Origin of the sequence: Corynebacterium sp. KPL1814 (assembly GCF_000478175.1) — a bacterium.
Lineage (GTDB): Bacteria > Actinomycetota > Actinomycetes > Mycobacteriales > Mycobacteriaceae > Corynebacterium.
Map to the genome: position 1 here is coordinate 75797 of NZ_KI515775.1, position 112005 is coordinate 187801.

Here is a 112005-nt window from a genome sequence, read left to right on the forward strand (position 1 = left end):
AAACAAGCCATCAACCAAATGGCCGTAGCCTTTCCCGCCCGCTTCGACAAATACCTATAAACCTAGCCCCACACACAAACAACTTGACACGCTCTCGCCATCTGGTTTTCCCTTTGGATGTTGTGCCATTTTTCTTCATCTGCCCTGCACAAATAGGGCACGTGGTCGGTTAGTAGTCACCGGAAAATTCAACCAGCTCACCACATACCACATGCAGGTGCCATTCCGGTGGATTGAACAAAAAGCAGGGCCGAATAAGCCCCAGAAGCTTATTCAGCTCCTATTTAAACAAGCTAACCAGCGCTTACGCTGAAACCGAGACACACTTCCTGCTACTTAACCCGGTGTTGCCGCGGCGTGTGGCGTTTGCGGCGTAGCGAGACCCTAAAAACGACTTTCGCCGCCTCACCTCGAAAGGCGGGGCGGCGAAAGTTTATGGTTCTTTTACCGTGTCACACTTGCCAGCGGCAAAAGTGCGCTGTTGATACCCAGCTACTGTTTAGCGGGTGGTGAACGGCAGGAGAGCCATTTCGCGTGCGTTCTTGACTGCGGTAGCAACCTGACGCTGCTGCTGCGGGTTCAAGCCGGTGACGCGACGGGAACGGATCTTGTGGCGATCCGAGATGAATAGACGCAGAGTCTTGGTGTCCTTGTAGTCCACCTTCTCAATGCCCTCAGCCTTCAAAGGGTTCTTCTTCGGGCGACGGCTCTGCTCCATACGGAACTTCTTTTGGTTATTGCGCTTATTAGCCATTGTGCAATTACCCCTTTACCAGCTGGACTTGCGAACGCCCGGCAGCTCACCACGGTGAGCCATGCCGCGCATACGGACACGGGACAGGCCGAACTTGCGGAGGTAACCGCGTGGGCGGCCATCGGCTGCGTCGCGGTTACGAACGCGGGCTGGGGAAGCGTCACGAGGCTGGCGGTTCAGTTCGAACTGAGCCTCCAAACGCTCCTCATCCGGGGTGTTCGGGTTCTTGATGATCTTCTTGAGCTCAGCGCGACGCTCCGCGTAGCGGGCGACGATTTCCTTGCGCTGTTCGTTCTTAGCGATCTTGGACTTCTTAGCCATGAATTATCGCTCCTCGCGGAATTCGACGTGCTTGCGGGCGATCGGATCGAACTTCTTCAGGGAGATGCGATCCGGGTTATTGCGCTTGTTCTTACGGGTCACGTAGGTGTAACCGGTGCCCGCAGTGGACTTCAGCTTGATGATTGGGCGAATATCGTTACGTGCCATACTTAAATCTTCTCCCCACGTGCGCGGATCTTGGCAACAACGGACTCGATGCCGTCGCGGTCAATGATCTTCATACCCTTGGTGGAAACATTCAGAGTAATGGTACGGCCCTCAGAGGGCAGGTAGTAGCGACGACGCTGCACGTTGGGGTTCCAACGGCGCGAAGTGCGGCGGTGCGAGTGCGAGACCTGCTTGCCGAATTCCGGCTTGCGGCCCGTTACCTGGCAAATAGCCGACATGGGTCTTCTTTCTCCTAGCCGCCCACATCGTGGCTATAAACGACTACGTGCCGACTGCCGTGTGAGGGTGGCAGTGCTCAAAAAGTGAGGTGTGAGCAGGTGCGGCATCGTCGTCAAAAACCAGTAGACGGGGCGTAATACGTATATTTTGACAACAGCAAGAGCAAATCTTACAGCCTTACTCGCGATATACCTAATCGCTGCCGCGATAGTCTCGCGCATTAAGCCGTCGGCTTGGCGTCGATGATCAAGCAGCACTGCCTAACGTATTGGAGAGGTTCGAAAGCGCACTATAACGAATGGGGCGTAGATGTGCGCCTGTGGTGACTGTGATTGCCGCAGGTGAGCAATTTCGTATATAAGGCAGTGGAATGTAGGATAATTCAGGTTATCGGTCGGCGCATTGTGTGGCGTCGGGCGAGCTGTAACTGTACATCCCAACTCGGGCACGATCCGTACCGGCATAATTCAGTGTGCGGAACCGACCCGTAGTCCAACCCTGAGGGAATATCTATGAAGAAAGACATCCACCCAGATTACCACCCAGTGGTCTTCCGTGATGCTGGTACCGGTCACTCCTTTTTGACCAAGTCCACCGCTACCTCTTCTCGCACCGTTGAGTGGGAAGACGGCAACGAGTACCCGCTCATCGTCGTTGACGTTACTGCTGAGTCCCACCCGTTCTGGACTGGTGCACAGCGCGTTATGGATACCGCTGGCCGCGTCGAGCGCTTCAACCAGCGCTTCGGTGCCATGGCTCGCCGCAAGAAGAAGAACGCGTAAGGAGAAGAAGAGAAAATGGCAACTCCTAAGTTTAAGAAGTCCCGTGCGAACACCCACGCACGTCGTTCCCAGTGGAAGGCCGACAACGTCGCCCTCCAGGAAGTCACCATCGACGGTCAGACCGTGCGCATCCCGCGCCGTCTGGTCAAGGCCGCTAAGCTCGGCCTGGTTGACGTAGAGCAGTTCTAAGCCTGCTTTCAATCCCACCCCCTCCCGGTTGCTTATTAGCGACTGCGAGGGGGTTGTGATGTTTTAGGCCCGGGAAAGGGATGTTAAAAAGCGCCTTCCGGCCTGGGCGGCGCCAAGAGGTGGGGGAGACTTGGGCTGTGCCAGTGCTGCCTACTCCTCGGGTCTTAAAGGCTAAGGAAATCCACTTCAAGTTAAGGCCAGGCTAATCCTAAAATTAATATAACAGCGCACTAACCCGATGGTGGATCAGTTTTTCTCTGCGATTGTGCTCGTGGCGGCTCGCGCCCCAGCATGAAAGATGCGTAGTGCGGCGATTGTGAAGGCGTGTACGAGCGTGAAGGGGGCGATGTGTGCGGCGAGTTTGGGCAGCTTATTGCCTACAGTAACTTCACAGGAACTTCTAGTACGTTGGCAGAGTAGTTTAAGTTGTGACTAAGCGAAGCGAGGCATAGTGTTCCTATGAACATGAGGAATGATGACAACCGCGGCAATAATGGTCAGTCGCACGGTGTCCCGCAGGAACCCTACGGCATGAACAATGGGCAGGCGCCGTATAACCAGCCGCGCGGTGAGCAGCAGAATTCTGGATCCGCATATTCCAACGGAACCTATTCCCAGGGCTGGAACCAGCCGCGCATCAACGAGCAGGATGCACAAGCTTCCGCATACGGGCAGCACACCCCGCCCAGCAATCGCCTCTTTGGTGGCGCTCAGCCGAGTGCTACCCGGGGGCAGGATGAAACATCCAGCTTCTCTAGTCAGCAGGGCGATTATTCCCAGCAAGGGCCTGTAAACAACCAACCCGGCCAGCCGCCCGTGCCTGGGGTAACGCCTTTGCCGCCGCAGCCTAAGGAGAAAAAGAAGATCGGACTTGGCGCCGCGACCGCAATCGCAGCGGTAGCGGCAATTGCAGCAGGCTCCATTACCGGTGTGGTCGTGGGGAAGAACCAGTCCAGCAGCGGCACGTCCGTGGTCAATGAGGCTCTTCACAGCCAACCGGCCGCCAATAGCATGGGTAAGGAACCAGAGGAAGGTTCGGTGGAAGCGGTTTCCTCCAAGGTTTTGCCGGCCGTGGTATCCATTCAGACCGCTACTCGGACCTCGGCTGCGGAAGGCTCTGGCTCGATCATTTCTCCCGATGGTTACGTGTTGACCAACCACCACGTCATCGCCGGTGCGGAACAGGGCGGCATCATGCAGGTGACCTTGAACGATGGCAGCAAGCACGAAGCCGATCTCGTGGCTTCCGATGCCAATACGGATGTCGCCGTCATCAAGATCAAGGACGTGCAAGACCTGCCGCACCTCCAATTCGGCGACTCGGATGCGGTAGCGGTTGGCCAAGAGGTAGTCGCCGTAGGTTCGCCGCTTGGACTCAATGCCACGGTGACTTCTGGCATCGTATCCGCAAAGAACCGTCCGGTGCGTGCGTCCCAGGAGGGTGGCGAGTCTTCGCTTATCGATGCCATCCAGACTGACGCCGCCGTTAACCCCGGCAATTCCGGCGGTCCTTTGGTGGATATGGACGGCAATATCGTTGGTATGAACTCGATGATTGCCTCGTTGTCTGATAAAGCCACGGGCGAGGGCGGCTCTATCGGCCTCGGGTTTGCCATCCCTTCCAACTTTGCTAAGCGGATGGCGGATGAGCTCATCAATAAAGGACAGGTAACTCACCCCACCTTGGGGGTTAAGGTCTTGGCGCGCGATGACGGTAATGGCGCGCGCATTGCCGAGGTCGAGCCGGGCAGCCCAGCGGAACAAGCAGGATTGAAGCAGGGCGATATCGTCACCCGCGTCAATGACCGGCTGATTGAAAACGCCGATGCGCTTATCGCGGCCGCTCGTTCCCAGGACTTCGGTGCGACCGTCACCTTGGAAGTATCCGATGGAAATTCGGATGATACTCGTCAGGTAGAGGTAACCCTGACGGGCGAGTAGATTAAAAGCCAGCCCGCGCCGTGTCCGCATTGCGCCCCGACGTTTCTTTGAAGGAGAAAAATGGCAGACTCTCAGCAAGACTTGACCGACTCCACTAGGTTGGAGGATTCGGCTTCCACAGACGCTTTGCGGGATGTGGCGGAGCCGGATGATGCTTACCTCTTGGCCAGTGAGAAGGAGGACCGAGTGGCGGCGCCGCGCCGCGCGCTCGTTGTGATCGTCACGGATCACCCCGGCGAAAATTCAGATAGCACCTCCAAACTGGTTACTGAACTTTTAGCAGAGGCGGATTTCCGCATCGATGGTTCGGTGGTCGTGCGCTCGAAGAAATCCAAGATCCGGCAGGCTATTGAAACCGGCGTCGTCGGCGGTGTGGATCTCGTGCTCACCGTCGGCGGCACTGGCGTGGGCCCGCGTGATAAGACCCCGGAAGCTACCACTGGGGTCATCGATAAGATGGTGCCGGGCGTGGCCCAGGCATTGCGCTCTTCTGGTCAGGCCTGCGGCGCGGTCGATGCGTGTGCATCCCGCGGTATTTCGGGCGTTTCTGGTTCCACCGTCGTGGTCAACCTCGCACCGTCGCGCGCTGCCGTGCGCGATGGAATGGCTACATTGACCCCGCTGGTCCACCACCTCGTGGATCAATTGCAAGAATCCAGCGTGCAATAGCGCCAAGGAAAGGGGTGGAGATACTGCCATGACCTCTCAACCACGCCGCCAGCGCAGGCGCGTATTCAGGCAATCAGATACGTCGGAATATGACCGCAGCGCGGACCGCCCAGTAGAGCAGGAATTAGCTAGTGGAGAAGGTGCCGATGCACAGCGCATCGTCACTCTCGATGATGCCGCGGCGGAAGGCGACGGTGCTCAAGCAGCCGAGCGCGGCGAAGAGTTTTACCGCGAGAACCAGCCGCCGCACCACGGCTAATAGTCTGCGCATCCTTGTCCCGAGCCAGGAAATGCTGAAACAGTCATAACAAAAGCCCGTGGCCTCCTTCATTGCGAAGGTGGACACGGGCTTAACTGCTTCTTAGCAAGGATTAGTCGTCGTGGCGGCTGTGCTTGCCCTCAGAAGTTGTGGAGTTATCGGTGTCCTCGGCTGCAGTGGCATCCCCAAGTGCCTTATCTGCGGCGGTGACAGCCTCAGCGTTCTGGGCCTGCAGAAGATCGCGGATTTCTGCCAAGAGTTCTTCCGAGGTCGGTGCCGGCGCCTCTGGGTCCACACCCTGGCGGCGCTTAGCGGCTTCAGTGAGCTTGTTCAGCGGCATCACAATGAGGAAGTACACCACTGCGGCGATGATCAGGAAGTTAATCGCGGCGGTAATGACGGCGCCAAAGTCTACGAGGGTGGACTTATTATCGGTGATTTGGAAGCCTAAACCATCGACCTCGGCGGAGCCGAGGGAGTTAATGATCGGCTGAATGATGGAATCCGTCACGGAAGTGACGATTGCCGTGAACGCGGAACCGATGATGACTGCGGTGGCAAGCTCAACCACGTTGCCGCGCATAATGAAGTCTTTAAAGCCCTTAAGCATGGGAGAAGACGAACCTTTCTGGGGGTAGATAAGGATGGGCGTGAACCATGAGCAAGCAGGGAGTTTAGTTCAAGCTAAAAGTATTCACAACTTGGAGGGATGGAGGCTGCAATATTGTTGCTTAGTTAACTAATGTACACCGGTTGCGGTATAGGTATTTGGTGTTAGTGTGAAAGCGGAATATAAAAAAATATTGTTTGTCAAAATAACAGTATTCTAATGCGTGGGCAGAAGGGATCCCAGCATGAATATCGCACTTGCTCTATTTGCCTTGGCAGTCACCATTGGTGCAGGCTACCTCCTTGTTAAAGGTCATAAGCCGGTCATCATTTTATTGCTTGCCGGGTTTATTCTCATTGCAGTTTCTACCGCGGCCAAAGCTGGCTACGGAGTTTTAGATGAGGAAGACTCCACCGGATCTCGGTGGCTAGACATCATTGGCATATTCGAACAAGTTGCTGGTAGCCAATTAACAGGCGTCGGCCTAATCATTATGGCGGCCGGCGGCTTTTCGGCATATATGAACAAGATCGGCGCTTCACAGGCACTGGTCGAGGTGCTTGCCGCCCCAATCGCAAAGTTCAAACACCCCTACATCACGCTAATCCTCACGTATTTCCTCGGCGTGGTGCTTTTTATGTTTATCCCCAGCGCTGCTGGGCTCGCTATTTTGCTTCTAGTGCTATTGCTTCCAGTGCTGAAGGCGGTAGGGGTAAGCCCCGCAGCAGCAGGCGCGGTCATCGTGTCAGCCTCTGCATTGCCTATGGGGCCGGCATCGGGAACCTCGGTGCTGTCGGCGCGAACCATTGATTTATCCCCAGTCGTCTACTTTGTTCAGTACCAGCTGATCGTGGCCATTCCTACTGCTATTGCAATTGCTATCACTCACTATTTCGTGCAGCAGCATTACGATAAGCGGGATTTGGAAGAGTACAAGGAAACCGACACCATGGGCGATGGTTCTGGCGAAGCAGGCCCGAAGTGGTATGGCTTATTTCTCGCACTGCCCATTATCTTGTTGATAATCTTCAGTCCCTTGGTCAATGACAGCATCGAGCTGAGCACAGTGGGAGCATTCGTAATTGTCTGGCTATTGGCCATGCTGTGCGAAATCATCCGCCATCGTTCTTTTGCCACCGCAACTGAACAAGCCACATCCTTTTTTACGGGTATGGGAAAGATGTTTGGTGGCATCGTCGCATTGATTATCGCAGCGCAAATCTTCGCCACCGGGTTGACGGCTACGGGCGCCATTTCCATGCTCATCGATGGAGGCCAGCAACTCGGTGCCGGCGCTATCGTCATCACCCTCATGTTCACCTTGATCGTGGGCCTAGTGACGTTCCTGACCGGTTCCGGTGTCGGCGCATTTTCTTCCTTTGCCAGCCTGGTGCCTGATGTCAGCCGTGGGCTCGGTGCTTCGGCAGCGGCAGTGATTACCCCAATGGAATTTGCCAGTGGTTTATTCCGCGCGGTTTCTCCGGTCTCCGGGGTAATCATTTCCGTCGCCGGTGGCGTAGGGATTTCTACCACCGAGCTTATTCGCCGCACCCTCCTTCCAATGGGGGTTGGCTTTGTCGTGATGATCGTATCCAGCCTGATCTTGCTCTAAGCACGTTCTGGGGCCACAACCTACATCTGAAAAAGTAAGGAATTTATCATGGGAATCGGCGCACTGAACTCGTCTTTTCAGAAGAAAGGCTATGTCACAGCGGACATGGAAGCCCACTGGGAAGAAGCACAACTTATCCGGAAGATTTTCGCTGTTGAAGCGGCAATGGCGCGGACGCAGGGACACATGGGAATCATCCCGCAGGAGGCTGCCGAGGCGATCTCAGATAATGCAGTCGCCAGTGATGAGCTGATAGAAAAGGCCCAAAGCGGCGGGGTTGGCAATCCTTCGGTCGCTGTCCTAGATGCGCTGCGGGAGGCGGTTCCGGAAGACCAACGCGGTTGGGTCCATTTCGGGGCGACGACTCAAGATATTTTGGATACCGCGCGGGCCCTGCAGATCAAGGCAGCTACCGACCTAATACTGGAACGCCTGAACGCTGTGATTGCAGCTACCGCCAAACTTGCTCACGAGCATGCCACGACGTTAATGGTTGCGCGCACCAATGGGCAGTATGCATTGCCGACGACACTGGGTACGCGCTTCGCGCGGTGGAATGCGGAACTGCGCCGGAGCAGGGAACGCTTGGAAGCGATGCGCGAGCGCACGGAACAGATTCAATTTACCGGTGCTGTAGGCACGCTGGCGTCCTTTGGAGAACAAGGCCCTGAGTTAAGTCGGCGCCTTGCCAAAGAATTGGAACTGGTTTATCAACCGGTTTCTTGGCATGCGAGTTCGGATACAATGACAGAGCTTGTGACGACCGTGGCTACCTTGGGGCAAAGTTTGGCCAAGATTGCAGAGGATCTCTTTGCTATGCAGCAATCCGATTTGGTCGAGGCCCGCGAGGACATGGATGTGCATACCTCTGGATCGTCTACCATGCCGCAAAAACTTAATCCCTTTGCCACAATGAAAATTTCCGTGGGAGCCAGCATGGCTTGTGGCATGGCGGCAAACATGCTGACGCAAGCACCGGCCACCTTCGAGCGCGATCACCGCCAATCCGAGGTTCATCGCAATCTGATTCCACAAATCTTTGTTGCCGTCGATGGAGCGCTGGAAAAGTTGGGCCAGCTCTTTCCTCGCTTGCGTTTTGATGCACAAGCATTAGAAGACAATGTAAAAAGCGCGGGTGTCTCATTGATGACTGAAGGGATCATGATGGAGTTGGCTCCGCATATTGGTCATAGTGCCGCACACGACGCTCTTCAGGAATTCGCCCGAGAAAATAGAGAGAACGGTACCAGCCTGGAAGAGTTTTGCGCGGCCCACTCTAAGCTTGCAGGTGTTTCGGAAAAGCTGGACTTTGATGCCTTGACAAACCCAGCCAATTACATCGGCCAAGCTGTTGAAATCGCGAAATCGGCGAAGGAATAGATCAGGAATAAGTACTGCAAAGACCACCACTACGCAAAAGGTTCAGGCTGTCTTTAAGTAGCAGCATCTGCGTCATCGACGGCTTGGGGCTGGGCGCGATCGCCCACGATGACCACGGTCAGCGGTTGGTTTAAAGAGGCCGCGGCCACGTCATTGGCATGCTCATTAGGAAGTGCGAGCAAGACGGTGGCAGAAGAAACTTCGCCCTCCGCGGTGGTGGTGGAGACCACCCGGGCGCCGGAGGCGATGACGCGGGCGGTCGCGGGCTGGGAATCGGTGGCATTGCTTGCCGTGACGATGTCGACGGTATCGCCGTGCTGTAGGTGGGGAATGATGTCTGGATCGGCAAGCGCGCTGCTAGGTATGGAAGAAGAAGGCAGGCGCTCGAGGGAAACATCGGAGGCGGAAAGCTCCGCGCCGGCGGGCAGATCGTGGCTAAAGACCAGCACCTGCGGCAGTTCCTTCGCCCTGGAAATCGCGGAAACCAGCGCGGCAACGAGCAGGACCAGCGCGATGACGCGGCGCACGAGCACGCCGCGGCGGTGGCCAGGGGTGCGAAGAGTGCGAAAGAATTGAGAGATTCGCGGTGACGGAGAATGAGCCATGCACAATTAGACTGCGCTACCGCCTGCACGGTTCCCTGCGTTTAGGAAGAAAAGCGGTGGATTCCTGCGGCGGTAACCACGGCCTCGACGCGGCGATCGTGGGATGTGGCCGGGATAGAGTCAAGGAACTCGGTAGGGTAGATCATGGCGAGTACCGCGGGGTGGTTGCGCGGAACCCGGGAAAGCGCGCGGTCGTAGTAGCCGCCGCCCTTGCCCAGGCGGTTTCCGGCCGCATCGATGGCCATGGCGGGGGCCAAAATCAGATCGCAACCGCACAGCACGCGGCTATCAAAACGCGGGCCAGCCGGCTCAGAAATACCCAACTGACCAGGCTGCATGCTGTGCGGGCCCTTGTAATCTGCCCAGTTCAAAACGCCATTGCCGCAGGTGATGGGCAATAAAACGCGGTCGACGCGGCGGGAAAGCCACGGGATGAAATCCGCCCCGCCTGGTTCTGTGCCCAGCGGCCAATAGGCAGCGACGCTCGATACGCCGGAAAGCTCGGGCTCTAACTGCTCGCGCAGGGCAGTGGTCCATTCCGCGCGCTCATCTGCGGTGAGGCTGCGGCGCGCGCGAAGCAGGCGGGTGCGGAGTTGAGCTTTGATGTCGCTGGAAGAAGGCATAAATAAATAATAGCGTCCGTGGCGTAGCGCTACACAGGAAAATCGTGCGCCGTTGTACCCTAAGATCCATGGCTAATGAACGCGAAGATTCCGCCTCCGGAATCACCACGGTTGTAGTTCCAGCGGCTGGCATGGGCACCCGCTTTCTGCCCGCCACGAAAACCGTCCCCAAAGAATTGCTGCCCGTTGTGGATACTCCCGGCATTGAATTGATTGCTGAGGAGGCAGCTTCAGTGGGCGCGCGCCGGCTTGCGGTCATTACCGCACCTGAAAAGCAAGAAGTAATGCGCCATTTTGCGGAATTTCCGGATCTGGTAGAAACCTTAGATTCCCGCGGCAAGGATGAGCAGGTGGCCAAGGTCAACCGCGCTCACCAGCTCATTGAGCCCATCGCGGTAGAGCAAGAAAAGCCCTTGGGCTTGGGCCATGCCGTGGGGCTGGCGGAAGAAGTCTTGGCAGAAGATGAGGACTCTTTTGCCGTCATGCTGCCGGATGACATCGTATTGCCGGCCACCGTTATGGCAGATATGGCGCGCGTTCGTGCTGAGCTCGGCGGCAGCGTGCTGTGCGCGTTTGCGGTGCCGCAGGAGCAGACGTTTAATTACGGCGTTTTTGACGTAGAAGATACTGACGCGCCGGGCGTGAAAAAGGTCGTCGGCATGGTGGAAAAGCCGGACCCAGAGGACGCGCCGTCCAACCTGGTTGCTACTGGGCGCTACCTTTTGGACCGCAAGATTTTTGATGCGCTGCGCCGGATCGAACCGGGCAAGGGCGGCGAATTGCAGCTGACCGATGCCATCGAGCTGCTCATTGAAGAAGGCGAGCCCGTCCACGTGGTGGTCCACGAGGGGAAGCGCCACGATTTGGGCAACCCCGGCGGCTATATCCCGGCCAACGTGGACTTTGGCCTGCGCGATGAAAAATACGGCCCAGCGCTGTATAAAGCTATTAAACAAATCATGTCCGATTTCGAGGCGGAACAAGGCCTTAACTAATTACCTTGCCGCGCGCACGTGCGTCTAGGGCAGCAAGGTAAAAGGGCAATAAGAAAGGGCGGGCAGAGACCGTATGCGTTCAGTTGATGACCAGTTGGCGCTGGTTACTGATGCGGCGACGACCCCGGAGCCGGTGCGGATGAGCATTTCTAATGCACTGGGGTTAATGTGCGCCGAGCAGGTGCAGGCCAATCAGCCTTTACCGGGCTTTCCCCAGGCGGCCATCGATGGGTATGCGGTTCGCGCCGTTGATATCGGTGGCGAGCGCGGGTTGAAGGTTCGGCGCCCGAAGAATCAGGACCAAGAAGGCAGCGAGGGTGAGGATGCCCCCGAGCAGGCCGATGACGCCGCCGCGCAGCCCGCCCCACCAGAGGTTGAGCGTTCCTTGCCCGTGGTGGGCGAGGTGCCGGCCGGCTCGAAGCAGCCGTTGCGTTTACAGCCCAAGCAAGCCGTGCGGGTCTATACGGGCGCGCCCTTGCCCACGCTTGCCGATGCCGTCCTACCCCTCGAGTGGACCGACCGCGGCCGCAAGCGCATCACGGCGCACCGGACGGTGCGCTCGGGCGACTTCGTCCGCCGCGTGGGCGATGATATCCAGCCCGGCGATGTCGCTGTATCCTCCGGCACCGTCCTTGGCCCAGCGCAGATTGGCTTATTGGCCGCGGTGGGCCGGTCCAAGGTGCTGGTTTATCCGCGCCCGCGCGTGACCATCGTGTCCTTTGGCCGCGAGTTGGTCGATGTGGATAAGGAACCGGGCCTTGGCCAAGTCTTTGATGTGAACTCTTATTCCTTGGCCGCCGCCGCAAAAGAAGCGGGGGCGGACGTGGTCCGCGTAGGCATTGCCGAAGGCGAGCCGCGCCGCATCCGGGAAGTGCTAGAAACCCACATCACGCGCAGCGAAGCCCTTGTGATTACCGGTGCCGTTGGTGGCGCCGGTGCCGAACAGATCCGGGAGATTTTGGCGGAAATCGGCGATATCGATACCTCCCGCGTGGCCATGCACCCAGGATCCGTGCAAGGCTTTGGGCTAGTAGGAGATGAGCGCATCCCTACATTCCTTCTTCCTTCGAACCCGGTTTCGTCGCTGGTTATTTTCGAAATCTATATTCGTCCCTTGATTCGCCTGGCTTTGGGCAAGCGCAATGCCCACCGCCGAGTGGTGCGTGCCCGCGCACTGAACCACATTGATTCCCGCCCCGGACGCCGTGGCTTCATTCGTGCCCGCTTGATGCGCGATGCCGAGACCGCAGATTATTTGGTCGAGGGCCTTGGCGGAGCGACCGGTGCGCCGGCGCACCTTCTGGCGGGACTGTCCGAAGCCAATGCCATGATCCGCGTGCCTGAGGAAGTCACCGAGATTCGCCCGGGCGATGTCGTTGATGTCTTATTCCTTACCCAGCGCAGCTAATGCTTGACCCTTTCGGTACCGCTGCGGCGAAGCTGCGCCATCCAGTTACTGGGCCCACAGATGATCTGCACCCCGGTTGGCCAGAAGCGACGCCGACGGTGCAGCTTCCTGCCTCGGGGACACTGCCGTCTGGCGGACGATTGCGGCTGCGGCCTTTGCTGCGCTCGGATGGTCCCGAATGGCGGCGCCAGCGCATTGAGGACGAACCCTTGCTCCGGCCGGTAGAGCCGACCCAGGCGACCACTTGGGCAGCGGCCCATAGCTCGCAGGCCTGGTGGAATTACCTCATGTTTCTGCGCAACTCCGCGCGCGATGCGCAGGTAGTCCCCCTAGCCATTGAGCTCGAGGGAAAGTTCGCCGGCCAGGTAACACTAGGCAATATCCAGCACGGCAGCATCCAGGACTGTTGGATTGGCTATTGGGTTTATTCCGCCGTGCAGGGCGCGGGCGTTGCCACCGCGGCCACGGCCTTGGGCGTGGACCATGCCTTTGGGCGGGTAGGCCTGCACCGAGTGACCGCAACCTACTTGGAACAAAACCCCGCCTCCGGGCGCGTGCTGGAGGCCAACGGTTTTCGCTCCGAGGGATTTTTGCGCCGCAACCTGCATATCGATGGCGCCTGGCGGGATCACCATTTCGTGGCCCTAGTCAAGGAAGATTTTGCATCCACAGCGGTTGAGCGGCTGCGCCAAGCTGGGCGTTTGGTGTGAAAAGCATCCTTAATTCCGGGGAATGCTTTCTCAGTTTTCACATAAGTAACAACATTGTAATTTACGGCTTCTGTGGCCCCTAAAGTGCGGTTTTAGCGATTACAGTGGAGTAATCATATGCACCCCAAGGGAAGGTCCTTAAGTCGTGTCCACAGCTGTGCCAGTTATTGCAATCATCGTGGTGTGGCTCTTCGTGCTCGCGCCGTGGCTATTGGGCAGGAGCAATCGCCCGATGAGCCATACCGGAGAGGCCTTTGAGGATACCCGCGTGCTCTTTTCCGGCGATTCCGGCAATGTCGCCGGCCGCCGCCGCCCGCGCCTGCGCGCCGATGATATCCACCGCAGTGCGTCGGATGAGGATCAAGACTACGAGGTCGTATCCGCTTCCACGGAAAACTCGGACCGCGAGGCAGACGTCGATGACGTGCTGATCGAGGAAGAAGTAGAGGACCGCGCTTCCCGCGCACAGTCGCGGACCATCGCCGGTGCTGCCCGCCGCGCCCGGGCGCAACCCTTCGGCGTTGGTGGCCGCGCATTCCGCTCCGCCGCCGATGAGAACGAAGCGGACGCGCGCAATGGGCACGCCACCCCAACTGAGGAGACGGCAGAGACCATCGAGGGTGAAGTCATTGAGGAATCCGCGGTTCCAGCCGCTGCCGCTGATACCACCGATGCGACCAATGCCACCACTCCCGCCGATAGCGCGCGTACGTCTAGGGACTCCGACGATGCAGATGTGAACACGGACGATGTCGATGATGTCTTGCTCGATGATGACGAGCGCGCCGGCGAGGAAGCAGGCGGTGCAAAGCGCAAGGGCCGCCGCGGTGATGTGGTTGCCAATTCCACCGAGTCCTTCACCGCGCCGGTGGCAGCGGACATTGCAGAAGACGCGTATGACTATGACGAGACCTATACCTCCCCGGTTGACCTGATGTATCCGGGCGCGGTGGACCCCGCCCCAGTCATTGATGCAGAACAACCGGACTCCGCAGAAACCGACTCCGCAGAGTCTGAATCCGAAGGCGCAGCAGAGGAATCGGCAGAAGCAGATGAGTACAGTGCCCAGGGTGCTGAGGACGCGGCGTTGAATACGGACCTTTCTGAGGACGAGGTGGCATTTGCTCAGCGGCGCCTTGGCCGCGGTGGTTGGGACCCAGTAGCGGAAAAGGAGAAGTCCGCTACCCGCTACCAGCGCCGCCAGCGCACGCTCATCGGCCTAGCCATCGCAGTGGTCCTCACCGTGGCCCTGGGCATTGTGGCCGGTGGATGGACTTGGTGGCTGGCAGGCATCGTCGGCATCCTGACTGGGACCTACCTGGTGGCGCTGCGCGCGCAAGTCCGGCAAGAACAAGCGCTATTGCGGCGCCGAGTAAAGCACCTGCGCCGGGCGCGGTTGGGCGTTCACAATACCGATGATGAGGCGTTGAAGATCCCCCGCAACCTGCGCCGCCCGGGTGCGGTCGTCGTCGAAATCGATGATGAAAGCCCCGACTTTGAGCACCTTCCCTTAAGCTACAGCGATGATGAAGATGGCGACTTTGATGGCCCGCACGCCGGGCCCAGTGGGGTAGGGCGCCGCGATGACCTAGCCGCTCGCCGCGCAGGTTAATTAGCCGGCTGCATCCTCGCTTCCGTGGAGCTTTTCGGTTTCCTCCGGCCATACACCGGAGGTAGCCCGGCGGTGGGAGCCCAAGAGATGGGTATCGACCATCCCTATTGCCTCCATGAGCGCAAAGCAGGTCACCGGCCCCACGAACTTAAAACCGGCCTTTTTCAATTCCCGCGACATGGCCTGCGATTCTGGGCTCTTGTTCGGAATATCCTCCATGACCTCGGGGTAGATATTTTCTGTGGGCTGAAAGCTCCAAATGAAATCCGCTAAGCCACCCTCTTCGCGCAGTTTAATGGTGGCCTTCGCATTATTAATGGTGGCGCGGATCTTGGGCTCGTTGCGGATAATGGTGGCATCGGCAAGCAAGTGCTCCACCTCGGCCTCGCCGAATTCCGCGACCTTTTCCGGATCGAAGTGGCAAAAGGCCTTGCGGAAGGCGGGGCGCTTTTTTAATACCACGGCCCAAGACAACCCAGACTGGAAGGACTCCAGGCTCAGGCGCTCAAAAAGGCCGGCCTCGTCCCTAATGGGAAGTCCCCATTCGGTGTCGTAATAATCCGTCAATAGCGACGATGTCACGGCCCACGGCGTGCGGGCTACGCCGTTCTCGTCATACGCCAGCGGGGTGCGTTCTTCGGTGGTGGTGTCAGTGTCCATGGACGGTTCTCCTATTGGTGTGTTGTGCCTATTTTCCTTGTCTTTCCCCATTCAAGCAGCGATTGCGGGTGGGATGCAGCGTGTACCTCGCCAGATGGTGAAATTGCGAGCTCAGGGCGTGGGGCGGCGGTGTCTTCGCGTTGGGGTGGGCATTCGATGTAGTCTATTGACCATGAATAGACCTGCCGTTCGTGATGCCGCGTTGCTGCTTTTTCGGTTGGTCCTCGGGCTCATCTTTATTGCGCACGGCGTGGACAAGATGTTCATGGACGGAATGGATGAGACGGTTGGGCAGTTTTCTGCCCTCGGCATCCCGCAGCCACAGATAGCCGGTTATGCCGCCGCAATCGGGGAGATGGTGGGTGGCGCCTTCCTCGTCATTGGTTTGTTAACCACCTTTGCCGCTGCGGCGCTGGCCGTGGACATGGTGGGCGCGCTGTACTTCGTGCACTGGGGAAATGGCCTCTTTGCCGGCGACGGTGGCATCGAGTACCCCTTGGTGCTGTGCATGTCCCTCATAATGATCGTTATTTTTGGTTCTGGCCGGGCGAGCTTGGATAGGGCGTTAAGCAATGTTGACGCATAGCCAAGTGCAAGCGGCGATTTCCGCCCAGCTGGATGGCGAAGAAGCGGAGCTTTCCGCAGACGTCATCGACGCCCACCTAGAACACTGCGCGGAGTGCCGAGCGTTTCGCGATAAGGCAGCGGCGCTATCGCGTTCCTTAAGCTTCGTGGAACCGGCGGATTCCGGCATGTCGCCGCCGACGGATCTTTCTGAGGTGATCCTCGCCGGGGTAGAACCGGAGTGGAAGCGGGCATCGAGCGCCAGGCAGGCCAACCTCACGGTGGCACGCAGTGCCTTGGTAGTCATGGGACTCGTTTTTGCGGTGTGGGCCATCGTACAAGTGGTGCGCGCTTCCGGCCTCGTGCCGCTGGGCACAGAGGGTTCGGTGCTGGATCCTTCGGCCGATCCAGACCGCGCCAACCTGCTGATGGAAGGCGCGGCCGTGCGCTTTGGCATGGCGTGTGGCCTGCTGTGGAGCGCCTGGCGCCCAGCCTCTGTGACCGGGCTTTTCCCGGTATCCGCCACGATGTTTGCATTTCTTTTTGGCTTTGGCGTGCGCGATATTGCGCTCGGCACCGTCACCATGGAACAGGTCTATTTGCTCATCGCTACCGCGCTGTCGACCATTAGTCTGGCCTGGGCGTGGGCTGCCGAGAAGGGCTACCTGGTGCGCGCGTGGTGGAAATCCTTGAACGCGCAGCCGCACTAAGGCGAACGGGTTTCTGGCACCTATTTCCAGCTGGGCAGCCACATCATGGATTGATACCAAGACTCCGGGATGATGAAGCCGTATAAGATGGGCGCGAAGTAGAAGAACATTGCGACCACCAGCGCGAGGTAGCAGGCGGCTGCAAACGTTCCCCGCCGCATCGACCCGCCAGCGATGCGCCTAATCCACCGCCACCTGATGGGCTTACCGCGTCCGACCATTTGGCCTAGCGTGAGGGCGAGAAGCACGATGACAAACGGGATAAACGCGGTGGCATAAAAGAAGTACATCTGCCGGTCAAAGGCCGCCAGCCACGGGAGAAATCCGGCCGCAAAGCCCACGAGGGGAATGAGGAAGGCGCGGTTGCGGCGGATGATAAGCGACCACAGCCCCCAAAGTACTGCGGGGACTACCAGCCACCAGATCGCCGGGGTGCCAAAGAGGTAGAGCATCTTGCGGCATTCGTCACCGCCGCTGCATTCCAGGTCCGTACTTGAGTAATACAAAATGGGCCGAGCCCCGGCCAGCCATGCCCACGGCTTGGAATCCCACGGGTGGTGGTGGCCGCCAGAAGAGGTCAAGCTGGCGTGAAAATCCAATACGGAGGAGTGGTAATAAAACCAGCCGGCCACCGGCTCCGGTAAGTGCATGAGCCAAGAGTCTTCCCCGATGGTCCCATCCACCTTGGCGTGCCGGTAGACCGCGGTCTCTGAGGCAAACCACGCGCGCCAGCTCCACGCATAAATCATTACTGGCACGGCTACCAGGGAGGCGAGTGCTGCGGGCGTATCGCGAATGAGCGTGCCCACAATGTAGCGGCGAATGCCATACTTGCGGCGCAGCGCGAGGTCGCTAAGGACGCAGAGCAGGCCGAAAAACATGATGTAGTACAGCCCAGACCATTTCACGGCAAGTGATAGGCCTAAAAAGACTCCGGCGGTAAAGCGCCACCACCGGAAGCCAAAGCGTGGCCCGAATGGGGAGGTGCCCATCCCGCCGCTTAGCAGGGCGTGGTGGAGGCACTCGCGCATCTGTTGATGGTCGCGGGCTAGTGCCCACGCTGCGGCCACGATGAAAAAGACCTGGAAGATATCCAGCATGCCGAATTTCGCAGAAACCAAGAGGACGCCATCGCAGACGGCCAGAATGCCGGCAAAGGTGGCCACTTGCCAGGAAAAGGACAACCGGCGGGCCAGCGCCATGGTCATCAGCACGGTGCCGACGCCGAAGAGGGCCGTCATCAAGCGCCAGCCCAGCGGGGTATAACCAAAGACCCATTCCGAAATGGCAATGATCTGCTTGCCCAGCGGCGGGTGAACCACGAGCCCAAAGCCCGGGTTGGTCTCGATGCCGCCGATGAATAAGTTATCCCAGCTTTTGACCATGTCCCAGGCCTGGGGAACGTAGTGCTTTTCATCGAAGACGGGAGTGCCCTGTGATACCGGCGCGGTAAGGCCCACGAACCGCGTGATCAGTGCGAGAACGGCGATGATGCCGGTGCTTATCCAATCGGCCTTGCCCCACGTGTAGGTGCGCGGTGCCGGCGGCATCACGCGGTTATGCGGGGTGCGCGGTGAGCTAGAGGGGGCAGCGGTAGCAATAGTCACGAAAAAGAGTTTAGGCGACGAGCCTGCGCGCGGGTGCATAGGAGAATGTGGAATGCTAGAGGCATGTCAGCTTTAGGTCTGGAACCACTTCCGCGCGGCGTCATTCTTGCCGCCACGCCCTTGGGAAATGTCGGTGATACCTCGGCGCGCCTGATGCAGGCATTGGCGCATGCTGATGTCATCGCTGCCGAAGATACCCGCCGCGTGCGCAACCTGGCGCAGGCCCTGGGCATCGAGATTTCCGGTACCGTGGTGTCCAATTTCGACCACAATGAGCAGGCGCGTGCGCAGCAGCTTATCGATGCCGCCCAGCACGGCACCGTCCTCGTGGTCACCGACGCCGGCATGCCGATTATTTCCGATCCAGGCCTGTCTCTAGTGGCCGCGGCCGCCGAACGCGATATTCCCGTGACGTGTTTCCCAGGCCCCTCGGCGGTGCCTACGGCGCTCGCCCTCTCTGGCCTGGGCGTGGGCCACTTCCTCTTTGATGCATTTCCGCCGCGCAAGCCCGGCCCGCGAAAGGCGTGGCTGGAATCGCTGCGCAATGAAAAGCGCGCCATCGTATTTTTTGAATCGCCCCACCGCATCGCCGAGACGCTTGCCGATGCCACCCAGGTTCTCGGCGGCGATCGCCCCGCCGCGGTATGCCGCGAGCTGACCAAGACGTATGAGGAGGTGCGCCGCGGCCCGCTAGCTGAGCTGGCCGAGTGGGCGAGCGAGGGAGTCAAGGGCGAAATTACCGTGGTCATCGAAGGCGGAACCGGCGCTGCCGTGACCGCCGCTGACCTTGTCCCGCAGGCCTTGGAGTTGGCCGCGGCCGGCATGCGCTTGAAGGACGCGTGCAAGCAGGCCGCCAAGGGGACTGGGGTATCCAATCGGGAGTTATACGATGCCGCTTTGGATGCCCGCTGACTGCCCGCTAGTTGAGCACTTGTTGAATCGTACGCAGGTTATTTCTATGCGCTGTATAAACGGTCACAATTGGTCGTGCTAACAGTAGGTTTCACGCTTCTATATGTGTTATCGAATCGTTATCTTGCTCGGGCGTGTGGCGCCTAAAAGCCGTCTACGTGGGGATATGCGGCTTATAAGTGTGCAGGAAGCATTAAGGAAATGCTCAAAAATGTGCATAAGCTGGGGTTTTGGTAACAAAACGGTTTGAAAAATTGGGGGCATAACACCACTGTAGAGAGCATGACTAGTACTGAAAATAACGGCACTGGCGTGCCCGAAGAAGGGAAGGGGCCCAGCGAAGCGCCTGCTGGGACCACTTCTACTGCTTCGAGCGAGCAGCCGATTGAGGATTATCAAACGGTAGAAGAGGCACTGGATGAACAGACGGCGACGAGCCAGATCCAGGACATGATCAACTCTGAGGGGTTCCACCCCGAAGAGTATGACGACCCGGAAATCGAAGTTGCTGCGGACCGCGATAATATCCCGATTGACTGGACCATCATGGGTATTGCGGGTGTTCTCGTTGCCGCCATCGTTATCTGGGGCCTTGCCGCCCCGGATAACTTCGCCGACTTTTCTTCCGCGGCCCTGACGTGGGTCGTCGATAAGTTCGGTTGGGCTTACGTGCTCTTTGGCACCGTCTTCGTGGCCTTCGTGATCTTTATTGCTTCCTCCAAGTTTGGCTCCATCAAGTTGGGCCACATTAACGAGGAACCGGAGTTTTCCACGCCTTCGTGGATCGCCATGATGTTCGCTGCGGGTATGGGCATTGGCCTCATGTTCTACGGTGCTTCCGAGCCGCTGGCGAACTACCGCGACGGTACGCCCGGCCGAGGAACGGAAAACGTGGGCTCATCCATGGCCTACGCCATGTTCCACTGGACGCTGCACCCCTGGGCTGTTTACGCCATTGTTGGTTTGGCCATCGCGTACTCGACCTACCGCATCGGCCGCAAGCAGCTGCTAAGTCAGACCTTCGTGCCGCTCATCGGTGAGCGCCGCGCCAACGGCGGATTGGGCAAGTTCATTGACATCCTGTCCATCTTCGCCACCGTCTTCGGTACCGCTTGTTCCCTGGGCTTGGGCGCGCTGCAGATTCAGGCAGGCCTGGAAGCTTCCGGCATCATCGATAACCCAACCCAGTCCGTGGTTATCGGCATTGTCTTGGTCTTGACCCTGGCCTTCTTGCTGTCCGCACTTTCCGGTGTGGGCAAGGGTATTCAGTACGTGTCCAATGCCAACATGGTCTTGGCTGCGGTGCTGGCCATCTTCGTCTTCATCTTGGGCCCAACCGTGACCATCCTGAACCAGATTCCGGGATCCATCGGTAACTACTTCAACTACTTCACCGAGATGATCGGCCGTACCGCAGAGTCCGAGAACGGTACCGCCGGTGAGTGGCTGTCTGGCTACACCATCTTCTACTGGGCATGGTGGGTCTCCTGGTCCCCATTCGTGGGCATGTTCTTGGCGCGCATTTCCCGCGGCCGCTCCGTCCGCGAGTTCTGCTTGGGCGTCCTGCTCATCCCAGCCGGCGTTTCCACCCTGTGGTTCGCCATCTTCGGCGGCACCGCAATCCACATGGAGCAAAACGGCGAATCCATCACCGGCGAATCCGCCGAGGTAGAGCTGTTTAACCTCCTGCACAACCTGCCTGGTGGCTTCATTGCCGGCGTTGTCGCCGTCATCTTGCTGGCCACCTTCTTCATTACCTCCGCGGACTCCGCGTCCACCGTGATGGGTTCGATGACACAAAATGGTGCCGCAACCGCGAAGCCGTGGCTATCCGCCCTGTGGGGTGCTCTGACCGCAGCCGTTGGTTTGACCCTGCTCTTGGTTAATGAGGATGCACTGTCCAACCTGCAGAATGTCACCATCGTGGCGGCGCTGCCGTTCTTGTTCATCGTCATTGGCCTGATGTTCGCCATTTACAAGGACTTGAGCCAGGACATCATTTACCTCGAGTACCGCGAGGCGCAGCAGTTCCAGCGCAAGATGGCCCGCGAGCGCCGCTTGCACCGCGACTACCAGCGCACGCAGGTGCTCAAGAAGCGCCGCAACGAGCGTTTGAAGAACCCGATGAAGCGCAAGTAGATAGAGCATCTACCGCCTTCGGTAGCAGCGCCCGCCGCTTTCCCATACTTGGGAGGGAGGCGGGCGCTTTTCGGTGGTAGAGATAATGTGCCCTCAACGTGTGTTCGTGCAGGTGCTTCGATAAACTGGACTCCATGACTGAGTCTTTAGTAGTAAATGTTGCCTGGCCATACGCCAATGGCCCGCGCCATATCGGTCACGTGGCTGGTTTTGGCGTTCCCTCTGACGTATTCGCCCGGTTCCAGCGAATGCGTGGCCGCAACGTACTCATGGTCTCCGGCACGGATGAGCACGGCACCCCGTTGCTGGTCCAGGCCGATAAGGAAGGCGTATCCGTCCGCGAACTCGCGGACCGCTATAACCGCCAGATTGTCAACGATCTGGCCAACCTCGGCTTGTCGTACGACCTTTTTACCCGCACCACCACCCGCAACCACTACTCGGTGGTGCAGGAGCTGTTCAAGGGGCTCAATGAGAACGGCTACATGCTGAAAGAGACCACCAAGGGGGCAATTTCTCCATCCACCGGCCGCACGCTGCCGGACCGCTATATCGAGGGCACGTGCCCCATTTGCGGTGCGGATGGGGCCCGCGGTGACCAGTGCGATAACTGCGGTAACCAGCTGGACCCAGTAGACCTCATTGATCCGGTATCCAAGATCAACGGCGAAACGCCGCAGTTCGTGGAAACCGAGCACTTCCTATTAGATCTGCCATCGCTGAAGGACGAGCTGCAAAAGTGGCTTTCTACCCGCGAGGATTGGCGCCCGAACGTGCTAAAGTTCTCCCTCAACCTGCTGGAGGACATGCGCCCGCGCACCATGACCCGCGATATTGACTGGGGCATTCCCATTCCGGTGGAAGGCTGGCAGGACAATAACGCGAAGAAACTATACGTGTGGTTCGACGCCGTCGTGGGCTACCTGTCCGCCTCCATCGAGTGGGCGCACCGCACCGGCCAGCCGGAGGCGTGGAAGGAATTCTGGCAGGACCCAGAAACCCGTCATTACTACTTCCAGGGCAAGGACAATATCACCTTCCACTCGCAGATCTGGCCGGCGGAATTGCTGGGCTATGCCGGAAAGGGTGCCAAGGGCGGCGAGCTGCACCAGTACGGTGAGTTGGACCTGCCCACGGAAATCGTCTCCTCGGAATACTTAACGATGTCCGGCTCAAAGTTCTCCTCCTCCAAGGGCGTGGTGATCTACGTTAAAGACTTCCTAGCGGAGTTTGGCCCGGATCCGCTGCGCTACTTCATCGCCGTGGCTGGTCCCGAAAACAACGACGCGGACTTTACATGGGATGAATTCGTGCGCCGCGTCAATAATGAGTTGGCCAATGGCTGGGGCAACCTGGTCAACCGCACCGTGTCCATGGCGCACAAGAACTTTGGAGAGGTTCCGGTCCCGGCGGCCCTAGAGGAGCGCGACGAGGCCATTTTGCAGCTGGCGGAGGAGACCTTTACCACCGCCGGTAACCTGCTGGAGCAATCCAAGTTTAAGCAGGCCATCGTCTCCATCATGCACGTGGTGGGCGAGGCGAATGCGTATATCGCCTCCCAGGAGCCGTGGAAGTTGGCCAAGGATGAAACTCAACGCGAGCGCCTGGCCACCGTTTTGTGGACCGCTCTGCAGGTCGTGTCTGACTGCAACGTCATGCTCACCCCGTTCCTGCCGTTTACCGCGCAGAAGGTGCACGAGACCTTGGGCCGCACCGGCGAATGGGCCGCGCAGCCTGAGGTGCGCGAGGTCAAGGACGATATCCCGGTTGAGCTCGTGGGCGCGGGGCTTCCCCCAGAAAACCACGAATATCCTGTCATTATGGGTGACTACACCCAGCAGCAGGCCAAGTGGGAGCGCATCCAGGTGGCACCAGGTACTACCTTGGCAAAACCGAAGCCGCTGATTTCCAAGCTGGATCCAGAGCTCGGCGAAACCGGCCCGGAATGGGCGCCGGTGATGAACTAGCGCGGTAACGTCCCGCTAGATACACACAGCGCGGTGGCCAGTCCCAATGAAAAGGGAAGGCCACCGCGCTTTTGCTATGCCTTAAAGGTTCTGCCTAGTGCTGGAAATCGCGCTGCAGGTGAACCAGGCCTAGGCGCACGCCGTCCTTGGTGTGGATATTGGGCATGCGGCCAGTTTCTGTGAACCCAAATTTCTTGTGCAGCGCAATGGAACCGGCATTGGTATCCACGATGTAGGTAATCATGGTTTCGATATAGGGATCGTCGGCGGCAATGTCCATGAGGGCATCGAGAAGCTCAGAGCCTACGCCCTTGCCCTGGGCGACGGGGGAGATGTATACGGAATCTTCGACGGTGCCGTAATAGATGGCGGGCGTGACGAATTGAAAGTAGGCGGCCCAGCCGATGATTTCATCATCGTCTACGGCAACGAGCACGGGCGAGCCCGCCTTGGACATGTCCTTCAGCCAATCTTCGCGGTCAGAGACCTCTTCTTGCCAGGTAATGAGGTTATTCGCCGGTTTAGCGGCGGAGGCAGCATTGTAGATGGCGGAAATGGAGGGGGCATCGGCAAGCTCGGCGGGGCGAATATGCATCAAAAGTCCTTTACACCAGAAGTTCTAAGTGGGTGAGGCTAAGCCAGTGATCGAATTTGTAGGTTACCTCTTTGAGAGTTCCCACGTTTTCAAACCCGAACTTTTCATGCAACTTTAATGATGCCGTATTAGTAGACACGATCAAGGCGAGCAGCGAATGCACCTTGTCATCCGCCCGGGCGCGGTCTACCAGCTCACCCATAAGGGCGGTGCCCACGCCTTGGCCCTGGGCATTGGGGGAAAGGTAAATCGTGGTTTCATAGCAGCCCTGCCAGATACGGGGATCGCGGTAGGGGTGGTAGAGCGCCCAGCCCAAGTATTCGCCAGCATCGGTTTCGGCAACGAGGAAGGGACAGTCCATGTCCTGGATGTGGCGCAGGTGTTCTTCGCGCTCAGCCACGGTGACTGGGGTGGAGTTAAAGATGACGTCGGTATGCTCGATGGCCCAGTTGAGGGTATCGGTTATGGCGGGGACATCGCTCAGGTCCGCTGGTCTGATCAACATAGCTGCCAATATTACAATTGCGGGTATGTCTAAAAAGAAGCCACGTCCTACTCCCATTCCGGCCCCAGGGCTCAGCGGGCTCAGTGATGCGCATACCCACCTTTTCTCGCATAAAGATACCGATGCGGTGCTGGTCAATCGCGCCCGCGCAGCCGGGGTATCCCGCCTGGTAACGGTAGGCGATGACCGCCGCGAATCCGAAGCGGCTCTTGCCACCGCGCGCGCATTTCCCAATGTCTACGCTGCCTGCGCCATCCATCCAGTGCGGGCAAATGAGTTAGATACACCCACCAAGGCCGCTTTGGAGGACATGGTGGCGGATCCGCAGTGCGTGGCGGTGGGGGAGACCGGCATGGACGCCTACTGGGTTCACCACGAACCGGAGACCACCGCGAGCTTGATCCAGCAAGAAGAATCCCTGCGCTGGCATATCGATCTGGCGGTGCGCACCGGCAAGACGCTTATGATCCATAACCGCGAGGCGGATGAGGATTTGCTGCGCATTCTTGCCGATGCCCCCGCGCCCGCCACCGTCATGCTCCACTGCTTCTCCTCGCCGCTGCGGGTAGCAGAAGAAGCACTCGAGCGAGGCTACGTGTTGTCCTTTGCTGGCAATGTCACCTTCAAGCGCAATGCGGAACTGCGCCAGGCGGCGGCGCTGGCCCCGGCGGGACAATTGCTGGTGGAAACCGATGCGCCGTTTATGACCCCAGAGCCGTTCCGCGGGCAGCGCAATGAGCCTTCCCTGATCGGACACACCTATGACTGCATTGCCCGGGCGCGCCACCAGACCACTCAGGCTTTGGCGGCGGAGGTCAACGAGACTTTTGATCGCGTGTATGGGATTAACACGGAAGATGAGTGAGGAGTGTCACAAAATTAAACCCGCTGGTCGCTGGTGGTATGGGTGCTTGATGTGACAACTGTTTTCGCCAGTTATAGCTGTGGCGCAACGTTTCTCGACTTTCCTTACTCGTTATCGTATTGTTATTGATTGTTCGTTGAGGCTTTATGTCTCTACCTTCCCACCGCGCTGCTCCACAGTCGGGGCAGTAGCGGGCACCGCCGCTGGTTTCCCTAGCCAGCGGTAACAATTCTGATACTGGATAGACAGCACTACCGGAGATTAACTACACATGGCACCTCACCACATTAAGCGCATTAATAATTCACGTTCCCTGCCGCTGCGCCTGGCAACGGGTGGCGTATTGAGCACCCTCGCTGTAGGCGGTGTCGTGGCGATTGCTGCGCAGAAAGACCTGGTCGTAGACGTCAACGGCGACAAGGTGGAGCTGGCTACCTTTGCCAAGGACGTGGACGGCGCCCTGCAGGCCGCCGGCGTTCAGGTGGGCGAAGAGGACATCGTCTCGCCCGCACCATCTGAGTCCGTGACCGATGGCGATGAGATCTCCGTGCGCACCGCCAAGCCAGTCGCCGTATCCATCGATGGTGAACAGCAGCAGCTTTCCACTACCGATCTCACCGTTTCTGATCTGCTCAATAACCTGCAGGGCGTAAACCCGGGAGCTGCCGTGAAGTCTGGCGAGGATGACGTGGACAAAGATACTCAGCTAAAAGATGGCATGGATCTAGAGGTCGTTTCCCCCAAGATCATCAAGATTAACGATGGCGGCAAGAATACCTACACCAAGATTGCCGCCAAGACCGTGGGCGATGTGCTCAAGGAGCGCGGTATCAAGCTCGGTGAGGATGACCGCGTCTTCCCAGCCAAGGAAGAAAAAGTCACCGAGGGCATGTCTATCAAGGTTGAGCGGATAGACATTCAGACCGAGAATGCCACCGAGGAATTCGACGCCGAGCCGCATTTCGTGGATGACCCTGAGCTGGAAGCCGGCGCCGAAGAGGTGCGCGAGCAGGGCGAAAAGGGCAAGCGCGAAATCACCCGCAAGGTGGTTATGAAGAACGGCAAGAAGGAATCCGAAGAGGTCATCAAGGATGAGGTCGTTGTAGGGCCAAAGCCCGCGACCATCGCCCGCGGTACCAAGCAGGCGGAGCCGGAGCCGCAAGGCGGTAACTCGGGCGCGGCTGCCCCCGCCGTGGCCGATGGCTCCGTCTGGGATTCCATCGCGCAGTGCGAATCCACCGGTAACTGGTCCATCAATACCGGCAACGGTTTCTCCGGTGGCCTGCAATTCACGCCGTCCACCTGGGCTGGCTTCGGCGGCACCGAATACGCGCCTGAGGCATGGCAGGCCACCCGCGAGCAGCAAATCGCCGTGGCACAAAAGGTACAAGCCTCCCAGGGCTGGGGCGCATGGCCGGCATGTACCTCTAAGTTGGGCCTGCGTTAAAAAGCATAAAGCACCCGCAGCACCGCGCATTCTGCACCGCACCCCGCGTCACCACGGCGCGGGGTGCGACTTTCTGCATTCTTCAACTAGGTTAGAGAGCATGACTGATTCCCCGGGCGCCGCGCTTTTAGGCCCAGTAGAAATCCGAGCTTTAGCGGAGAAACTGGATATCACGCCCACCAAGAAATTGGGGCAGAATTTCCTCCATGATCCCAATACCATTCGCCGCATCATCGCGGCCGCGGATCTGGATCCCGCAGACCGCGTCGTGGAGGTCGGCCCCGGATTGGGGTCGCTGACCCTAGGGCTGGTGGAGATCGTTGAAGATCTCACCGCGGTGGAGATCGATCCGCGCTTGGCTGCGCAGCTGCCGGTAACGGTGGGCGAGCGCGCCGCGGACTACGCCGAGCGCCTGCGTGTGGTGGAAAAGGACGCGCTGCGCGTGACCAGCGAGGATGTAGCGGCTCCTACGGCGCTGGTGGCCAACCTGCCCTATAACGTGGCGGTGCCAGTGCTCTTGCACTTTTTGGAGACGTTTCCTTCCATCCGCCGCGTGCTCGTCATGGTGCAGCTGGAGGTGGCGCAGCGCCTCGCCGCGGAGCCCGGCAGCAAGATCTACGGCGTGCCTTCCGTGAAGGCCGGATTTTATGGCACGGTGAGCCAAGCTGGGACCATCGGCAAGAATGTCTTTTGGCCCGCGCCCAATATTGCCTCCGGCTTGGTGCGCATCGATGTCTTCGATACCCCGCCTTGGCCGGTCGACGATGCCGCGCGCGCTGCGGTATGGCCGCTTGTCGATGCCGCCTTTGCCCAACGCCGCAAGACCCTCCGCGCCGCACTATCGGGCCACTATGGTTCCGGCGCGGCCGCCGAAGAGGCACTGCGCGCGGCCGGAATCGACCCGAAGCAGCGCGGGGAGAAGCTCGCTGTTGCAGACTTTGTACGATTGGCGGGACTACAGTGAGCGCACCACACGGAAGCGAGCCGATAACCTATACCGCGCATGCGCATGCCAAGGTCAACGTGCACCTTGGCGTGGCGGAGCCGCGGGAGGATGGCTTTCACGAGCTGGTCACGGTCTTTCAGTCCCTGAGCCTGCACGATACGGTAACGCTGACTGACTTAGGCAACGCCGAAGTGGATAAGCCCCGCGTGCAGTACCTCAAGGTATCCGGTCCGCACGCGGCGGGCGTGCCCGAGGATGACACGAACCTGGCTTGGACCTCGGTGGACCGCATCATGCAGCATCTGTATGTCACCCGCGGTGGCATCAAGATTCCGGAGGTGGGCCTTGAGATTCACAAGGCCATTCCCACCGCCGGCGGCATGGCGGGTGGCTCTGCGGATGCCGCGGCGGCGCTGCGGCTTGCCGAGCGCTGCTACGGCCGTTATTACGGGATTGATTCGGTAGGAGATCACATTCTGGATGCCTTGGGCGCCGCCCTTGGCTCCGACGTACCGTTTACCCTGCTGGGCGGCACGGCGCTTGGTACCGGGCGCGGGGAGCAGCTGACCTCCATGATGACCAGGGGCACCTATCACTGGGCGCTGATCGCTTCTGACCGTGGGCTGTCGACGCCAAGCGTGTTCCGCAAGCTCGATGAATTGCGCGATGCGGGGCGGGTCACCGCGCCAGCGCTTGATACGACGGAGATTTCCCAAGCGCTAATTTCCGGCGATGCCCAGCGCGTGGCGGCGCACCTGCACAATGATCTGCAACCCGCCGCGCTATCCCTGCGCCCAGATCTCCGTAAGACCTTGGAGGCGGGCATGGACGCGGGCGCGCTCAACGGCATCGTCTCCGGCAGCGGTCCCACCTGCGCGTTCTTATGCGCTACCCGCAAAGACGCGGAGGAAGTTGCAGCACAGGTAAGCATAGAAATACCGGGCACCAAGGGCGTTGTTGCCCAGGGCCCGGCTGCGGGTGCAGAAGTGCTCTAGCTTGGGGCGAGTGGGGGCATCGCCAAGCACGAGCACTAGAGCGCTGGATATTTAGAGCACGGCCATTTCGGTGGGCTCAAAGTCCAGCTCGTAGCGGTCGGTTTCCTTACCGCGCAAGAGGTCGATGACGACGAGCTCCTTCTTCTGCGCGTCCGTGATGTAGGCATAGCCATTGGCGGCCTTCAGGATTGGGCCCGGCTGCTGCCACTCCTCGTTTTCCTTCCACTTGGAAATCGCGTCGATCTGCTTGGTGATTTCGCCGGAGTCTGGGTCGATGACATTGAGCTTGCCATCGGTGGTGAGCACTAGGGCCTCGCCCATCGGGCCGCGTGCCAGGGAGCGGAACCAGTAGGAGCCGTCCAAGTCCACCTTCTTGGCGGAGTAGTCCTCGGTATTGATCAGCGTCACGGAGGTGGGGTGCTCGGACTCGGCGTCCTTGTCGGTCTTATTATCGGCCAGGATGACGTTCGATTCCTCAGAACCCGCGGCGTTTCCGGAGCGCTGGTAGCCATCGGCACCGGCATAGCCGGAGACGTCTACCTTGTGGAACTTGGATCCGTCAAAGACTACGGGGCCGTCTTCGCAGCCAAAGAAGAGCTTTCCATTTCCAGCGGCTGCTTCGCCGCGGACGCCGGGGCACTTGGTGGTCTCATCCAAGACCTTGCCGTCCTTGTCCAGGTGCTGGATGGTGTGGCGCTCGTCCTCGGTGCCCTTGGTGATGACCACGGAGCCATCCTCAAGCGGGACGGCCACGCCGTGGTGCCCCTTGCCCGTCTTGACGGTGTTAACGGGCTTGGCGTCCTTGGATCCGATGTCCTCGGTCTTATAAATCTTGGCTACGCCATCCCCATCAGAAAATAGGGCGGTAAAACCATCGTGGTGGACCACGTGGCCAGCGTGGGGCGCCTTAATCTTGTCATCGCCTAGCTCTGGATCTGCGGTGTAGTAGTGATTGTGGTCGCCGTGAGCCATGGTGATGCGGCCGGTGTCGTAGGTGAGGAAGTTATCGCCCTTGGTCACCATGACGTGGCGGTCATCGCCGGCGTCATTGAGGCGGAGGAAGGCATTCATCTCCTCTTTATCGAGGACGTCTCCGGATTTGGCATCGTAGGTGGTCAGGCCATCGGCGTGGGAGAAGACGATGCGCGTGGGAAGCTGGGCTACCTCGGTCTGTCCTTCTTCGGCTTCCATGCCGTCGTGGGAGTGGCCCTCGTGATCATGATCGTGGTCATGTTCGTGTTCGTGTTCGTGGCTTTCCGCGGTGGTGGCTTCGTTGGTGTTTTGGGCGTCGGTGTCTTCTTCAGGCGCCGAGCAGGAAGCGATGGTGAGAGCTGAGGCAGAGAGGATAGTGCAGAGGGTAAGTGTGTGCTTCTTCATACACACGCAGAGTATTGCAAGTGAAATTCGGTAGCAACATGTTTGGGGATGCGGGGGTGACGGTAGGGAGGTATTAAGATGAGTTCCTGTTATGGCAAACCTGATTAACCTCGAGCAAGTCACCAAGTCCTATGGCTTAAAAACTCTCCTTGATGGGGTATCCCTCGGCGTACAAACCGGGGATCGCATCGGCATCGTGGGCGTTAACGGCGGCGGCAAGACCACCCTGCTGGAAGTGCTCACCGGCATCGAGCCGCCGGATTCCGGCCGCGTATCCCACACTTCGGAGCTGCGCATGGCTGTGGTGACGCAGCGATTTGATCTGCCCGAAGAGCTCACCATCGCTCAGGCGATCATTGAACCCCTCGAGCTCGAGACCTATGAATGGGCTTCCAATGCCAAGGTGCGCGACGTGCTCGGCGGCCTTGGCATCGTGGACCTGGGGCTGGATACTCCCGTGGGCTCCCTGTCCGGCGGCGAGCGCCGCCGCGTCAACCTTGCCGCCGCGCTGGTGCAGGATTTAGACCTCGTGGTGCTCGATGAGCCCACGAACCACCTTGACGTGGAAGGCGTGCAGTGGCTGGCGGATCACCTGCTCAAGCGCAACCTCGCCGTCATCGTAGTCACCCACGATCGTTGGTTCCTCGATACCATCGCCACTTGGACGTGGGAGGTTCACGACGGCACCGTCGATGCGTACGAGGGCGGGTACAACGACTGGACCTTCGCCCGCGCCGAGCGCGCCCGCCAGGCCGATGCGATGGAGCAGCGCCGCAAAAACCTGGCCCGCAAGGAATTGGCGTGGCTGCGCCGCGGGGCACCGGCGCGTACCTCGAAACCGCGCTACCGGATTGAAGCCGCGGAAGCGCTTATTTCTAATGTCCCCGAGCCGCGCAACAAGGTTGAGCTCATGTCCTTTTCCAAGCAGCGCCAGGGCCGCGTGGTCATCGAGCTAGAAGATGCCACGATTAAGTCCCCGGATGGCCGCACCTTGGTCGATCACCTCACCTGGCGCCTGGCTCCGGGCGAGCGCATCGGTCTCGTCGGTGTGAATGGGTCTGGAAAGACCACGCTGCTGCGAACGCTCGCCGGCGAATACGAGCTCGCAGCCGGAAAGCGCATCGAGGGCCAAACTGTGCGCTTGGGTTGGCTGCGCCAGGAACTCGATGACTTGGATCCGCAACGCCGGCTTCTCGATGCCGTCGAGGACGTTGCCACCTACGTGCAGCTAGGCAAGAAGGAACTCAGCGCCTCCCAGCTGGCCGAGCGCCTTGGCTTTTCAGCCAAGCGCCAGCGCACCCCGGTCGGTGACCTCTCCGGTGGCGAGCGCCGCCGCCTCCAGCTCACCCGCGTGCTCATGGCAGAACCCAATGTTTTGCTGCTAGACGAGCCCACCAACGACCTGGACATCGATACGCTCCAGGAATTGGAATCTCTACTCGATTCTTGGCCGGGTACCCTGGTGGTCATTTCGCACGATCGCTACCTCATCGAGCGGATTGCGGATAATACGTACGCGCTCTTTGGCGATGGCAACCTGACGAACCTTCCCGGCGGCATCGACGAGTATCTGCGCAAACGCGAAGAAATCGAGGCTGGCAAGAACACTGGGGTTATAAACCTGGGAGAAAAGAAGTCGGAGGCGCCGGCATCGAAGCCGGAGAAAAAGCTTTCTTCCCAGCAAGAGCGCGAAATCACCAAGAAGATGAATGCCCTCGAGCGGAAGATGCAGAAGCTGGAAAAAACTGCTACGCAGATCAATGAGAAATTGGCTGCGGCGGCAGAAGAAGTTGATACCGAAGCGATGACTCGCCTCGATACGGAATTAAAGGACAACCGCAGCGCCTATGAGGATTTGGAGATGGAATGGCTGGAGTTAGGGGAGAAGCTCGAGCAGTAGAAGCGCGCATCGCCGATATTGTCCGCCACCTCGATCCGTGGGGCATTATCGGCGCCGCCGTTCTGTCTACCTTGGGCCTTACTCCTTCCATTTTGCCGCGCGATTGGCCCTATCAAGGCCTGGTCTCAGGCCTTGCCGCCGGGCTTGGCTACGTGGTGGGCATCGGCGTGAAGCTGGTGTGGTACCGCTTCGTGGTCAGCAAATGGGAGGATAAGTATCCCTGGCTTGCTGCCTCCGCATGGGAACCAAAGCGCTACCGGCTACTCGCGCGCATCGCCACAGGCGCGTTCATCGCGTGGATGGTCGGTTTCGTCATTATCGCCGTCCGGTGGCAGCACCAGCTCGCACGCGTATATTCCGCACCCGCGCCGTCCATGTCGAGCTACCTGCTGGTGGTGCCTTTGGCCTTGGCGGTATTTACCGCCTTTCTGCTCATTCTGCGCTCCATTATCTTTCTGGTGCGCTGGTTAGCGCGCCGCTTCCCGCAGCGATTCCGCTCCACATACCGCCGCCTTGGGGCAGTGCTCATCGTTGCGGTCATTGTTATCTACACCGTTGAAAACATCATTCCCGGCGCCATCGTGGGCTTGGGCGATAGGGTATTTACCGCCCAGAACGCAGACCCCGATCCGGACGCTCAGCGCCCCACGCTCAGCGAGCGCTCCGGATCGCCTACTTCCGATGTCGACTGGAACGGCGTGGGCCTGCAAGGCTCCCGGTTCCTTAGCTCCGGCGCGCATAAGGCCGAGCTAGAGCAGGTGACAGGAAAACCCGCCAAAGAACCCATCCGCGCCTACGCCGGCTTGGGCAACCGCGACTCCAATGAAGGGCGGGCGCAGTTGCTTATCGATGAACTCGAGCGCACCCACGCCCAAGACCGCAAGGCCCTCTTGTTGACCATGACCACCGGCACCGGCTGGGTATCGTCCTATTCCGCGCAAGCTTTTGAGTTGCTCTATGGCGGGGATACCGCCATTGCCGCGGCGCAGTATTCCGCCATGCCGTCCGTTTTCCACTTCCTTGGCGGAGGCGGCCAAGTAGAGCGCGCCGGGGAAGAGTTCATCAACCCCATCGTGGACTGGTGGAATTCGCTGCCAGAAGATGATCGGCCCAAGCTCTACCTCTACGGCGAGTCTTTAGGTACAACCGGCATCGAGGCCGCCTTTTCTGGCGTGCGCGATATCGCCAATTCCGTCGATGGCATCTTATTAACAGGCCCGCCGCACTTTAACCGGTTGCGCTCGCAGTTTGTGGAGCGCCGCGATCCCGGGTCCACGGAAATCTCGCCGGTCTACGCTGGCGGGCTCGTGGTCCGCTTTGCCAACGAGGTGGACCAAGTCCGCCGCTGGGGACGCGTTCCGGAAGAGGAGTGGGGTAGGACCCGCATGCTGTATATTCAGCATCCTTCCGATCCTGTGAGCTGGTGGTCGCCCGAATTGGCCTTCAAAGAGCCGGATTGGATGAAAGAAGATACCCCCTATTCCCGTGAACGAGTGATGCAGTGGATGCCCATTATTACCTACCTGCAAGTTGCCGCGGATCTACCCGGAGCCAAGGATGTTCCCGATGGTGTGGGCCATAATTACGGAAACTCTGTCCTCGATGGCTTCGCGGCCATCGCCGGGCCCGACGTTGCCCGGTCCATTGATTCGGAAGAGCTGCAGCGGCAATTCGATGAACTCGATGTAGGTATTTATTAGTCTTCTTGGGACTTCTTAACTCCGCGAGGTAACCTAGAGCACACAGAGCGCCGTTTGTATAACAAAGCCATATCGAAGTGGGGCGGAACCGGCGATATGCTTTCGCCCTCTGAAAAGTTATGACAAGCTGAAAATCATGAAGCCGATTCGAAGCGCCACCGCAGCAGTCCTGACCACCGTACTCGCCCTGTCTGGTACCACGGCAGTGGCTTCTGCGGAGCTTACCGCGGCCCCGCAGGTTCAGCAGGTTTCCACCCTTGCTGAAAAGTACAACGTTACTTTGCCCAGCTTTCTAAAGGCCGCACCTGAAGCTGAATCGGAAGTAGCAGCGGAAGAAGCGCCTACGGCTGAAGCCGCTCCGGAGCCACAGGCCTTCGAGGCCCCGCAGGTTGCCGCTGACTTGCAGGTAGCCACCGCCGATCACCTAGCCCAGGCTGGTCACCACCCAGATGAGACCGCAACCGCTATCGCACAGGAATGGGCAAACCAGGGTGCAGGCGGTGAGCTTACGTACTACGGCGACGTGGCAAGCGGCGTGACCCACATCGATGAGGGGCAAGGCAACGTCTACCGTCTGTCTGAAGAACAAGCCCAGGAGCGCCTCAACTGGTTCAACCGGGGCCTCGAGGTAACGCCTGGACCCGAGTACGGTTATGGCGTCGCTACAGCCTTTGACGGCGAGTTCATCTATATCGCGGAATACTTCCTCAACTAGTTCTTTTCCCACGAAATCTGCCCCCGATTCTCCTGATGTCCGTGCGCATGGCAGAGCAGTCATGACGCAGTGGGAACAACATTGGTAGAATCGGGGGCATGATTTTGATTAACGTACAGTTCCACGTAAAGCCTGAGTACGCCGATACTTTCCTTGACGAGATCAACTGGTACACCGAGGCTTGCAACGCCGAGCCGGGTTGCATCGACTTCAAGTGGTACCGCGATCCGGAAGATTCTCAGCGCTTCCTGCTGCTCGAATCCTACGCAGATGGCAAGGACGTAGAGCACGTTCAGGGCGAGCACTTCAAGCGCGCCTGCGACGAATTCCCCAAGTACCTCGTAGAAACCCCTGACATCATCAATGTCCACATCGATGGCCGCACCGGTTGGGACAAGATGGGCGAGTTCGCCGTCGATTAATCTCGCTGCCTAGTACTAAAGCCCGCACTCAGGTGAATCATGAGTGCGGGCTTCATTTATGCCTTCACCTACGACTCAGAACGTATAACCCCGCCCTTCGCGCTCACTGGCGGGGACCCCGCCAGTGAGATCGGACCGCCCCGTGAGCGCGAAGGGCGGGCTGCAACTGAGGCCGGGTCTGGCGCGGGGCAGGAGGCCGGCCAGGTTGGGTTAGCTACCTACCGCCGCGCTCTCCGTTAAGCCTGGCATTGTGAGGACACGCTCTTGTCGTATTTGGAATATTGCTTCAGAGCGTCATAGAAGGCGTCGGAATAGCCGCTGGCGCCTTCGGGAAGCGGGTGCACGCCATCGGAGTAGAGCATGTCCGGATTATTCTCGGCGTAACCACACCAGTCGGCGATATAGGCGTTGTCGTATTCCTTAGCAGCGTCGATGACGTCCTGCTGGGACTGCGCCATCCACTCGCGGTCACCGTAGGGAACAACCATTACCACGGTATGGTCCTTGCCGATGATGTCCATGGCCTGGCTGATTTGATTTGGCTGGGCGGCGCCGTTGGTACCGAAGCCCAAAAATACGGTATCGCGCAATGTACCGGCATCCTTCATTTGCTGAAGGATTTGGATACCCACCGTGTAGTGGCGGGATTCCTGGGCATCGATATAAATGCCAGGGAATCGTTGGCTGAGGGCATCACTAGCCGCCAGCATCACCGAATCACCGATCGCGGTAATGTCCGTTCCCTTCGGGATGGGGCGGGTCTTGGCGTCGTCCTTTTCCTTCGCCCCGTCTTTATCGTCTTCAGTCGATGCTGTCGACGGCGCGGATGCCTCCGGTGGAGGTGGGTTATTGCTTTCGTTTTGCTGCTGGAGCTGGTCGAGCTGCTGCTCCAACTCGGTCTTGTCGCTGGAATTGACCACGCCGTAGACAACACCAACCAGAGAAGCGACAACCAAGAGCGGGACCACTGGCCACATGGCCTTGCCAAAGCCATCCTTGATTTCGCTGAAGCTCGGGCGCGATGCCCAGTAGTTCTTCCACGTCTTCTTGTAGCCTCCGCGGCGGAAGGGGTTCTCGATGAACTGATAGGAGATCTCCGAGAGGATCAGGGAGATGGGGATGGCGATCAAGCCTAGAATCCAGGAATCTTCAGCATTCTGATTGCCGTGGAATAGTGCCTGCAAAATCATGATGACCGGCCAGTGCCAGAGGTACAGCGAGAAGGAACGCTGACCGAACCACCGCATGACCTTCGTCCTAAATAGCGGCGTCATCGGGCCATATTCGTGAATGACGCCCCACACCATGAGGGCACCAAGGATGCTGGTGAGGAAGAGGCCGCCGCGGTAGGTAAATTCGGCATCGTCAGGCATGAGGAATAGCTGCGCAACGTAGCCGATAAGCGCCAAGAAGCCAATGATGCCGGCGGCGCGGGTTTCTACCTTGCCGGTGGTGGCCCAGGAATCCGCGTTGGGATCGGACTTCGTAGAGGTCATCAACAAGGAGAGGACTGCACCGGTCAACAGGCCGAAAGCGTGGGTATCCGTGCCGTAGTACACGCGGGTGGGATCTTCGCCTGGGGTGAAGATAAACCACATGGCCGCGAAGGAGGCAAGCCCCAGCACGCTGGCGACGACGACCGGAAGGCGGCGCGGCTGGCGTGACGAGATGCGGAAAATACCCAGCATGAGCAGTGGCCAGATGAGGTAGAATTGCTCTTCTACGGCGAGTGACCAGTAGTGGGCGAATACCTGGATCTCGTTATCGGCGAAATAGGATTGCGAGGTCGTAATCTGTGTCCAGTTATTGACAAAGAACAGGGTGCCGAAGAATTGCTGACGCAGGCCGACGGCCAAATCGCCGCCAACCCACGCAACGATTGCCGTACAGAAAACGAGCACGGCGACGGCGGCCGGCAGGATGCGCCTAAAGCGCCGGACCCAAAAGTCTTTCAGGCTAATCGTCCCAGACGAGCGGTATTCGCGCACGAGGAGCGAGGTAATAAGGAAGCCGGAGAGGACGAAGAACATGTCCACGCCCAAATAACCGCCGGGTAGGGCGTCGCCGAAAAAGTGGTACAAGACAACGGCGATAACGGCTAGGCCGCGCAGGCCGTCAAGGCCCTTGACTTGGCGTAGCCGCGCGTGGCGCTTCTTGCGCACGCTTTTATCCTCTGGCGGTATTGCAAGTACTTCAGAGTCGTTTTGTTGATTCTGCAAGGGGTATTTCGATTCATTGGCGCCCTGCTTGCCTTGCGCAGACGACTGCTCCGCAGAGTGATTGGCTGCAGGTTGTTGTTCCCGCGCGTTCTCTTCGGCAGGGCGCTTAGCCTGAAAGGCCTTCGTGGGCGCGGTCTTCTCTCCGCTTGGGTTCCCAGGATTTTGTTCTTGCGCAGAGGCGGACCCCTGGATAGAGGCAGGCTCCTGGACGGAGGCGGGGCCCTGTGCCGCGGCGGATTCTTGTGCGGTTTGGCGCTGTTCTGGTCGCTTGCGACTAGATGCGCGCTGTTCAGGCTTGTGTTGCTTGGGCTTTTGGGCGGGCCAAGACTGCTGGGTGGGAAATTCAGGGGTTCCTTGCACGCCGTTTGCCGAATCATCGGCGGGCTTAGCAGGGCCAGAAGGCTTAGCCGTGCCTGAAGGACGAGCGGAGTCGAAGGGCTGAGTAGTGCCGGATGACTGGGACGGGCTAGCCGAGTTTTTAGGGTGAGAAGAACTCGAGGAACCAGATGAGTTGGAGGAACGGGAACTACTAGGACTGCCGGACGTACCGGCGGGGCTCGCAGGGAATTCCTTCGTCTCGGCCGCCGGTTGCTGTGGCTTCTTAGAACCTTTGGCCGTGGCTGGCTTTATCGGTTGGCGCTTTTTCGCCTCGTCCTTTTTCTGCGGGGAACCGTTCTGCTTGTTTTGGGCAGTCCCTTTAGGCGTAGAGGCTTTGGAGGCCTTCGCATTTTGGGCGCGAGTTGCCTGCTTTTGTTGCGGCGTGGGCGTACCTATCTGGCGCGACTGGCGCGCGAGACCACGGTTGATGTCCGTAGGCTTTGTTTGTGCAGCTTTATTACTGTCCTGCTTGTCTTTGGACTGTGGTGTTGACTTGCTGTTTTGCCCACTCGAGCGGGGAGCTTGTTGTTGCTTCCGCGCGCCCTTTTCAGTGTGGCTCTCCGCATTCGGTTCGGCGGATGCGGTGGAATTAGGCGTGGAAGCCCTAGTGGAGGAATCACCTGTAGGCCCACCTGTTTGCCGCGTCGAAGGCGGCGTGGCCTCATTACGCTCGGAATCTTTCTTCCCCAGCAGCGAGCGCAGAAAACGATTCACATGAACTCCCATTGCACTACGAAAATGTACTAATCGGCCAATTTTAGACCGCGAGCAGCGCCATTACCCTAAGTAGAGAGCACGGCGTGGCGCGGGAAATTGGCAATGTTTTACGGATAAATGGTGAAAGAAGAAAGTCTAATCCTGTTGGCTGGCAAAAAGCTGATTCAGCACTGTCAGCACCCCATACTCGGTATTGGGTGGGGCGATTGTATCTGCAATGGCCTTGAGCTTAGGGTGCGCATTGTCCATGGCAATGGCGGTTCCAGCGGCTTGGAGGAGTTCGAAATCGTTGAGGAAGTCCCCAAACGCCGCGGTGCGGGACTGGGGGATCTCGAGCAAGGACGCCATCGTTTCTAGCGCCACCCCCTTATTGACCCCGGCCGCCATCACATCGAGCCACACTGCCCCAGATACCGCAATATTGTGTTCGGGCACGGCCTCGCGCAGCGGATCGTGAAGGTGTTTTTCGCTGCCGTCGGCGCAGAAGGCCGCGATTTTGATAATTTCCTCATCGAGCAGATCGTGTAAGTCATCTACCCAGCTGATGGATTTATAGTACTTGGAGATCTCGGCGGAAGCTTGCTTGTCGATGCCCCTTTCCACAAACGCCGTAGCCGGTGTGCACAGCACCACGGTGTGCGGTTGAGCGACCGCGTCGAGCGCAGTTACCGCGGCGTGGACGGCCGGTGATGGGAGGGGAGTGGTGCTCAGCAGCTCGTCATTGTGCACAACCACGGAGCCATTTTCCGCAATAAAGGTCTCCCCATGAGGAAACATCTCTTGCAGGGTGGCGAGCTGGCGCCCCGATGCCGGAACGAGGGTGACGTCAAGCTCGGTTGCACGCTCGCTGGTCGCCGCGAATCCTGGCGGCAAGTCGCCGTTTCCATCGAGTAGGGTGCCGTCCATGTCTAGGGCGATAAGCTGTGGAAACAAGATTAAGACCTATCTGTGAAGTCGCAAACGGTAGCTAGGTACATGAGTTGTGTGTCACAATAGAGGATATGACTAATGATGCACCTATCGTGTCCTCAATCCGCAACCATACCGGAGTCATTGAGCTCAACCGCCCAAAGGCTCTCAACTCGCTGAGCCCAGAGATGATCGATCTCATCGCCGCCGCTTTGGAGAAGTGGCGGGGTGATGACGAGGTGGAGCAGGTTCTTCTGACTTCTACTAACCCCAAGGCTTATTGCGCGGGCGGCGATGTCCGCTTGGCTCGCGATGGCATCGTCGACGGCAACTACGACGAGGTGGATGACTTCTTTGCCTCGGAATACACCCTCAACGGGGATATCGCGGAATACCCCAAGCCGGTCATCGCGCTGGTGGATGGCATCGCTATGGGCGGCGGGCTTGGCGTGTCCGCGCATGGCTCTCATTGCGTGGTCACGGATAAGACCTTTGCGTCCATGCCGGAGATGAATATTGGCTACGTTACGGATGTGGGCATGGCGTATGCCTCCCAAAACGCGGTGGGTACGCGCGGTAAGGCCTCGCCAGAGCTCGCGAAATTCTGGGGCATTACCGGCTACCGCATGTACGCGGCTGACCTCGTGTGGAGCGGGCTGGCTACTGACTACGTAAAAGACGGCGATGCCTTTGCCAGCGACGTCATTGACTTGGGCATTGACGCTGCGCTGGACAAGCACTCCATGCAGCCGGAAGATGAGGCCCCGCTTGCAAAGCTCATCGAGGGGATCGAAGCCAGCTTCCGCCACGATTCCTGGCAGGACATCACCGCGGCTGCAGAGGAGTACCCAGAACTGAAGGAGCTGGTGGAGAAGCTCACCGCGCAGGCTTGCCCGACTTCCATCGTGGCCGCTCTGGAGCTCTACCGGGCAGAGGCGAAGTGCTCGAGCATTCGCGATGCCCTTGAGCTGGAAAAGAAGTTGGGTGCTTATATGTATCGCCGCGATGACTTTTCCGATGGCGTGCGCGCGGTATTGGTGGATAAATCCAATGATGCGGCATTCAATCCGGCAAGCGTCGCGGAGGTGGATGCAGACGCCATTCGTGACGTATTAGCTAAAGGTTAATCCCGCGGAAGGAGGCATAGGCCGCTCGGGCCTGCGCCTCATTGATCTCTGGGGGTGGGGTAGCCGCCAGCGTTGCCTCCGTGGCCGCGGATGTGGGCTGCGGCAAATGCAGCGCTTCGGAATCGAGGAGGACGAGGCCGACGCGGCCATCGGCAAGCGTGGTGCCCACCAGCGTCCACATGCCCAAGATAGGCAGGGCCAGCTGGGGTACCTGCCGGGCGCGCGCATAGTCCAAGGGTAGCGCGGGCCGAATTAGCGCCGGCACCTGGTGATCGATGCCGAAGCGGTACAGGTTCGCGGCGGCCTGCGCGGCTGCGGTGTCCTTGACGGCGGGATCGGCCCACGCCCATAGGAATCGTTTCTCCGAAATGGTGGCGATGAGTACCGCCGTGGCTTCGGCCTTCCCGCCGGAGTAGCGGATCCCCGCAGTGGCCTCGTCCGCATTGAGGTGCACCGTGGCCTCGGGGAAATTGCCCTGGAAGTACATCTGGTGCTCCATGCCGTAATAAAAGGCATCCTCGATGATGCGGGTATCCTTCATGCCTGGCTCGATGGCGGTGATCTGCGGCGCGCCCTCTGCGCTAGAAAAATACAGCGTCGTTCCATCGGAAAAATGCTCGGCGGACTCCGCAGCATAGTCCGCGTCAGTCTCTGCGACCGTAATGCCTAAGTGGTGGGCGAGTTCGTGCACAGCCCGCTGCTCATCAATGTCTGGCGCGCTGCGGCGAATGCCTGCAACAACGCTGGTGGGAAAATCGAGGCGAGGGTGAAAATCCACAGCAATAATCGCCTCATGATCTCCTTGTTGTGCCCGCAGTACCGGGGCATTGCCGGCCAAGAGGCGAGCGAGGGGGATAAACTTCGCCGGATCATCCCCGCCCTGCGGCAGGTCAGCTTCCGCCTGCAATGCCCACCGCCAGGCGGGCGAGCCGGCGCGATCAATAACGGCGATGCGCGTGCCCCGGAAGTCTGTGACACCGGAGGACGAGCTACAGCGGATCTCCACGGGCTGATTGTGGCTAAGGCGCCCCTCGGCATCCGTTGAGGGGGTAAGGAAATTAAATTCCACGTCGGTGGTATCACCCAGGTGGGCCCGGAAGGCGGCATCAAGGCCTGCCTGAATGAAGCAGGCATCGCGGGTGGCCTGGGCAAGCGAATTCGAAGTATCCATAATTACCTACGAGGATACTGAAACCTCATACGAGGCCGCGCAGGGTGGCAAAGGCGTGGTGAACCAGCTCATCGCGTTCCCGTTTGCTGGGGGTCCTGCCCATTTCGCAGCGTCTTTTCAGCTCTTGCTGGCAGGCATTGCCGGTGCTGCCACACGCGTTCAAAATGATGGTGAGCTCGAAGGCCGAATATTCGGGGTAGCGCTCTTGAAAGGCGACGATGACACGGTGCGTGACGCTATCGAATTTCTTCTTTTCCTCGGCGGTGTGACTGAGGTTTTCCATCGCCTCGCCGATCTTGAACAGGCTGTGCAGCGAGCGCAGCTCCATGTCTTCATTGTCTAGAGCATCAATGAGCGTTAACTCCAAGACCGAAGAGATGGGCTCGCCGGGAAATGCGGTGGGAATATCCTCTGCGAATGCCTCGAGGACATCCGCGGTGTAGTGCAAGAGGGAATCGGCCACGGAAGAAAAATAATTATGGAACGTGCGCGGGGACACCCCGACGGCGCTGGTGATATTGGAGACCGTGACTGCCTCAGCGCCGCCGTCCAAGGCGAGGCGGGCCGCGGCATCAGACATGGCCTGGCGCGTTGCTCGCTTCTTGGATTCGCGCAAACTAGTCACGATGAACCTTTCCTACCTTGTCGTGCTGAAAGCGCATGAGTGCCTCGCGCTCCTTGTGCAGGGCTTCGCCCTCGATATCCATATTAGGCACGATCTTATTCAACCACTTAGGGAACCACCACGCCTTGTCTCCCAAGAGGAACATGGTGGCGGGGATGACCATCATGCGGATAACGAAGGCATCGATAAGCACGCCCATTGCCAGGGCAAAGCCCATGGTCTTAATGAATGGCTCGTCCATCAGGATAAACGCCGCGAATACCGAAATCATGATCAGTGCTGCGGCCGTGACCACGCGTGCGCCGTGCTTAAAGCCATTCGAGGTCGCGTTGGCGGCGGTCTTGCCGCTGACGTAGCCCTCGCGCATGCGGGTGACCAAGAAGACCTGGTAGTCCATGGCCAGGCCAAAGGTCAGGCCAATGAGCATGATGGGCAGGAAGGATAGCAGCGGCTGCGGGTCGTTGACGAGGCCGAACATGCCCTCTTGCCAGATGCCAACGGTAATGCCGAAGGTGGCGGCCACGGAAAGCCCGTAGCCTGCGGCGGCAATGAGTGGAACCCAAATGGAGCGGAAGACCAGCATTAAGACGATGAAGGCAAGGCCCAAGACGATGGCCACGTACGGTACGAGCACGCTACTCAGGCGCTCAGAAATATCGTCGAAAATCGGGGTGATGCCGGTAATGCCGTAGGAACCGCCGTCCTTAGAAAATTCGCCCTGATACTCGCGCAGGCGCTCCAAGGTCTCGGTGGTTTTCTCATCGGTTGCGCCGGTGGTCGGCGTGATCATGATCTGGGCGGCATCGCCATTGTCCGTGGTCTGGATGATTTGGGCGTTTTCTACACCCTCGGTGTCGTTGAACTTGTGGAGGAGATCCTGGAAGGCCGGCATGCGGTCTTGTTCGGAGACGTCTTCCACATTGACAAAGGCGATCATCGGGGCATTGCGGCCTGGGCCAAAGGCCTCCTCGGACATTTCGTAGGCCTCACGCTGTGGGGTGCCGGGTTTAGCGGAGCCATCGGTAGGCATGGCCAGGCGCATACTTGCAAATGGGATGGCCAGGATGGCAAGCACGATGACGCCTACGCCTAGGTGTAGCCACGGGTGGGCGCGCACACGGCGGACCCAGCGCAGGCCCATGGTTGGTTTCTCGTCCTCGGGGTCTGGAACCTTTGGGCCGGGCACGCGTCCGGCGAAGATCTTGGTGCCCAGCAGGCCCAGCACGGCGGGGATAAAGGTATTGGCCACTAGCACGGCGATGACCACGGTGCCCGCAGCGGCGATAGCCATGGTGGACAGGAATGGGATGCCGATAATGGTCAGGGCCGCCAGGGCGATGACCACCGTGGTACCGGCGAAGACGACGGAGCCGCCGGCGGTGCCCAGCGCCATGCCCATGGCGTGAGCGCGGGTGCCTTTATCCATCTTCTTCAGCTCCTTGGCCAGTTCCTTTGGCGTCAGGTTATTCAGGCCCGAGGAGGTGATGAGCTCATTGCGGAAGCGGTTGACAATGAACAGGGCGTAGTCGATGCCCACGGCGAGGCCGATCATGGAGGCCAGCGTCGGGGTCATATCGGAGACGGTATCGGTAAAAATGGTGGCCAGCTGCACGCCGAGGATGCCGATGCCCACGCCGATGACGGCGGAAATCAGCGGCATGCCAGCAGCTACGAAGGAGCCGAAGGTCACCAGCAATACGAGGGCGGCAACGACCATGCCGATGAGCTCGGCACTGCCGTTCATGCCGGCCTCGGCCATTGAAAAGGCATTGCCCTGGTACTTAACGGAGAGGCCGTCGCCGTCATGCTCGTGCAGGACATCCGTTACCGCAGCCATTTCGTCATCGTTGATGTCCATGACATCCGCGGCATCGAAGGCGATGGTGACGGTGCCGGTGGTCTTATCTTCGCTCAGCGGGGAAAGCTGCTGCAGGTTCTTCGCAACCTGCTCTTCGGGCATGCCCTGGGCCCGCATCTGCTCGCCCATCTGCTTTTCCATGCCAGCGGCGGCGAGGACTGGGCTGACCAGCTCTTCTTGGTTCTTCAGCGCACCGGTGTCCTTGAGGTCCTGGAGCAGCTTATCGATGTCCCCTGCAACGGCATCATCGCTTAGCTCCTTGCCCGCAGGGGCCTGGATGACCACGGTGCCTTCTGGGGCGCTCATGGCATCGGTATCTTGCTCGAAGTGCTCCATCATCTCTTCTTGAGTGGCGGTGGAGTCCATCTCCGGCATGGCGAAGTTGGGGTTCGGGGTTTTGGCAAAGCCGGCGGTGAGGCCGACCATCGCCACCAAGACGATGAGCCAGAAGGCGAGGAAGGGCCATACCGTGCGGTAGGACCAGCTTCCCAGCCGGTAGAGGAATCTGGACATGGGGTGAGCTCCTTAATGAGTGAGAGAGTGGGCGCTGCTTCTAAATTCGTGCATAGTCTATGCAATCTTGCGGAAATGGTGCAAAGTAAGGTGCAGGTGGGCATAGTGTCGTAATAATGTGACCTATAACCCAGGCCTGCCCAGAGCGCACAGGGTGGCGCGAAGGATAGGTAGACTATCGCGCATGATTCACGCGGTAAGTTTCGCCCTCTTGGATTCGGTCAATGCCTTGCTCATTGGCATCCTCGTGGCCATCGGCATCATGCTCCCGCGCGGGAAGTACCGTTGGATTTCCGGCCTAGTCATCCTGGGAGATTGGTTAGGCGTGCTTACCGCCGCGGCCGTGGTCATGTTCGTGCTTTTGGGCGTGCGCGAACAGATAGCGGCCATCTTGGAGTCACCGATCGCCGGCGGCATCCTCATCATCGTCGGTATCGCCCTGGCCTTCGCCGCCTGGCATTCCCAGGGAAAACCCAATGCCTTAATCGGGCGCATGCTGCAACCACTGCGCAGGCCTTCCATCACCACCGTGCTTATCGGGTTTGTGATGGGCGTAGTCCAATCGCTGACCTCCGTGCCGTTTTATTTCGGCCTCATGTTCTTGGCCACCGAGGATTTGTCGCTCGCCGGCCAATACGGCGGCCTCTTGTGGTATGCCACCCTCGCGCTTTCCCTGCCGGTGGTGTGCGGCCTCTTCATCGCCGTGGTGCGCGCCCACCCAGACTCCGCTGCGGGCCGAGTCTTTGCTGCGGCGCGCGAAAACAGCACGCGGGTTGCGCTCATCAGCGGCTATGTCGTTGCCGCCTTCCTCATCATTATGGGTGTCGTGAATCTATAGGGATGCGCTAGTCAAAGTAGACATCATCAAGCGCGAGCTCAGAGCCAGACTGCTGCTGTGCAAGGTCCACGTAGCGCGCGGCGTGCGGGATAAACGCCGCGGATTGCTCGGCGGAAAGCGCGCGGCGCACGGTGGCCGGGACGCCGGCGGCCAAGGAACGCGCCGGGATATCCGCACCCTCGCGCACCAGTGCGCCGGCTGCGATGAGCGAACCGGGCCCGATGGTGGAGCGAGATAGCAGGGTAGCGGACATGCCCACTAGGCTGCCAGCGCCCACATGGGTGCCGTGGAGCATGGCCATGTGGCCTACCGTGACATCGTCTTCAAGGATGCACGGCGCCTCCCGCTCCACGTGGATAACGCTATTGTCCTGAACATTGCACCGGCTGCCAATGCGGATGGGGCCGACATCGCCGCGCAGCACGCAGCCATAAAAGACGGAAGAATCCGGGCCGATTTCCACATCACCAATGATGGTGGCATTCGGCGCGATCCAAGCGCTGCGGTGGATGCGCGGGCGCTTACCCTGGAAGGGATAGATAGGCATTATTCCACCACCACCGCGAGGCTGGGGGAAAGCTCGTACTCGCCGGAGATGGGGGCATCGGCAAGCGGAGCACCTGCAATCTCTGCCTGAGAAAGCGCGCTCGCCAGCGACGGCGTGATGGGGATGATCCAGCCGTGTTTGGGGTCTTTGACCGGCAGCGCATCCTTCGTTAAGGCGGGAAAATGCGCCGTGGTGGTGGGGGAGATAAGGGTTGCGGACTCGCGCGAGCCGGCGAGTTCGGCAAGGGCCCGCGCGCCCTGCTGACCGGTGATAATGATGATCAGCTGGTCGGCGGTCCTAATATCCAACCGGTCCACCTGCATGGTCGTCGCCGCGGAATCGGGCCGCGCCAAGTGCGGCGCCCCATTCCCGGTGAGCTTGGCAAGAGCGTCCAATAGTCCCATAACCCTTTAGTTTAGCCGCGTAGCTAGGAAGCGGGGTTGACCGCCGTAACATCGCCGCGCGTATTATGGGAGACCATGATTGATGCCAGCAATACCGCCCTTGTTATCGAAGGCGGCGGAATGCGCAATTCCTATACCGCCGCCTGCATAGTCAAACTCATCCAAGAAAACGTCACCTTTGGATGGGTAGGCGGGGTATCTGCCGGCGCCTCCCACACAGTCAATTACCTCTCGCACGATGCCAAGCGCGCGGAGGAATCCTTCACGGATTTTGTCAATAACCCCAGCTTCGGTGGCGTGGGCTCGCTGGTGCGCGGCAATGGCTATTTCAATGCGGAATATATTTATGAGCGTTCCGCGGATAAGGATATGCCTTTTGACTGGGAAGCGTACCGCAAGCATCCAGCGGATATGGTACTCGCCGCCGCGCGGGCCGATACCGGCGAATCCGTGTATTGGACCCGCGATGATGTGAAGGAACCAGAAGATCTGTATGTGCGGGTGCGCGCCTCCTCTACGCTGCCGCTGCTTATGCCCATTCGCATCATCGATGGCTCGCCCTATGTGGACGGCGCCTTGGGCTCGTCCGGCGGCATTACCATCGAGCAGGCGGAAGAGGCTGGCTACGAAAAATTCCTTTTCATCGGCTCCAAGCCGCGCGGGTATGTCCGCCCTGAGGTAGCGCGCCCGGCGATTACCCGCCGCATCTTCCGCAAGTACCCCGCTATTGCCGATGCCCTCATTGGCCGCCCGCCCATCTATAACGCGGCCAAGGACCGGCTCCTCGAGCTAGAGCGCCAGGGCAAGGCGCAGCTGTTTTTCCCGGAAGATATGCAGGTGGCCTCTACCGAGCGCAACGTGGATAAGCTGCGCGCGAATTACCAAGCCGGCAAGGCGCAAACCCATGCCGAGTGGCCAAAGTGGAAAGAATTCCTGCTGGATTAGCTCACCTCTGGGCCGTGGTGTGAGATCGCCCTCCTGATTCTTGGCGGTGACAGAAGGAATAATAGCGTGCGCTGCACTAATGGCGGTATTCGGTGCAAGGTGCCAAGCCTTCTCAGCTAGCTAAATCGCGTTTAGCTCCTAAGATTGCACAGAGTGTTAGCTATTTTTGATGGCCATATTTGGCTGAGCATTTTCTTCATGATCGTGCTCGGCACGCTTTTTGGCATGATTCCCTTTGGTCCGTTGCGCTTCGGCGCGGCGGGTACCCTTTTTGTCGGTTTAGCCTTCGGATCCTTTATTGATCTGGATGACAATATCCTCAGCTCCTTGCAGGAGCTGGGCCTGGGCCTCTTTATCTATATGCAGGGGCTATCTGCCGGCGAGGCCTTCTTCAAGGGCTTTTCCACCCAGCTAAAGCACATGTTGCTCGCCACGGTGGCGGTGATAGCCGCAGCGGCCGCGGCGCTGGGCGTAGGCAGCCTCATGGGGCTATCGCCGCTGGCGGTGACCGGCGTATTTTCCGGTGCAACGACGTCCACGGCATCGCTGGCCGTGGCCCAGCAGCAATCCGGCGAGGAGCTGCCCGCCGTGGGTTATTCATTGGCCTATCCGGTCGGCGTGGCCGTGGCCATCCTCCTCGTGGCATTCATCCTGCGGCATAGCTGGCCTGCGCAGAAGGACCAAGACCACTCGGCGGAAAAGATTTTCCGCTCGCGAACGATTAAGGTCACCCGCGATATTTCCTATGCCGAGCTGCGCGAGAAATTCGCGGATCATTTCGTCATTGCCACCATCCGCCGCGGCCGCGATATCGACGTGCCGGGCGATAACCCGGAACTGCACCGCGGCGATGTCCTGCGTGTGCTGGTGACCAAGGCAAAAGCTAAGGAGCTTACCGATGCACTGGGAAAGCGCCAGCCCCAAACCCCGTTTGTGGATAAGCGCTTGGTCAATGAGACCGTGGCCATTTCCAATGAGGATATTGAGGGCCGCAAGGTCAAGGAGTTAAACCTCTTTTCGCGCTACGGCGCGCGGATTGTGCGGGTGCGCCGCGGCGATGAGGAATTCCTTGCCACCAATGAAACCCACTTGGAATCTGGTGATGACCTAGAAATCGTGGTCAAGCATGACCGCTTGGGCGATGTCCGCGATTACTTCGGCGATTCCGTGACCGCATACTCGCAGCTTAATTGGGTAGCACTCGGCGGTGGGCTGACCATTGGCTACCTGATTTCCCTCATCGTGGTGCCGCTGCCCGGCGGCGCGTCCTTCGAGCTCGGGTTCGCGCTGGGCCCATTGATCACCGGACTGGTCCTCGGCGCCTTGCACCGCACCAGCCGCATTCCGTGGCAGATCCCGTCCCCGATTAATACTGCATTCCAGCAGTGGGGCCTTGCTATCTTCTTGGCCTCGGTGGGCCTGTCCTCCGGCGAGGCCTTTGTGTCCACCGCTTTCTCTTGGATGGGGCTGAAATCCATGGTGCTGGCCGCGATCATCGCCGTAATCATCATCGGGATTTTCGCGGTGGCCAGCCGCTTTATGGGGCAATCCGAAACCCGCACCTCCGGCGGAATTTCCGGTCTCTTTGGCCAGCCCGCGGTGGTCAATTACGCCACGGGCGCCAGCTCGGATTCGCGCATCCTCACCGGCTATACCTCTACCATCGTGGTGGCGCAGTTCATGAAGATCGTGGTCATCCCCGTCATGCTGCTCTGACGGGCGGCCGCGGTATTAATCCGCGACCAAGGTCTCCATGGTGAGCTCGGGGTGTTCCTTTTCAATGAAGGCGAGCTTCCACTTATCGCCAAATAGGGCGATGAGCTCGCCGTCCTGGCGGGTGAAGATCTCTACGCCGCGCTGGCGGCCGAGTTCCGGTGCGGATTCGGCATCGGTGCGCCGCGCCACGGAGTAGGGGATGGGCTCGGTGACGGTTTCGACGTTGTACTCGAATTCCATGCGGGCCTGCATGACCTCGAACTGCATAGGGCCGACCGCTGCCATGACCGGGGAGGCATCACCGCGCGCATCGTTGCGCAGGACCTGCACCACGCCCTCGGCAGAGAGCTGATCCAAGCCCTTGCGGAAGGCCTTGTACTTGCCCAGCGATTTCGCGCGCAGGATGCGGAAGGCTTCCGGGGCGAATTGAGGCATGGGCTTGAACTGCACCTTTTTGCCGGAATAGATGGTGTCACCGGGAGCTAGCGCGCCCGCGTTGACGAGGCCCACGATATCGCCCGGGTAAGCGGTATCCACGGTATCGCGGGTGCGACCAAAGACCGTCAGCGCATACTTGGTGGAAAAACTGCGGCCGGATTGGGCGTGGTTGACCTGCATGCCACGCTCGAATTCGCCGGAGACCACGCGCATAAACGCCAAGTTATCGCGGTGCTTTTGGTCCATGCCCGCCTGCACTTTGAATACGACGCCGGAGAAGTCATCGGCTACCTCGCGGACCTCATCGATGGCGCTGGTGGCGGCCTCCACGGCCTTGGGATCCGATTCGCGGGAATGCGGTGCCGGGGCGATGGCGCACAAGGTATCAAGGATCTGGTGGACACCGAAGTTCAGCATTGCCGAGGCGAAGATGAGCGGGGAGGTCACGCACTGCTCAAAGAGTTCTTGATCGTGCAGGGCGCCATCGGCGGCAAGCAGCTCGGCTTCCTCTACCGCGGTTTCCCACACGTCCTCTTCCTTTTCTTCTGCGGCCGCAGGATCGTAGTGCTCTTCCGGCGCAATGGTGGAACCACCGGCGGTGCGGATGAAGTGGATGTAGTTATCGGCCTCGCCGTCATCATTGATATGGGCCAGGCCGCGGAAATCGCCTGCGATGCCCACCGGCCAGTACAGCGGGGTGGGCTGCAGCTGGATTTCGTTCACGATTTCATCAACGAGTTCGAGCGGCTCGCGGCCCACGCGGTCCCACTTGTTGATCACCGTGACGATGGGCAGCCCGCGCGCCTTACAAACGCGGAAGAGCTTGAGTGTTTGTGGCTCGAGGCCCTTGGCGGCATCGATAAGCATCACTGCGGCATCCACCGCGGTGAGCACGCGGTAGGTATCCTCCGAAAAGTCCGCGTGACCTGGGGTATCAACCAGGTTGATCATATAAGGCTCGCCCTCGTGTCCCTCCGGGGCGTATTCAAACTGCAGCGCGGACGAGGCGACGGAGATACCGCGGTTTTTCTCCATGTCCATCCAGTCAGACACGGTGGACTTGCGGTTGCCCTTGCCGTGTACCGCGCCGGCCTCATTAATCACGTGCGCATGCAGCGCCAGCGCCTCCGTCAGCGTGGACTTACCGGCATCCGGGTGGGCGATAACGGCGAACGTGCGGCGGCGCGAGGCCTCAAAAGCGACAGAACTCATGCGCCATAGTCTAGTGCTTGAGCGCTACCACTCCACATTGAGGCGGCGGCCCAGATCCTCAAAGACGCGGTGGGCCACAGAGATATTCTTCGCAATCGGGCGCTGCACGCCCAGCGTGCGCTTATTATTGTAGTATTCCCCGGACTGAAAATGGATGCCCTCGGTGCCGGTGAGGAAGTAAGCCAAGTTCTCGCCGCCGGCCTCTGCGGTGCCAAAGGCCTTGCCGATGACCCCGGAATACACCTTGCCGGTAAGCCCGTTCGAGGACTTGCCAAACTCGGTGGCTAATACGCCCGGGTGAAAAGACACCGCGTTGATGCCGTGGGCATCGATAAACCGGGCGAGCAAGATATCCGCCAGCTTGGCATTGCCGTATGCGCGCTCTGGGCTGAAATGCTCCAGCGTATTGGGATCTGCCGGGTCGAAATTGGAGATCAGCATATTGGCCAAGGACGCCGTGTTGACCACGGTGGCGTTACTATCGCGCAGCTTTTCTTGCAGCAGGGATGTCAAAAGGAAGGGCGCGACGACGTTGACCTGCCACGTGCGCTCGAATCCATCGGCAGTCATGGTGGGGCCATCGAAGATACCCCCGGCATTATTGCCCAAAGCATCGATGCGCTCTAGTTGTTGCAGGTCATTAGCCAGCTGGCGCACTTGGGCAAGCGATTCGAAATTGGCGAGGAAATACTGTCCGTCCACCTCCTTTGCAACGGCCTTGGTCTTGTCCGGATTACGACCGATGATGACGAGGTTATCCTGCGGGCGCGTGCGGCGAATCTGCCGGGCGGCTGCGGCACCAATGCCTGACGATGCCCCGGTAATCACGATGGTCCTAGCGGCGGAATACGGCGAAGTCATACGCTAGATTCTAGCGATGGTCGCGACATTCGTTTGCGACATTCGTTCGTGATATTTCTCCGCGGCGTCCCGCCGCGCAGTTCCGCTTGGGGCTGGACGGGTCTATACTTCCGGTTTGTGAAGCGCCTGCTTTTTCTGCGGCAGTGGGGACCGGCGCGGCTAACAGCCACCGGGTTTCTACTGCTCATCCTGATAGGAACGGCATTGTTATTGCTGCCGTTCGCCGAGGCGGGAGATTCCCGCGCCTCGTTTTTATCTGCCCTTTTTACCGCAACCTCCGCGGTCTCGCTGACCGGGCTGGTCGTGGTCGATACCGGAAGTTTCTGGAGCCCAGCCGGGCAAGTGGTCATCTTGGCCCTCATCCAACTGGGCGGTTTGGGGATTATGTCGCTGGCCTCGCTATCTGGCTGGCTTTTAACCGGCCGGATTAGCTTTAAGGCGCGCAAGACCGGTGCCTATGAAAGCCGGCCCATCCTTGCCGGTGGCATCCGCCGCACCCTGATTTTTACCTTTGCCTTTACCGCGCTGGTAGAAAGCATTATCGCGGCGGCGGTCACCGCGCGCCTGATGGTGGGCTACGGGCATTCCTTCCCGCGGGCGTTATGGGAGGGCATCTTCCACGCCATTTCGGCGTTCAACAATGCCGGGTTTAGCACCAATAGTGATAACCTCGTGCCGTTTGTGGGCGATGCCTGGATCCTCCTGCCGCTGGCCGGAGCGGTCATCGGCGGCGGGCTGGGTTTCCCGGTCTGGGCGGAATTGATGCGTCACATGCGGCGCGGGTCGGAGGCGATGCGTCGCATCTCTATTACCGCGCGGATGACGCTGGCGGCCACCGGCGTGCTCATTGTGGCCGGCACGATATTTTTTGCCTTGACGGAGTGGAGTGGCGTACTGGCACCGATGACGTGGGGCGACAAGCTCCTCAACGCGTTCTTTGCCAGCGTGTCCCCGCGCACGGCCGGTTTTAATACCTTCGACTACGGTGAGGCTCACCCGGTAACGCTCATGGGTACCGATATCTTGATGTTTATCGGTGGCGGCTCGGCCGGTACCGCCGGCGGCATCAAGGTCACCACGGCGTGCGTGCTATTAGCCGCCATGGCCGCGGAGTTCTTGGGCAAGGAAAAGACTTCCATCTACCACCGCAGCCTTCCCCACAGTGTGACCCGGCAGGCGCTAGCATTGAGCTTTGCCGGGGTGCTGGTGGTGACCCTCGGCGTGGCGGCGCTGCGCTTTTTCGACCCGCAATTCAGCGGCGATCAGGTCTCCTTTGAGGTCATGTCCGCCTTTGCCACCGTGGGCCTATCCACCGGGATTACCGCCAGCTTGTCTGCACCCTCACAAATCGTGTTGTGCTTCATCATGTACTTGGGCCGCGTTGGCCCAACCACCCTGGTAGCAGCGTTGGCGGCCAAGAACCTCAGCCGCCGCTATAGCTACCCCGAAGAAAGGCCCTTCATTGGCTAGCATTTTTAAGGCGTTGGGCCACTCCCGCGCCACCCTGGACATTGCCCCGGTCGTCGTCATTGGCTTGGGGCGGTTTGGTTGCTCCCTGGCTGGCGAGCTCATGGGCCATGGGGTAGAGGTCCTCGGCATCGATTCCGACGAGAAGATTGTGCGTGAACGAGCGCCCCATTTAACCGAGGCCATTTCGGCGGATACCACCGATCCGGCGGCGCTGCGCCAGCTGGGCATCGATGAGGTGGAGCGGGTCATCGTGGGCATCGGCTCGCACTTGGAGGCGTCTATCCTCACCGTCTCCAATTTGGTGGAGCTGGGGGTCAAAGATATTTGGGCCAAGGCCAATTCGGAGGCCCACGAGCGCATCCTGCGCCAGATCGGCGCCCACCACGTCATCCGCCCCGAGCGCGATACCGGCCGCCGCGTGGCCTACCTCTTGGGCGGGCGCTTCCGCGATTTTGCTGAGATCGCCCCGTACTACGGCGTGACGCAGATGGCCGCGCCCTCCTCGATTACGGGTCGCCCGCTCGATTTGGGCGAGGTTTGGCGCACCCACCACGTGCAGTTGGTGTCGGTCTGCCAGGCGGAGGGTGCTTGGGCCCCGCTTGCCGATGCCACCCAGCTCGCCCCCACCGACTTCATCGTCGCCGCCGGCAGCCCGCAGGCGCTGGAGAAATTTTCCCAGTCTTAGCGCGAGTGAATGCGGTTTTGGGCTTGTACGAGCCCCTGGGTCGCGATGAGTTGGGCAGCTTCGGCGGCGGTGGCGATGGCGGTATCGAAGCCGGGGCCGGCATCGACAGGTGCTAAAACATAATCCGGAATCGACGAGCCCTTGGGCGGGCGCGCGATGCCAATGCGCACGCGCACATAATCCCGCGTGCCCAGGTTGTGCGTGAGCGATTTCAGCCCGTTGTGCCCATTTTCATTGCCGCCCTGCTTCAGACGAATTTTATTGGCCGGCAGGTCGAGCTCATCGTGGATGACGATGATGTGGTCTGCCGCAATGCCCAAAGCCTGCGCCAGCGGGGCAATCGGATCGCCGGAGAGGTTCATAAACGTTGTCGTGCGCACCGCCAGCGCGCGGGTATCGCCCCAGCGCAGCGGGGCTGCCTCGAGGTCCATTCCGCGCACCGGCTCAAGCACGTCGCCGCCTTGGGCCAGTACATCGTCGACGGCCATGTATCCCACGTTATGGCGAGTGGCGGCGTACTTCGCGCCGGGATTGCCCAGGCCAATGATGAGCCAGTCTGCCTCTAACTCGGCCGGGTCCAGCCCCTGCTGCGCTGGCGAGGGACCGCCGAAAAACCGGGCAATAAAATCTTTCAAAGCTGCCACGAATGCGCCTTTCTAGCTCGGTACAGTAGTGTCCTATGAGCCAGGTTATTCAATCTTTGCGCCGAACCGTAATGCCAGCGCCCATGGCGGGCGGGCCTACCACCGTGCATCTGGTGCGCGCCGCGCATGCGGCCGGCTCCTTTGGCACCCTGGGGCTTGGGTCTGCCAGCGTGGATTCTGCCCGCAGCCAGATCGATGCCTGCGCCGGCATCCCCTTTGGGGTGAACCTGTTTTGCCCGCAGGATCCGTTAACTCCTGAGCAGTTGGCCGCCGCCGCGGATCTGGCCACGGCCGAAGGTACCCCGCTGCCGGATCCCGATTATTCCTTCGGCTTCCACGACAAGCTCGAGCTGGCGCTTCAGGGCGGCGCCCGCGTCGTGTGGTCCATGTTCGGTACCTTTGATTCTGAGCAGCTTGTCCGCATCCACGCCGCGGGTGCCGAGGCCTGGACCACCGTCACCACACCCGATGAGGCCCGCGCTGCCGCCAAACTGGGAGTGGACGCGCTGTGCGTACAAGGGCCCGCTGCCGGCGGGCACCGCGGCACGTGGGACCGCACCGCGCTTCCCGATGATCGGCCACTGCCAGAGCTCATCGCCGCCGTTCACGAAGCCGTCCACGCCGTCGCACCGAACATCCCGCTGATTGCCGCGGGCGGGCTGCGCACGGCAGGAGAGGTAACCCAGGTATTAAGCCTGCCCGGCGTGGCCGCCGCATCGTGCGGCTCTGCCTTTTTGCTGAGTAAAGAAGCCGGAACCAGTGACTACAACCGCAAGCTTCTCCAGCGCGGCGGGGCCACCGTAGCCACCCGCGCCTTTTCCGGGCGGCATGCGCGCGGTTTAGAGACCGACTACACCCGCGCCCACCCCGATATACCCCCGATATATCCCATGCTTAATTCCGTGCTCAAGGAACGCCGAGCGCAGCACGATGGCGCCGTAGCCTACTGTCTCGTAGGTGAGCCGGCGGCCAAAATCCGCGGGGGTAGTGTCGCAGACATTCTGGACTCCCTATGCCAAAACAAACACTGATACACGCTAAAATTTGGGGCGAAGATTGCTAGCCACCCCCGAAATAGAAATGGATGGAGCCTCGTGACTGCGAACGCACATATTGGACATGATGACTGGAACGAGCGCCTCGAATTGGCGCAACAGATGATTCCCCTCATCCACCAACTGCACCGCAACAACAACGTCGTCGCCACCATCTTCGGCCGCCCGCTGGTGGGGCAGACCGATATCGACATCATCAAGTCCCACCGCTACGGACGCCGCATTGCCCAGCGCCAGCTCTCCACGGCAGAAACCCTGCCCATCCTGTCCGAACTAGCGGATATGAACCTAAGCTCCGCGTCCATCGACGTCGGACGCCTCCTCCTGGGCTTTGAAGAGTCGGGCGAAGAAGACCTGCGCCGCTACCTCGAAGATGAACTCACGGAAATCGTCGGTGCCGGCGAGGATATCGACCCAACCGATGTCGTGCTGTACGGCTTTGGCCGCATCGGCCGCCTCCTTGCCCGCATCCTTGTTGCCCGCGAGGCCGCTTACGGCGGCGTGCGCCTGCGCGCGATTGTGGTGCGCAATAAGGGCGAAGGGGACATTATCAAGCGCGCCAGCCTCCTGCGCCGCGATTCCGTCCACGGCGCCTTCAACGGCACCATCAGCGTGGACGAGGAAGAACAGGTTATCTGGGCCAATGGCACGAAGATCCAGATGATCTACGCCAACGATCCAGCCACGATTGATTACACCGAATACGGCATCAACAACGCCGTGCTGGTAGATAACACCGGTGTTTGGCGCGATAAGGAAGGCCTGTCCCAGCACCTTAAGGCCAAGGGCGTGGCCCGCGTGCTGCTGACCGCACCGGGCAAGGGCGATATTAAAAACATCGTCTTTGGCATCAACGATTCCGCCATTACCGATGACGATAAGATCCTCTCCGCCGCATCCTGCACTACCAACGGCATTACCCCGGTGCTCAAGGTGATCAATGACCGCTACGGCGTGGCCCACGGCCACGTGGAAACCGCGCACTCGTTTACCAATGACCAAAACCTCATTGATAACTACCACAAGGGCGAGCGCCGCGGCCGCGCCGCCGGCCTGAACATGGTGCTTGCTGCCACCGGTGCCGCTAAGGCCGTGGCCAAGGCCCTGCCGGAGTTCGAAGGCAAGCTGACCGGTAACGCCATCCGCGTTCCTACCCCGGATGTGTCCATGGCGGTGCTTAACTTGGAGCTGGAGCAAGAAGTCGACCGCGATGAGGTCAATGACTTCCTGCGCAACGTCTCCCTGCACTCGGATCTGCGCCAGCAGATTTCCTACATCGCCTCCCCAGAGGTCGTCTCTAGCGACTTCGTGGGCAATACCAATGCCGGCATCGTCGATGGCATCGCCACCATCGCCTCCGGCAAGCACTTGGTGCTCTACGTCTGGTACGACAACGAGTTTGGTTACTCCAACCAGGTCATCCGCGTGGTGGAGGGGCTTTCTAATGCCCGCCCGGTGGTCCTGCCCAAGCGCGTATCTCCCTCTGAGCTTTAAGCTCGCATAGTTTAAGGCCCGCGGAGTCCCCGCGGGCCTTAGTTATTTAATCGGTAGGGCGAAGTGCTCGTGTGCGCAGCAACCGCCTGGCGGCCCACGAAGTAATGGCGGCGAAAAGCAGGGTCATTATCGCAGCACAGGCGTAGCGGCCAGGAGAATCCGCATTCATCGGCCAGGCGGGGAAGGCAACGAGCCAGAGGACGGTCTTCGCGAGGACATCGCCGCCTACCGTCACGGAGACAATGGTGCCGACGATTGTCAGAGCAAGTGAGCTCCAGATACCAAAGCGGATGACGACGATGAGCGATATCACCGTGAGGACGTACCCCACGCCGACCGCTAGGGGCAGTTGCGCTAGTACGGTTAGGGCAGCACCACCGGCGAAGATAACCGCGACTGAAGCACACGTGCACACCACTGCGATGATGCCCAGTAACCACAGGAGAAGGGCAGTAGAACAGTGGCGAGATTCTGTATAAACAATCGGCCACGCGCCCGAGAACCCCGGCCAGACCAGCACAGGAAGTACACCGGCCCCCACGGGGAGAAGCAGAAATACGAAGAATCCCTGTACATAACGTGGTGGGTAGTAAAGGGCAATAAAGATCAGCGCTAAGGCGCTTAATACCAAGCACGTAATGACCGCTGGCGTCATGATGGCCCGGTGAAAGCCACACAGCGCATCGGCACGGCGCGAGCGGGCAGCGGCACGAGAGACAGTGGCAGGCTGCCATCCCTGAGCCGGAGTGGCGGCAGCACTGACCGTGGGCGCCGTCACGCGCCGGGGTCGGGAAAGCGGCCGTAATCGGCGAGGCGTCATGGTTGCGGTCAAAGAGCCTGCTACAGCGAGGATGAGGCATAACGCAAGCGCAGGAAGTGGGCTTTCCTGTAGTAGTGGATCACCTGGCTCGAGCGGAACCGAATTCTGGTGGATGCGCAGCGCAGGCAAGAGTAACCGTAGCGGCCACGCGGGTGGGAAGGCCCACCATAGCGGCCCCTCGACAACGCGAGGAAGCACACTAATGACCTGCCATATAACCGCGAAGATAAGCGTGACGGCAAGGCCCAGCCTGCGGGCACATGCGGTCGCAAACCCCGCGATGCCGATAGCCCCGAGGAAAGAATAGGCCCCAGCGATGATAAGCAGCTGGTGGTTTGCAAGAGCTTGCGCTGCAACCGCCACCCAGGACAAGCCGAAATTTAGTAGGTGGAAAACAGCGAGGCTTGCCACGACGATGAGGAACCGGGAGGCGTGCTCATAACGGGGATTAAGCCGGCGCCATAGTGTGCCGCCGCCGCGGCTGAGTGCCTCGCGGCGCTCTGGAACGCCAGCAAAAAGCGCAATGAGCGGCGCATACATACCGGTGATAAACATGGACTGCCAGCCAAGAACACCTGTAGCGTCCTCGGCAGAGGACGCAAAGGCAGAAAAGAATACCGTCATTACCACCAGAGGCAGGGCGAGTAAGGGTAACCACTGCACGGCGCTACCGCGGCAACGCAGTAGTTCTGCAGAAAGATACCGTCGATACTGCTTAAACATCGGTCTCACCATCGGCAGAAGTCAGGCGGAAGAATTCGGCTTCCAATTCACCACTGGGGGCCAGTTCCTGCAGGGAGCCGGAATACCGGATGGTACCTTGGGACAAAATAGTGATGTCGTGGGCTAGGTGAAGGACCTCACCGAGTTGATGGGAGCTGACCACGACGGTGTGCCCAGCGGCGGCGAGCTGCTGGAGGAGCTTGCGCAGCTCCGCGATGCCCTGTGGATCGAGTCCATTTTGCGGCTCATCGAGCAATAAGATTTCTGGATCACCCAGTAGGGCCTGGGCTAAGGCTAAACGGGCTTTCATTCCGGTGGAAAAAGACTTTGCCTTCTTAGCACCAGCCCCGGCTAGACCAGCAATGTGCAAGACACGATTGATTTCCGAGTCGGGCAATCCGAGAAGGCGGGTATGCACGCGGAGGTTATCCGTGGCGGATAGGTGCCCGTAGAAGGCTGGCCCGTTAACCGAGGCGCCAACATGGTCGAGAACTTCCCGTGACCATGGTTTGCCAGCCACGCACACCGTTCCCGAATCGGCGGGCAGCAGACCGAGGAAAATGGAAAACAAGGTGGACTTGCCGGCACCATTTCTCCCGAGCACAGCGTGTACCCGGCCAGGTAAGACCTGAAAACTGATATCCCGCAGCACTGCCTGGGAACCAAAAGACTTTGTGATGTGTTCGAAAGAAACCTCATAGCTCATACCAAAAGTATGAGCTGCGCAACTATCGAAATCTTCCGCCTGCGAGACGGTCTTCGCGCCGGGGTAGTCCTACCACAGTAGGAGGCTAGGCAATGCCAGCTTTGTGCGCCAGCAGCACCAAAGCCACGCGGTCGCGTGCAGCTAGCTTGGACATCAGCGCAGAGACATGCGTTTTTACCGTGGTATCTGCGATAGACATGTGGCCGGCAATCTCGCGATTTGTAGCCCCGCGCGCGATGAGCGAGAGCACCTCCATCTCGCGCCGAGTGACTAGGTTAAGCCCCTGGCGTTCGTGTGGACTGAGCTGGCTGTGCGTTAGCGCTTTGCGGTAGCCCTCTAAAACAGGGCCCGTTACCTGCGAGGCGAGGACAGACTCGCCCTTGGCAACGTCGCGTACGGCGTGTACCAGAACCTCTGGGTCGGCGTCTTTTAGCAAGAATCCATGCGCACCGGCGGCAATCGACTGGGATACCAGATCCTCTTCATTGAATGTGGTGAGCATGATAATCCGGCAGTTAGGGGTGCGGGAAAGAATGGCTTGGGCCGCGGCAATTCCATCCATGCCAGGCATTCGTATATCCAAAATGGCCACATCAATGCGGTGGCGAAGTGCCAAGGAAACGGCGTCGCCTCCGGAGGCTGCGGTAGCCACCACCTCAATATCTTCCTGCGCGTTCAATATGGTCGATAAGGCAGCGACGAGCATCGCTTGATCGTCTGCAAGCATGACGCGAATCTTAGGCATGGTTGTCCTTGTGTAATGGTAGTTCCGCAGCCAGTGTAAATTTCTGGGCATCGCCACTGCTAGTTAAGCTTCCGCCCAAGGCTTGGGCGCGTTCCTTAACTCCCACCAAACCGACGCCGCTGCCGGATACCTCACTGGGTGTCGGGGAAGTAGCGGTGGAGATGAGGGTGACCCGTGCGGCATCGGAAAGCGTGAGTTTTAGCTGCACGTGCGTACCGGGGCCTTGGTGGCGCAGGGCATTGGTCAGCCCTTCAGAAATGATGCGTACCAGGGCTAGCTGAGTCAGCGCGGAAACCTCGTAGGAGGAAGGCAATTCCGCGTCAATCTTCAGGCCAGCGGTGCGAAAGCCGTCGATGATGCTCTGTACATGCTCGAGCTGCTGCGCGGGTTCCAAAGCCGAAGGCCCCGTGCTGCGTAGCGCTGTGACAATGCCGCGCACTTCCTCCAGCGCGGAATCCGCACCATCGCGAATGCTCTGCAAGGTGTCCTCGGCAGCGGTGGTATCCGTGCGCGCGGCGATAATCCCGGCATTAGCCTGAACCTTGATCAAGGTGAGGGAGTGGGCCAAGACATCGTGCAATTCCCGAGCGATGAGTAAGCGCTCTTCCTCCTGCGCTTGGTGGAACCGTTCTTGAGCTAAGCGCTCGCGTTGCCTATCCAGGTCAAAATAGCGTGCGGCGATGAAATAGGCGCTGCCGAGCACCGCCCAATGCACCACCAGCAAGGTGATGTAGCGGCGATCGAGCTGGAAAGATAAGAGAAAGGACTCGGGGTCAATGCGCCACATAGCAGGCGATACAAAGGAACCCAAGAGCGCGGCGATAAGCACCGCGCGGGGAATTGAGCGGCGTTCCACGTAGCGGGAAGTGGCGTAGACGGCCATCGGCGCGGTCAATGCCCATGGGGTAACCCCGAGGTTGGCTGGTAGCTGGCTTATCCACGCCGCGGACCACGCACCAAGGAGGACGATAAAGCCAGCTGCACTGAGTACCGGTTTGGTACGCCAGACCCAGATGAAGGGCAAAAATAAAAGCGAAAGCGCTGCTTGGATGAGCTCGATCGCTCCTGGAGCCGCCCAAGCCCCGATGAGATAAAACAGCGCAATGAGCGCTGCCACCGCGGTGAGGATTTTATCCCCTAAGCGTGCTTTGGCGACGGTGTCAGTGCTCATAGTCGGACATAGTAGTACGGCTTCGGGGGACTACTTCTTTTTGTCCTTCTTCTTACCTTTCTTCTTATCTTTCTTTGTGGGTGAGGCCTCCAGCTTGGCAGCTACATCCGGCACATAACGGAACTCTTCGCGGTCTGGGCGCTCGTAGGTCTTGCCATCGGAATCGGGACGGTGCGGGATCTCCGGCAACTCGCGCTCGATCTTCTCGTAGGGGATGGTATTGAGCAAGTGCGAAATGACGTTGATGCGCGAGCGCTTTTTGTCCTCAGACTCCACGGTGTACCACGGTGCGGTCGGGGTATCGGTGTGGATGAACATGGCATCCTTGGCGCGGGAATAGTCTTCCCAGCGGGTAATGGATTGGAGATCCATGGGCGAGAGCTTCCAGCGGCGCAGCGGATCATTGCGGCGGGATTCAAAGCGCTTAATCTGCTCTTCATCAGAGACGGAGAACCAGTATTTGCGCAGGATAATGCCATCTTCCACAAGCATCTGCTCAAAGGTGGGAGCCTGGTGCAAGAAGCGGACGTATTCTTGGTCGGTGCAAAAGCCCATGACGCGCTCAACGCCAGCGCGGTTGTACCAGGAGCGGTCAAAGATGACGATTTCGCCCTTGGTAGGCAGCTTTTCCACGTAGCGCTGGAAATACCACTGGCCCTGTTCGCGCGAGTTCGGGGCGGGAAGCGCCTCGATGCGGCAGGTGCGGGGGTTGAGGTACTGCGTGATGCGCTTAATGGCAGAACCCTTGCCGGCGGCGTCGCGGCCTTCCATGATGATGACCACGCGGGCGCCGGTCTCAACAACCCACTGCTGCATATCGACGAGCTCTGCTTGCAACCGCTCGAGCTCTTTTTCGTAGGCCTTTTTATTCAGCTTCTTAGGGGATTTGCTGCTTTTGGTGCTCATTCTTCCAGCTTAACGGCTTGGTGGCCCTATCTAGAAAACTGGTATGCCCTCGTTGGAGTGAGAACCCAGCCACAGCATGTGCGGGGTATGTGCAACAGGCTTAGAGGCTGGGCTCGCCGTAGCGAGTGGTATTAGAAATATGGCCGAGTCCTTCGACGTCGATGGCGACCGTATCGCCGTCTTGGAGGAATTGCTGCGGGTCGCGGGCAAAACCAACGCCTTCGGGCGTACCGGTTACGATGACGTCACCGGGGTTGAGGGGGTAGAGCTGCGAGCAGAATTCTATGAGTTCAGCGATGGAAAAGATGAGGTCATCGGTATTATCCTGCTGGCGCACTTCACCATTAACCGTGGTGGTCAGCCGCGCGCTACTGCCCGGCGCCCATTCATCAGGGGTGGTCAGCCAAGGCCCAAACCCTGCGGTGCGATAAAAAGACTTGCCAGCGTGAAATTGGCTGGTCTGGCGCTGAAAATCGCGCAAGGTGTAGTCATTCATGATGGAATACCCCGCCACGTAATCCAATGCGTCCGCGCGGGTTACGCGGTGCGCGCGCTCGCCGATGACCACCGCTAGCTCACCCTCATAGTCCAGCTTCTGGGTAGCGTATTCGGGGATATAGACGTCATCGAAGGGGCCGGTTAGCGCATCGGCGAATTTGATAAACAGCGTGGGGTGCTCGGGAAAGTCGCGGCCCATTTCCCGGATATGCTTGGCGTAATTAAGGCCCACGCAGATGATCTTCCCTGGCGTTGGGACGACTGCTTCTAAATCATGCTGATCAAAGACTATTGGCTCGCCGGATAGCTGTGCGGCCTTGCGCCAATCTTCGCTGCGCAGCAGCGCGCCTACGTCTTCGTAGTCCAGCTCCACTCCCACATTATCGCCTTCAATGCGGATTGCGGAGGTGCCGAACGCGGTGCGAAGAGTAGCCAATTTCATGCCAGCTAGTCTAGCGCACTCCTTATTTCTGCTACCGCGTCAGCGCAAAGGATGGGGATCTCCACCTTTTCTTGCTTGGACCACGGCTTGAGCACAAACGATGCCGGATCCATCCGGCCTGGCGGCCTTCCGATGCCTATGGAAAGACGCTGATAGTCCTTAGTACCGAGCGACTTCGTGGTAGAGCGCAGACCGTTGTGCCCGTGATCGCCGCCGCCTTGGCGCAATTTCACGGTCCCGAAGTCGAACTCTAATTCATCGTGGACTACCACAATATCCGCGGGCGCCAGATGGAAATACTGGGCGAGTGCCTTGATCGGCCCGCCAGAAAGATTCATAAAGGACCGCGGTTTAGCGCAGATTACCTTGCGGCCGGATAGCGTTCCTTCCGCAACCTCGGTATTAGTCTTCTTATGTACCGAAAAGCTGCTCATTAATTCACCGGCGAGCTCATCGGCAACATCGAAGCCGATATTGTGCCGCGTGCCGGAATATTTCGGGCCAGGATTGCCAAGGCCTACTACGAGTAGTGGAGTCACTGCATTATTGTCGCATAGATTGAAATTCTATTGGAAATACAATTACATGCTCCATGGAATATGCCGCCGAGTATCATTGCTGCTCGGTTGCTAAAAATACTTCTTATAACGGTGGACTTGGAGAAGTATCGTAGTGATTAAGGAGGTGCGCCCCATGTCCGAAAAATCAACTGAAGTTGATCGCGAAACCGAAAATGTACCTAGTAGCAAAGTTGCTGCTGCGCGGCTCATTATCAAGCGCGCTAAGGAAGGCAAGGGCAAGATTGAAATCACGCCTAGAATTCGTGAACTTGCCGGACAAGATTTATAAAACCATCTATAAAACTGCGATATCGCCGTGAGCATTGCTGCTCACGGCGATATGCGTTTGGGGGAGTGGGAAACTACTCCTCAGAATCGCCGGACTCGGAGGACTCGCCCTCCTCATCGACGGAGTCGGCACCAGCGTCGGCGCCGCCTTCCTCAGCAGCCTCAGCGGCCTCTTCGAGCTCCTCGTCAACCTCAGGCAGGGAGATGGAGAGGATAACGGTCTCTGGGTCTGCCACCAGGGTGGTGCCTTCCGGCATGGTGATGTCGGCGGCGGTGATGACTTCGCCGTCCTCGAGGCCCTCGATGGACAGTTCGATCTCTTCCGGAATGTTCAGTACGTCAGCCTCAACCATGAGGACGTCTGCGTCCTGGATGTGCATGGTGCCCGGTGCGGACTCGCCGGTCAGGGTAATCGGAACCTCAACCTCGACCTTCTCGCCGCGCTTAATCAGCAGCAAGTCAACGTGGTCGATGTCCATGGTGAGCACGTTCTGGTCAACGTTCTTGACCATGGTCAGGTACTGCTCGCCTTCGATCTCGAGCTCCAGAACGGCGTTGACACCGTTGTTGCGAACGAGGGACTGGATGTCCAGCAGCGGCACTGCGAAGTGTACTGGCTCCTGGTCGCTACCGTAGATTACGCCGGGAACCTTCCAGTCGCGGCGCAGGCGGCGGGCGTAGCCCTTGCCAAAGACGGTACGTGGTTCTGCTTTAATGATTGGGCGCTCTGCCATGATGCAATCTCCTTTGTCGGTGTAGTGCGGCGAGGCTATCGAAGTTATAAAAACGACGAAAGCCTGCCGATGAACGTCTTGGACGAGTCATCGCAGGCGTCAATAAAAGCAACATGCTCTAACTTCAATCGCGTCGATAACGGCTTCCCAATTTTTGAGTCGCCCTCGCCGAGACTGAGTTAGATTAGCATCTCTCGGCCGACGAAACCAAAACCCACCCCGTTAATCTTCCTTCGCGCCCTTTCCTCTGATTGCGCCCTTCGCGCTCACCGGCGGCGCGTATGTCTGTAGCTCGGGTTACGCAGTGAGCGCGAAGGGCGGGTGGGAGAACAGCAGGCGGTAGTGCTTGCGCGTACCTGCGACGCCCTTGGCGCTCACGGGGATGGAAAACACCAACACCCCGCCGTTCACGGTGAGCGCGAAGGGCGGGGTGCGAGGTGTAGTGTGACCGGCGAAACGCTTATGCCCGATCGAAAAGGGTAGTTACAGAACCGTTTTCGAAGATCTCGTGGATGGTCCGAGCCAGCAGTGGGGCGATGGACAGGACCTTGAGGTTGGACCAGCCTTCGGTGGACTGCGGCAGGGTATCGGTGGTGATGACTTCCTCGGCACCGCATTCGGACAGGCGCTCGCGGGCGGGGTCAGAGAATACGCCGTGGGTGCAGGCGATGATGACCTTCTTTGCGCCCGCTTCCTTGAGCACGCGCACAGCGCCGGCGATGGTGCCACCGGTGTCAATCATGTCATCGAGAAGCACGCAGTCCTTGCCCTCAACTTCGCCCACCACGCGGTTGGAGACCGTCTTATTGGCCTCGGTATTCGAGCGGGTCTTGTGCACGAAGGCCAGCGGGGCATCGCCCAAGTCGTGGGCCCACTTTTCGGCGACCTTCACGCGTCCAGCATCGGGGGAGACGACGGCGATGTTATCGGTGGCGTACTTGGACTTGATGTAGTCCGTCAAGATGGGCTGGGCGTGCATGTGGTCCACAGGGCCGTCGAAGAAGCCCTGAATCTGGTCCGTGTGCAGGTCCACCGAGACGATGCGGTCCGCACCGGCTGCCTCCAGGAGATCTGCGACCAGGCGGGCGGAGATGGGCTCGCGGCCCAAGTGCTTCTTATCCTGACGCGCATATGGGTAGAACGGCAAGATCGCGGTGATGCGCTTGGCGGAACCACGCTTCAGCGCATCGATCATGATGAGCTGTTCCATCAACCACTTATTAAGCGGCTGAGAATGCGATTGCATGACGAAGCAGTCAGCGCCGCGCACGGACTCTTCGAAGCGGATAAAGATCTCGCCATTGGCGAAGTCCCGGGCGGTGGTGGGAACCAGATCAGTGTTGAGTTCCTTTGCCACTGCCTCTGCCAATTCTGGGTGTGCGCGCCCAGAAAAGAGCTTCATGTTCTTGCTACTACCAGTTACCTTGCCAGTCATAGGAGAATATGCCCCTTTACTTTTCGTTGTCCTGTGCACGGGCTGCGGCTTCTGCCGCTGGGGTGCCCGGACGCTTCTTTTCAACCCAGCCTTCGATATTGCGCTGTTTGCCACCGGAGACTACGAGTGCTCCCGCGGGAACATCGTCTTTAATTACTGTACCCGCACCGGAGTACGCGCCATCACCGACATTGACTGGAGCGATAAACATCGTATCCGAGCCGGTGCGCACGTGGCTGCCAATGGTGGTGTGGTGCTTGTCCACACCGTCGTAATTGACGAAGACCGAGGACGCACCGATATTGGATTCCTCGCCCACGGTGGCATCGCCAATATAGGTAAGGTGCGGCACCTTGGTACCGCGGCCGAGCTCGGCATTTTTCGCTTCCACGAAGCCGCCGAGCTTACCGTCTTCGCCCACGATGGTATTCGGGCGAATAAAGGTAAATGGCCCGATCTTGGCGTTAACGCCGATGACGGAATCACTGCCGTGCGTGCGGACCACGGACGCGCCGGTACCAATCTGCATATTCGTCAACGTGGAATCTGGGCCGACCTCGGCATTATCGGCGATGCTAGTCGCTCCCCATAGCTGGGTGCCGGGGTGGATGGTGACATCGGTGCCGATGGTGACATTGACACCGATCCAAGTGGTTTCCGGATCGATGATGGTGGCGCCGCCGCGCATGGCCTTTTCCACCATGCGGCGGTTGAGCTCGCGGCCGGCGGCCGCCAGCTGCACGCGATCATTAACCCCGGCGAGTTCCTGCGGATCTGCGGCCACGTGTGCTCCCACGTCATGCCCGGCGGTGCGGGCGATTTCGAGGACATCGGTAATGTAGAGCTCGTCCTGCGCATTATTGGTATCAAGCTTGGTTAGGGCATCGCGCAGCGCTGCCGCATCGAACGCGAAAACGCCGGAGTTGACCTCATCGACCAAGCGCTGTTCTTCGGTGGCATCCTTGTGCTCCACGATGGCGGACACGGATCCGTCCGTGTCGCGAATGATGCGGCCATAGCCGGTAGGCTCTGCAAGGCGCATGGATAACACCGTGACCGCATTGCCTTGAGCGGTGTGGGTATCGCGCAACCCCTCGATGGTTTCTGGGGTCAAAAGCGGCACGTCACCATTGGTGACGATGATGGTGCCTTCGAAATCAGAAATCGGGGAAATCCCGCAGGACACGGCGTGGCCGGTACCGCGCTGTTCTTCCTGCACGGCCTGCACAACCTTGCGGTCCAGCTCATTCGCAATTTTTTCTACGACGGGCGAGACCTGCTCGCGCTGGTGGCCCACGACGGTCACGAGGTGGTCTGGATTAATTCCCGCCGCGGCGTGCAGCGCATGTCCAAGCAGCGTGCGACCGCCAATTTCGTGCAAAGTCTTTTGCTTTGTGGATTTCATGCGCGTGCCGGCGCCCGCCGCGAGGACGACGACGGCACTTGGGGTAGTTGCTTCCACGGTCAACAAAACTCCTGGGGGTTGAGTTTGATTAGTTCTTCGGGCTTTATTTTATAGTCCATATTTAAACTATGTGCGAGAAACCTCCTTAAGGCTGCCCGCGCGCCACACTCCAACAAAGCCGACGAGCGCCAAGAAAATCAACGCTGCCTCTGGCCCCGCGAGAGCGATGACGGAAGAAATGCCACCCATGATGAGCAAAATAATGCCCATCATGGTGTTAGCCGCACCCACGTATTGCGTCCTTTTATCCCCACCGGCCATATCCACCACGTAGGTCTTTCGCGCCACGCGAACTGCCGTATGCGCGAGATTGACGGCAAAGAAGCCGAGCGGCATGACCCAAGCATTCACAGCGTCTGAGGCCCAGTGGGAACTAGCCACGATGAGCAGGATGATAACGGAGGAGGCGGCAGCACCAGCCGCCATGGTGTTCTTGGAAGACTTATCCGAAAATACGCCAGAAACTAGCCCACCGATAAGCGAGGCCAAACCAGAGGCAATCACGAAGCCGAAGACACCAGAAAGGTCATCGTGCAGCAGCACGATAAATGCGGTAGAAAGCGCCGAGACCAGCAGCAGAGCGCGAACGATGACGAAGTTGCGGAACTGGGCATCGTCAGTGAAAAGGTGCCACGTATCTGACCACCAGCTCTTATCGATGCCCTCTTGCTTACCCTCCGGCACCGGCTCTTCCACGTGCGAAAATACCCACGTCGCAATGGCCCAGGTAGAAGCGCCGACCAATAAAACGATGCCCATAGTAGAGATCGTGAGATCCCCCAAGAGGAATAAGATGACGCCGGCAAGCAGGGTGGCCCCGCCGCCCAAGGCCGCTGCGGATCCGGTCACTCGGCCGCGCTGGCCCTTGGAAATCGTGCGCGCCTGCACGTCTTTGCCGGCGATGGAACACAACGCGCGGAACAGGGAAAGCGCCGCCAATGCAAGAAGTACGATCACGCCCAACCATGCTCCGCGTATAAAGAATGCTGCAAGGGCAATCACGGCGGCGGAGATGGCTTGGCCGGTCGAGCCGATCATCCACAAGCGCTTGCGGGCGCGGTGCGTGGTCACCCAAGGGGTAAGTGCGGCCTGCGGCAGCATGGAGCCAGATTCCCGGATAGGGGTAAGCAGACCGGTGAAGAAGGCAGGGACGCCTGCCGCATTAAAGAGCGCCGGCAGCACCGTTTTGGACGCAACGATCTGGTCGCCTAAATTTTGTAGGCCATTGGACCAGATGAAGTACCTGGCATTTGAGTTAGACATGAAAGAACTTTCGAGATAACCGAGACAAAGCGGGATCACACTGTAATCCGGTCATAAGAGACCGCCTATCAACTTTACTCGCTTCCTACCCCTGGAAAGGGCGAAACCGCTGCGATCGGCTATGTTCAGTAGTTGTTATGCACGACGTGGATCCCCTCATCAACACGATGTACCAGGCCTTCGATCTGATCGGAGTGGCCTTGAACGGCATCATCGGCGGCACGATCGCCCGCCGCCGCGAATTCGACATCGTGGGTTTTATTTTCCTCGCCTTATTTTCCGGCCTGGCTGGCGGCATGATCCGCGACATGCTTATCGATGACGGCCCCGCAGCCGCCATCTCAGATCCCTGGTACTTGGGCCTTGCCTGCGCCGGGGCGCTGACGGCCTTCCTTATGGAACTGAAGGGAAAGGCGTGGGAGATTTTCCGCGAGCACGGCGATGCCATCATTTTGGGTATGTGGTCTACCACCGGTTGCGTGAAGGCACTGGCTGCAGGCATGCCCATGATCCCGTGCGTGTTTTTAGGTGTCTTAACCGCCGTCGGCGGGGGAATGGTCCGTGATGTCGCCTCTGGACAAATCCCGTCCATTTTCGGCGGCAGCCCCCTCTACGCAGTGCCGTCTATCGTCACAGGCATTGTCATGGTGACCTTTGCATCCTATGACCAATTTGCCATGGGCATGGTGGTTTCCCCGATCGTCGGCAGTGGCATGGCCATCATTTCCTACTGGCGGGGCTGGGTCCTGCCCCGCGCTGGGGTCGCGCCAGTGAACTACACCGCGGCACAGGTGGCCGCGATTGCCAAGAAGGCGGAGATAAAAGGCTTCCGCCGCGGCCGGCGCAAGCGCTAGCGGCTTAAACGGCGCATAGGGCCGTACCGCAGCCAGCTTTAAGGCAGGTTGGTGACGATGGCGATGATAGTAAGGATAATCAGGACAAGAACGCTCCACCTGAGGAAAGGATCCTTGGTCAGGGGCAATGGCTCCCGGGAGTCGTCATCATCAGGTTCCGGGGAAGACGTGGAGTGTGGAGCGGTCATGGCAGGAATCCTTTCGAGTGCAACGCTGCTGCAATGCTAGTGAGGGCGACTATAAGCATCGCCCTCGAGCAAGAGCAAGGCACCTCGACGGCACTGCGTGAGTGCCTTGTGGAGGACGACTACAGATTATCCACTGCGTACTGTGCTTCTTCTGCGGTGAACTTTTCACCGTATTCGCTAACGAGCTGGTCATAGATAGCATTGGGCGACATGCTCATCATTTCTTCGTAATCGCGGGCCGTTTGAAGCGCATTATCGTGGTAGTCCGCTTCCAAATTATCAATTGCGTACTGGGCGGCTTCCGGGCTGAATTGTTCACCGTACTCGCTGCTGAGCTGGTCGTACAATCCCTGCTTGGACATGTGCATGGTATCTGAGTACACCTTGGCACTCTTCAAAGCATTCTTGAATTCGCGCGGAACATCCTGGTCTTCGCTTCGTTCTTCTGGTTGATCGTCTTGCTCATCGCGAGCATCGTCGTCTGGGTTTATTTCCTGGGCATCTTCCGCCGGGGTGGCCTCTACAGTGCCTTGCTGGGTGGTCTGGTCTGTGGAGCTTTCGCTGGTTTCATCATCGCTGCCGCCCAAATTGGCAATGATGCCGATAACGATGAGGACACCGATGATGATTGCGCCCCACTTAAGGCAGCCGCCCTTTTTCTTTTGGGGCTGCTCAGGAGCCGGCTGTCCAGCTGCTGGTTGACCAGCCGGTTGGGAATTATCGGAATAGGGGGATGGAGAGGTCATGGTGTGGATACCTTTCAAGGTGAGTGAGAGAGGAAAAGGGGAAAGTTTTCCGACATTGGCTGCAAGTTCGCAGCAGTGGTCGAGAACGATTAGCGCAGCGGATCTTTGGCAACGTGGACGGTACTGTCTTGAATATCGCCCAAATCAACGACAATGTTGCAGGAATAGAATTCTCGGACTGGAGTGCCAAATCCATTGGGGAAATCAACGTGGCCAAAGGCGTAGTACCTACGCGGCGAATCAGTGATTGAATCTGACGACTGAATGTCAATGTCTTCTGGAAAACTGACTCCACCGGGATACTTGGCACGGCTGGTTACCTGCTCACGGCATGCATCCAAAGCAGCTTTTGTATCTTCGGTTTCGCTTATTTTCAAAATGGCAAGATCAAAGAATATTAATGCTACGAGGGCGGATCCAACGAGCAATAGCCAGAACCACCACCGCTTTACAAGCGGCTTTTCCACATGTGCTGAAGGAAGTGGCGTCGCATTTTCAAGGGAGGGAGACGGGTGAGGAGAGGTGTCCAACGCATTGGTCTTTCGGAAGAGAGAAAATGAGTGATTATTGCCGGTGCACACCCCGGCATCGAGCTGTGGTGTGAAGTAGCAATGGTTTAACTAAATCAACCGGTCTGGACATAAGCATGCGGGCAAGGAAGGAAAATCGCCTATGTGTACGAAAGTTGTAGATTGCCTCGACTTTCCTTGGCTTAAAGTGGAGTAAGAAGTAGATTAAGGTATTTGCGATTATTGATGGCTCAGTAGTGGGGTAGAGAAAGGCTTATTTCTATGAAGGCGGACGTAGTAATCGTTGGCGGTGGATTTGCGGGCACTTCTGCAGCTATTACCTTGGCCCGCGCGAATCGGACTGTCGCATTAGTGGACTCAAATCAGCCACGAAATAGGTTTAGCGAGCATTCCCACGGAGTTTTAGGATTTGATTCAGCTTCGCCTATTCAAACGCTTGAAAGCGGACGCCGTGAATTTCAGTCGTTCGGCGGAGAGGTTATTTCTCAAATGGCGAAGTCGCTTGCTCTTGCTGATGGCGACACTCGTGGGTGGAAAACCGAATTGGAAAGCGGCGACGCCGTTTACTCGCGCCATGTAATCGTAGCTACAGGTATCACTGACAAATTGCCAGACATCCCCGGAGTAGCGCAGCTGTGGGGCAACCGGGTCTTTCACTGCCCTTATTGCCATGGTTATGAGGTAAAAAATAAAAACCTGGTCGTTATTGGTGGGAAGAACCCTCCATTTACTTTCCGTATAACGAAGTTGCTCACTAAATGGACGGATCGAGTGACTTTCTATCCAAATGGCTTGGATCTTTCCCAGGAAGAAAAACGCCTTATGGAATCGCTAGGAATCACAATTGAACCTAATTTGGTGCAAGGGGTTAGAGAATCTGAACGCTTTGGTGGCGGCGTAGTACTTGACGTTGGGCAGGAAAAGAAAGAATACGAAGCTTGTTTTACCGGTCCGGAATTTGTTCCCAATGACTCAATACTTAAACAAGCCGGATGCGCTGTAGAACACGGTTGGGTTAAAGCGGACTCTGGGATGACGTCGCTGGAGGGCATTTGGGCTGCAGGAAATGTCATAAGCTCCCCATACCAAATGCCGCAAGCCATGGGTGCTGGAGCCGCCGTTGCCATTAAGGTGGCTCAGAAGATGTTTGACGAGGATATCTCCTACTAAAGGATTTACACTTTCATTGCTCATACCGGAGATTGGATAGTGGTGGCTTCCCCACAATGAGCTAATAAAGTCGTACCGAGACGCATTGGGAGTTCTTGCTACCCGATTTTTCGAGGGGCTATCTTGTGTGGGCCATTTTTCGCTAGCATGTGATGATGCGCTTTTCCTACCTGACTGTCCCTACTGTGACAGCGTGTTTATTGTTGGCGGCCTGCTCGAACCCAGATAGTGGTGACACGAATCAGGCTGCGAATGATTCCGAATCTGCGTCGGCCTCCAGTGCTGCCGCGCAGTCAAAGGCGGCGAGCGAACAGCACACGGAGATTCCGACCGCAGATAGCGATGCGTCGCAGCTTTTGGCGGGGATGACGATGAGCAACCTCGTCGATAAGCAATCGCAAGAGGTGGCCCGCACCGCGCTTGCCGATGCCGGAATGCCACAAGAAAGTATCGACGGCTTTTTTGAATTGGTAGACGAATACAACACTGCTGTACCGACGGACAGCATGGTGGCCGAAGGCTTCGCGGATTACGGGACGCAGGATCCGGACTACGATGTGGAGGCCATTTCAAAGGCGTGGAATGACCACCATGCGGACTATGTGGGTACCAATTGCCGCATTAATACCTTTACCCTGGCGGATTCGCTCTTTTCCGTTGATGACCAGGACAATCCCAATGATTCCTTGTTATTCCTAGATCAACAGTCCCTAGATAATGCGCCGGAGCAAATCTTTGATGAAGCCGAGCGCGCCAAGTTCGAGGCCTTCTATGGGAATGTGGAAACCACCATGGAGCAAGATCCAGGGCAGCACATCGCCGATATCAAGGCTTATTTTAAAGACCGCGGAATCGAGTTCGCGGATACGGATGCTCGGGTGGTGTCGGTATTCTCGCACGATACCTTGACGGAACCGGCCACGCTTTTTATCGGACATACCGGCGTTGCCGTGCCGTATGAGGATGGCTATCTATTCTTGGAGAAGCTTGCCTTCGATATGCCTTATCAGGCGGTGACGGTGAAGGATATGCAGCAGCTCAATGATTACTTGATGCATAAATACGATGACGGCCCCGATTTGGAATATGGCCAACCCGTCATCTTTGACAATGATGACGTGATAGAAGGCATGCGCTACGCCAAGAAGTAAAAGGGCAGTTTAACCCTGTGTGACAATAATGAACTGCTTCCTGCCAGGAGGCGCGTGGCCTTTAATGCCCAAACCACGGCGGAATAGTTTGAACATTCGCGACGGGGAGTAATTTCCCGCCAATCCTAACATTTGCTGAATGTTCAGGGGCCAGTGGGTGATAGAAGAACCCTGGCAACTCGATTCCTCTTTGTAAGCGATGCGCGGTCTAAACGGAGCGTGTCGTTGCGGCTGCATCGTTACGGGAAACAAGCCATCAACCAAATGGCCGTGGCTTACCCTGTTAGCTCTGACTGATACCTGTAATCCCGATTTCCCGAATAAACCACGTGACTCGCTCTTAGCGCATTCGGCAGGGACACCCGGTTTCGAAGGGTTGCCTAATTCCTTTAAGGCAAGCATAACCATCGTCACGCCGTACGCTACTGTGATATATACCTCACATTTTAGGGCTAGGATAGGTAATCTATATGTCGCTATAGGTATACTCACTAACCGTGTCGAGCTGGAGTTCTCAGAGGCTGGACACCGCCTCCCCAGCAAACGTTGGGAAAACCCACAAGACTCATAAGAAGGGTTGAAGACATGAAATCGAATAATTTCCGCCGCGTTTCCATCGCAGCTGCGACTGCCGCTCTGGGCCTGACCCTGGCAGCCTGCAGCGATGATGGCAGCTCCGCCCCGGTGACCGTCACTGAGACCGCTATACCAGCGGAACAGAGCAACCAGAATAACCAGGATGATGGCAAGGAAACCGTCACCGTCACCTCTGGTGCAGACGCTAACGCGAATGGTGGCAATGCCGGTCAGGGCGGTGGCAACGCTGCCACCAACGACCTGCCCACCGAAATTACCGGTTACTCCGGTGAAGCAGAGCGTGACCTGAACGAAGAGGGTCTGACTAAGGATGAAGTGACTCAGGTTTTGCAGCGTGCCCACAACGGCGAAGGCAAGGTCAAGTGGGACAATGATGGCTACTGGGAAGTCGAAGTTGGTGGCGTTGACGTCGATATCGACAGGAACGGCCTAGTCCTTGACGTCGACCGCTAAATAGGTCACCCCGCTTCTGTATTGGCTTTATGACTACACAGAGCACTCAATAATTGGTTCTTTTGGGAACCCAGCGAGACCGTCCAATGCGCGCGTAGTGCACTGGACGGTTTTCTTATGGCCGGATTCCTTTAATCTCGGAGGTGTTTGCTCCAAAGAGGGGTTAGCTCGGTCAAATGGAGAAAAGAGAAATGCTCTGGGTGGTTGGAATACACCCAGAGCATTAGTGGAATTGTGGAGATCGTTGAAGTTAGGCGAGCTTAGCGGAGATCTCGATGATCTTTTCAACGACCTTCAGCGCGTCTTGAATTTTGCTGAAGTCAATGTTCTTGATGAACTTTTCGGCCTTTGCGTTGAAGTCATCAGTTTTGCTGGAGAGCTCGTCGAGCTTGGCGTGGAAGTTTTCCTTGTGCTCTTTGTGCTTGGCGTCGAGATCCTGCTTGTCGTCTTGGTGCTTGCTGGAAAGCTCGTCCAGCTTGTTGTGGATATCCTCCTTGTTGAGCTTGGAGGAACCGTTGTCGTCCTGCTCTGGGGTGGTCTCGGTGGTGGTTTCTACCGCTGCGGTGGTCTCGGCTGCAGTGGTTTCGGGAGTGGTTTCTTCAGCGAGTGCCGGTGCCACTGCGGTGGTGGTGGCGATGGCCAAGGTGGTAAGTCCGACGGATGCTTTGCGTAGCATGATTCCTCCTTAGTGGAATGTTGTTTTCAAAAGGTGGGTGTTTACACCGGAAACATACTAATGCTTATTCATTAAATATTCAGCTTTTGTGTCGGAACACACAGGAATACGTCAGGTGTGTATCAATTTTGCTGGAGATTTGGGTGCACCCGCCTGCGTATCTTGGGGCGTACAGGGGGGAATACATACGTGGAGGGATTGCATCATGAGTATTTGCGTTGCCCTATTTCCGCCGGTGGCTCGAATGCTCCTAGGGAGAGGGGAAGGGAAGCGCTAATTTGCCACCGTTGGACGTGATCGCTGAATACAGTGGACCCCGAGGCTGGTAGATTTTCACGGTTGGGCGATTCTCTTAGTGACTGCTTTTCTGCGACCACAGGCGGATTCTAGGGGTCATTGCAACGATGACGGTTACTTTGGTTTGATACTACCGGTTCGTGTCAGGGCGTTGGTCATGACTTCGGCTGGGGTGCGCCAGTTGAGTGCTTTGCGTGGTTTGTGGTTGTGAATGTTGGCGATCATCTCTAGGTCCTCGGCGCTGTAGATGGACAGGTCACTGTTTTTGGGTAGGTTTCTCCTGAGCCTGCCGTTGGTGTTTTCGTTGCTGCCTCTCTCCCACGGCGATCCTGGATGGCAGAAGTAGATGGGAATGTCAGTGGCCATGGTAAAGGCTTTATGGCCAGCCATTTCACTTCCTTGGTCCCAGGTAATTGATGACCAGATAGCTTTATCGATTCCAGCAACAGCCTTGTGCAGGGCTGTGAATACTTCTTTGCTGGTATGCCTTCCTGGTAGGTGGCCAAGGACAACAAATCGGCTGACGCGTTCTACTAACGTGATCACCGCGGATTGGTTATTTTTACCAAGGATGAGGTCGCCTTCCCAGTGGCCTGGCAAAAGACGTTCAGTAACCTCTTCTGGCCGGTCGTCGATGAGGATCATGTCGTCAACGAAGCGTTGCTGGGCCGGTGTGGTGGTGCGTGTTTGGCGTTTCTTGCGTTTCTTTCTGCCGGTAGGCAAGTCCAGGCCGAGGTCTTTGAGTCTTCCTTTGGACTGTAGATAAAAGGCGTCATAAATCGTTTCGTGACTAATGCGCATGTCCTTATCAGTGGGGTAGTCGATGGGCAGGCGATTGGAAATCTCCTCCGGTGACCATTGTGCCCGCAATTGTGTGCATACATAGTCCCATAACCTTTTGTTGGCCAGCAGTTTCGGTATTTTCGGCCGCAACCTACGCGCACAAGCCTTTAACTGGGCGGTTTCTGCACGATACGGGCCTTCAGCGCTGTGGTTTCTGCGTACTTCACGCTGAATTGACGAGGCACTTCGCCCTAAACGGCGACCGATCTCCCGCAGCGGCACATGCTCACGAAGAAGATCGGCGATAATAACGCGTTCTTCAAAGCAAATATAGCGATCACTGATGCGTTTATACGGATCCACACCGCCAGGCAAGGCAGGGGCACAAAACCGTCCAGATTCGCTGACGTCATGGCGTTGGCGCAGCGCTTTCATAAGTCTTTTATACGTGGTGGCATCCTCGCCGACAGGTATGAACTCTTTACGTGGCCCTCCGGATTTGATGAGTCCTTTTTCGAAGTCTAAAGACAATCGACGATCAATTCCTACCCCAGCCCCAGCATCACCAACAGGCAAGCTCGCCAACCGAAGGCGTAAGTATTCCACCCTTAACTGTGTTTGGCGGACTTTCCGGGCATACCTCGATAGCCGGATATGGCACCCGGCTTCTGTAGCAACGGCATACGCAGCGGTGGGATGCATTCCACACGTTTTGGCGGCTTGATGTACCGAAAGTCCGCCTTGAACTAGTTCTACAAGCTGTAAAGCCTGGCTACCGCGACGATCAACTCGTTTGGCTTTATGTATGACTGGCAATCCGTGAGAATGGCAAAAATTCAAAGCATGCGCGTAATGACAGCCAAGCTCACCAGCAGCCGAACGAACACTACGCCCACTGCCAACCAAGGCGACCAAGCCACGACGATCCGACTCAGACAACGAATGAAACGGGCCCACAACTCCAGGCACAACAACACCCTCCTAAGGGAAAGTGTTGCAACGACCCTCTGAACTCAAGACAGAAATGGGAAAACCAAAAATCCCTCTCGCTGGCGTTTATGCCTTTAGAGAGGGATATGAAAATGCTTCCCCACCAGGACTCGAACCTAGAATGGCGGTACCAAAAACCGCAGTGTTGCCGATTACACCATGGGGAACCACAGCGATTGCTGTAGCTATAGCGTACCTGACGCCCCCGGGTAAATAACAAATTACTAGGTAGGGGTGGGGCAAAGGATATGGTAGAAGGCATGGTTCGACAGAGAATGACCGGACGCGAGCGCCGCGAGCAATTGATTTCCATTGGGCGCGCCGCCTTTGCGGAATTGGGGTTTGAAGGCACCAGCGTCGAAGAGATTGCGTCCCGCGCCGGCGTATCGAAGCCGGTGGTCTATGAGCATTTTGGGGGCAAAGAAGGCCTGTATGCGGTAGTCGTGGATCGGGAGATGTTGGCGCTAGAAAAAGTCATCAGGGACTCATTAGAAGAAGGCAGCTGGCGCGAGCGCATTGAGCAGGCCGTAATGGCGCTGCTGAATTACGTCGAGGAAGAAACCGATGGTTTCATCATTCTGGTACGCGATTCGAAGCCGGGCGAGGAGCGCAGTTTTTCTACGCTGCTTAATGCCGCAGTGGGGCAGGTGGCCTATATCTTGGGTGAGGCCTTTGAGCACCGCGGTATTAATCCGGAGCTGGCCAATATTTATGGGCAGGCCCTCGTTGGCATGGTCTCTACCACGGCGCAGTGGTGGTTGGATGAGCGCAGCCCGGATAAACCGGATAAGGAAGTCGTCGCTACGCATATAGTCAATCTATGCTGGAATGGTTTGTCCGGTATGGAAATTAAGCCCAAGCTAGGAGGCAGGAAGTAAATGGCGACGCCAATGCTGGCAGGTCTGCTTAAGGTCGCGGCCACGGACCCGAAGCTCAAGGGGCTTGTGGCCAATGTGGGCCAGGACCTGCACATTACGGGTATCGATCAGGCGCGCCCTTGGGCTCTTGGCACCCTGGCCCACCACGCGCCGGTGCTGGCGGTCACGGCCACCAGCCGCGAGGCTGAGGATCTCACCGCGGAGCTTACCGCCATGATGGGCGACAAGGTCGCAATGTTTCCTTCTTGGGAGACGCTGCCGCACGAGCGGCTGAGCCCGGGCGTGGATATCATCGGCAAGCGCGCGCAGGTGCTGCACAACATTGATGACCTGCGCATTATCGTTACGGCCGCGCGCGGGCTCTCCCAGCCCATCCTGCAAGAAATCGAGGGCCGCGCCCCGGTGCACCTGGAAGAAGAGCACGAGTACAACTTCGACGATGTGGTGCGCAGCCTGGAATTTAGGGCCTATAAGCACGTGGACATGGTGGCCAAGCGCGGTGAGTTTGCCACCCGCGGTGGCATTATCGATGTCTTTCCCACCACATTGGATTACCCGGTGCGCGTGGAATTTTGGGGCGATGAGGTCACCGATATTCGTCAGTTCTCTGTTGCTGACCAGCGCACCATCCCAGAAATCGAGGTCGGCCGCGTCGATATCTTCACCGCCCGCGAACTGCCGATTACGGATGCGGTAGCGCAGCGTGCGGCCACATTGGCGGCGACGCATACCGGAAACCCGGCGCTGGTGGAGCTTTTGACCAAGGTCAGCGAACACATTCCGGCTGAGGGCATGGAGGCGGTTTTGCCCGTGCTTTCCGATGCCCCACTGATCACCCTTTCCGAGTTTCTCCCTGCCGACACGCACGTGGTAATGGTGGCGCCGGAAAAGATCAGGCGTCGCGTGGAGGACCTGGAAAAGACCGACGCGGAATTCCTTGCCGCAGGCTGGGAGGCCGCCGCCATGGGTGCGGATGGCCCCTTGTCCACGGAAGGGCTTGATACCGAAGGATCGAGCTACCGCTCCTTTGAGTCTTTGGAGGTCTCCATTCGCGAGGCCGGCCAGCCGCTGTGGACATTTTCCCCACCGGGCATGTTGGCCGGACCAGAGGAGGAAACCCTGCCGCTCGAGTTTGAGCCTGGGCCCACCCCGCGCGGCGATATCAAGGAAATCGACGCCATGATGGCCCAGCTGCTGGCGCATACCAATGCTGGCGGGCGCGCGGCGTTTATCGCGCCTGCCCAGGGCGCCATTAAGCGCATGGTGGAGCGCTTTGCCGAGCAGGGCATTCGCACCAAGGTGGCCACCCCTGGTTGGGAACCCAGCGCGGGCGAGGTCACCTTGTATCAGGCGCTCAGCCATGCCGGCTTGGTCTTTCCCAAGGTGCGCAAGCTCAAAGACGCTGAGGCACTCCCGCTCGTCGTGGTCACGGAAACGGACCTGACCGGTAACCGCGTTGGCGATATTGCAGACGCTAAGCGGCGGCCGGCCAAGCGCCGCAATAAGGTGGACCCGCTGGCGCTCAAGCAGGGCGATTTTGTGGTGCATGAAACGCACGGCATCGGCAAGTTTTTGAAGATGGCCGAGCGCACCATCCAATCAGGCGATGAGACCAGCCGGCGCGAATACATCGTGCTGGAGTATGCGCCCTCCAAGCGCGGGCAGCCGGCGGACCAGCTGTGGGTGCCGATGGATTCGCTGGACCTGCTTAGCAAGTACACCGGCGGCGAATCGCCCCACCTATCCAAGATGGGCGGCTCGGACTGGAAGAACACCAAGAAGAAGGCGCGTGCCGCCGTACGCGAGATTGCCGGCGAATTGGTGGATCTCTACGCCAAGCGCCAGGCCGCACCGGGCCACCAGTTCGCGCCCGATAACCCCTGGCAGGCGGAGATGGAGGATAATTTCCCCTTCGTCGAAACCGAGGACCAGATGCTGGCCATCGACGCGGTGAAAGAGGACATGGAATCCACGGTGCCGATGGACCGCGTGGTCGTCGGCGATGTGGGCTATGGCAAGACCGAGGTCGCCATTCGCGCCGCCTTCAAGGCGGTCCAAGATGGTACCCAGGTCGCCGTGCTGGTGCCCACCACGCTGCTGGCGCAGCAGCACTTCGATACCTTTAGCGAGCGCATGGCCGGTTTCCCTGTCAAGATGGCGGTCCTATCGCGCTTTACCTCAAAGAAGGAAGCCACGGAGATCTTTAAAGGGCTTGCCGATGGCTCGATTGACATCGTCGTCGGCACGCACCGCCTGCTGCAAACCGGCGTGCATTGGAAGAACTTGGGCCTTATCGTCGTGGATGAGGAGCAGCGCTTTGGCGTGGAGCACAAGGAACACATCAAGGCGCTCAAAGCCAGCGTCGACGTGCTCACCATGTCCGCGACGCCGATTCCCCGCACACTGGAGATGTCCATGGCCGGTATCCGCGAAATGTCAACCATCCTCACCCCGCCAGAAGATCGCCACCCGGTGTTGACCTATGTCGGTGCCTACGAGGACAAGCAGGTCGCAGCGGCCATTCGGCGCGAGCTTTTGCGCGATGGCCAGACCTTCTTTATCCACAATAAGGTTTCCGATATTGAAAAGAAGGCGCGCGAGCTGCGCGACTTGGTGCCAGAAGCACGCATCGTCGTTGCCCACGGCCAGATGAACGAGGACGTGCTGGAAAAGACCGTCCAGGGATTCTGGGACCGCGAGTATGACGTTCTGGTCTGTACCACGATCGTGGAAACCGGCCTGGATATCGCCAATGCCAATACGCTCATCGTGGAAAATGCCCACCACATGGGCTTGTCGCAGCTGCACCAGCTGCGCGGGCGCGTAGGCCGTTCCCGCGAGCGCGGCTACGCCTACTTCCTGTATCCCAAGGGCGCCACGCTGACCGAGACCTCCTATGACCGCCTAGCCACCATCGCCCAGAACAACGATCTGGGTGCAGGCATGGCCGTGGCCATGAAGGACCTGGAGATGCGCGGTGCCGGCAACGTGCTGGGCGCGCAGCAATCTGGCCACATCGCTGGCGTGGGTTTTGACCTCTACGTGCGCTTGGTGGGCGAGGCCGTCGAGGCCTTCAAGTCCCTGGCCCGCGGCGAGGCACCTGCGGTAACAGACGAGGGCCCGAAGGAAATCCGCATCGATCTCCCCGTGGATGCCCACATCCCAGAGTCCTATATCGACTCCGAGCGCTTGCGCCTCGAGGTCTACCGCAAGCTCGCGGCCTCGCAGGACAACAAGGATCTCACGGCGGCGCGGGAGGAAATGGAAGACCGCTTCGGTACCTTGCCCAAGGAGGTCGAGCGCTTGCTCGCCGTGGCGCGCCTGCGCCACCAAGCCCGCCGCGCCGGGGTGGCAGACATTACCGTGCAGGGCACCCGCGTGAAATTCCACCCGGTGGAGCTGCCGGATTCCAAGCAGGTGCGCCTGAAGCGCCTCTACCCGGGTTCGAGCTTCCGCGCTGCGGCCAAGGCCATCAACGTGCCCTTCCCCAAGGCCGGGCGCAATGTCACTTCGCCCAAGCTGCGCGATGAGGAGCTTATCCAGTGGGCAGCGGACTTCTTAAGCGCGCTTTTCGATGTCCAACCCATCAACGTCTCCGGCGAGGAAGCCGGCGCCGGGTCGGTCATCAGCGTAGGCGAGTAGCCGATGGGCGAGAAGCCGAAGGGCGCGTAGCCCCTCGGCGCTTAGGAGAAGTCCAAGCCGATATCCAGCACGCGCACCGAGTGGGTGAGGGCGCCGACGGCGATATAGTCCACGCCTGAGATGCCGTACTCGCCGGCGTTTTCAAGCTGCAACCCGCCGGAGGCTTCTAGCGCCGTGGTTGGGCTGAGCGCTTGGCGGCGGTGGACGGCGGTGTGGACATCGGCAAGCGCGAAGTTATCCAGCAGCACCATATCCGGGTGCAGCGGGAGGACCTCCTCGAGCTGGTCCAAGGTATCGACCTCGACCTCGCAGGGGATATCCGGGGCATGCTTGCGCACGCGGCGCAGGGCCGTGGACACGCTGCCGCCCACGGCGAGCACGTGATTGTCCTTAATCATGGCGGCATCGCCCAAGCCCATGCGGTGGTTTGCCCCGCCGCCGGCGCGCACGGCGTATTTCTGCAGCGCGCGCAGGCCAGGCAGGGTCTTGCGGGTATCGCGTACCTTTGCCTGCTTAATGCTATCCGGAGTCCCCGTTTCCTCCGCCGTTGCCGCGATGGCATCGACCCAACGCCGGGTCTGCGTCGCGATGGCGCTTGCGTGCGAGACCATATTGAGCATGGTGCGCTCAGCGGCGAGCACCAAGAGGGTAGGGGCCTGCACCGTGGCGATGACCTGGCCTGGGGCAACGCGGTCGCCGTCGGTGGAGCGGAGTGTGATGGTGGGGGTCGGGGCATCGGCAAGCGCGGCGCCTGTATCCACGCCCCACTGGCTTAAACGCTGGGCGGTCGCGTCAAAGACCTGCTCGATAAGGCCCAAGCCTGCGATGGTGCCGGCCTCGCGCGCGGTGAACTCCGCCGTGCAGCGGGCCTTACCCGGCCCCGTGGCCAGGGAGGTGTAATCCGGCCCGTAAGCGAAATCCTCATCCAAGGCCGTGGCAATGAGCGCAGAGCAATCCGGCAGGCGCAGGTTGTCCATTTATTCGCCCCCGCCGGGGTTGCCAATGGAAATCATGGCCTCGAGGGACTTGCGCGCCGCGTTCGCGATGTCTTCTGGCACCGTAACCTCATCGGTCTCTTCTATCAGGCAGCGCTCCAGGGCCTCTGGGGTGATCATCTTCATGTACTTGCACTCGGCGTGGTCATTGACGGCCTGGAAATCGATGTCCGGCGCGGCCTGGCGTAGCTGGTGCAGCATGCCGGTCTCAGTAGCAACGAGCACCTTGTTCTGCGGCTGCTTCTGGGACTGGGTGATCATCTGCCCGGTAGAGAGCATGTGTACGCGCTCTTGTGGCACCAAGCCCTCGTTGGCTAGGTACAACGCGGAATTGGAGCAGCCGCACTCCGGGTGGATATACAGGTCCGCGTCCGGGTTGTCTTGGGTCTGCTGGGTCAGCTGCTGGGCACTGATGCCCGCGTGTACGTGGCACTCACCGGCCCAGATGCGGATATTTTCCCGGCCGGTCTCGCGCTTGACGTAGGCGCCCAAGAACTGGTCTGGGCAAAAGAGGATCTCTTTATCCGCCGGCAGCGAGTTGACCACGTCGACGGCATTGGAGGAGGTACAGCAGACATCGGTCAGCGCCTTGACCTCGGCGGTGGTATTGACGTAGCTGACCACCAGGGCATCGGGGTGCTCTGACTTCCACTGGCGCAGCTCATCGGCGGTGATGGAATCCGCCAGGGAACACCCAGCGCGCTCATCGGGGATGAGGACCTTCTTATTCGGCGAAAGAATCTTGGCGGATTCCGCCATGAAGTGCACGCCGCAAAAGACGATGATATCTGCATCGGTTTCCGCCGCCTTGCGGGACAGCGCCAAGGAATCGCCGGTGTGGTGGGCAACGTCTTGGATCTCCGGGATCTGGTAATTATGCGCCAGGATCACCGCATTGCGCTGCTCCGCCAACTCTTTAATCCGCTCCGCCCAGGCCTTGCCTGCCGCGGGGTCCGAACCAGCGGGAGTGGCAGAGGGCATGACGCTAACATTGCTTTGAGTCACAAGTGCTCCAAAAGTGATAGTCACAGGAATTAGTGGGGTGTTATAACTGTACTAAACTGTCTGTGTTCAAGACCACTTGCGATGGCGGGGTGAGGGCACCGATCTGGCCCGGCTGATAGGGCAGGTGATTAGAGCTCCAGCGATCCTTGGGCGAGGCCGACCGCGGCGATGGTGGCGGCCACCAGCACCATGATGACGATTGACCACTCAAATCCATTAAAAAGCTTCTCGCGGCGCGATAGGCGGGTGAGCACGTACGGGATAATTCCCGGCACGACGGCGAGGGCACCGAAGAGAATATAAACCGGGTCGGCGGCATAAATGAGCCACAGCGAGTACACAAAGGCCACCAGCGCGATGCCAAAGTGGCGCCGGTTTTCGCGTCTGGGAATATCCGGCCCCGACAGATCGAAGCGCGTCCCGGCGTGCGGGTGGGGCACGCCCTTGCCGCGTATCGCTAGCAGCAACAGATACAGCGAGGAGAAGATATAGGGCAGGAGGTACATGATGGTGGCGAGCTGCACCATCGCGGCATAAGACGCCTCATTGACGTAGAAGACGACGATGAAGATCTGGATGGCAGAGGTGGAAATCAACTGGGCTACCCACGGGGCGCCGGCCACATTGATGGTGCCGATGCGGCGGGGGATAAGGCCATCGATGGCCATCATGACGATGGGCTCAGCGCACAACATTTGCCAGGAAACGTAGGCACCGAGGACCGAGAGGCACAGGCCGATGGAAATCAGCGCGCCGCCCCAGGGACCGACTACCTCTGTGAGCACCGAGGCCATGGAATTATCCGGCAGTGCGGCCAGCTCCTCCTTCGTCATCACACCAAAGCTCAACGTGGAAACGGAGACCAAGAGCGCCAGCACGGAGAAGAAGCCAATGACGGTGGCGCGGCCAACATCGGTGCGCTTAGCGGCCTGCTTGGAATAGACGGAGGCGCCCTCTACACCGATAAAGACCCAGACCGTAAAGAGCATGATGCCCTGGACCTGCTCAAAGACGCTGGCATTGGAATTTCGGCCCCAGAAGTCCAAGGTGAATTTATCCCAGCTGAAGCCGATGAACGCGACTAAGACGATGAAGGCCAAGATGGGGACGATCTTGGCAATCGTGGTCACCAGGTTCATGAATGCGGCTTGCTGCACCCCGCGGGCCAAAACGGCGAAGATGCCCCATGACAGCAGGGAGACGGCGATGGCAGACGGCCACTGGTGGTCGGCATCGAAAAGCGGCAGGTAATGCCCAATCGTATTGAAAAACAGCGTGGCATAACCCACCTGCGCCATCACCGAGCCCAACCAGTAGCCCCAGCCGGAGGTAAAGCCGATGAAATCACCCAAGCCAGCGCGCACGTAGGAATAGACGCCGGAATCCAGGTGGGGCTTGCGGTACGCCAAAATCTGGAAGACAAAGGCAACGGACAGCATGCCGATTCCCGCCACCAACCAACCGATGAGCATGGCACCGGGGCCTGCCACGGAGGAAATATTTTGGGGTAGCGAAAATATGCCCGCGCCGACGGTGGATCCGATGATCAGCGCGACAAGCGTCCACAATGACACCGAGTGGGACTTATTTTGGCTGGAGGTCATTGGCCTAAAGTACCGCGCCCGCCCCGTTAAAGGGAACTTGAGAAAACACACGGGATAGACTTTGTAGCTATGACAGTCCTGTTGCTCGATGAACGCTGGCCCACCATGATCCCCATGCGCGCCTATGGCAGGTTATATGGACCCGTTCAGTTCACCGGGGAAGTGCCGGTATCAGTGCGGTGGAATTTTTCGGATCTCCTAAGCGGCGACGATCCCACCGGTACCTTGGTCACCACCGATGAACACGATCCAGAAACCCAGGCGCGCATTGCCACCGGGGAGCAGGTCATTAGGGCCGAGTCGCTCGAGGATCCCGTGATGCAGGCGCGCAGAGCTATGGCGACGGCCCGCCGCATCGGTGAATGGGAACGCGAGCAGACCCATGAATCCCTCCTGCCGTACTTAGAAGAGGAGGCAGGGGAATTTGCGGCGGCCGTGCGCCAGCGCGCGCCCGAGGCGGATTTGCTCAAAGAGCTAGGGGATATCTTCCTGCAGGTGCTTTTTCACGCCGAGATTTCCACCTTCTCGCTAGACGATGTCGCCGCCAGCTTCGTGCGCAAGATGCGCTCCCGCGCGCCGTACCTCTTTGACGGCACGGCGGAATTAGTAGGTGTAGAAGAACAAAACCGCCTCTGGGCGGAGGGGAAATCGCGAGAGTAAAAGCGGGACGAAAGGCTCAGCGACTTTTACGCGCGGCGGGCGCGTGTAGTTATCCGGCGGGGTGAAATTCACTTAGTAGGATGGCTACTCATGAACAGGCTGCTGCGAACAATCGGGGGCTGCGGGCTAGCCGTAGTGATCATCATTGCGCTGGTGATGGGGCTAATTGTGACTAATTCGTCCGATGATTCTTCGGTCCCGGATGCCACCCCGCCCGTAGGCGGAAAAGAGGTGGCGAATATCGATGTCAACGCGCCGGGGCGCACGGCCGATAAGCTAACGCACTGGGCATCGGATCTAGCGGAGGCCACCGATATCCCACCGCAGGCGCTGCGCGCCTATGGCAATGCGGAGCTTATTGCCCGGCAGCAGTACCCGGGGTGCAATTTGCGGTGGAATACCCTGGCGGGCTTGGGCTTTGTAGAAACTCGACACGGTACCTATAACGGCAGTTGGTTTAAGTCCTCCAAGTTGGATGACAACGGCTACCCGCAGCCGCCGATCGTCGGCATCACCCTGGATGGTGCGAATAACACCGCGCACACCCCGGATACCGATAACGGCGAAATCGACGGCGATACGGAATTTGACCGCGCGGTAGGTCCATTGCAGTTCATCCCTACCTCGTGGGAGTCCGCCGGCGGCGATGCCAATGGCGATGGCAAGGCTGATCCGAACCAGATTGACGATGCCGCCCTGGGAGCGGCGAACCTCTTGTGCTTTGGTGATAGGGATCTCAGTGACCCGGATCAGTGGGAAGAGGCCATCTTAAATTACAACCAGTCCAGGGAATATCTGGACAAGGTAGCCCACGCGGCCAATGCCTACTCGGTACCGCAATCGGCTCGCTAGCCTCACGCGTGGCGGTTTTCTGGAACAATTGGGCCTGTAACTGAACTAAGTGGCTCAGCGACGAACATCATCTATAAGGAGTGAGTTACAGCATGGCTGGTATCATCCACGCATTTGGACGCGAGATTCTGGATTCCCGCGGTAACCCGACCGTAGAGGCCGAGGTCTTCTTGGACGACGGCGCCCACGGCGTTGCCGGCGTTCCCTCCGGCGCATCTACCGGTGTGCATGAGGCACACGAGCTGCGCGACGGCGGCGACCGCTACCTGGGCAAGGGCGTGCAGAAGGCCGTAGAGAACATCAACGAGGAAATCGGCGATGAGATCGCTGGACTCGAAGCCGATGATCAGCGCCTCATTGACCAGGCGCTCATCAAGCTGGACGGCACGGACAACAAGTCCCGCCTCGGCGCCAATGCCATCCTCGGTGTATCCATCGCTACTGCAAAGGCTGCCGCCGAGTCCGCCGCGCTGCCGCTGTACCGCTACATCGGCGGCCCCAACGCTCACGTTCTTCCCGTTCCCATGATGAACATCCTGAACGGCGGTTCCCACGCTGACTCTGGCGTGGACGTGCAGGAGTTCATGATTGCTCCCATCGGCGCAGAGACCTTCACCGAGGCTCTCAGCATCGGTGCTGGCGTGTACCACTCCCTGAAGGCCGTCCTGAAGGACAAGGGCCTGTCCACCGGCTTGGGCGATGAGGGCGGCTTTGCTCCTTCCGTCGATTCCACCCGCGCTGCGCTCGACGTCATCGTTGAGGCCATCAAGAAGGCCGGTTTCGAGCCGGGCAAGGACGTTGCCTTGGCCCTTGACGTTGCTTCCTCCGAGTTCTACGAGGACGGCAAGTACCACTTCGAAGGCGGCGAGCACACCGCTGAGGAGATGTCCAAGGTTTACGAGGAACTCATCAACGAGTATCCCATCGTTTCCATCGAGGACCCGCTGCAGGAAGACGACTGGGAAGGCTACACCACCCTGACCGCCGCCATTGGCGATAAGGTCCAGATCGTCGGCGATGACTTCTTCGTCACCAACCCGGCTCGCCTGCAGGAGGGCATCGACAAGAAGGCAGCCAACGCGCTGCTGGTAAAGGTCAACCAGATTGGTACCTTGACCGAGACCTTCGATGCGGTAGAGCTTGCGCACCGCAATGGTTACCGCACCATGATGTCCCACCGCTCCGGCGAGACCGAGGACACCACCATTGCGGACTTGGCTGTTGCCCTTAACTGCGGCCAGATCAAGACCGGTGCCCCGGCCCGTTCCGAGCGCGTGGCTAAGTACAACCAGCTGCTGCGCATTGAGCAGGAGCTTGGCGATGCCGCCGTTTACGCCGGCCGCTCCGCCTTCCCACGCTTCAATGCTTAAGGCCTAGCGGTCTAGTCTAGAAGCTAGACGCCGCTAGGAAATTCGGTCCCCGTTGCACCCCACAAAGGTGCGGCGGGGACTTCCTCTTTGTGTCCCTAGTTCTGCGCAGGGAGTCCGCGGAGGGCCCATTGCACAGCACAGTTCTCGGGCGATGAGATCGCCCGAGAAAGTTGGTGAATTTCCGCGCGTGCCACGCCCTTGTTACTGGTGTGGCGGCGCTAGGATAGTAACCCTATGGCACGTGAGAAGAAGACGGAGCGCCGCCGGAGCCGCACCAGGGTTCCGGTGGCCTCGCGTGCTGCGGATATCCGCAAATCCCAGCGGGCGCAGGAAAAGAAGAACCGCAAGCCCGATCGCATGAGCATCGTTGGTATGACCGTCATCGTTGTTTTTGTGCTGGTGGTGCTCGTCATCATCGCGGTTCCGCTGCGCAATTACTACCACGGCCGCTCCGAAATCGCCCGGCTTAATGAATCGATTGCAGCGAAGCAGGATGAGAAAGACGCCCTGCTAAAAGAGATCGATAAATATAAATCCGACGACTATATCAAGCAGGAAGCCCGGCGGCGCTTCGGCGTGGTGGAGCAGGGCGAGACCGCGTACCGCATCCTCGATCCTAATATTCAGCCCGATAACCAGGTCACTACCGATGGTCAGGCGCAGGAAGATTCGCGCCCATGGTTTGAGGTGCTGTGGGATTCGGTGGCGCAGCCGCCAGAAGAAGAGGCCCCAGCGAGCGAGTCGCAGCACCTGCCGATTGAGCCAGCGCCTGAGGAAAGCGGCGATGTGCGATAATTGTTCGCATGACCGTCACTGATGCAGATTTAGCCATCGTCTCCGAGCAATTGGGCCGCACCCCACGCGGCGTGCTGGAGGTATCTTTTCGCACGCCGGACGGCCAACCGGCCGTGATTAAGACTTCCCCCAAGCTGCCCGATGGCACCCCATTTCCCACGCTGTATTACCTCACCGATCCCCGCCTGACCGCGGAGGCCTCCCGGCTGGAGGTTGCCCACGTGATGAAGTGGATGGAGTCCCGCCTGGCTGAGGACAAGGAGCTCGCCGCGGACTATCACCAGGCCCACGAGCATTTCTTGGCCAAGCGCAACGAGATTGAAGACTTGGGCACGGACTTTTCCGGCGGCGGCATGCCGGAGCGAGTGAAGTGCCTGCACGTGCTCATTGCCTATGCGCTTGCCGAAGGACCCCAACACTTCCGCCTCGGCACCGAGGCCGTGGCCATGGCGGCCGATCACGGTAAGCTGCGCGGTACAGCGATTCCACAGGACTGGCCCACGGTAGAAGAGCTGGGCATTGACCTGGCGGAGTTCGATTTTTCCAACGCGGAATAGGAGCAAGACATGACTCGCGTGGCAGCAATTGACTGCGGTACTAATTCCATTCGCCTGCTGATTTCTGAGATCGATGAAGACGGCAAGGTGCGCGATATCACCCGCACCATGGAAATCATTCGCCTGGGCCAAGGCGTGGATGCAACGGGTGAAATCGCGCCCGATGCCTTAGAGCGCGCCCGCGTGGCCTTGGAAGGCTATGTGCGTCAGATGAAGTTCGAGAAGGTCACCCGCGTGCGCATGGTGGCCACCAGTGCCACCCGCGATGCGAAGAACCAGCAGGAGTTTTTCGATATGACTGCTGAGCTTCTGGGCCAGATCGAATCCGGCGCCAAGGCGGAGGTTATCTCCGGCGAAGAAGAAGCGCTTCTGTCCTTTAACGGCGCGGTGGCCGATATGGAGCCGGATCGCGGCCCCTTCTGCGTCATTGACTTGGGCGGCGGTTCCACCGAATTCGTCGTGGGCACCGCCGATGAAGAGATTCTAGGTTCGCACTCTGCGTACATGGGCTGTGTGCGCTTGACAGAACGCATCATGCGCACCGATCCGCCCACGGAATCAGAAATCGAGATCGCTTCCGAATACGTGGCAGAGCGTATGGGCGAGGTGGAAAAGATCGTCCCCATGTCCAAGGCGCGCACCATTGTGGGTTGTGCAGGCACATTTACCACGCTATCCGCCTTGGCCCAGGGGCTAGAGCGCTATGACCCCGATGCGATCCACGGCTCGGAGCTGCGTTTCGACGCCCTGCGGGTGCTGCTCAAGCAACTCGTCAGCATTCCCTCGGAAGAGCGCGCCCTAAATCCGGTCATTCACCCCGGCCGCGCCGATGTCATTGGCGGTGGGGCAGTGGCAGTTGAGGGAATCATGCAGCTCATCGAGCGCACCAGCGATGCACGTAGCTTCTTCATCAGCGAAAAAGACATCCTGGACGGCATCATTGCTGGTCTGGTTAGTGAATCGACCCCCCATTAACTCTTTTTAGGAATAGTGTCCTACACTATTCCTTGCGCCCCGCCCCCATAGCCCAATCGGCAGAGGCAGTCGACTTAAAATCGATTCAGTGTGGGTTCGAGTCCCACTGGGGGCACGCTGTGAAGTCTCGAGACATCGTTCCTATGGTGTCTCGAGACTTTTCGTATGGCTGAGCCTAGCGTTTTAACTGGCTGGGAAGGCCCGGCCTAGTCGCGTGCCATTCGCCCACCACATCCGCGAGCCAAAGACGCGTGCGGCCCAATCCTCGCCGGTTCACGGCCCTTTGCCTGTATCTACGTCAGTGATATTAGGCTGCACTGTTTTTCCGGTTGTTGCTGTCGATGGCAATTCCGACTGCAATGAATGCCGGGATGAAAAATGCGCTAGCTCCCGCCAGCGTCATGATGATTGCTGTGGCAGTGGAAATGAGTGTAAATCGCAAGATGTTCCTTAACTCTTGGCCGAATTATGACTGTCTAGGCACTTGAGGATCAGCTCATGAAGAAGGTACCTCTTCTAAGATTATATCGAAGCTACGGATAGCAAACCCTCGGCTCACCCGACAGGAGAGCAAGTTCCTAGCAGCATAGCTCGGGATACGTCAGCGGAGGCAACGGTCCAGTAATAAATTTCTTGGGATCTTGAGCAAATTATTCTAAATGAGGAACTTTATGGGGCGTGGTGACGTTGATCTACATGAGAAAGCTGATTTGTACATCACTGAGAAAGGACAACCGTGCGTTCAAGCAATCCGGTTATGACCTCGCTAACTGAAAGTAGCCAGCAGCAGAACCCCGGCTACGCGGGCGAAGCCCCTCGCCCTATGACCGTGGATGACGTCGTCACCAAGACGGGAATTACCCTCGGCATTATTATCGTGGCCGCTGCCATCAACTTCTACCTGGGCACCATGAACCCAGGCACGGCCATGATGCTTATGCTCGTCGGTGGCATTGGCGGATTCATCACCGTACTCGTGGCCTCCTTTGGCCGTAAGTGGGGCTCGCCGGCCGCGACCCTCACCTACGCAGTATTCGAGGGCCTTTTCGTTGGTGGCTTCTCCTTCGTATTCGCGAACAGTACCATCGGTGGTTCTAATGGCATGGCGCTGATTGGCCAGGCAATCGTCGGTACCATCGGCGTGTTCATCGGCATGCTTATTGTCTACAAGACCGGTGCAGTAAAGGTCACCCCAAAGTTCACCAAGATTTTGGTCGGCCTCATCGCAGGTGTTGCGGTCATGGCTCTCGCTAACTTCTTGGGTGCCATCTTCTTCGACTTCAACCCACTGCGCGATGGTGGCCCCCTCGCCATCATCTTTTCCTTGGTCTGCATCGTCTTGGCTGCTCTGTCCTTCCTGACTGACTTTGACCAAGCAGACCGCCTTATCCGCGCCGGTGCTCCTGCTAAGCAGGCATGGGGCGTGGCTCTCGGCTTGGCCGTAACCTTGGTCTGGCTCTACACCGAAATTCTGCGCCTGTTGAGCTACGTTCAGCGCAACTAAGCCTTTTCGCGCTTTCGGCCCGCACTACGGTGCGGGCCATTTTTGTGTCCGCGTCTGGATTACGGGTGTGTAATTATTGGGGTAATTGAGGGGGTATTAAGTCGTTCTTTAGCCTTTAAGCGGGTAGGAGAGCGCATTCAGGTTTAAGACAGCTAATGAGCAGCAAATTTCACCATGTGGAAAGTTATAAATGTGGCGTATGGGATAACTGAAATAGTTAAATAGTGACTAATTTGCGGGCTCGACAAGAAATTTTTGCACGATTCATGCATGCTATGTGGCGGGAACGGGAAACCGGAAGGTAGAGAGTTCTCTCCTCTATTTTCTTCTCGTTCCAGCTCGTCTAAAAGGGGTAACCGAAGGATTGTTGTGAAACGTCAGGCAACCGTAGCAGCGCTGGTAGTCAGTTCGGTCGCGCTGAGTGGCTGCGCTGCGGAAGTCGGCTCGAGGAGCGTATCAAAGGATGCCGCGATGACGGCAGAAGCTGATGGCACTAGTTCGGCCGATGGCGCGAGTGATGCCAACGGGAACCAGGGGGATGACGTGGAAGATAATCTGGGGGATTCGGGACACTCCGAAGACGAGGATTCGGGGGCTGGCGCCGGTTTTCGGGGGGGAGACCGGCGCCAGGGAAGATGGGGATTCCGGAGTACTACCGCCACCGGGAGAATTTGATCCTGCAGATCCAGATTTCGAGCTATTCGATCCATGTACGGAGATTCCACCGGAAAAGCTGGAGCTCGCAGGTGTTAAAGCTGAGATGGAGTCTTCTTATCGGGAATCTGGATGGAGCTATTGCGCCTTCAATGGGGGAAAAGATTATCAAGATGCAGTTATAGCTCTGGAGAGCACGATTAGGACTATCGATCAAGTTGAGGAGGGGTATCCGGAAAATCCTGTGCGCAAAGGGGTGAACCTTCCTATTGCGTCTTACAAGGTAGAAGGGTTGATAGGGGACTATTGTTCATCGCATCTTCAAACTACTAGAGGAACAATAAAATTAAGCTTTATTCAAATGGGGAGTGACTCCGTTTTTGAAGATTGTCAGAATTCAGAAAACATCATTGAAAATCTATCAAGATAATTTGATACTCGGGGGATCAAATGCAAATTTCAATTCAGAATCTACTGCTCAATTCGGTATCTATCGATAAACTTAAGGAACGAATTCTCGAGCTTGGGTCTATGAATGACTCTCCAATTAGTGCATCATTTTCACCGGTGAAAGGAATTGATGATGTCGGAGAATTGCACAAGCGTGTGCTACTAAGCGATCCAGGCTCTGCGATATCTTCAATGGGAGCATTTTCAGAACAGATTACTTGGCTCTATGACAGCCTTGCCCGAGAAGCCAGAGGCTTTGAGGCCCAAGAATCTGCGAATAGCAGGGCGATGGATATCGCTGATGCGGGTGGTGAGATAGGCGTTGAATCGATGCCGATTATGGACCAGCCGGAGCCGGGGTATAGCCCGTTTATGTTTACTCCGCCCGTTGTTAACGTCGGCACGTCGATTACCAAGCTGGCTACGGACTTAATGTCTACACAGATTTGGAGTGTATCCGAGGCTAATGCGCGGTGGAGCTCTTTAGGTTCTGAAGTTCGGGAGATCGTGAGTGGACTTGAACAAGCCGCTGGGTCTTTGGAAAGTGAGAATGACAGCGAAACGACGTCGCGGGCGGCTGCGAAGATCCGGGAGGTAGCGGCCTCGGGGAAACACTTTGTGGCCAATACTGAAGTAATCGGAGATAAGCTCACTGGTTTCCACTCGCGGTTGATGATGATTCAGCCGTCGGCAATGGCAATGGCGATGGAGATTATGAAGATCCCTGACCCGGCGGAGCGAAAAGCCGCAGAGACTGCGGCGTTGGCAAAGCTCCAGCCGGATCTTCAAAGGTTGGCCATTGACGCAATGCCTAACCAACATTCACTGATGGAACAGTCGCCGGCCTCCGGCGGAGGCGGCTTTGATGCCGGTTTGTCTGGTGTGGACGGCGACGGCCAGAAATATAACACCGACAATGTCGTGTAGCCGCGCGCGATTCAAGAAGCTATTGCCCGCGGCGATGTGGGGCCGGGAAACTTTGACGTTGCAAATGGTACGGTTCACGATCTGGAGTCGGTGGGCATGACTCCAGAGGAAACCACCGCGTTCCAGGAACAATTGCATGCAGACGGCAGAAAGGCGCTTTCCCAACTAGGTGCGGGCGACGGAATAGATATCAGTGGTCGCGATGTCGCAACCAGTGGAGCCTCACTTCCTGGGACGACGGCGCCGCATAGTCAGCTAGGTTCTATGTCAATGTCTGGCGGTGGGCCCAGTGCTACGGGTATGGGCACTGGAGCCGGCGCAGGCACCGGAACTGGCATTGCAACTGCTACGGGGGCTCCTAACTTAGGCGGGCGAGCTGGAAGCGGAAATCCTGGCGCGCACCGCGGGGGCGGAATCAATCCACAGGTCGGGCTCGGCAGCAGGGCCTTGGGCACAGGCGGAAGGCTTGGTTCTGGAATAGGCGGAAATATGGGCGCACTCGTAAATTCCGTTCCTGGATTGGGCGCTGGCGGAACCGCTGCGCGCGGCGGAGCAGCTCTGCGTGGTGGTTCCGGTGAGAGCGTCGGCGCTCGCGGCGTGGGAGGTGCGTTTCCTCGCGCGGCAGGTGAAGGTGCTGGCAACAGCAGCGGTGGTTACGGTAGCCGGGGACACCTAGAAAAGGGCGCTGCGCGTGAAGCTGTGGTGCGCGGGGGAGGCGCCACCAATGGCGCCGGTGCCAAATCCGGTGCAGCCAGGCCGGCCGCAGGCATGCGGGCGTTTGCACCAATGATGGGAACCCGGGGTCAGGGAAATGACAGGAACCGGGTGAAGGCGGTAACGACTCAAGTCGAGCGTGATCCGAATAAGCGGGATCTGTTGGGTGAGCCACCGGCGGTCGTGCCTGGGGTCATCGGCAATTGGGCGCGAGAATCCTAGACAGCGAATTGGGGGAAAGAAAAAGGCTGAAGGAAATAATCCTTCAGCCTACTTCTTTTATTGCGGCAATTGTGTCGCGGTGGCGTTTGGCTGCTGCACAGGTTCCTCGATCCCGTTCTGCAGGTCCTCCGAATCCGCTCCGGGCTCGGTGGTGGCGGCGGACGAAGACGTATCGGCATCCTTCTGCGCCGGTGCCTCGCCGGTAAAGGTCGATGCGTTGTCGATCTTGCCGGATTCAGAATCCTGCTGGTTCGGCGGGTGGCAGGCGGCCAAGGAAAGGCCGGCGGAAAATACTAATCCAGCGGTGGCGAAGCGGGAGAATTTCTTCATGGGGATGTGCTCTTTCTCCAGAGTAGTGAAGGCGGTAGTGGGGTGGAAGGAGGAAATTAGGACTCGCGCGGGGTGGCGGCCTTGGCGGAATCGTACGGGGCAGCTGATTCGATGGTTACCGAAATGGTCTTACCGTTTGGTGCGGAGTACTCGCGGGTTTCACCCTCCTGCGCACCGATGATGGCTGCGCCTAGCGGAGACTGCTCCGAGTAGGTTTCTAGGTCCTTGTTATCGGTCGCAGCGGCGCGGGTACCGATGAGGAAGGTTTCCTTATCGTCCTTGTCGCCGTTGTAGTACACGTGAACAACGCTGCCGGTGTAGGCAACGCCTTCCTGCATGGTGCCACGCTCGGTGGTGGAGTTAGCCAGCAGCTCAGAAATCTGCTTGATGCGGGCCTCTTCCTGGTCCTGCATCTCGCGGGCGGCATCGTAGCCGGCGTTTTCTTTCAGGTCGCCCTCTTCGCGGCGCTCATTGATTTCCGCCGCAACCTCAGGGCGGTGATCGATGAGTTCCTGCAGCTCGGTCTCGAGCTTTGCCTTGGTTTCTGGGGTGATGTACTGCTTTTGCTGCTCAGCCATTCTAAAACCTTCCGTGCTGTGGAATAGTGGTCAAAGTCCCGCGCTGATGGAGGGACAGAAGTTAAGTATGCAACCAGGCAAATGCCCAGTTCTAGGCTGTACAAATCCTAGCACATGGACCTAGCGACTTTCCGCGTAGTCGGGATTGTCCATATCCAGGTAATCGGGGATATTGCCGGAGCAGCCGTAGGCACCACCGGCGACGGCACGGGCATTGGTGGGGACATCGACGGCAACGCGATGCGTCTCATTTCCGCCAGCGGGAACGGCAAATTCGCGACGGCCTACCTCGGATTTGGAGTAATCGTAAGCCTGCACGATGCAGTAAGCATCCTCATCGGTGTGATTTCGGGTCACATCGACCCACACGCGGGTGGTGTCATCGCTCAGAACCTCTTGGGTGACCATCGAAATCTGCGCATTGACGGATTCTTTTTCCCGAAAATACTGGAAGCCGTAGTAGAGAAGGGTGACGAGCATGGCGGCAAAAATCAACACCAGCGCCTTATTGGTCCAGCTACCAGAGTTCTTTTTTGATTTATCGCGCGAGCCGTAGCGCGCGGCGGAGCGAGAATTTCCGGCGGAAGTCATAGCCCTACTTTAACCGAGGAGTACCATTTTCCCATTATCTACTAAGATAGTGATCTGTTCTAAAAGCTAGTTTTAAAGGGGATGGATTTTCAGTGAGCGACTTTCGCCTCCTAGCAATCCACGCACACCCGGACGATGAATCCTCCAAGGGTGCCGCGACTACGGCCCGTTACGCTGCAGAAGGTGCGGACGTAATGGTGCTGACCTGCACCGGTGGTGAACGCGGTGACATTATTAACCCGGCTATGGACCGCCCTGGCGTTAAGGAAAACATGGCTGAGGTACGCCGCGAGGAAATGGCTAAGGCAGCCCGCGCGCTTGGGGTCCAACACCAGTGGTTAGGCCACGTAGATTCCGGCCTGCCAGATCCTGAGGAAGGCAAGAGCATGGAAGAGCTCTTGCCGGAAGGCTGTTTTGCCCTGATGGGCGATGATGCAGCGGCCCAGGAAATGGTGCGCGTTATCCGCTCATTCCGCCCGCAGGTCATCATTACCTATGACGAAAATGGCGGCTACCCGCACCCAGACCACCTCATGGTTCACCGAGCATCCATGATTGCGTGGGAAAGGGCTGGTGACCCTTCCTACCACCCAGAATTGGGCGAGCCGTGGGAACCGCTGAAGCTGTACTACTCGCATGGCTTTGTGTACCAACGCATGAAGATGTTCCACGATCTCCTCCTTGAGGAGGGCAAGCCCAGCCCTTATGGCCCTATGTTGGCGCGTTGGGATACGGCGTTTGGCGATATTATGGCTCGCGTTACCACGCAGGTGGAGTGCGCCGATTACTTCCAAAATCGCGATGATGCGCTGCGGGCGCACGCGACGCAGATCGATCCGGCCGGGGCCTTCTTGGCCACCTCCGTGGAGGTCCAACAGCGGCTGTGGCCAACGGAGGAGTTTGAGTTAGCCAAGACTCGGGTATCGACCTCTCTGCCGGAAAATGATTTATTTGCGGGCATTGAAAAGAACGAGGAGACTTAAGATATGAGCGTCTATGACTCCCTTTTCTTGGCTGCGCACGATGTCACTTACCTTGCGCAAGGCACAGAAGGTGCAGAAGGCGGACCGATGGGGCCAGAGTTTGGTAAGGCCTCGCCCATCGGGCTGCTTATCTTAGCCATCTTGGGTGTTGCCGTGCTGGTAGCGGGGTGGAATTTTCACCGCCGCTATTCGCGTTTCCGTCGGCGCACCATGTTCGCTGAAGACCACGGGATCGATCCATTCGACGAAGAAGCAGTGGATGCGGCGCTCAAGGAAGCTGGCCTTTACGATAACCGCAAGAAGTCGATTTTCTAGCCGGCTGGAGTAATCAACGTGACATTCCTCAAGCGGCTGATGTACCCCTTGTATGAAGCACGACTTGTGCGGCTTATCAAGGGCAGACCGCAGCCGAAGCACGTGGCGATCATGGCTGACGGCAACCGCCGCTGGGCACGGGAAGCCGGGTTTACGGATATTAGCCACGGCCACCGCCAGGGTGCGAAGAAAATTGGAGAGATGATCGCGTGGTGCCGTGATACCGATATTGAAGTAGTCACCATCTACCTCTTATCCACGGAGAACTTGAAGCGCAGTCAGCAGGAAGTGCAGCTGCTTTTTGACATCATCTCTGATGTGGTCACGCATCTGTCCCAGGGGGATCTGGATTGCCAGGTGCGCCTTGTGGGTAACTTAGATTTATTGCCCGCGCCGGTAACCCAGCGCATGGTTGACGCCGCCGAGGAAACCAAGGATAACCAGGGCGTCATCGTCAATGTGGCCGTGGGCTACGGTGGGCGCCAAGAAATCGTCGATGCCGTACAGAAGCTGGTGCGCAGCGAAGCCGAAAAGGGCACTAGCGCAGCCGAGATGGCGGACCGAGTCACCGCGGATTCGATTACGGAACACCTCTATACCAAGGGCCTGCCGGACCCGGACTTGGTGATTCGCACCTCCGGTGAGCAGCGCCTTTCCGGATTCCTCCTGTGGCAAGCAGCCTATTCAGAAATCTGGTTCACCGATACCTATTGGCCGGCATTCCGGAAGGTAGATTTCCTGCGCGCGCTGCGTGATTATTCGCAGCGTTCGCGCCGCTTTGGCAAGTAGCAGCTAGATTTTTCGCATGCGGACCTGTTCCACCAGGTGATGCGACCCCTTCTTCAACACCAGCGATGCGCGCACGCGGGTGGGCAAGATATTTTCCACCAGGTTCGGCAGGTTAATGGATTGCCAAATCTCGCGGGCTTGGGCGCGCGCCTGCTCGTCGTCCATATCTGCGTAGGCAGCGAAGTGGGCATTGGGCCGGCGGAATTCGGTGTGGCGCAGCGTGAGGAAGCGATCGATATACCACTGTTCGATATCGTCCGTTCGGGCATCGACGTAGACGGAGAAGTCAAATAGATCCGCGATGGTTAAGGTGGGGCTGGTCTGGAGGACGTTGAGGCCTTCCAGAATCAAGATATCCGGCTGGTTGACCTCTTGATAGCGATCTTTGACGATGTCATAGGTGATGTGCGAGTACAGCGGCGCTTTGACTAGGGGTTTTCCTGATTTGACGTCGGTAACAAAGCGCATAAGTGCGCGGCGGTCGTAGGATTCGGGGAAACCCTTGCGCTTCATCAAACCGCGGTCTTTAAGCGTCTGGGTGGGAAAGAGGAATCCATCCGTAGTCACCAGATCCACCTTCGGGTGGGAGTCCCAGCGCTGAAGAAGCACTTGGAGGAGGCGAGCGGTGGTGGATTTACCCACGGCCACGGAACCGCCGACGCCGATGACGAAGGGTACGTGCGTGGGTGGGTTGCCCAAGAAGGCCTCGGTGGCGGCGGTGAGTTGTTGCCGGGCGGTGACCTGCATGTGGATAAGGCGGGAGAGGGGGAGGTAGACATCTGCGACCTCGTCCAAATCAATGCGGTCGCCGATGCCCCGTAGTTCTTCTAGCTCGTTTTCTGTCAGCACCTGTGGCATGGATTTGCGGAGTTCACGCCAGGTTTCACGGTCAAAGTCGAGGTAGGGGCTTGAATCCAAGTTGCGCGCCATAGCCTAATTGTCGCACGCGGTGATAAGGGGATGAAAAATTTGCCCCCTGTAAGGTAGCCGAAAGGTTATGATATGTAATGGCTCATACTGCTTCCTACCGAGAAGAGGACTAGTCTTATATGGCTTCTTTTAATACTGACCTGCGCGACCTTGACCCGGATGTTTTCGGCGCTATCCAGGGAGAAATTTCCCGCCAGCGCGAGACTCTGGAAATGATCGCTTCTGAGAACTTCGTGCCGCGCGCCGTCCTGCAGGCACAGGGTTCTGTCCTGACCAATAAGTACGCCGAGGGCTACCCGGGGCGTCGTTACTACGGCGGCTGTGAGCACGTCGATGTCGTTGAGGATCTGGCCCGCGACCGTGCGAAGGCGCTCTTCAATGCGGAATTTGCTAACGTGCAGCCGCACTCTGGCGCGCAGGCCAATGCCGCAGTCCTGTCCAGCATCGCGGAGCCGGGCGATAAGATCCTCGGCTTGTCCTTGGCCCACGGTGGGCACTTGACCCACGGTATGAAGTTGAACTTCTCCGGTAAGCTTTACGATGTCGCAGCTTATGGCGTAGACCCAGAGACCATGCGCGTGGATATGGATAAGCTGCGTGAGCAGGCGCTGAAGGAGAAGCCAAAGGTTATTATCGGCGGTTGGTCCGCCTACCCGCGCACCCTGGATTTCGCGGCATTCCGCGAGATAGCCGATGAGGTGGGCGCTTACCTGTGGGTAGATATGGCCCACTTCGCGGGTCTGGTTGCCGCAGGCCTGCACCCGAACCCAGTCGAGCACGCCGATATCGTCTCCACCACCGTGCACAAGACCTTGGGTGGTCCACGCTCCGGCATGATCTTGGCCAAGCAGGAGTACGCAAAGAAGCTGAACTCCAATGTCTTCCCCGGCCAGCAGGGTGGACCGCTGATGCACGCGGTGGCGGCAAAGGCCATTTCCATGAAGATTGCGGCCAGCGAGGAATTCAAGGAGCGCCAGGAGCGCACCCTCGAGGGTGCCCGCATTCTGGCCGATCGCCTTTTGGCGGAAGATACGCGGGCAGCTGGCGTCGACGTCGTCTCCGGCGGCACCGATGTCCACCTCGTCCTGGCGGATCTGCGCAATTCGCAGCTCGATGGTCAGCAGGCAGAAGACCTCTTGCACCAGGTAGGAATCACGGTCAACCGCAATGCGGTCCCGAACGATCCTCGTCCGCCGATGGTCACCTCGGGCCTGCGCATCGGCACCTCCGCCCTGGCCACCCGTGGCCTTGATGCGGAAGCCTTCACCGAGGTTGCCGATGTCATCGGTACCGCTTTGGCACAGGGTAATAACGCCGATGTCGAGGCCCTTCGCCGGCGCGTCGATAAGATTGCCGAGCACTACCCGCTGTATGAAGGCCTCGAGGACTGGAAGCTAGTTTAGTCCTTATCCTCTGCGGCGTCCTCGTGGACGTCGTGGCCGCGAGCCTGCGCCAGCGTGGCGCGGGCTTGCTGCAGCCACTCAGGCTGCTTTTCTAAAAGCTCGCTGATCTCAGAGGTGGTCAGCGGCTTATCCATATCATTTTTCTTTAATGCGGTGACAGAAATACCCAGCTTGTGGGCAACTTCCTGCCGGGGGTGGGGGCCTTCGCGGCGCAGCGTTTGCAGCCACTGCGGGGGATTGTGCTGCAATTCGCGCAGTTCTTCGTGGCTTACTGCGCTATTTTGAAATTCCTCGGGCGCGGCGGGCAGGTAGATATTCAGCTTCTTAGCGGCGGTCTGCGCGCGCATCGCGGTACCGGACGGTTGCTGTTGGTTATGTTGTTCACTCACGGTTTAACCGTAGCACTTTCAGTAGACTGTGCTCCATGCTGCGCTTAGCCTTTGTCACCGGTACACAACCTGGAAAATGGTTTCAGAGATTTCAGGACAATACCGCGCACGGCGGTTTATCTACCGTCGATGCGGATGACAGCATGGCGCAATTGCTCGCCGGCCACGCGGATCTGGCGCTGACCCGCCTGCCGGATGCGCGCGTGGATGACTCCTTCCACGTGGTCCGCCTTTATGAGGAGGCCCCCGGCATCGCGGTTCCAAAAGACTCCGTCTATGCGGAGGTGGGTGAGGAGCTGGCGCTTGCCGATGTCTCCGATGAACACCTCAACTACCGCCTCACCGATGCCGGTGAGGTCGATATCGCCGCCGTACGCGAAGCCCTGCAGGTGGTCGCAGCCAATGTGGGAATCGCTATTGCACCGCTGCCGCTGCTAAAAATCCTCAGCAAGAAACAGGTAGTCCCGCTCGCTCTGAAGGGCAGCGACGTGCCGATTACCGAAATCGCGTTGGTCTGGAGAAAGGCAGAGGATAGTGAGGCCATTCAGGATTTTGTGGGCATCGCTAAGGGCCGCACTGCCCGTTCCTCTAGGCAGGAAAAGCCGAAACGAACGGCTCGCGAAAAGGCTAAAGCTAAACAGTCTCGGAAGATTGTTAACAATCCGTTACAGAAACAAAAGAAGCGCCCTAAGCAGCGCAAACGGCGGTGAACTGAAAGCTGATCTGCGCTATTCTCGGTGCACACAGTGGCACGATAGTGCAGTTCGCGTATACGGTTGGCTGCGCTCGCCACAATGGCGGCTGAAAACTACAGTGAACTAATTTTTCGGCTGAAAAATCGAAAGGTAGATCTAGAAATGCGCAAGATGACTCGTCGTATTGCAGGTGGCTTCGCGGCCGCAACCCTTTCCGTTGCACTCGTTGCATGCTCGGACGCAGAGGATGCCGCCGATGACGCCAAGGATACCGCTGGCTCTGTAGCCGCAGACGCCTCGGATTCTGCCGGCTCTGCCGCATCCGATGCCACCGACGCCGCAGGTTCCGCCGCTGCAGAGGCAACCGGCTCCAAGGACGAAAATGGAGAGGGCGGTACCCAGACCATCACCACCGCTGGCGGCGAGGAAGAAGTTCCCGCTGACCTTGCAACCGCCATCGAGGAAAAGCGGGCAGAGTGGGGCGACGTGCAGAACGTAGAGTCCTCTGATAAGGGCACCCTGGCTACCTTCGAGGGCGGCAAGTACTTGGCCTACTCTGAGGAGACTGGTGCACAGCCGGTCATCGGCAAGATTGCTGAAACCTGGGTAAACGAGGGCGGCCTCGACTCCTCCGTTGGCCTGCCTACCAACCCTGAGGCTGACGCAACCGACGCAAAAGGCTGGACCCAGGAGTTTAGCAACGGCAGCATCTCCTGGACGCAGGGTGAAGACGGCCAATTCAAGGCTGATGTCGAGGCCTAAAGGCTGAACTCGGCGCTTGCCCACGCGGTACGCCGATCACCTCTCATCACTTTCCCTGCGGGTTTTCCCGCAGGGATTTGTCGTTTTCTTAAAGTTCATCTTCCACCCATGTGATTTCAACCTTGGGTGCTTAGGTTGGGTGGCAGCCCCCAAGAGATCGCAGCATCAGCGGTCCGGGGGATAGACAAGGAAGAACAGCTTTCTACCGTTTCACAAAGGAAGATTCCTGCCACCATGACTCGCCCCTCTGTACTTTCTACTCCACTAGGCACCACCGATAATGACGTCGCCACCAAGACCTATGTTCTCGATACTTCGGTCTTATTATCTGACCCGTGGGCATTGCGAAAATTCGCTGAACACGAGGTCGTCCTTCCCGTCGTGGTTATCTCTGAATTAGAAGGAAAACGTCATCACCCGGAGCTTGGCTGGTTCGCCCGCCAAGCTCTTCGCTTTTTGGAAGAGCTGCGCGCTACCTATGAGGCGCTCGACCAACCCGTTCCGGTCAACGTGGCTGGCGGTACCTTGCGGGTAGAACTCAACCACCAAGACCAGTCGCTCTTGCCGGCCGCATTCCGCGGGCCGGAAGGGGATCATCGCATCTTGGCCTGCGCCTTGAACCTGGCGCACGAAGGCAAGGACACGGTCCTAGTTACCAAGGATGTGCCGCTGCGCGTCAAGGCCGGCGCCGTGGGCGTGCAGGCCGATGAATATCACGCCCAGGACGTCATTTTGACCGGGTATTCCGGAATGGCTACCGCTTATACCACCGCAGATGTCATCGACGCGCTCTACAGCGATGGGGAAGTGCTGCTAGACGGGGCTGTGACGGACGATGACACCCCAGTGGAAGACTTGCCGGTGCACTGCGGCATCACCTTGGTTGCCGGCGCGCAATCTGCCCTGGGCCGCATTATGCCGGACGGGGCGGTGCGTTTGGTGCGCGGTGATCGCAATGCCTTTGGCGTGCAGGGGCGTTCGGCGGAACAGCGCATCGCCCTTGATCTCCTGTTGGACCCAGAGGTTGGCATCATGTCCATCGGCGGTAGGGCAGGCACCGGCAAATCCGCGCTGGCCTTATGCGCCGGCTTGGAGGCGGTCTTAGAGCGCGGTGAGCACCGCCGCATTGTGGTCTTCCGGCCCATGTATGCCGTCGGCGGTCAGTCGCTGGGGTACCTGCCGGGCTCTGAGTCAGAGAAGATGAACCCATGGGCCCAAGCGGTCTATGACACCTTGGAAGGCCTAGTTTCTGACAACGTCCTGGAAGAGATTCACGAGCGTGGACTCATCGAGGTCCTGCCGCTGACCCATATCCGTGGCCGGTCCTTGCACGATGCCTTCGTCATCGTGGACGAGGCGCAGTCATTGGAGCGCAACGTCTTGCTCACCGTGCTCTCGCGCTTGGGCGAAGGCTCGCGAGTAGTGCTCACTCACGACGTTGCCCAGCGCGATAACCTGCGGGTGGGCCGCCACGATGGGGTACAGGCGGTCATCGAAAAGCTTAAGGGTCACGAGCTCTTCTCGCACATTACCCTTAAGCGATCGGAGCGCTCCGCCATTGCGGAACTCGTAACCGATCTATTAGAAGGCAACGACTAAGCGAAGGGCTGGATGAATGCTATTCGCAGACAGCGAATTTAATGAAATCTATATGGCAAAAATTATCCAAGACCAGTAATAATGGTGCCTATGAGCGAGAACGCCAAGCAGACTTCTGCGGACGATAAGAAAAAGGATTTCCGTATTCGGCCCTTCACTTCGGCCGATTACCCGCAGATGCGGGACATCTACGAGCAGGGCCTACAAACCGGCCATGCTACCTATGAAACCCGATCCTTGACCTACGAAGAATTTACGAGCTCCAAGATCATGGCCTCGGTGCACGTAGCCGTTGAGGCAGACGACGATTCTAAGGTATTGGGGTGGGTTTCGGCCGCCCCGATTTCCTCGCGTACCGTCTTCCACGGGGTGGTAGAGGATTCCATTTACTTGGGATCTGATGCCCAAGGCCGTGGCATTGCAGGGGCCTTGCTCGATTGCCTCATTGAAGTGTGCAAGGACCTGCACAAGTGGGCCATCCACTCCTGGATCTTCCCAGAAAATGAAGGTTCTGCGGGCCTGCACAAGTCTCGCGGGTTTGAAAAGGTCGGCACCTACTCACACATGGCCAAGATGACCTATGGCGAGTTGGCCGGTCAGTGGCGCGATACCGATGTCTACGAGCTCCTGCTTCCCAAGCCGGAGGAAAAGCACCTCTAAAGGCGCTGTGCCATTTAACCACGAAGGCCGTAGCGATGCCGGGGAGAATTAATCATTCCGGTCGCTACGGCCTTTCGTTGTTTTCTACCACGCAGTGTGCGTAGGTAAAGCTTGGTGAGATACGCGGCCTTAGACTGCGGGTTAAGTAGCAAAATGTGTGTCTGGTGGGCGTGTCGTCGGTTGGGCGCCTTTTGTCATTTCATGGGTCCTTTTCTGATTCCTATGGAGTGTGAGTATTCGGTTGGGATAGCGTTGTCGTAGAAGGCTGGTCGGCCTGTTTCCGGGTCGGCTGTGTTGTGGTCTTCTGGGGTAAGGCCTTGGACTTTGGCGAGTTGGTCTTGCCCGAAATTGCACTGCCTGGCGATCTCTAATGGGTCGTCAGGCAGTTGTGTTTGTGAATACAGGTACCATTCCAGCATTTTGCGTTGTCGTTCTCCTGTTCTTCCACGGTGAGCATCAGCGATGCGTTTGAGCGGGGCGTTAACTCCGCCTTCGAGGCTGTTTGTCGTTGCTACCCAACGCTGTGGCATAAGAGCATGTGGTGGTGGCTTAAGGTAGGTAAATAGATGTTGTTTCTGCGAAAGGTTTCGCAGTGATTTATAGGCTTGGCGAACGCGTAAATGGGTCCATTCCCACTTACGGTTGGACCTGCGGCGGTGTGTAGGGGTCAGGGTTTTCTCGGAAAGGAAGTGTTTATAGACCTGGCCGAAGTCATGCAGGTTCTTCGTCCATTCCCGTGCTTGGTCTAGGGTGCTGATTTTGGTTAATTGCAGTGCTAGGCCATAGATGGCTTTGCCGGCATCGGTGCGTGGCCGGCTGGTGGTGTATCGGCGGATTACGCGTTGGGCATGGACTAGGCAGCGCTGGATTGGTGTGTGTGGCCAGCATGTTGCGATGGCTGATTGGGCGCCGAGTCCGCCATCAAGTACGACGCATAACGGTGGCGCTATGTTTTTAAGTAATTGAATATAGGCGTCGGTGGATTCCTTTTTAGCCCAGTGCCAGGCAATGACGTGGTCATGGCTTGCTGCGACAAGCAGGCAGCCTGCCGCGGTGTAGGTGCCGTCGATGAAGATTTGGTCGTAGATTCGGTGAGGGTCCGGGGTATTAGGGATATCGATAAGCCAAAAGGGTTCAAACCGGCGGTTGAGAGTCCACCGGCTTATTCCTTGTTGCTGAGCGAGCTGGTTCAATGACGTTGTAGATACCGCGTAGCGGTAGAAGGCGCGGAAGTCCCGGGACTGGGTATGGTCAGTTCGTTGGCGCGTTAGGGAGCTTCCGCAGTTGGGGTCTTTGCATCGCCATCTGGTTTTCCCTTTGGATGTTGTGCCATTTTTCTTCATCTGCCCTGCACAAATAGGGCATCGTGGTCGGTTAGTAGTCACCGGAAAATTCAACCAGCTCACCACATACCACATGCAGGTGCCATTCCGGTGGATTGAACAAAAAGCAGGGCCGAATAAGCCCCAGAAGCTTATTCAGCTCCTATTTAAACAAGCTAACCAGCGCTTACGCTGAAACCGAGACACACTTCCTGCTACTTAACCCTAGACTGCGGGCACCTCCCAGCGCCCAAACCATCTCTGTGCCTGTGGACGCATGGAATCGCTCAGGCGGCTAAAGGGTGGCACGGCGATGCCTTCGCGCTCGGCCAAGGCCACGAGGTAATCGCGGGTGCGCCAAACCTCGATGGGGCTTGCCTCGATATCGAGCACCTCCGCGAGGCCGCCGGGTTGGTAGCCGAGGGCGGACTCGATGGGGGCATCGGCAAGCGGCAGGTTATCGCGCAATGCATGCAACTCCCTGCTAGTAGCGGCGGTTTCTGCGGGGTTGAGAGACATTAATCGATCGTCTCCTTCAGGCGGTCCTCGCGCAGGGGAAGCAGGACCAGGAGGGCGACGATGACGAGCGGCACCATCAGCGCGATAACCGGGGTCAGGCCGTCATTATAGGAATTTAATACTGCCTGCTCGAGCGGCTCTGGCAGGGAAGACACCAAATCCGGCGTGAGGCTATTGGCATTGCCATCAGCGTTACTGAACTTTTCGGCATAGGCCGCGCCCTCAGGGCCGAGCTGCTGGATGGCCTGCGGCAGGCGGTTGGCCATCTCATCCTGCATGTTATTGATGAACATGGAACCGACCAGGGAAGCGCCCAGGGCAGAGCCGATCTGGCGGAAAAAGTTATTCGCCGCGGTAGCGGTGCCCACCTGGGAGAGCGGGAAGGAGTTCTGGACGATGAGGACCAGCACCTGCATGACCATGCCCAGGCCGATGCCGAAAGCGAGGAACTCGAATCCCAGTTGAGTGAGGGATGTGTCTACCGACAGGCGGGACATCCAGAAGAGTGCACCGGCGGTAATGGCGAGGCCGATGAGGGGGTAGATCTTGTAGCGGCCGGTGCGGGCGATGATGAAGCCGACACCGGTGGAGGTGCCGATAAGGCCAACCATCATCGGAATCATCATCAGGCCAGCTTTGGTGGGTGATAGGGTGTGGACCATTTGCAGGTAGGTGGGCATATAGCCCAGCACGCCGAACATGGCTAGGCCCAAAATGACGCCGGACAGGGTGGTCAGGGCCATGTTGCGGTTCTTGAAGAGGCGAACCGGGATAAGCGGTTCGGCAGCGCGCAATTCCACGATGGTGGTAATGATGGCGCCGACGAGGGTGATGGCGCCGAGGGTGAGGATCATGGAGGAATCCCAGTCGTACTCGGTGCCGCCCCAGGTGGTCATGAGGATAAGGGAAGCGGTGGTAATGGCGATGAAGGTGGCGCCAAGCCAGTCAAAGCGCTTCATATCGGCCTGGCCCACGCGCAGGTTGAGCACCAAGATGCAGACCACCATGGCCAGCAGACCGAGCGGGATGTTCATCCACATGCCCCAACGCCAGCCGGGGCCATCAGTAAACCAGCCGCCCAAGACGGGCCCGAGGACAGAGGACAGGCCGAAGACGCCGCCCATGATGCCCATGAACTTGCCGCGCTCGCGCGAGGAGGTGACCTCGGCGATGATGGACTGTGAGGAAATCATCATGAACCCAGCGCCAAAGCCTTGCACGGCGCGGGCGACGATGAGGACCGTCATGGAATCGGCAAAACCACCGACGGCGGATCCGACGACGAAGACGGCGATGCCGCCAATGTAGAGCCACTTGCGGCCCAGCATGTCACCCAGCTTGCCGGAAATCGGCATGGCAATGGTCATGGTGACAAGGAATGCGGAGATGACCCAGCTCATGTGGTCAACGCCGCCAAGCTCACCAACAATCGTTGGCAAAGCGGAAGAGAAAATCATCTGGCCCAGCGAGCTCATCAACATGGTGAGCACGAGCGCAGAGAAAATGAGCCCCAGGTTATCCGCCCGCGACTGGCCCTGCGCAGGAGCCTTTTCGGCTGTATCTACCATCGGATTCCTTTCATAAAATCATTAATCAACATCAGTGAATCATTCAGACGCGACCTCAGGGCGTCGCTGCAATCGCTATCGGGGGCGGCAATGGAAAGCCAGAGGGCCTCGCGGACCACACCGGCGATGACCATGGCCTCCGTTGCCGTGGACTGGCCCTCGAGAATGCGCAGTTCCGGTTCCCGGTCAAGGCGCTCTTCGATGAGCCCAATAAGCTCGATGGATTTTGCCCGCTTGCGGCTAATGGAGGCGGCGGCCGCCTCTGGGTCATTAGCAATGCGCTTGCGTCGCTCCCGAATGGTGGGATTAACGTGATGGCCCTCCATATGCTGTTCCACCAGGTTAAGGACTAGTTCCATGATGTTGGTGGTGGGTTCGTGGAGGAAATACTCACGCATTTCCTCGGTGAAGTCAGCACTTGGCGCCCCAAGCACGGCGGATTCCTTCGAATCGAAATAATTAAAAAACGTGCGCCGAGAAATACCGGCTAGTTCGCAGATCTCTTCAATAGTGACCTCGCCAAAGGAATGCTTGTCCACCAATTCGGTGGCGGCATCCTCAATGCGTAGCCGCGTTTCTAGGCGTTTCTGCTCGCGTAGTGATAGTTCTTCTTGCACAGAATGCAACTTTACACTCGGTGCAAACTTGCACCAAGTGCAAAATGGGTGATTTTGTAGATGTGTACGCCGAATTTATGGTGTAGTTCACAGCCTGCGCTTACCGATGCCCCCCTCCTCCCCTTACTTACCTGTGCTTCCTGTGCTCGGGAAGCGCCTTCAGTCATGTGAAACCCCCGCTCAGGAGTGATTTCCGAGCGGGGGTGTTAGCGCTAAAAGTGGCTTAGCTTAGATATTGTCGCGCTCGCGGTTGGTCATGCTCAATACGTTCAAGCGCTTGTCCAGCTCTTCCTCGGTGAGGTTCTCTCCGTCAACAAAGCCCAGGTCAATGACGGCCTGGCGGACGGTGATCTTCTCATTGAGAGCGTGCTTTGCGGCTTTAGCGGCGTTCTCGTAGCCGATGGCGGAGTTCAGTGGGGTCACGATGGAAGTGGAAGATTCCGCGAAGTGCTTCATGCGTTCCTCGTTGGCCTCGATGTGGTCGACGCACTTCTCAGCAAAGACGCGGGCGGAGTTAGCCAGCAGGCGAGCCGACTCGAGCACGTTGCGCGCCATCATCGGGATGAAGACGTTGAGCTCGAACTGGCCTTGCGCACCGCCAAAGGCAACGGCTGCGTCATTGCCCACAACCTGGCCGGCCACCATGGTGACCGCCTCAGGGATAACCGGGTTGACCTTGCCCGGCATGATGGAAGAACCAGGCTGCAGGTCCTTCAGGTGGATTTCTGCCAGGCCGGTCAGTGGGCCTGAGCCCAGCATGCGCAGGTCGTTGGCAATCTTGTTGAAGGATACGGCCACCGAGCGCATGGCGCCGGAGAACTCTACGAGGCCATCGCGATTAGCCTGTGCCTCGAAGTGGTTTTCTGCTTCCTTCAGGTTTTCCACGCCGGTGAGCTTCTTGAGCTCCTCAGTCACCTTGCCGCCGAACTCAGCGGAGGTATTCAGGCCGGTGCCGGTGGCGGTACCACCGATGGCGAGCTCGCCCAAGCGCGGGAGGGTAGCCTCGATGCGCTCGATGCCGAGCTCCACCTGGCGGGCGTAGCCGCTGAACTCCTGGCCCAAGGTGATTGGGGTGGCGTCCATGAGGTGGGTGCGCCCGGCCTTGACGACGTCCGCGAATTCCTTCGCCTTCTTAGTCAAGGACTCGTGCAGGACCTTTAGGCCCGGAATGAGGTCATTGACAGCCGCTTCCGTAGCCGCCACGTGGGTGGCGGTGGGGAAGGTGTCATTGGAGGACTGGCCCATGTTGACGTCATCGTTCGGGTGAACCTCTACGCCCTGCTTATGCACCAAGGAGGCGATGACCTCGTTGGTGTTCATATTGGAAGAGGTGCCGGAGCCGGTCTGGAATACATCGATGGGGAAGGCATCGTTGTGCTTGCCATCCGCGATTTCCTGTGCGGCGGCGATAATGGCGTCTGCCTTTTCTGTATCCAGGCTGCCGGAGTCCTTGTTGACCTGTGCGCATGCAGCCTTGAGCAGGCCAAGCGCACGAATCTGCGCATCTTCCAAGCCGCGGCCGGAAATAGGGAAATTGTTTACCGCGCGCTGGGTCTGTGCGCGCCACAGGGCATCAGCGGGAACTTTAACCTCGCCCATAGTGTCATGTTCGGTACGGTATTCGGTCATGAGAATCACCTCGGTTGATTGATTGTGTGCACCTACCCCCAGTATGGCGAAAAGCTAAAAATCAGTGGGTGAAAAGCCCGAGTCTGCCCCGCCATTTGGGGGTGAGGTTTAGTTCTTGGTGGGGTCCGAGTAGTCCACCACTGAGTATTCCTGCAGCTTAGCCAGCTTGTGGAAGGAATCGACGTAGCGAATGGTGCCGGACTTGGAACGCATGACCAGCGAACGGGTGGAGGCACCATTATTGCGGTAGGAAACACCGCGCAGCATGTCACCATTGGTCACGCCGGTAGCGGCGAAGTAGCAGTTCTTCGACGAAACCAAATCATTGGTGCCCAAGACCTTATCCAAGTCGTGTCCGGCAGCGCGGGCCTTTTCTGCTTCTTCTTCATCCTTCGGCCACAGCTTGCCCTGGATCTCGCCACCCATGCACCGCATGGCGCAGGCGGTGATGATGCCCTCAGGGGTACCTCCAATGCCCATCATTATGTCGATGGAGTTGGAATCCTGGCAGGCGGCGATGGCACCTGCCACATCGCCATCCATAATGAGGCGCACCTTGGCTCCTGCCTCGCGGATCTCCTGGATGAGCTTTTCGTGGCGCGGGCGGTCCAATACCACCACGGTGATATCGGCGGTGCGCAGGCCCTTTGCTTTGGCCACGGACTCGATATTCCATTGCACGGACTGGTTGATATCGATGGATCCGACGGCTTCTGGGCCCACGGCGATCTTTTCCATGTAGAAGACCGCAGATGGGTCATACATGGTGCCGCGCTCTGCGGCGGCGATTACGGAAATGGCATTGGGGCGGCCCTCGGCCATCAATCGCGTGCCATCTACCGGGTCCACAGCAATGTCCATCGCCGCGCCTTCGCCCGTGCCGACCTCTTCACCGTTGAAGAGCATCGGGGCCTCATCCTTTTCGCCCTCACCAATGACGACAACGCCCTGCATCGCCACGGAGTTAATCAGTTTGCGCATGGCATCGACTGCCGCGCCATCGCCCTCATTCTTCATGCCACGACCAACCCAGCGGCCAGAGGCCAAGGCGGCGGCTTCGGTCACGCGCACCAGCTCCATGGCCAAGTTACGGTCGGGCAAATAAGAAGTATTTTCGGACATGTGTAGTGGTTGCCTTCCATGTTTTCTCACCGTGGGGGTAATTCCCACGCGATTAGTGTTCTACTTGTCCTATTCTGGCACTTTTTGGCGTCAATAGGTCCGATTTGGGGCCCCTTTTGCGGGGTTTTTCCTTTCTCTAGGCAGCATTATCGGCGCGAATGTGCGCACGCGGGAGGCATGTGGCACTTTCACGGTGGCTCATGCGATACTAAGGCGCGTGGCTGCAGAACAAAGACCGAAGATTTTCGAAGGCGCTCGCGACATCATTTTGTCCCTTTCCGTAGTGGTGGTCATGATGTTGCTCGTGGTGGGCGCGACGGGGCTTTGCTCGGTGAATCCGGAAACAGAGCAAGGCCCAGTTCAAGAGGTAGACGAGGAGACCTTCCTGGATACGCAGGCTCGCGCCGGTATTGGTGCTATCCGAGATCCCCAGATGCCCGAAGGCTGGCAGGCCAATGCGGCCCGCCGTTCGCAGCTAG

Annotated in this window: 110 protein-coding genes and 1 tRNA gene (1 of these 111 running past the window's edge); 59 read left to right on the plus strand and 52 right to left on the minus strand. The window is 58.6% G+C overall.

Features of this window, described 5'->3' with window-relative positions; genetic code table 11:
* Positions 1–499: 499 nt before the first annotated feature.
* From rpsR to rpmB, 4 genes are read right to left on the minus strand one after another with little or no spacing between them, the layout of a single operon-like run.
* Positions 500–754, minus strand: coding sequence for a 30S ribosomal protein S18 (rpsR, locus tag HMPREF1257_RS04260; protein WP_023025961.1), 255 nt, complete (start codon positions 752–754; stop codon positions 500–502).
* 15 nt (positions 755–769) lie between these two features.
* Positions 770–1075 (minus strand): 30S ribosomal protein S14, encoded by a 306-nt coding sequence (rpsN, locus tag HMPREF1257_RS04265; RefSeq protein ID WP_005279906.1) that lies wholly within the window; start codon positions 1073–1075, stop codon positions 770–772.
* A 3-nt stretch (positions 1076–1078) separates the two neighbouring features.
* Entirely contained in the window at positions 1079–1243 is a 165-nt protein-coding gene (gene rpmG / locus HMPREF1257_RS04270) for a 50S ribosomal protein L33 (RefSeq protein ID WP_023025964.1), read from the minus strand.
* Positions 1244–1245: 2 nt separating this feature from the next.
* Positions 1246–1482, minus strand: coding sequence for a 50S ribosomal protein L28 (rpmB, locus tag HMPREF1257_RS04275; RefSeq protein WP_005279911.1), 237 nt, complete (start codon positions 1480–1482; stop codon positions 1246–1248).
* Between the two features lie 513 nt (positions 1483–1995).
* Here rpmB and HMPREF1257_RS04280 point away from each other — a divergent pair.
* From HMPREF1257_RS04280 to HMPREF1257_RS04300, 5 genes are all read left to right on the plus strand, one after another.
* Positions 1996–2265, plus strand: a complete 270-nt coding sequence (locus HMPREF1257_RS04280) for a type B 50S ribosomal protein L31 (RefSeq protein WP_005279912.1) — start codon at positions 1996–1998, stop codon at positions 2263–2265.
* A 15-nt stretch (positions 2266–2280) separates the two neighbouring features.
* A complete protein-coding gene (gene rpmF, locus HMPREF1257_RS04285; RefSeq protein WP_005279913.1) occupies positions 2281–2454 on the plus strand; it encodes a 50S ribosomal protein L32 in 174 nt (57 codons plus the stop codon).
* Between the two features lie 459 nt (positions 2455–2913).
* On the plus strand, positions 2914–4395 hold the full coding sequence (locus HMPREF1257_RS04290) for a S1C family serine protease (protein ID WP_023025967.1): 1482 nt from the start codon (positions 2914–2916) through the stop codon (positions 4393–4395).
* Between the two features lie 60 nt (positions 4396–4455).
* A complete protein-coding gene (locus tag HMPREF1257_RS04295; RefSeq protein WP_023025969.1) occupies positions 4456–5064 on the plus strand; it encodes a molybdenum cofactor biosynthesis protein B in 609 nt (202 codons plus the stop codon).
* Between the two features lie 28 nt (positions 5065–5092).
* Positions 5093–5323: a hypothetical protein gene (locus HMPREF1257_RS04300; RefSeq protein ID WP_023025971.1), complete on the plus strand. Its 231-nt coding sequence runs from the start codon at positions 5093–5095 to the stop codon at positions 5321–5323.
* 112 nt (positions 5324–5435) lie between these two features.
* On the opposite strand, the gene mscL is transcribed toward HMPREF1257_RS04300, so the two are convergent.
* On the minus strand, positions 5436–5933 hold the full coding sequence (gene mscL / locus HMPREF1257_RS04305; RefSeq protein ID WP_023025973.1) for a large-conductance mechanosensitive channel protein MscL: 498 nt from the start codon (positions 5931–5933) through the stop codon (positions 5436–5438).
* 244 nt (positions 5934–6177) lie between these two features.
* Here mscL and dcuC point away from each other — a divergent pair, with 244 nt between their 5' ends.
* Together dcuC and HMPREF1257_RS04315 are read left to right on the plus strand one after the other, a co-directional pair.
* A complete protein-coding gene (gene dcuC, locus HMPREF1257_RS04310; protein ID WP_023025975.1) occupies positions 6178–7545 on the plus strand; it encodes a C4-dicarboxylate transporter DcuC in 1368 nt (455 codons plus the stop codon).
* Between the two features lie 48 nt (positions 7546–7593).
* Positions 7594–8925: a lyase family protein gene (locus HMPREF1257_RS04315; protein WP_023025977.1), complete on the plus strand. Its 1332-nt coding sequence runs from the start codon at positions 7594–7596 to the stop codon at positions 8923–8925.
* Between the two features lie 53 nt (positions 8926–8978).
* On the opposite strand, the gene HMPREF1257_RS04320 is transcribed toward HMPREF1257_RS04315, so the two are convergent.
* Positions 8979–9530: an SAF domain-containing protein gene (locus tag HMPREF1257_RS04320; RefSeq protein WP_051138382.1), complete on the minus strand. Its 552-nt coding sequence runs from the start codon at positions 9528–9530 to the stop codon at positions 8979–8981.
* Positions 9531–9571: 41 nt separating this feature from the next.
* Complete coding sequence (locus tag HMPREF1257_RS04325; RefSeq protein WP_023025981.1) at positions 9572–10153, minus strand: 5-formyltetrahydrofolate cyclo-ligase; 582 nt, start codon at positions 10151–10153, stop codon at positions 9572–9574.
* Positions 10154–10221: 68 nt separating this feature from the next.
* On the opposite strand from HMPREF1257_RS04325, the gene HMPREF1257_RS04330 reads away from it, so the two are divergent.
* From HMPREF1257_RS04330 to glpR, 4 genes are all read left to right on the plus strand, one after another.
* Positions 10222–11148 carry a UTP--glucose-1-phosphate uridylyltransferase gene (locus HMPREF1257_RS04330; RefSeq protein ID WP_034659306.1) on the plus strand — a complete coding sequence of 309 codons (927 nt, stop codon included), beginning with the start codon at positions 10222–10224 and terminating at the stop codon, positions 11146–11148.
* Positions 11149–11221: 73 nt separating this feature from the next.
* Positions 11222–12556 carry a gephyrin-like molybdotransferase Glp gene (gene glp, locus HMPREF1257_RS04335; protein ID WP_023025986.1) on the plus strand — a complete coding sequence of 445 codons (1335 nt, stop codon included), beginning with the start codon at positions 11222–11224 and terminating at the stop codon, positions 12554–12556.
* A complete protein-coding gene (locus HMPREF1257_RS04340; protein WP_023025989.1) occupies positions 12556–13266 on the plus strand; it encodes a GNAT family N-acetyltransferase in 711 nt (236 codons plus the stop codon). Before glp ends, HMPREF1257_RS04340 begins: the two co-directional genes overlap by 1 nt.
* Before the next feature lie 157 nt (positions 13267–13423).
* Complete coding sequence (gene glpR / locus HMPREF1257_RS04345) at positions 13424–14878, plus strand: gephyrin-like molybdotransferase receptor GlpR (protein WP_369707589.1); 1455 nt, start codon at positions 13424–13426, stop codon at positions 14876–14878.
* Here glpR and HMPREF1257_RS04350 read toward each other — a convergent pair whose 3' ends face one another.
* Entirely contained in the window at positions 14879–15538 is a 660-nt protein-coding gene (locus tag HMPREF1257_RS04350) for a DNA-3-methyladenine glycosylase I (protein WP_023025993.1), read from the minus strand.
* Between the two features lie 172 nt (positions 15539–15710).
* Here HMPREF1257_RS04350 and HMPREF1257_RS04355 point away from each other — a divergent pair, with 172 nt between their 5' ends.
* Complete coding sequence (locus tag HMPREF1257_RS04355) at positions 15711–16124, plus strand: DoxX family protein (protein WP_005279936.1); 414 nt, start codon at positions 15711–15713, stop codon at positions 16122–16124.
* Entirely contained in the window at positions 16111–16812 is a 702-nt protein-coding gene (locus tag HMPREF1257_RS04360) for a zf-HC2 domain-containing protein (protein WP_023025996.1), read from the plus strand. The genes HMPREF1257_RS04355 and HMPREF1257_RS04360 overlap by 14 nt, the downstream gene beginning before the upstream one ends.
* Before the next feature lie 20 nt (positions 16813–16832).
* On the opposite strand, the gene HMPREF1257_RS04365 is transcribed toward HMPREF1257_RS04360, so the two are convergent.
* Entirely contained in the window at positions 16833–18458 is a 1626-nt protein-coding gene (locus HMPREF1257_RS04365) for a dolichyl-phosphate-mannose--protein mannosyltransferase (protein WP_023025998.1), read from the minus strand.
* 24 nt (positions 18459–18482) lie between these two features.
* On the opposite strand from HMPREF1257_RS04365, the gene rsmI reads away from it, so the two are divergent.
* From rsmI to metG, 3 genes are all read left to right on the plus strand, one after another.
* The gene (gene rsmI / locus HMPREF1257_RS04370; protein ID WP_023026000.1) at positions 18483–19331 is read left to right on the plus strand and encodes a 16S rRNA (cytidine(1402)-2'-O)-methyltransferase; all 849 of its coding nucleotides are present in this window, start codon (positions 18483–18485) and stop codon (positions 19329–19331) included.
* 282 nt (positions 19332–19613) lie between these two features.
* Complete coding sequence (locus tag HMPREF1257_RS04375; protein ID WP_023026002.1) at positions 19614–21470, plus strand: BCCT family transporter; 1857 nt, start codon at positions 19614–19616, stop codon at positions 21468–21470.
* 134 nt (positions 21471–21604) lie between these two features.
* The gene (metG, locus tag HMPREF1257_RS04380; RefSeq protein WP_023026004.1) at positions 21605–23437 is read left to right on the plus strand and encodes a methionine--tRNA ligase; all 1833 of its coding nucleotides are present in this window, start codon (positions 21605–21607) and stop codon (positions 23435–23437) included.
* A gap of 94 nt (positions 23438–23531) precedes the next feature.
* On the opposite strand, the gene HMPREF1257_RS04385 is transcribed toward metG, so the two are convergent.
* A complete protein-coding gene (locus HMPREF1257_RS04385) occupies positions 23532–24032 on the minus strand; it encodes a GNAT family N-acetyltransferase (RefSeq protein WP_023026007.1) in 501 nt (166 codons plus the stop codon).
* Between the two features lie 10 nt (positions 24033–24042).
* Positions 24043–24537: a GNAT family N-acetyltransferase gene (locus HMPREF1257_RS04390; RefSeq protein ID WP_023026009.1), complete on the minus strand. Its 495-nt coding sequence runs from the start codon at positions 24535–24537 to the stop codon at positions 24043–24045.
* A gap of 25 nt (positions 24538–24562) precedes the next feature.
* Between HMPREF1257_RS04390 and HMPREF1257_RS04395 the strand changes: the two genes are divergently transcribed.
* The 4 genes from HMPREF1257_RS04395 to HMPREF1257_RS04410 all read left to right on the plus strand — a co-directional run bounded on the left by HMPREF1257_RS04395 (position 24563) and on the right by HMPREF1257_RS04410 (position 28790).
* The gene (locus tag HMPREF1257_RS04395) at positions 24563–25402 is read left to right on the plus strand and encodes a TatD family hydrolase (protein WP_023026011.1); all 840 of its coding nucleotides are present in this window, start codon (positions 24563–24565) and stop codon (positions 25400–25402) included.
* Positions 25403–25673: 271 nt separating this feature from the next.
* Complete coding sequence (locus tag HMPREF1257_RS04400) at positions 25674–26849, plus strand: resuscitation-promoting factor (RefSeq protein WP_023026014.1); 1176 nt, start codon at positions 25674–25676, stop codon at positions 26847–26849.
* A gap of 100 nt (positions 26850–26949) precedes the next feature.
* Entirely contained in the window at positions 26950–27813 is an 864-nt protein-coding gene (rsmA, locus tag HMPREF1257_RS04405; protein WP_023026016.1) for a 16S rRNA (adenine(1518)-N(6)/adenine(1519)-N(6))-dimethyltransferase RsmA, read from the plus strand.
* Positions 27810–28790 carry a 4-(cytidine 5'-diphospho)-2-C-methyl-D-erythritol kinase gene (locus tag HMPREF1257_RS04410; protein ID WP_023026018.1) on the plus strand — a complete coding sequence of 327 codons (981 nt, stop codon included), beginning with the start codon at positions 27810–27812 and terminating at the stop codon, positions 28788–28790. The genes rsmA and HMPREF1257_RS04410 overlap by 4 nt, the downstream gene beginning before the upstream one ends.
* 51 nt (positions 28791–28841) lie before the next feature.
* On the opposite strand, the gene HMPREF1257_RS04415 is transcribed toward HMPREF1257_RS04410, so the two are convergent.
* Entirely contained in the window at positions 28842–30167 is a 1326-nt protein-coding gene (locus HMPREF1257_RS04415; RefSeq protein WP_023026020.1) for a hypothetical protein, read from the minus strand.
* Positions 30168–30258: 91 nt separating this feature from the next.
* Between HMPREF1257_RS04415 and HMPREF1257_RS04420 the strand changes: the two genes are divergently transcribed.
* The 4 genes from HMPREF1257_RS04420 (at position 30259) to HMPREF1257_RS04435 (ending at position 34904) form a co-directional block, all read left to right on the plus strand.
* Positions 30259–32067, plus strand: a complete 1809-nt coding sequence (locus HMPREF1257_RS04420) for an ABC-F family ATP-binding cassette domain-containing protein (protein WP_023026022.1) — start codon at positions 30259–30261, stop codon at positions 32065–32067.
* Positions 32034–33767, plus strand: coding sequence for an alpha/beta-hydrolase family protein (locus HMPREF1257_RS04425; protein ID WP_023026024.1), 1734 nt, complete (start codon positions 32034–32036; stop codon positions 33765–33767). Before HMPREF1257_RS04420 ends, HMPREF1257_RS04425 begins: the two co-directional genes overlap by 34 nt.
* A 136-nt stretch (positions 33768–33903) precedes the next feature.
* The gene (locus tag HMPREF1257_RS04430; RefSeq protein WP_023026027.1) at positions 33904–34482 is read left to right on the plus strand and encodes a hypothetical protein; all 579 of its coding nucleotides are present in this window, start codon (positions 33904–33906) and stop codon (positions 34480–34482) included.
* Between the two features lie 98 nt (positions 34483–34580).
* On the plus strand, positions 34581–34904 hold the full coding sequence (locus HMPREF1257_RS04435) for a putative quinol monooxygenase (RefSeq protein WP_005279956.1): 324 nt from the start codon (positions 34581–34583) through the stop codon (positions 34902–34904).
* 236 nt (positions 34905–35140) lie between these two features.
* Here the strand turns inward: HMPREF1257_RS04435 and HMPREF1257_RS04445 are convergent, their stop codons facing one another.
* Together HMPREF1257_RS04445 and HMPREF1257_RS04450 are read right to left on the minus strand one after the other, a co-directional pair.
* Positions 35141–38215, minus strand: a complete 3075-nt coding sequence (locus HMPREF1257_RS04445) for an acyltransferase family protein (RefSeq protein ID WP_023026031.1) — start codon at positions 38213–38215, stop codon at positions 35141–35143.
* Between the two features lie 138 nt (positions 38216–38353).
* On the minus strand, positions 38354–39151 hold the full coding sequence (locus HMPREF1257_RS04450; protein WP_023026033.1) for an HAD family hydrolase: 798 nt from the start codon (positions 39149–39151) through the stop codon (positions 38354–38356).
* Positions 39152–39219: 68 nt separating this feature from the next.
* Between HMPREF1257_RS04450 and HMPREF1257_RS04455 the strand changes: the two genes are divergently transcribed.
* Positions 39220–40254: a 3-hydroxyisobutyryl-CoA hydrolase gene (locus HMPREF1257_RS04455; RefSeq protein WP_023026035.1), complete on the plus strand. Its 1035-nt coding sequence runs from the start codon at positions 39220–39222 to the stop codon at positions 40252–40254.
* Here HMPREF1257_RS04455 and HMPREF1257_RS04460 read toward each other — a convergent pair.
* Genes HMPREF1257_RS04460 through HMPREF1257_RS04470 form a run of 3 tightly spaced genes read right to left on the minus strand, consistent with a single transcriptional unit; the run spans position 40244 to position 44421 of the window.
* Positions 40244–41425: a DUF6882 domain-containing protein gene (locus tag HMPREF1257_RS04460; protein ID WP_023026037.1), complete on the minus strand. Its 1182-nt coding sequence runs from the start codon at positions 41423–41425 to the stop codon at positions 40244–40246. The genes HMPREF1257_RS04455 and HMPREF1257_RS04460 overlap by 11 nt on opposite strands.
* A gap of 25 nt (positions 41426–41450) precedes the next feature.
* Positions 41451–42050 carry a TetR/AcrR family transcriptional regulator gene (locus HMPREF1257_RS04465; protein ID WP_023026039.1) on the minus strand — a complete coding sequence of 200 codons (600 nt, stop codon included), beginning with the start codon at positions 42048–42050 and terminating at the stop codon, positions 41451–41453.
* Entirely contained in the window at positions 42043–44421 is a 2379-nt protein-coding gene (locus HMPREF1257_RS04470; RefSeq protein WP_023026041.1) for an MMPL family transporter, read from the minus strand. Before HMPREF1257_RS04470 ends, HMPREF1257_RS04465 begins: the two co-directional genes overlap by 8 nt.
* A 184-nt stretch (positions 44422–44605) precedes the next feature.
* Between HMPREF1257_RS04470 and HMPREF1257_RS04475 the strand changes: the two genes are divergently transcribed.
* Positions 44606–45259 carry a hypothetical protein gene (locus HMPREF1257_RS04475; RefSeq protein ID WP_023026043.1) on the plus strand — a complete coding sequence of 218 codons (654 nt, stop codon included), beginning with the start codon at positions 44606–44608 and terminating at the stop codon, positions 45257–45259.
* Between the two features lie 7 nt (positions 45260–45266).
* Here HMPREF1257_RS04475 and HMPREF1257_RS04480 read toward each other — a convergent pair whose 3' ends face one another.
* Both HMPREF1257_RS04480 and HMPREF1257_RS04485 read right to left on the minus strand, forming a co-directional pair.
* Positions 45267–45806 (minus strand): gamma carbonic anhydrase family protein, encoded by a 540-nt coding sequence (locus tag HMPREF1257_RS04480; protein WP_023026045.1) that lies wholly within the window; start codon positions 45804–45806, stop codon positions 45267–45269.
* Complete coding sequence (locus HMPREF1257_RS04485; RefSeq protein ID WP_023026048.1) at positions 45806–46210, minus strand: hypothetical protein; 405 nt, start codon at positions 46208–46210, stop codon at positions 45806–45808. Before HMPREF1257_RS04485 ends, HMPREF1257_RS04480 begins: the two co-directional genes overlap by 1 nt.
* 75 nt (positions 46211–46285) lie before the next feature.
* Between HMPREF1257_RS04485 and HMPREF1257_RS04490 the strand changes: the two genes are divergently transcribed.
* Both HMPREF1257_RS04490 and HMPREF1257_RS04495 read left to right on the plus strand, forming a co-directional pair.
* Positions 46286–47155 (plus strand): patatin family protein, encoded by an 870-nt coding sequence (locus HMPREF1257_RS04490; RefSeq protein ID WP_034659381.1) that lies wholly within the window; start codon positions 46286–46288, stop codon positions 47153–47155.
* Between the two features lie 153 nt (positions 47156–47308).
* Positions 47309–48871, plus strand: coding sequence for an aspartate:alanine exchanger family transporter (locus HMPREF1257_RS04495; protein WP_034659302.1), 1563 nt, complete (start codon positions 47309–47311; stop codon positions 48869–48871).
* A 15-nt stretch (positions 48872–48886) separates the two neighbouring features.
* Here the strand turns inward: HMPREF1257_RS04495 and HMPREF1257_RS04500 are convergent, their stop codons facing one another.
* A complete protein-coding gene (locus HMPREF1257_RS04500; RefSeq protein ID WP_023026054.1) occupies positions 48887–50521 on the minus strand; it encodes a peptide chain release factor 3 in 1635 nt (544 codons plus the stop codon).
* A 24-nt stretch (positions 50522–50545) separates the two neighbouring features.
* Positions 50546–51382, minus strand: coding sequence for an SDR family NAD(P)-dependent oxidoreductase (locus HMPREF1257_RS04505; protein ID WP_034659301.1), 837 nt, complete (start codon positions 51380–51382; stop codon positions 50546–50548).
* Positions 51383–51499: 117 nt separating this feature from the next.
* Here HMPREF1257_RS04505 and HMPREF1257_RS04510 point away from each other — a divergent pair, with 117 nt between their 5' ends.
* Together HMPREF1257_RS04510 and HMPREF1257_RS04515 are read left to right on the plus strand one after the other, a co-directional pair.
* A complete protein-coding gene (locus HMPREF1257_RS04510; protein ID WP_034659299.1) occupies positions 51500–52852 on the plus strand; it encodes a TrkH family potassium uptake protein in 1353 nt (450 codons plus the stop codon).
* Positions 52845–53537, plus strand: coding sequence for a TrkA family potassium uptake protein (locus HMPREF1257_RS04515; protein WP_023026061.1), 693 nt, complete (start codon positions 52845–52847; stop codon positions 53535–53537). Before HMPREF1257_RS04510 ends, HMPREF1257_RS04515 begins: the two co-directional genes overlap by 8 nt.
* On the opposite strand, the gene pth (HMPREF1257_RS04520) is transcribed toward HMPREF1257_RS04515, so the two are convergent.
* A complete protein-coding gene (gene pth / locus HMPREF1257_RS04520) occupies positions 53534–54181 on the minus strand; it encodes an aminoacyl-tRNA hydrolase (protein ID WP_023026063.1) in 648 nt (215 codons plus the stop codon). The two genes, HMPREF1257_RS04515 and pth (HMPREF1257_RS04520), sit on opposite strands and share 4 nt — an antisense overlap.
* Positions 54182–54216: 35 nt before the next feature.
* On the opposite strand from pth (HMPREF1257_RS04520), the gene HMPREF1257_RS04525 reads away from it, so the two are divergent.
* Positions 54217–55212: a nitronate monooxygenase gene (locus HMPREF1257_RS04525; protein ID WP_023027929.1), complete on the plus strand. Its 996-nt coding sequence runs from the start codon at positions 54217–54219 to the stop codon at positions 55210–55212.
* Between the two features lie 63 nt (positions 55213–55275).
* Complete coding sequence (locus tag HMPREF1257_RS04530) at positions 55276–56730, plus strand: glyceraldehyde-3-phosphate dehydrogenase (protein WP_023026068.1); 1455 nt, start codon at positions 55276–55278, stop codon at positions 56728–56730.
* 46 nt (positions 56731–56776) lie between these two features.
* Here the strand turns inward: HMPREF1257_RS04530 and HMPREF1257_RS04535 are convergent, their stop codons facing one another.
* From HMPREF1257_RS04535 to pth (HMPREF1257_RS04565), 7 genes are all read right to left on the minus strand, one after another.
* A complete protein-coding gene (locus tag HMPREF1257_RS04535; protein ID WP_023026070.1) occupies positions 56777–58174 on the minus strand; it encodes a hypothetical protein in 1398 nt (465 codons plus the stop codon).
* A 91-nt stretch (positions 58175–58265) separates the two neighbouring features.
* Complete coding sequence (locus HMPREF1257_RS04540; protein ID WP_023026072.1) at positions 58266–58979, minus strand: ATP-binding cassette domain-containing protein; 714 nt, start codon at positions 58977–58979, stop codon at positions 58266–58268.
* A gap of 85 nt (positions 58980–59064) precedes the next feature.
* Positions 59065–59724, minus strand: coding sequence for a response regulator transcription factor (locus HMPREF1257_RS04545; RefSeq protein WP_023026075.1), 660 nt, complete (start codon positions 59722–59724; stop codon positions 59065–59067).
* On the minus strand, positions 59717–60895 hold the full coding sequence (locus tag HMPREF1257_RS04550; protein ID WP_023026077.1) for a sensor histidine kinase: 1179 nt from the start codon (positions 60893–60895) through the stop codon (positions 59717–59719). Before HMPREF1257_RS04550 ends, HMPREF1257_RS04545 begins: the two co-directional genes overlap by 8 nt.
* 30 nt (positions 60896–60925) lie before the next feature.
* Complete coding sequence (ppk2, locus tag HMPREF1257_RS04555) at positions 60926–61801, minus strand: polyphosphate kinase 2 (protein WP_023026080.1); 876 nt, start codon at positions 61799–61801, stop codon at positions 60926–60928.
* Positions 61802–61901: 100 nt separating this feature from the next.
* Complete coding sequence (locus HMPREF1257_RS04560; RefSeq protein ID WP_023026082.1) at positions 61902–62741, minus strand: fumarylacetoacetate hydrolase family protein; 840 nt, start codon at positions 62739–62741, stop codon at positions 61902–61904.
* A 5-nt stretch (positions 62742–62746) separates the two neighbouring features.
* On the minus strand, positions 62747–63280 hold the full coding sequence (gene pth / locus HMPREF1257_RS04565) for an aminoacyl-tRNA hydrolase (protein ID WP_023026084.1): 534 nt from the start codon (positions 63278–63280) through the stop codon (positions 62747–62749).
* 154 nt (positions 63281–63434) lie between these two features.
* On the opposite strand from pth (HMPREF1257_RS04565), the gene HMPREF1257_RS04570 reads away from it, so the two are divergent.
* Positions 63435–63590, plus strand: a complete 156-nt coding sequence (locus HMPREF1257_RS04570) for a hypothetical protein (protein ID WP_023027927.1) — start codon at positions 63435–63437, stop codon at positions 63588–63590.
* A gap of 73 nt (positions 63591–63663) precedes the next feature.
* Here the strand turns inward: HMPREF1257_RS04570 and HMPREF1257_RS04575 are convergent, their stop codons facing one another.
* The 4 genes from HMPREF1257_RS04575 to HMPREF1257_RS04590 form a co-directional block, all read right to left on the minus strand.
* On the minus strand, positions 63664–64323 hold the full coding sequence (locus tag HMPREF1257_RS04575) for a 50S ribosomal protein L25/general stress protein Ctc (RefSeq protein ID WP_023026089.1): 660 nt from the start codon (positions 64321–64323) through the stop codon (positions 63664–63666).
* 460 nt (positions 64324–64783) lie between these two features.
* Positions 64784–65758, minus strand: a complete 975-nt coding sequence (locus HMPREF1257_RS04580; protein WP_023026092.1) for a ribose-phosphate diphosphokinase — start codon at positions 65756–65758, stop codon at positions 64784–64786.
* Positions 65759–65774: 16 nt separating this feature from the next.
* On the minus strand, positions 65775–67220 hold the full coding sequence (gene glmU, locus HMPREF1257_RS04585) for a bifunctional UDP-N-acetylglucosamine diphosphorylase/glucosamine-1-phosphate N-acetyltransferase GlmU (protein ID WP_023026094.1): 1446 nt from the start codon (positions 67218–67220) through the stop codon (positions 65775–65777).
* 69 nt (positions 67221–67289) lie between these two features.
* Complete coding sequence (locus tag HMPREF1257_RS04590; protein ID WP_023026096.1) at positions 67290–68486, minus strand: hypothetical protein; 1197 nt, start codon at positions 68484–68486, stop codon at positions 67290–67292.
* 137 nt (positions 68487–68623) lie between these two features.
* Here HMPREF1257_RS04590 and HMPREF1257_RS04595 point away from each other — a divergent pair, with 137 nt between their 5' ends.
* Entirely contained in the window at positions 68624–69340 is a 717-nt protein-coding gene (locus HMPREF1257_RS04595; protein ID WP_023026098.1) for a trimeric intracellular cation channel family protein, read from the plus strand.
* A 38-nt stretch (positions 69341–69378) separates the two neighbouring features.
* On the opposite strand, the gene HMPREF1257_RS12370 is transcribed toward HMPREF1257_RS04595, so the two are convergent.
* The 3 genes from HMPREF1257_RS12370 to HMPREF1257_RS04605 form a co-directional block, all read right to left on the minus strand.
* Positions 69379–69528, minus strand: a complete 150-nt coding sequence (locus tag HMPREF1257_RS12370; protein WP_023026100.1) for a hypothetical protein — start codon at positions 69526–69528, stop codon at positions 69379–69381.
* Positions 69529–69647: 119 nt separating this feature from the next.
* Positions 69648–70274 carry an Ltp family lipoprotein gene (locus HMPREF1257_RS04600; protein WP_023026102.1) on the minus strand — a complete coding sequence of 209 codons (627 nt, stop codon included), beginning with the start codon at positions 70272–70274 and terminating at the stop codon, positions 69648–69650.
* Between the two features lie 89 nt (positions 70275–70363).
* Positions 70364–70804: a hypothetical protein gene (locus HMPREF1257_RS04605; RefSeq protein WP_156904668.1), complete on the minus strand. Its 441-nt coding sequence runs from the start codon at positions 70802–70804 to the stop codon at positions 70364–70366.
* 261 nt (positions 70805–71065) lie between these two features.
* Here HMPREF1257_RS04605 and HMPREF1257_RS04610 point away from each other — a divergent pair, with 261 nt between their 5' ends.
* From HMPREF1257_RS04610 to HMPREF1257_RS04620, 3 genes are all read left to right on the plus strand, one after another.
* The gene (locus HMPREF1257_RS04610; RefSeq protein WP_034659296.1) at positions 71066–71974 is read left to right on the plus strand and encodes an NAD(P)/FAD-dependent oxidoreductase; all 909 of its coding nucleotides are present in this window, start codon (positions 71066–71068) and stop codon (positions 71972–71974) included.
* 185 nt (positions 71975–72159) lie between these two features.
* Positions 72160–73125, plus strand: a complete 966-nt coding sequence (locus tag HMPREF1257_RS04615) for a DUF4300 family protein (protein ID WP_232208523.1) — start codon at positions 72160–72162, stop codon at positions 73123–73125.
* Between the two features lie 585 nt (positions 73126–73710).
* Positions 73711–74175: a hypothetical protein gene (locus HMPREF1257_RS04620; RefSeq protein WP_023026111.1), complete on the plus strand. Its 465-nt coding sequence runs from the start codon at positions 73711–73713 to the stop codon at positions 74173–74175.
* A gap of 250 nt (positions 74176–74425) precedes the next feature.
* Here the strand turns inward: HMPREF1257_RS04620 and HMPREF1257_RS04625 are convergent, their stop codons facing one another.
* Together HMPREF1257_RS04625 and HMPREF1257_RS04630 are read right to left on the minus strand one after the other, a co-directional pair.
* Positions 74426–74851 (minus strand): hypothetical protein, encoded by a 426-nt coding sequence (locus HMPREF1257_RS04625; protein WP_023026113.1) that lies wholly within the window; start codon positions 74849–74851, stop codon positions 74426–74428.
* A gap of 411 nt (positions 74852–75262) precedes the next feature.
* A complete protein-coding gene (locus HMPREF1257_RS04630; RefSeq protein WP_232208522.1) occupies positions 75263–76537 on the minus strand; it encodes an IS30 family transposase in 1275 nt (424 codons plus the stop codon).
* Positions 76538–77181: 644 nt separating this feature from the next.
* Here HMPREF1257_RS04630 and HMPREF1257_RS04635 point away from each other — a divergent pair.
* Positions 77182–77799: a TetR/AcrR family transcriptional regulator gene (locus HMPREF1257_RS04635; protein ID WP_023026117.1), complete on the plus strand. Its 618-nt coding sequence runs from the start codon at positions 77182–77184 to the stop codon at positions 77797–77799.
* Positions 77800–81441: a transcription-repair coupling factor gene (gene mfd / locus HMPREF1257_RS04640; protein ID WP_023026119.1), complete on the plus strand. Its 3642-nt coding sequence runs from the start codon at positions 77800–77802 to the stop codon at positions 81439–81441.
* A 41-nt stretch (positions 81442–81482) separates the two neighbouring features.
* Here the strand turns inward: mfd and nadC are convergent, their stop codons facing one another.
* From nadC to HMPREF1257_RS04655, 3 genes are all read right to left on the minus strand, one after another.
* Positions 81483–82418: a carboxylating nicotinate-nucleotide diphosphorylase gene (nadC, locus tag HMPREF1257_RS04645; protein ID WP_023026121.1), complete on the minus strand. Its 936-nt coding sequence runs from the start codon at positions 82416–82418 to the stop codon at positions 81483–81485.
* Positions 82419–83417, minus strand: coding sequence for a quinolinate synthase NadA (nadA, locus tag HMPREF1257_RS04650; protein WP_051138381.1), 999 nt, complete (start codon positions 83415–83417; stop codon positions 82419–82421).
* 152 nt (positions 83418–83569) lie between these two features.
* Positions 83570–85045 (minus strand): amino acid permease, encoded by a 1476-nt coding sequence (locus HMPREF1257_RS04655; protein WP_023026126.1) that lies wholly within the window; start codon positions 85043–85045, stop codon positions 83570–83572.
* A gap of 69 nt (positions 85046–85114) precedes the next feature.
* On the opposite strand from HMPREF1257_RS04655, the gene HMPREF1257_RS04660 reads away from it, so the two are divergent.
* The 11 genes from HMPREF1257_RS04660 (at position 85115) to HMPREF1257_RS12475 (ending at position 94725) form a co-directional block, all read left to right on the plus strand.
* A complete protein-coding gene (locus HMPREF1257_RS04660) occupies positions 85115–85705 on the plus strand; it encodes a MazG nucleotide pyrophosphohydrolase domain-containing protein (protein WP_023026128.1) in 591 nt (196 codons plus the stop codon).
* A 90-nt stretch (positions 85706–85795) separates the two neighbouring features.
* Entirely contained in the window at positions 85796–86557 is a 762-nt protein-coding gene (locus HMPREF1257_RS04665) for a lytic transglycosylase domain-containing protein (protein WP_023026130.1), read from the plus strand.
* A 92-nt stretch (positions 86558–86649) separates the two neighbouring features.
* Positions 86650–87927, plus strand: coding sequence for a phosphopyruvate hydratase (eno, locus tag HMPREF1257_RS04670; protein WP_023026132.1), 1278 nt, complete (start codon positions 86650–86652; stop codon positions 87925–87927).
* A gap of 234 nt (positions 87928–88161) precedes the next feature.
* The gene (locus tag HMPREF1257_RS04675) at positions 88162–88722 is read left to right on the plus strand and encodes a septum formation initiator family protein (protein WP_023026134.1); all 561 of its coding nucleotides are present in this window, start codon (positions 88162–88164) and stop codon (positions 88720–88722) included.
* An 8-nt stretch (positions 88723–88730) separates the two neighbouring features.
* On the plus strand, positions 88731–89279 hold the full coding sequence (locus tag HMPREF1257_RS04680) for a DUF501 domain-containing protein (RefSeq protein WP_023026136.1): 549 nt from the start codon (positions 88731–88733) through the stop codon (positions 89277–89279).
* Positions 89280–89288: 9 nt separating this feature from the next.
* Positions 89289–90254 (plus strand): Ppx/GppA phosphatase family protein, encoded by a 966-nt coding sequence (locus tag HMPREF1257_RS04685; protein ID WP_023026138.1) that lies wholly within the window; start codon positions 89289–89291, stop codon positions 90252–90254.
* Between the two features lie 41 nt (positions 90255–90295).
* Positions 90296–90369: transfer RNA gene (locus HMPREF1257_RS04690), tRNA-Leu, on the plus strand.
* A gap of 621 nt (positions 90370–90990) precedes the next feature.
* Complete coding sequence (locus tag HMPREF1257_RS04695; RefSeq protein ID WP_023026140.1) at positions 90991–91758, plus strand: Bax inhibitor-1/YccA family protein; 768 nt, start codon at positions 90991–90993, stop codon at positions 91756–91758.
* A gap of 517 nt (positions 91759–92275) precedes the next feature.
* Positions 92276–92842 carry a DUF3558 domain-containing protein gene (locus HMPREF1257_RS11610; RefSeq protein WP_156904669.1) on the plus strand — a complete coding sequence of 189 codons (567 nt, stop codon included), beginning with the start codon at positions 92276–92278 and terminating at the stop codon, positions 92840–92842.
* A 20-nt stretch (positions 92843–92862) separates the two neighbouring features.
* Positions 92863–93789, plus strand: coding sequence for a hypothetical protein (locus tag HMPREF1257_RS12470; protein ID WP_023026144.1), 927 nt, complete (start codon positions 92863–92865; stop codon positions 93787–93789).
* A gap of 489 nt (positions 93790–94278) precedes the next feature.
* Complete coding sequence (locus HMPREF1257_RS12475) at positions 94279–94725, plus strand: hypothetical protein (RefSeq protein WP_232208521.1); 447 nt, start codon at positions 94279–94281, stop codon at positions 94723–94725.
* A gap of 57 nt (positions 94726–94782) precedes the next feature.
* On the opposite strand, the gene HMPREF1257_RS04710 is transcribed toward HMPREF1257_RS12475, so the two are convergent.
* The 3 genes from HMPREF1257_RS04710 to HMPREF1257_RS04720 all read right to left on the minus strand — a co-directional run bounded on the left by HMPREF1257_RS04710 (position 94783) and on the right by HMPREF1257_RS04720 (position 96224).
* Positions 94783–95055: a hypothetical protein gene (locus tag HMPREF1257_RS04710; RefSeq protein ID WP_023026149.1), complete on the minus strand. Its 273-nt coding sequence runs from the start codon at positions 95053–95055 to the stop codon at positions 94783–94785.
* A 56-nt stretch (positions 95056–95111) separates the two neighbouring features.
* The gene (gene greA, locus HMPREF1257_RS04715; RefSeq protein WP_023026151.1) at positions 95112–95633 is read right to left on the minus strand and encodes a transcription elongation factor GreA; all 522 of its coding nucleotides are present in this window, start codon (positions 95631–95633) and stop codon (positions 95112–95114) included.
* A gap of 120 nt (positions 95634–95753) precedes the next feature.
* A complete protein-coding gene (locus HMPREF1257_RS04720; protein WP_023026153.1) occupies positions 95754–96224 on the minus strand; it encodes a DUF4307 domain-containing protein in 471 nt (156 codons plus the stop codon).
* Between the two features lie 92 nt (positions 96225–96316).
* Here HMPREF1257_RS04720 and mca point away from each other — a divergent pair, with 92 nt between their 5' ends.
* Genes mca through HMPREF1257_RS04735 form a run of 3 tightly spaced genes read left to right on the plus strand, consistent with a single transcriptional unit; the run spans position 96317 to position 98311 of the window.
* The gene (gene mca / locus HMPREF1257_RS04725; RefSeq protein ID WP_023026155.1) at positions 96317–97207 is read left to right on the plus strand and encodes a mycothiol conjugate amidase Mca; all 891 of its coding nucleotides are present in this window, start codon (positions 96317–96319) and stop codon (positions 97205–97207) included.
* Between the two features lie 3 nt (positions 97208–97210).
* Positions 97211–97522, plus strand: a complete 312-nt coding sequence (locus HMPREF1257_RS04730; RefSeq protein ID WP_023026157.1) for a hypothetical protein — start codon at positions 97211–97213, stop codon at positions 97520–97522.
* A gap of 18 nt (positions 97523–97540) precedes the next feature.
* The gene (locus tag HMPREF1257_RS04735) at positions 97541–98311 is read left to right on the plus strand and encodes an isoprenyl transferase (protein ID WP_023026159.1); all 771 of its coding nucleotides are present in this window, start codon (positions 97541–97543) and stop codon (positions 98309–98311) included.
* 3 nt (positions 98312–98314) lie between these two features.
* Here HMPREF1257_RS04735 and coaA read toward each other — a convergent pair whose 3' ends face one another.
* Positions 98315–99241: a type I pantothenate kinase gene (gene coaA, locus HMPREF1257_RS04740; RefSeq protein ID WP_023026161.1), complete on the minus strand. Its 927-nt coding sequence runs from the start codon at positions 99239–99241 to the stop codon at positions 98315–98317.
* A 119-nt stretch (positions 99242–99360) separates the two neighbouring features.
* Between coaA and glyA the strand changes: the two genes are divergently transcribed.
* Entirely contained in the window at positions 99361–100644 is a 1284-nt protein-coding gene (gene glyA, locus HMPREF1257_RS04745) for a serine hydroxymethyltransferase (protein WP_023026163.1), read from the plus strand.
* Here glyA and HMPREF1257_RS04750 read toward each other — a convergent pair.
* Positions 100641–100991, minus strand: coding sequence for a DUF5997 family protein (locus HMPREF1257_RS04750; RefSeq protein WP_023026165.1), 351 nt, complete (start codon positions 100989–100991; stop codon positions 100641–100643). The genes glyA and HMPREF1257_RS04750 overlap by 4 nt on opposite strands.
* 77 nt (positions 100992–101068) lie before the next feature.
* Between HMPREF1257_RS04750 and HMPREF1257_RS04755 the strand changes: the two genes are divergently transcribed.
* The 4 genes from HMPREF1257_RS04755 (at position 101069) to HMPREF1257_RS04770 (ending at position 104749) form a co-directional block, all read left to right on the plus strand.
* Positions 101069–101743, plus strand: a complete 675-nt coding sequence (locus HMPREF1257_RS04755) for a LysR family transcriptional regulator substrate-binding protein (protein ID WP_023026167.1) — start codon at positions 101069–101071, stop codon at positions 101741–101743.
* 156 nt (positions 101744–101899) lie between these two features.
* A complete protein-coding gene (locus tag HMPREF1257_RS04760; protein ID WP_349862593.1) occupies positions 101900–102490 on the plus strand; it encodes a hypothetical protein in 591 nt (196 codons plus the stop codon).
* Positions 102491–102724: 234 nt separating this feature from the next.
* Positions 102725–104089 (plus strand): PhoH family protein, encoded by a 1365-nt coding sequence (locus tag HMPREF1257_RS04765; protein ID WP_023026171.1) that lies wholly within the window; start codon positions 102725–102727, stop codon positions 104087–104089.
* A gap of 81 nt (positions 104090–104170) precedes the next feature.
* Complete coding sequence (locus tag HMPREF1257_RS04770; RefSeq protein ID WP_023026173.1) at positions 104171–104749, plus strand: GNAT family N-acetyltransferase; 579 nt, start codon at positions 104171–104173, stop codon at positions 104747–104749.
* Positions 104750–104943: 194 nt separating this feature from the next.
* On the opposite strand, the gene HMPREF1257_RS04775 is transcribed toward HMPREF1257_RS04770, so the two are convergent.
* From HMPREF1257_RS04775 to glpX, 6 genes are all read right to left on the minus strand, one after another.
* A complete protein-coding gene (locus HMPREF1257_RS04775) occupies positions 104944–106134 on the minus strand; it encodes an IS1249 family transposase (RefSeq protein ID WP_034659221.1) in 1191 nt (396 codons plus the stop codon).
* Between the two features lie 162 nt (positions 106135–106296).
* On the minus strand, positions 106297–106590 hold the full coding sequence (locus tag HMPREF1257_RS04780) for a DUF2316 family protein (RefSeq protein ID WP_023026176.1): 294 nt from the start codon (positions 106588–106590) through the stop codon (positions 106297–106299).
* Entirely contained in the window at positions 106590–108158 is a 1569-nt protein-coding gene (locus tag HMPREF1257_RS04785; RefSeq protein WP_023026178.1) for an MDR family MFS transporter, read from the minus strand. The genes HMPREF1257_RS04780 and HMPREF1257_RS04785 overlap by 1 nt, the downstream gene beginning before the upstream one ends.
* Positions 108152–108775 carry a TetR/AcrR family transcriptional regulator gene (locus tag HMPREF1257_RS04790; protein ID WP_023026180.1) on the minus strand — a complete coding sequence of 208 codons (624 nt, stop codon included), beginning with the start codon at positions 108773–108775 and terminating at the stop codon, positions 108152–108154. Before HMPREF1257_RS04790 ends, HMPREF1257_RS04785 begins: the two co-directional genes overlap by 7 nt.
* A gap of 228 nt (positions 108776–109003) precedes the next feature.
* Positions 109004–110404, minus strand: a complete 1401-nt coding sequence (locus HMPREF1257_RS04795; RefSeq protein ID WP_023026182.1) for a class II fumarate hydratase — start codon at positions 110402–110404, stop codon at positions 109004–109006.
* A gap of 108 nt (positions 110405–110512) precedes the next feature.
* Positions 110513–111526, minus strand: a complete 1014-nt coding sequence (gene glpX, locus HMPREF1257_RS04800; RefSeq protein WP_023026184.1) for a class II fructose-bisphosphatase — start codon at positions 111524–111526, stop codon at positions 110513–110515.
* A 217-nt stretch (positions 111527–111743) separates the two neighbouring features.
* On the opposite strand from glpX, the gene HMPREF1257_RS04805 reads away from it, so the two are divergent.
* Positions 111744–112005, plus strand: the start of a protein-coding gene (locus tag HMPREF1257_RS04805; RefSeq protein ID WP_023026186.1) for a DUF4245 domain-containing protein. It continues 308 nt past the right edge of the window; 262 of the gene's 570 nt are visible here — the first part of the coding sequence; it begins with the start codon at positions 111744–111746; its stop codon lies off the right edge, out of view.

Excerpts from the sequence above, each read along its gene's own strand:
- HMPREF1257_RS04675 (WP_023026134.1), top strand. The coding sequence starts at position 88,162 with ATGGCACGTGAGAAGAAGACGGAGCGCCGCCGGAGCCGCACCAGGGTT.
- HMPREF1257_RS04540 (WP_023026072.1), bottom strand. The coding sequence starts at position 58,979 with ATGAGCTATGAGGTTTCTTTCGAACACATCACAAAGTCTTTTGGTTCC.
- HMPREF1257_RS04730 (WP_023026157.1), top strand. The coding sequence starts at position 97,211 with ATGAGCGTCTATGACTCCCTTTTCTTGGCTGCGCACGATGTCACTTAC.
- coaA (WP_023026161.1), bottom strand. The coding sequence starts at position 99,241 with ATGGCGCGCAACTTGGATTCAAGCCCCTACCTCGACTTTGACCGTGAA.
- HMPREF1257_RS04490 (WP_034659381.1), top strand. The coding sequence starts at position 46,286 with ATGATTGATGCCAGCAATACCGCCCTTGTTATCGAAGGCGGCGGAATG.
- HMPREF1257_RS04760 (WP_349862593.1), top strand. The coding sequence starts at position 101,900 with ATGACTCGTCGTATTGCAGGTGGCTTCGCGGCCGCAACCCTTTCCGTT.
- HMPREF1257_RS04290 (WP_023025967.1), top strand. The coding sequence starts at position 2,914 with ATGAACATGAGGAATGATGACAACCGCGGCAATAATGGTCAGTCGCAC.
- HMPREF1257_RS04710 (WP_023026149.1), bottom strand. The coding sequence starts at position 95,055 with ATGAAGAAATTCTCCCGCTTCGCCACCGCTGGATTAGTATTTTCCGCC.
- eno (WP_023026132.1), top strand. The coding sequence starts at position 86,650 with ATGGCTGGTATCATCCACGCATTTGGACGCGAGATTCTGGATTCCCGC.
- HMPREF1257_RS04620 (WP_023026111.1), top strand. The coding sequence starts at position 73,711 with ATGAAATCGAATAATTTCCGCCGCGTTTCCATCGCAGCTGCGACTGCC.
- HMPREF1257_RS04420 (WP_023026022.1), top strand. The coding sequence starts at position 30,259 with ATGGCAAACCTGATTAACCTCGAGCAAGTCACCAAGTCCTATGGCTTA.
- rpsR (WP_023025961.1), bottom strand. The coding sequence starts at position 754 with ATGGCTAATAAGCGCAATAACCAAAAGAAGTTCCGTATGGAGCAGAGC.
- HMPREF1257_RS04550 (WP_023026077.1), bottom strand. The coding sequence starts at position 60,895 with ATGAGCACTGACACCGTCGCCAAAGCACGCTTAGGGGATAAAATCCTC.
- HMPREF1257_RS04750 (WP_023026165.1), bottom strand. The coding sequence starts at position 100,991 with ATGCGCGCGCAGACCGCCGCTAAGAAGCTGAATATCTACCTGCCCGCC.
- HMPREF1257_RS04480 (WP_023026045.1), bottom strand. The coding sequence starts at position 45,806 with ATGCCTATCTATCCCTTCCAGGGTAAGCGCCCGCGCATCCACCGCAGC.
- HMPREF1257_RS04780 (WP_023026176.1), bottom strand. The coding sequence starts at position 106,590 with ATGTCTCTCAACCCCGCAGAAACCGCCGCTACTAGCAGGGAGTTGCAT.
- HMPREF1257_RS04635 (WP_023026117.1), top strand. The coding sequence starts at position 77,182 with ATGGTTCGACAGAGAATGACCGGACGCGAGCGCCGCGAGCAATTGATT.
- rpsN (WP_005279906.1), bottom strand. The coding sequence starts at position 1,075 with ATGGCTAAGAAGTCCAAGATCGCTAAGAACGAACAGCGCAAGGAAATC.
- HMPREF1257_RS04325 (WP_023025981.1), bottom strand. The coding sequence starts at position 10,153 with ATGCCTTCTTCCAGCGACATCAAAGCTCAACTCCGCACCCGCCTGCTT.
- HMPREF1257_RS04795 (WP_023026182.1), bottom strand. The coding sequence starts at position 110,404 with ATGACCGAATACCGTACCGAACATGACACTATGGGCGAGGTTAAAGTT.
- HMPREF1257_RS04595 (WP_023026098.1), top strand. The coding sequence starts at position 68,624 with ATGCACGACGTGGATCCCCTCATCAACACGATGTACCAGGCCTTCGAT.
- HMPREF1257_RS04655 (WP_023026126.1), bottom strand. The coding sequence starts at position 85,045 with ATGACCTCCAGCCAAAATAAGTCCCACTCGGTGTCATTGTGGACGCTT.
- HMPREF1257_RS04580 (WP_023026092.1), bottom strand. The coding sequence starts at position 65,758 with ATGACTGGCAAGGTAACTGGTAGTAGCAAGAACATGAAGCTCTTTTCT.
- HMPREF1257_RS04560 (WP_023026082.1), bottom strand. The coding sequence starts at position 62,741 with ATGAAATTGGCTACTCTTCGCACCGCGTTCGGCACCTCCGCAATCCGC.
- HMPREF1257_RS04375 (WP_023026002.1), top strand. The coding sequence starts at position 19,614 with ATGACTAGTACTGAAAATAACGGCACTGGCGTGCCCGAAGAAGGGAAG.
- HMPREF1257_RS04590 (WP_023026096.1), bottom strand. The coding sequence starts at position 68,486 with ATGTCTAACTCAAATGCCAGGTACTTCATCTGGTCCAATGGCCTACAA.
- nadC (WP_023026121.1), bottom strand. The coding sequence starts at position 82,418 with ATGGACAACCTGCGCCTGCCGGATTGCTCTGCGCTCATTGCCACGGCC.
- rsmI (WP_023026000.1), top strand. The coding sequence starts at position 18,483 with ATGTCAGCTTTAGGTCTGGAACCACTTCCGCGCGGCGTCATTCTTGCC.
- dcuC (WP_023025975.1), top strand. The coding sequence starts at position 6,178 with ATGAATATCGCACTTGCTCTATTTGCCTTGGCAGTCACCATTGGTGCA.
- rsmA (WP_023026016.1), top strand. The coding sequence starts at position 26,950 with ATGACTGATTCCCCGGGCGCCGCGCTTTTAGGCCCAGTAGAAATCCGA.
- HMPREF1257_RS04785 (WP_023026178.1), bottom strand. The coding sequence starts at position 108,158 with ATGGTAGATACAGCCGAAAAGGCTCCTGCGCAGGGCCAGTCGCGGGCG.
- HMPREF1257_RS04315 (WP_023025977.1), top strand. The coding sequence starts at position 7,594 with ATGGGAATCGGCGCACTGAACTCGTCTTTTCAGAAGAAAGGCTATGTC.
- HMPREF1257_RS04525 (WP_023027929.1), top strand. The coding sequence starts at position 54,217 with ATGAGCCAGGTTATTCAATCTTTGCGCCGAACCGTAATGCCAGCGCCC.
- HMPREF1257_RS04415 (WP_023026020.1), bottom strand. The coding sequence starts at position 30,167 with ATGAAGAAGCACACACTTACCCTCTGCACTATCCTCTCTGCCTCAGCT.
- mfd (WP_023026119.1), top strand. The coding sequence starts at position 77,800 with ATGGCGACGCCAATGCTGGCAGGTCTGCTTAAGGTCGCGGCCACGGAC.
- HMPREF1257_RS04660 (WP_023026128.1), top strand. The coding sequence starts at position 85,115 with ATGACAGTCCTGTTGCTCGATGAACGCTGGCCCACCATGATCCCCATG.
- glyA (WP_023026163.1), top strand. The coding sequence starts at position 99,361 with ATGGCTTCTTTTAATACTGACCTGCGCGACCTTGACCCGGATGTTTTC.
- metG (WP_023026004.1), top strand. The coding sequence starts at position 21,605 with ATGACTGAGTCTTTAGTAGTAAATGTTGCCTGGCCATACGCCAATGGC.
- HMPREF1257_RS04500 (WP_023026054.1), bottom strand. The coding sequence starts at position 50,521 with ATGAGTTCTGTCGCTTTTGAGGCCTCGCGCCGCCGCACGTTCGCCGTT.
- HMPREF1257_RS12470 (WP_023026144.1), top strand. The coding sequence starts at position 92,863 with ATGCAAATTTCAATTCAGAATCTACTGCTCAATTCGGTATCTATCGAT.
- HMPREF1257_RS04280 (WP_005279912.1), top strand. The coding sequence starts at position 1,996 with ATGAAGAAAGACATCCACCCAGATTACCACCCAGTGGTCTTCCGTGAT.
- HMPREF1257_RS04680 (WP_023026136.1), top strand. The coding sequence starts at position 88,731 with ATGACCGTCACTGATGCAGATTTAGCCATCGTCTCCGAGCAATTGGGC.
- HMPREF1257_RS04395 (WP_023026011.1), top strand. The coding sequence starts at position 24,563 with ATGTCTAAAAAGAAGCCACGTCCTACTCCCATTCCGGCCCCAGGGCTC.
- greA (WP_023026151.1), bottom strand. The coding sequence starts at position 95,633 with ATGGCTGAGCAGCAAAAGCAGTACATCACCCCAGAAACCAAGGCAAAG.
- HMPREF1257_RS04320 (WP_051138382.1), bottom strand. The coding sequence starts at position 9,530 with ATGGCTCATTCTCCGTCACCGCGAATCTCTCAATTCTTTCGCACTCTT.
- HMPREF1257_RS04430 (WP_023026027.1), top strand. The coding sequence starts at position 33,904 with ATGAAGCCGATTCGAAGCGCCACCGCAGCAGTCCTGACCACCGTACTC.
- HMPREF1257_RS04720 (WP_023026153.1), bottom strand. The coding sequence starts at position 96,224 with ATGACTTCCGCCGGAAATTCTCGCTCCGCCGCGCGCTACGGCTCGCGC.
- HMPREF1257_RS04600 (WP_023026102.1), bottom strand. The coding sequence starts at position 70,274 with ATGACCTCTCCATCCCCCTATTCCGATAATTCCCAACCGGCTGGTCAA.
- rpmB (WP_005279911.1), bottom strand. The coding sequence starts at position 1,482 with ATGTCGGCTATTTGCCAGGTAACGGGCCGCAAGCCGGAATTCGGCAAG.
- HMPREF1257_RS04625 (WP_023026113.1), bottom strand. The coding sequence starts at position 74,851 with ATGCTACGCAAAGCATCCGTCGGACTTACCACCTTGGCCATCGCCACC.
- HMPREF1257_RS04340 (WP_023025989.1), top strand. The coding sequence starts at position 12,556 with ATGCTTGACCCTTTCGGTACCGCTGCGGCGAAGCTGCGCCATCCAGTT.
- HMPREF1257_RS04665 (WP_023026130.1), top strand. The coding sequence starts at position 85,796 with ATGAACAGGCTGCTGCGAACAATCGGGGGCTGCGGGCTAGCCGTAGTG.
- HMPREF1257_RS04485 (WP_023026048.1), bottom strand. The coding sequence starts at position 46,210 with ATGGGACTATTGGACGCTCTTGCCAAGCTCACCGGGAATGGGGCGCCG.
- glpX (WP_023026184.1), bottom strand. The coding sequence starts at position 111,526 with ATGTCCGAAAATACTTCTTATTTGCCCGACCGTAACTTGGCCATGGAG.
- HMPREF1257_RS04685 (WP_023026138.1), top strand. The coding sequence starts at position 89,289 with ATGACTCGCGTGGCAGCAATTGACTGCGGTACTAATTCCATTCGCCTG.
- HMPREF1257_RS04400 (WP_023026014.1), top strand. The coding sequence starts at position 25,674 with ATGGCACCTCACCACATTAAGCGCATTAATAATTCACGTTCCCTGCCG.
- HMPREF1257_RS04610 (WP_034659296.1), top strand. The coding sequence starts at position 71,066 with ATGAAGGCGGACGTAGTAATCGTTGGCGGTGGATTTGCGGGCACTTCT.
- HMPREF1257_RS12370 (WP_023026100.1), bottom strand. The coding sequence starts at position 69,528 with ATGACCGCTCCACACTCCACGTCTTCCCCGGAACCTGATGATGACGAC.
- HMPREF1257_RS04770 (WP_023026173.1), top strand. The coding sequence starts at position 104,171 with ATGGTGCCTATGAGCGAGAACGCCAAGCAGACTTCTGCGGACGATAAG.
- HMPREF1257_RS04355 (WP_005279936.1), top strand. The coding sequence starts at position 15,711 with ATGAATAGACCTGCCGTTCGTGATGCCGCGTTGCTGCTTTTTCGGTTG.
- HMPREF1257_RS04295 (WP_023025969.1), top strand. The coding sequence starts at position 4,456 with ATGGCAGACTCTCAGCAAGACTTGACCGACTCCACTAGGTTGGAGGAT.
- HMPREF1257_RS04365 (WP_023025998.1), bottom strand. The coding sequence starts at position 18,458 with ATGCACCCGCGCGCAGGCTCGTCGCCTAAACTCTTTTTCGTGACTATT.
- HMPREF1257_RS04330 (WP_034659306.1), top strand. The coding sequence starts at position 10,222 with ATGGCTAATGAACGCGAAGATTCCGCCTCCGGAATCACCACGGTTGTA.
- HMPREF1257_RS04300 (WP_023025971.1), top strand. The coding sequence starts at position 5,093 with ATGACCTCTCAACCACGCCGCCAGCGCAGGCGCGTATTCAGGCAATCA.
- HMPREF1257_RS04475 (WP_023026043.1), top strand. The coding sequence starts at position 44,606 with ATGATTCACGCGGTAAGTTTCGCCCTCTTGGATTCGGTCAATGCCTTG.
- ppk2 (WP_023026080.1), bottom strand. The coding sequence starts at position 61,801 with ATGAGCACCAAAAGCAGCAAATCCCCTAAGAAGCTGAATAAAAAGGCC.
- HMPREF1257_RS04535 (WP_023026070.1), bottom strand. The coding sequence starts at position 58,174 with ATGACGGTATTCTTTTCTGCCTTTGCGTCCTCTGCCGAGGACGCTACA.
- HMPREF1257_RS04385 (WP_023026007.1), bottom strand. The coding sequence starts at position 24,032 with ATGCATATTCGCCCCGCCGAGCTTGCCGATGCCCCCTCCATTTCCGCC.
- HMPREF1257_RS12475 (WP_232208521.1), top strand. The coding sequence starts at position 94,279 with ATGGGCGCACTCGTAAATTCCGTTCCTGGATTGGGCGCTGGCGGAACC.
- HMPREF1257_RS04570 (WP_023027927.1), top strand. The coding sequence starts at position 63,435 with ATGTCCGAAAAATCAACTGAAGTTGATCGCGAAACCGAAAATGTACCT.
- HMPREF1257_RS04755 (WP_023026167.1), top strand. The coding sequence starts at position 101,069 with ATGCTGCGCTTAGCCTTTGTCACCGGTACACAACCTGGAAAATGGTTT.
- rpmG (WP_023025964.1), bottom strand. The coding sequence starts at position 1,243 with ATGGCACGTAACGATATTCGCCCAATCATCAAGCTGAAGTCCACTGCG.
- HMPREF1257_RS04505 (WP_034659301.1), bottom strand. The coding sequence starts at position 51,382 with ATGACTTCGCCGTATTCCGCCGCTAGGACCATCGTGATTACCGGGGCA.
- HMPREF1257_RS04350 (WP_023025993.1), bottom strand. The coding sequence starts at position 15,538 with ATGGACACTGACACCACCACCGAAGAACGCACCCCGCTGGCGTATGAC.
- HMPREF1257_RS04435 (WP_005279956.1), top strand. The coding sequence starts at position 34,581 with ATGATTTTGATTAACGTACAGTTCCACGTAAAGCCTGAGTACGCCGAT.
- mscL (WP_023025973.1), bottom strand. The coding sequence starts at position 5,933 with ATGCTTAAGGGCTTTAAAGACTTCATTATGCGCGGCAACGTGGTTGAG.
- HMPREF1257_RS04545 (WP_023026075.1), bottom strand. The coding sequence starts at position 59,724 with ATGCCTAAGATTCGCGTCATGCTTGCAGACGATCAAGCGATGCTCGTC.
- HMPREF1257_RS04360 (WP_023025996.1), top strand. The coding sequence starts at position 16,111 with ATGTTGACGCATAGCCAAGTGCAAGCGGCGATTTCCGCCCAGCTGGAT.
- rpmF (WP_005279913.1), top strand. The coding sequence starts at position 2,281 with ATGGCAACTCCTAAGTTTAAGAAGTCCCGTGCGAACACCCACGCACGT.
- HMPREF1257_RS04455 (WP_023026035.1), top strand. The coding sequence starts at position 39,220 with ATGACTAATGATGCACCTATCGTGTCCTCAATCCGCAACCATACCGGA.
- HMPREF1257_RS04470 (WP_023026041.1), bottom strand. The coding sequence starts at position 44,421 with ATGTCCAGATTCCTCTACCGGCTGGGAAGCTGGTCCTACCGCACGGTA.
- HMPREF1257_RS04575 (WP_023026089.1), bottom strand. The coding sequence starts at position 64,323 with ATGGCAGAGCGCCCAATCATTAAAGCAGAACCACGTACCGTCTTTGGC.
- HMPREF1257_RS04765 (WP_023026171.1), top strand. The coding sequence starts at position 102,725 with ATGACTCGCCCCTCTGTACTTTCTACTCCACTAGGCACCACCGATAAT.
- glp (WP_023025986.1), top strand. The coding sequence starts at position 11,222 with ATGCGTTCAGTTGATGACCAGTTGGCGCTGGTTACTGATGCGGCGACG.
- HMPREF1257_RS04390 (WP_023026009.1), bottom strand. The coding sequence starts at position 24,537 with ATGTTGATCAGACCAGCGGACCTGAGCGATGTCCCCGCCATAACCGAT.
- HMPREF1257_RS04460 (WP_023026037.1), bottom strand. The coding sequence starts at position 41,425 with ATGGATACTTCGAATTCGCTTGCCCAGGCCACCCGCGATGCCTGCTTC.
- HMPREF1257_RS11610 (WP_156904669.1), top strand. The coding sequence starts at position 92,276 with ATGCCAACGGGAACCAGGGGGATGACGTGGAAGATAATCTGGGGGATT.
- nadA (WP_051138381.1), bottom strand. The coding sequence starts at position 83,417 with ATGCCCTCTGCCACTCCCGCTGGTTCGGACCCCGCGGCAGGCAAGGCC.
- HMPREF1257_RS04425 (WP_023026024.1), top strand. The coding sequence starts at position 32,034 with ATGGCTGGAGTTAGGGGAGAAGCTCGAGCAGTAGAAGCGCGCATCGCC.